This window comes from Agrobacterium sp. SUL3 (genome assembly GCF_001263295.1).
Classification (GTDB): Bacteria; Pseudomonadota; Alphaproteobacteria; order Rhizobiales; family Rhizobiaceae; genus Agrobacterium; species Agrobacterium tomkonis.
In genome coordinates, this window is sequence record NZ_KQ414515.1 from 1 (window position 1) to 105,659 (window position 105,659).

The following is a 105,659-nucleotide window of genomic DNA, read 5'->3' on the forward strand; positions in this document are numbered from 1 at the left end:
CGCAGGGTCAGGTGGATTTCGAAGAGCCGCGACACGCCCTCATCAACCGCAAGTCGTTCCGGAAGAAGCTGGTCTTCCCCTAGAGGAGACTTGACCTTGAGCACGCGGCTCGCCTGAACGAAATCGGAAAAAGAAGATTGATCATTCATCGCGAACCTCGATAGCAGAGCCAAAAAAAATCCATCAGCTGTCAAAATCTCGACAGAATGCAATCAAACATTGTGGCGAAACCATGGACTCACCATGAATTCTGCAACCTGCATATGCCAAAATTCCATAGATGAGATCTGACAGGCTGAGGTATGGAGTGACGCTCGAAAGAAATCCGAGACAGACAAAACACGATGCCGAGACTTACGGCCTGCGCCGCGAAGAGGCCGTCGGCGCTCGCCATGGTGCCGGATGGTGGGTCAGTATCAGGCGGCGCGGCCACAGGATCGTCAGGCTGTTCAAGGACAGCATCTACGGTTCCGGCGATGCCGCCTACTGTCAGGCACGCGCCTACCGCGACGCCATCCTTCTTGCCATTCCGCCCGCCACCAATCACGAACAGGCCGTACTTCTGCGTAGAAACAACCGAAGTGGTATTTCCGGCGTCAGGCGCGTTGAGACGGCTGACGGGGATGTCTGGCAGGCAACGCTGATGACCAGTGAGGGGCAGAAAAGAGAAAACTTCTCCGTCGCCAAACTGGGCGAGGAAGCGGCAAAATCGATGGCGATCACACAGCGCCGTAAATGGCTGAAGGCGCTGCCCGTCACCCATCTCGCCTATGCGCATCACGCCGCGGAAGTGGCGCGCGCCCAATTTGGCGACGGGCTTGCGCCGGCGGATGATGTTTTGCCTGAGGTGCGTCTGACCGATGCTGACATCGAGGCGCGTATCAAAGAGATCAACGACCAATTTGATGCGTCTCGTCCGAAGCGACTGCGGGTTCGGGTAAAAAGCTATTCGAAGGACAGGATATCCATCGCAGTTTCCGATGCAGAAAGCCCCGCGCGGAAAAAGCTCATGCATCTCAACAGGCGAGGCAAGACAGGGATCGACATCGTCGAGGCGATCAACAGAAGCGTCCGGGAAACCTTGGCAGCAATTCATGATGAGAGGGTCGCGTGCTGGTTCAGCTCCACCTATGGGAACAAACTGCTCAATCCGCAGACATTCAACATTGATGAGGGTTTCAACGTGCTTGTTTTTGTGCCGGAGGAGCAGTGCAGCCGATGACGACTTTTCCGTCCGTTTCCCGCGCGGGAACGGCGTAAAAAAAGCCCACCCCATTACCTCATCGACTTGAGCTGATATTTATGACGGCGGAAGAGCCAATCTGAACAAAGGAATAATCGACCGCCCCCGTTTCCATCCGGCCGTTGTACTTTCTACCTCGTCATTCTTGTCGAGATCGTCTGGTGCACCAAGCCTCTCTACGCCGGTGCGCATGATCAGGCTACTCTTCGCCTGCCGTAACGATTAAAGAAGCCGTATGTCCCATGCTTGGTCGGAGGCTCTCCCGGGGCCCAGAGGCTGTTTTGAATTGTCGATGCAGATTAATTGAACCGGTGACAACTACTGTCCCGGGCGCTCCACCCGAGGGCTGGTTGCTCGAATTCCGGCCCTGAAAGTCAAATTCCCGCGTGCAATAAAATCCTTTATACGTTGATTGATGCCGAAGATATCCAAGGAGGTAACTGTGTTTCGCTGGGCTTACCGATTTCTGGCGGTTTTGGGAGTTGCTGTCGGTTCAGCCATTGCGGCGGACGGCGACGAAATGCGAATTTTCCACAACGCCGTTCATGTGGGCAAAGTGGAAACGGTCCAGACAATGCTCGCGACCGATCCCGGGCTTGCCGTTTCCAGGGACCAATATGGTTTCCAACCGATACACCTCCTCGACATGTATCCGGATAAGGAAGTGCTCGATCTCCTGCTTGAAAATGGGGCAAACATCAATGCTGTGAACGATGAGGGCGTCACCATTCTCCACATTGTCACCGATCCGGATGCCGTGCAGCTCCTTGTGGAACGAGGCGCAAACATTGAGGCTCGCGACAAAAGAGGATGGACCCCGTTGATCATGCAGGCAAATAATCAGCAGAATGGTCCGGATGTCGTCGCCGCTCTTCTTGCTCATGGCGCTGATCCGAATGCAGAAGGGCACGATGGCGAAACCGCCCTTTCCTTCGCAAGGGAAACGGGTGATGAATCATTTATCGAGGTCCTTACCGCAAACGGTGCGACGAAGTGACAACAGGTTCATGTTGAACGGCACCCTTCCTACCGCAAGACAAGGCGGCACTAGCTGCCAAAATCCTCAATCAGGTTTGGCTGGTTGCGTAAGATAGAATGGGATATTCAGCTCGGATACTGATGACTGTCTGCGCCCGAGCCGACTTCCTCGTTTCGCTCTCGAAGGGATCTGAACCTCCGACCCTTGCCCATCGCGTACTAAGCCACTGGAAACAGCCGAATTCGTTGCGAGCTTATCGGCTGCGCCATAACCACTACTATGGAACCTCAGACGGCTGCTGTCGGATTTCAGTCCCGAAACCAACAACAGCTCCCGCCCAGCCATTTCCAGCGGCTTGGCAGTTCAGGCCACGGCCTGTGCGCCGGTGATTTCGACAAGCGAACCGCACATGAACGCCGCCTCATCGGAGGCAAGGAAGGCGACAAGCGCAGCAACCTCTTCAGGCTTGCCGATCCGGCCGAACGGAACCATCTTGTCGAGATCGGCCATCGTCCGCCCCGAGCGTTTGACGCCGGCTTCGAGCATCGGCGTATGGATTTCACCTGGGCAGACGGCGTTTACGCGGATTTTGTCCGGTGCGTAGTCGCGCGCAAGGTTCTGCGTGAACGCGGCGACGGCGGCTTTGGTCGTGTTATAGGCGATGTGGTTCGGGGCCGGATAAAGTCCCCACTGAGAAGCGGTGTTGACGATCGCCCCGCCACCCCCGGCGATCATATGCGGTAGCGCAGCCCGGCAGAGATGGAACATCGAGTCGAGGTTGACAGTAAAGCTGATGTCCCAGTCCTCGTCAGAAAGGGACAACAAGTTTCCGCGCCGATTGATGCCTGCATTGTTGACAAGGATGTCAATCCGCTCTTTGAGAGAGAATGCCTTCTGGACTAGATCGAAGCACGAATCCTTCTTCGAGATGTCGGCAGCGATCACGAGTGCCGCGCCGCCTTCCGCCTCGATGCCCTTCACAACTTCTCTAGCCGCCTCTTCGTTTACGTCGGTGACCACGACCAACGAGCCTTCCAACGCCAGGCGACGCGCGATCGCAGAGCCGATGCCGCCGCCCGCACCCGTCACGATCGCAACCTTGTTCTCAAACCGTTTCATGGAATCTCCCCAAGTTATCTGATGTAGCTTCCGCCGTTGACGTCGAGTGTCGCGCCGTTAAGCGACGCCTGTCCCGGCCGTAGAATGAATGCAACGAGTTCGGCGACTTCGCCCGGTTCGGCCATCTCGCCGATTGGAATGTCCGATACCGCCGCCGCTTTTCCATGCGTCGCGATAAACTCTTCCGCCATGTCGGTGCGTACCCATCCAGGCGCGATCGCGATCGCAGTCACACCATCGGGGCCGAAGCTGCGGGCGATCGACTTTGTCAGATTGACGAGGGCAGCTTTCGTCGATCCATACGGCATCGCGTCTGCCGCATAGCCGCGCTGGCCTGCCCGGCTCGCCATGTTGACGATGCGCCCACCGCCGTTCGCCTTGAAGTGCCGGATAGCTTCCTTGGAGAGATCCGCGGCGGCGAAAAAGTTGATCTGGAACTCGCGCTGCCAGGCGGCCTTCCAGTCCGAAGCGGAAGCCTCAATAGAGATTTCGGTACGGATCCCTGCATTGTTCACGAGCGCATGGATTCTTCCCGCCACCGCCAGGGATCTCTCCCACAGTTCGAAGGGGCCTTCGTCAGATGAAAGGTCGCCCTGCACGATCCAGCCAACTTCGCCGATGTCGGAAAGCAATCGCTCGGCACTCGTGATGTCTCGCCCGTAGTGGATGATCGGCCGAGCGCCTTCAGCAGCTAGTTGCTTGACGACAGCCACGCCGATGCCGCCCGAGGCGCCGGTCACGAGTACGTTCTGCCCTTCGAGTGCCTTAGTCATCTCTCACCTCATTTCAGGAGGCCGACCTGCGGTCCCCAAGTGTCCGACAATGCAAAACCCGTCATGAACGGGTCATCACTTTCCACTCGCAATTCGGTTCGACCGTACACGTAGCCACGCCCTGTGATACTTGGAAGCACGGCCTTGCGACCGCCAATCTCGGTCTCTCCGATCACTTCGGCAATGAACTCACCGCCGATAATCGATCTGGACGTCCGCGCATCGCCTACGGTGACGAGACCCCGTGCGTGAAGCGTTGCGAGATTTGCCGAGCTTCCAGTGCCACACGGAGAGCGGTCGACGCGTCCCGGCTGGAGTGTGGTGCAAGTGCGTACGGCACCGTCCGGTTCGTTGTCACGGAACATGACGTAGGCGATCTCGTCGACGCCAGGCAGCGTCGGATGCGACACACTTACCTGCTCGGCAAGAAGCCGCTTGAGTTCGATCCCTGCCTCCGCGAGCTTCCGGGCGTTGTCGGGCGCGATCGTGAGGTCGACTTGCCCAACGTCTACCAGGGCGTAGTAGACGCCGCCGAACGCAATATCGACCTTGATGCGCCCCCACGCTGGGGTGTCGATCTCATGATCCAGCAGCTCTGCAAAGCTCGGCACGTTGTTGAGGCTGACACCGACGCAACGACCGTTCTCACATCGGGCCTGGGCCACGATCAAGCCCGCGGGCGTGTCCAGCCTGACGGTCGTCTCAGGTTCGACCATCGGAATGCGGCCGCTCTCGAGAAGGGCAGTTACGAAGCAGATGCAATTGCTGCCAGACATGGGATGAGCGCGATCAGCCTGAAGCACGATGAAGCCGGCGTCGGCGTCCGGCCGTGTCGGGGCGACCAGCAGGTTCACCGACATGGCGACGTTGGCACGCGGTTCGAACGTAACGAACCTGCGAAGACTATCGTCCACATTATTGATATGGTTCATCTTGTCCAGCATGGTCGCTCCGGGGATCTCCGGAGCGCCGCCGACGAGGACGTGGCCAAGTTCTCCCTGGCAATGAACCAGAAGAAGGTCGAGATGCTTTCCGAATTCCATGCTCGCTGGCCTCACTTGATGTACCAGCCCCAGGGCTTGTTGGTCACGTACTTGGTGATCTGCTTGGTCTCGAGGTAGTTTTCGAGACCCCAGTGTCCGAGTTCTCGGCCGATACCCGATTCCTTGTAGCCGCCCCATGGCGCTTCCGTGAATGTCGGCTGCGAGCAGTTGATCCAGACAATGCCGGCGCGGAAGGCGGCTGCAACGCGCTCGGCGCGAGCGTCGTCCTTCGACATCACGGCCGCTCCGAGACCGAAACGGGAATCATTCGAAAGCTCGATCGCCTCGTCCTCGGTCTTGAACGGCTTGACGCAGACGACCGGTCCGAAAATCTCCTCGATCCAGGCGTCGCTATCCAGCGGCACGTCGGTGAGGATCGTTGGCTGCAGGTAGTAGCCCTTGTCAAAGCCTTCCGGACGTTCGCCGCCGCTGGCGACGGTCGCTCCCGCCTTTCGCGCGCCCTCGATCGCGGCGACGACGTTCTCATATTGCTTCCGTGATACGAGCGGTCCAAGGAGCACGCCCTCGTCGAGGCCGTTACCGATCTTGATCTTCTTCGTCTCCTCGACCAATCGGGCCATGAAACGATCGTAGATGGTATCCTGGACCAGAACGCGCGACGTGCCGGAGCAGACTTGTCCTTGGTTCCAGAAGATGCCGAACATGACCCACTCGACCGCGTCGTCGATATCCGCGTCCTCGAACACCACGAATGGCGACTTGCCACCGAGTTCGAGGCTGATGCGCTTGATGTCGCGCGCAGCGGCGGCCATGATCTTCGAGCCCACCGGGCCAGAGCCCGTGAAGGCCAGCTTGTCGACGCCCTTGTGATCAATGATGGCCTGCCCGGCGACCGAGCCGGTGCCGGTCAAGACGTTCAGGACGCCCGGAGGAAGCCCCGCCTCATCTGCGACCGCCGCAAGCTCAAGCGCCGTAAGCGAGGTGAGTTCTGCAGGCTTCAGGACGATCGTGCATCCTGCCGCGAGGGCCGGAGCCACCTTCCAGGCGGCCATCAGAAGCGGGAAGTTCCAGGGGATGATCGCGCCGGCCACGCCGACCGGCTCCTTGACCGCCTTGGATGTAAAGCGATCGTCCGGCAACGCGATGATTTCTTCCGGATTGTTGTCGAGCTGCTCGGCGAGGTCCGCGTAGAAGTCGAAGCAACCGGCAGCGTCCGCAATATCCCAGTCCGCTTCGGGAAACGGCTTTCCATTGTCGAGGACTTCAAGCTTGGCGATCTCCGACTGCCGGGCGCGGATACCGTCCGCGATCGCGCGCAGATACTTGGCGCGCTGCGCTCCCGTGAGCTTAGGCCAACCGTCCTTGTCGAACGCCCGGCGAGCAGCTTTCACCGCGATGTCGACGTCTTCGGCCGTGGCGGAAGCAATCGTTTGAATGACTTCCTCGGTCGCCGGGTTCGTCACGGTGGAAGAGCCACCCTTGACCGGCTTCGCCCATTTGCCATCGATATAGAGTTCGGTTCGCATTGTCAGTTCCCTTGCCTTCGTTGGTCGCAGCCGGTTTAGAACCGGTCGACGCGATAGGGTTTCATGTCGACGGGCGGCGCAACGCCCGTAATGAGATCCGTCATCAGACGGGCTGTGGTGGCCCCGTAAGTCAGGCCAAGATGTCCGTGACCCGTGGCGTACCAGACATTCGTTCTCTTTGCGGACCGGCCCATCACCGGCACCGTGTCGGGCATAGCCGGCCGATGGCCCATCCATTCCGTGACGCCCTCCACCTGCAGCTCGGGAAGCGCTTCCCTTGCCCGCTTCACCAGCACCTTCGCCCGACGGTAGTCAGGGGCGGCGTCGAGCCCCGCCATCTCGACCGTGCCGCCAACACGGATGCCTCCTGCGGTCGGCGTGACCATGAAGGCACGAGCCGGCCAGATGAGAGAGTGACGCATGGAGACGCCGGGCGCCTGGATTTGCGTATGGTAGCCGCGCTCGGTCTCGAGGGGGATCGGCTCGCCGAGCATGGCCGACAGTCGCCCAGTGAATGCCCCTGCGGCGAGAACCACCCTATCCGCTTCAATCCTTCGTCCGTCTTTCAAGCCCACGGCGCTGACGCCACCGCCTTCATGTTCAAAGCCCACGACCTCGCCGGTCTGAACGGAACCGCCCAGCTTCTTGAACTGGTCCGCAAGCGCTACGACGAGCTCATAGGGATTGGCTATGGACCGGTTGTCCGGGAAGAGCACCGCCTTGCCAATCTTCGTGGTGATCGCAGGTTCGAGGTCGCGAATGGCGTTGCTGCCAAGGACTTCATATCGAAAGCCAAACCGGTCGAGAATTTCGATATGTTCGTGGTCGGCTCTGAACTCGGCCTCGTCGGTGTAGACGCTGAGGCAACCCTCGGCGGAAATCATGTGCCGGAGGCCGGTCTCGTCGAGTAGCGCATCCAGGTCTTCGTAGACGCGACGGCACAAGACAGCGCCCGCCGACTCCAACTCGCGAAGCTTTGAAGGTCGGCTGGCTGATAGAAAGCGCAGGAACCAGGGGATAAGCTTTGGCATGTAGGAGGGTCGAATACGAACCGGGCCTTCGGGATCGAGCATCCATCCCGGCATCTGCACCCAGATTCCCGGACGGGACGCAGGCATGAATTCAGTCACGGCAATGCTCGCCATGTTGCCATAGGACGCGCCCGTCCCCGGCTCGTTGCGATCAAGGAGCACCACGGTCTCGCCACGACGCTGTAATTGGTATGCGATTGCTGTGCCGATGATCCCGGCACCGACGACGATGGTTTGAGACACTTCAGCTCCTCGATCTTGGGAAGACGGCCGGAGGTCTGTTCCGGCCGGTCGCATCTTTTACCAATTCAGGATCGGCTGCATCGCAGCCTTGAATTCGGCCTTCTCTTCGGCGGTCAGCTCTCCGAGCGGAGCGCGGGTGATACCAACCGGAAGCCCCTGCAGCTCGCAGCCGTACTTCACCTTCTGCACGAACTTACCGCTTTCGAGGATGTTCATCGCGCGATAGAGGACGATCATCTTCTCCCGCGCGGCCTTCAGGTCGCCCGAGCGGAAGGTCCGGTCGAGGTCAACACAGGCCTTCGCCATGCAGTTGGCGGGTCCGCAGATCCAGGAGTCGGCGCCCCAGAACATGAAGTCGAGAGCGATGTCGTCCGAACCGGATACGAGGTCGATGCGGCCACTGTAACGCGAATGGATGTCGATGGCGCGCTGGAGGGATCCCGAGCTTTCCTTGATCCCCAGCACGCGCCGATCGTCCGCGAGCGCGTCCAGGATGTCGAAGCCAATCTCAACGCCGTCCTTGTAGGGGTAGCTGTAGAGAACGAGATTGACGTCGGTTTCCTTCAGAACCGTCTTGAAGTGCGAGAGGAGTTCGTCCTGCGTCGGACGGGTGTAGAACGGCGTTGCGAGCAGCACCGTGTCGTAACCGATTTCCTTGGCCTTCAACGTGTTCTCGATGACCTCTCGGGTGGCAGGCGCGTTAGTACCCGCGATGAGGATCTCGCCGTCATTCGCAAAGTCCTTCACGAACTTGAGCACTTCAAGGCGCTCGTCGTTTGAAAGGGCGGAATACTCGCCAGTCGAGCCCATCGGAACCCAGCCCGTGACACCAGCGGCACGCAGCGCAGTCAGGTGCTTTTCGTAGGCCTTAAAATCGACCTTGCCGTTCGCGTCGAACGGGGTGATGAGCGCGGGCATGACGCCGGAAAGTTTCATGGAATTGTTCTCCTGTAACGGGCCGCTAGATTGCGAGTTTCTTGAGGATACGTCCCTCGACGAGCGTGACTGCTCGTGTGATGGGGAAAGCGATGACGAAGTAGATGAGAGCGACCACGGTGAGCACTTCGACAGGCCTGGCCGTGTTGTTGGAAATGTTCTGACTGACGAACATCAGGTCTGCCATGCCGACCGCCGAGACCAGTGCGCTCTCCTTGAAGAGGCTGACGCAGTTCGACAGAAGCGTCGGGATCGCGCGCAGGACGGCTTGGGGAAGAATGACGCTGGTCACCTGCACCCACGACGGCAGACCGAGGGCGACGCATGCATCCCTCTGCTCAGGCCCGATCGATTTGAGGCTGGCGCGAAACGTCTCGCTGGTGATCGCTCCCATGTAGAGCGTCAAGGCGATGACGCCGGATGCGAAGTTAGAGAGTTCGACGCCCAGGATCAGGGGCAGGCAGAAGAAGATCCAGAAAAGCTGGATGAGCACGGGCGTGCCGCGGAAGAACTCGACGTAGGTTCCGGAAATCAGGCGAAGAAAGGTGCTGCGCGATGTTCGCGCCAGGCCGGCAAGGAAGCCAAGCATGCATCCCAACAAAATACAGACCGCCGTGAGCTCCAACGTCGTCATGAGCCCGAGAAGGAGCGCATGTTCGAACCTTGCGAGGACGGAGAAATCAAGCGACATATGAGCCTCCTAGCTTGCGAGCATTTGACGACGGCGTTCCAGAAACCCGACGATCTGGGTGACGGGGAACGACACGGCGAAATAGATGAGGGCCACGACGGTGAATGTTTCGATCGGACGATATGTTTCGGTGGCAAGCGATTTCGCCTCATACATAAGGTCGGCGATTGCAACGATGGCGACGAGCGCGCTTTGCTGGAAGATGACGATGCCGTTTGTTAAAAGCACCGGAACCGAGGCGCGGAACGCGGTCGGAAACACGATATAGAGAACGCGTTGCCAAGGATTGAGCCCCAGCGCGATCCCGGCGTCGAGCTGTTCCCTGGGAACCGCCTGAATCGACGCGCGGTAAGCTTCGGCGTTGAAGGCTGTGAGGTTGAGGCCGAGCGCCATCACCCCCATCGTGATTGGATCGAGGAAGACGTCGAACAGCATTGGCACGCAGTAAAAGATCCACACGATCTGGACGATCGCAGGCGTACACCGGAAGAACTCGACGAAGAGCATGAACGGCATGCGAAGGAGCCGGTACGGGCTCATCAGCAGCAGGGCGAGGCCGAAGCCGGCGATAACGCCTATGATGTTCGCAGCGACCGTCAGCTCGAGCGATACCACCAGCCCCCGCAAAAGTGGTGCAAAGGAAATGGAGTTAAAGTCGAACGTGTAGTTCATCGCCACCTCCTATTGCTTGATGTGGAAAACGCGGTCGATGAATTCCTTGGTGCGCTCCTCCTTCGGAGAACCGAGCACCTGTTCGGGCGGACCGTCTTCGACCACGACGCCGCCGGCACAGAAGATGACGCGGGACGCGATGTTCTTTGCGAACCACATGTCATGCGTGACGATCATCATCGGCATGTTCTGCGAGGCGAGCTGCATGATCACCTGCTCGACTTCGCTGACAAGTTCCGGGTCGAGCGCAGAAGTCACCTCGTCGAACAGCATCAGCTTGGGATCGAGCATCAGGGCGCGCGCGATGGCGACCCGCTGTTTCTGGCCGCCCGATAGCTGGGCCGGGTAGGCCTTGGCTTTCGCGCCCAGGCCGAACCGCTCAAGGAGAGCCTGGGCACGGGCCTGCGCCGACGCTTTCGGTTCGCCCCGGACCTTGCATGGTGCGAGCATCAAGTTCTGGATGACGCTGAGATGTGGGAACAGCGTATAGTGCTGAAACACCATGCCGATCGAACGACGAACGTTGGTGTCGATGAGGGTCTTCTTGGCTGGCCCCTCCGAAGAGATGTAAGGCTTGCCGTCGAAACTGATCGAACCGCTGTCAATCTGTTCGAGGCCCATCATGACGCGGAGAAGCGTGCTCTTGCCGCCGCCGCTCGGACCTATGACGACGACGCGGTCGCCGGGCTTCATTTCGATGTCGATGCCCCTGAGCACCTGAATCGCACCGTCGCCGTAGCTCTTGTGCAGGGCCTGCATTTTAACGAGAGGTAAATTGAAAGACATGGTCATGGCCGATCTCGGTTTACATCGAGTGCGGGACAGCGCCGACCAATGGGCGTCAGCGCTGTTGGCGATGTTAGTTCGAGCCCTTGAGGACCTGATCGACCGCCTTCTTGATCAAATCGTCGACGTGACCCGTCGCGACCTTCTCTTCAAGGAAGATATTGACCACTTCGACATCGGCCGTAGACATGTTGTGCGGCAGGCCGAAGGAAACGCCCTGCTTGGCGAGCGCCGGCGTCGGGCTGAGTGCAACCGCCCAGTCTGGATTCGCCTGCGTCAGAAGCAGGTTGGTGTCGGAGGCGTCCACCAGGATGTCTGCGCGCTTGGACGTCAGCGCCAGGCGCGTCTCGTCGTTGCCCGGCAGGCGCATGATCGTGGCGGTCTTGACCGCGGCCGAAATGGCCTTGTCCTGCGCGGTACCCGACATGACAGCGATCGTGACGCCAGCCTTGTCGACGTCAGCGACCGACGATGCGCCCTGCGGAATCTTCGGGTTGTTCTTGTTGTAGACGAGAGAGATCTGGTACTCCATCGCCGGGATCGAGAACTGGACGGCCATGGCGCGCGCCGGAGTGCGGTTGAGCGCCAGGGAGACGTCCCACTTGCTCGCCTGCAGGCCCGCTACTATGTTGTCCCAGGTCGTATCGACGAACTCAGCCTTGACCTTGAGGGCGTCGGCGAATTCACGGCAAAGATCGGCGTAAAAGCCCGAGTATTCACCAGTCGCGGGATCACGCATGATGTAAGGCGGGGCGACGGCCGCACCGCATTTCAGAACACCGGCCTTCTGGACGCCCTGCCAGTATCCTTCGGCGGTCTGGGCGTGGGCAGAGGTGGCGGACAGACCTGCCACCAGGGCGAGCGCGGGCATCGCCCGCAAGGCGGACGTTATCATCTTCGAAAGCATCGGCATTCCTCTTTGCTGTGCGCGAAGCGCGTTGTTCCACTCGTCGGCTTGAGCCGTTCTTTTGTTCTTATCTGTCGGCTTGGTGTCGACTGACGATAAAATGTCAACAGCGTGTCGACAAAGTCAAGCGAAAAAATTACATTGCGAGCAGCGGGGTTTTCTGGCCCAATGCCGCATTGCGAAAGAAAGGGACCTAAGTGTCTGACGAGACTGAAACGAAGCGGGTGCGCGGAACCGGCTCGCGAAGCGTATATGAAAGCCTGAGAAATGAGATTCTCTCGCTCGCACTTCCTCCGGGCCAGCTCCTGGACGAGACGACGCTCGCAGAGCGCTTCAACATGTCCCGCGCTCCGGTGCGCGAAGCTCTCATCCGTCTCGGCTCGGACGAGCTGGTCGTAACACTTTCGAACCGCAGCACGATCGTCGCCCCGATCGAAGTCGCAACGTTTCCGAAGTACGTGGAGGCGCTCGATATCGCCCAGCGGATGAACACGCGGTTGGCGGCGGCGCTACGAACGGACGCCGACCTCAAGGTTATCGCCAAGCGCGACAAGGCGTTCGCCGCCGCGGTCAAGACCGGAAACCATCTCGCCATGTCGGAGGCCAACAAGGAATTCCACATGGCGATCGCCTACGCCGGCAAGAACCAATATCTCGCGTCCTTCTACGAGAAGCTTCTCTCGCAGGGACAGCGCATGCTTCATCTGCATTTCGAGTATCTTGAGAGAACCCACGAAGGCTATCTCCTGACTGACGAGCATACCAAGATGTTCGAGGCCGTCCGCGATCGGAATATCGATCTGGCTGACGAGCTGGCCCACGCTCACACGCGGCAGTTCCAGGACAACTTCATCAACTTCATGCGCGAGAACTACACAACGGATGTTACGCTCGGTCCATTGCGAGCTGCGGAGTAGATCCTGAGCGTCAACAGCATGGGCTTCGTCGGGACAATTTCAGAAGCGATGGGTCGCGGGCTTCCGGGACCGCCCTGCAGTGGGGAACGCGGGTAGAATTGTGGAAGCGACCGCTAGCGACGCAGAACGGCTATGCCTTCATCACAGCCGCCTCTGTTCGGATATTCGACAGATGTGTTCCGATAGCAACGACCGCACGCGCTTCGCTGATCAGATCATCATCGATAGCGATAGAAGACCGGCGGAAACTGGTTCTCGTCGCGAATGCCAAGGATAACAAGCGCGGTCAGCCGCTCCGGATCCGTAGTCACACCACGGGTATCAACCTTTTCACGGATCAGTTGCTCACGAATAAAACGGCCCATGTGTTCGTCACCGACGCGTGTGATGACTGCACTTTCATTCCGAGGCGCGCTGCGCCACATGCAATGTTCGTGGGGCTGCCACCAATGTATTTGTGGAAGGTTCCCATGTCCTCCAGACGGCCACCCACCTGTGCACCGTAGCGATCGACGCTGGACCGTCCGATGGTGATAACATCGAGTTGCTTATTCATCTTCGTCTTTCCGCTGCACACACGACCTGATCAAGGCATGCGTCCGCCTGCACGCGCATTGGCTGAGTTAATGACTGGAGACGGTGCTGTTACCGCGTCCGGGTGTTTGAAAAACCGCTACGGCTCGATCTGAATGGTTCGTCCTTCAATTGCGGACAGGCGGGCAGCATCGAGAACTGCAAGAGTTGCCGCGGCTTGCTCTGCGGTGACGGGAGGCTCACCTTTTTCGTCAACGGCCTTCGCAAAAGCTTCGTAGTAGGAATGATAGCGGCCCTGTTCCGACGGAACACGCTCCTCACGTGTTCGCGTTTTCAGAACTCCCCATCGGTCGGGTGCTTCGTACCCCCACCCTTGCAGGTCGTCCGCCGGCTTTTTCCCTGCGAAGATCGCCTGCGTCTGGACGTCGGTGCCGAAAGAAACATAGCTGCCGTTTTTTCCATAGGCCCTGAACTCCCGCGTCGTCAGGCGGTTGAGTTTCGATGCCGACAGATGAGAGTGCACACCGTTGGCATGCATCAGATTGATGACAAACCCGGCGTCGGTGTTGCCCTGCGCCGTTTGTGCCATGTCGATGTAGGCCGAGACGTGTTTGACAGGCCCGATCAGCCAGAGCATTTGATCCACGAGATGGCTACCGAGATCACGTAGCAGCCCTCCCGTCGGCCCAGCTTCCAGCGTGTCCGGATCATCGAACTCCATGCGGGAGTGCACTCTCCACAACGCGCCGAGCTGGCCGGTTTCCAGAACCTTTTTCAACGTCAGGATGTCGGCGTCAAAACGACGGTTATGGTAAACGCCAAGAACGACGCCGGCTTGCTTTGCGGCTTCATCGAGCTCGCGGGCGACTGCGGCACTGGGAGCAAAGGGTTTATCAGCAACGACGTGCAGGCCGGCCGCGATTGCCTCCAGGACAAGTTCACGTCGGGTATGCGGTGGCGTCGTTATGGTGACGGCATCGATATCTCCGGCATTTATCATCGCCGTCAAACTATCGTAGACGGCGACATCTGGCAGATCGGCTTGCACCCTGCAAATGGTCTCGGGCGCTCGCGCGACAACGCCTGTTAGCTCCACTCCATCCGCTGCTGCGATGTAGGGCGCGTGGAAATGCCGCCCGCCCGTGCCGTATCCTACCAGTCCGATGCGCATGTGTTTTCCCTGCCTCAACCCGATTACTGCTTCCAGTACTTGGCGACGTATCGCCGGGTTTCGCTGAGCATGAAACGCGCGCTTTCATCGACACGATCTTCCCAGGCAAACACGCAGTTCGACAGCACGCCGTCGAATTTCATGTCGGCGAGCGTCGCAAAGAAGGTCTCCCAGTCGATCTCGCCCTGGCCGAAATCGGTGTGCTGATGCACCCTGACCTTCGAGCCGGGGGGATTGACGATGTAGCGCAGCTGAGAAGACTTGTTGTGGTCATAGGTATCGGCAAGGCGCACATGCACCAGATGGCCCTCGGTGGCACGGAGGTTAGCCACCATGTCCGGCCCGTAGAAGAACGTATGCGGCGCGATGAAGGAGGCCTTCACCGCCTTGGAATTGATGGTCTTGATAATGTCGATAGCCGGCGCGATCTCCTCGATCCAGTCTTCGGGATGGGCCTCCAGCGACAGCACCAGCCCCTCCCGTTCGAGGATCGGCACCAGAATATCCATGGCGCGGAAGAACTGCGCTTCGCAGGTTTCCGGACGATGCAGGCCGGAACGGTCGTTGAGGCTGCGCTCCGGCGAGCCGCCGCGGCCGAATTCCGAAACGAACATCGGGCATTCCATCTCGACGGCGATCTCGATGGCGCGTTTCCAGTTGTCGATCGCCACTTCCCATTCGTCCGGATAGGGGCTTGCCCAGCGATACATCGGCTGGAGCGTCGCAAGGCCGACACCATGGTCCTTCAGCGCCTTTTTGAATTCGGCGACGCGTTCGGGATAGACCTTCGGCCGGGTCCACCAGGAAAGGAAATCCGGACGGGGTGAAAGTTCGACGTAGTCATAGCCGAGTTCGGCAACCTTGCGGCAGGTCTCGGCCAGCGAAAGGTCTCGGAACATGTGGGGATCGAGCGTATGTTTCATGGCTGTTTCCAGTGAAGTGATAAACGGACCGGGGCCGAAGCCCCGGCTTATTTGGCGTAGGCAGACATGTTTTCCGGGGTGACGAGTTCGAAGGGCACCCAGAGCGTCTTTTCAGCGCCCTGCCCGGCAGCAGCCTTCACCGCCGTCTGAACCGAGACCTCGCCCTGCTTCGTCGCATTCTGGTAGACGGTAATGTCGAGATCGCCGGCCTGCATGGCGGCAAGACCGTCCGGCGTGGCATCGATGCCGGCGATGACGACATCCTTCATGGAAACGCCCGCCGCCTTCAGCGCCTGCGCGGCGCCGATCGCCATTTCATCATTATTGGCGATGACGGCATCGAACTGGATGCCCGCCGTCAGCCAGGATGAAACCAGGTCCTGCGCCTGCGTGCGGCTCCAGTTCGCCGTCTGCTTTTCGAGAATTTCGATCTTGCAGTCAGGCTTGGAAAACACCGTTTCCACATCCTTGGTGCGCACCAGCGCCGCATGGTTTTCCAAAGGTCCCATCAGGATCACGGCCTTGCCCTTGCCGCCCATCAGCTTGCAGGCGGCTTCCGCTTCCATGGTGCCGGAATCGAGTTCGTTGGAACCGACAAAGGCCGTCCCATCAGGCAGGCCGGTTTCCAGTTCGGCCGGCGGATGGTTGACGTAGACGAGAGGGATTTTTGCGGCGGATGCGGCTTTGGTGATCGCGGTGGTGGCATCACCATCCACGGCATTGACGATGATCGCATCAACGCCATTGGCGATGAAATTCTGCACCTGATTGAGCTGCTTCGACGGATCAAGCTGGGCATCCTCGACCAGAAGCTCGATATTTTTATCGCGCCCGGCCTCGGCCCTGATACCGTTGAGCAGGATCGTCAGAAACGGATTGTCGAAAGACGTCATGGACACCGCAATGCGGGTCTCGGCAAGGGCCGGTGTCGCGAAGACGCAGAGCGCCGTCGCCATCAGTAATTTTTTCAAGGTTTCCTCCCGCGGAAATCGCCGCTGGTTGCTTCATTTCTTGTCGCCGGAGCCGGCCATCCTACCGGCTCCGGCGCGTTCGCCCAGCCTGGCGGCATTCCCCGGGAGCGGAGAAGCCGACTGGGCACGGCGATGGCTCAGTTCTTGGCCTGATAGTTCTTGAGGTTGGCCGGCGTGACCAGCTCGAAGGGAACGAAGACCTTCTTGTCCACCGCATCGCCCTTGGCGAGTTTCAGCGCCGCATCCAGCGCACCCTTGCCCTGGCCTGCGGCATTCTGGAAAACGCTCACATCCAGATCGCCCGCCGCCATCGCCGCAAGCGCGTCCTGCGTGGCGTCGATGCCGGCGATGATGACGCTGTCCATCGGCCGGCCGGCCGCCTTCAACGACTGGATGGCGCCGATGGCCATCTCATCATTGTTGGAAATGACAGCATCGAACTCAACGCCGGCGGAAAGCCAGTTGGTCATCAGGTCCGATCCTTGAGTGCGTGACCAGTTGGCGGATTGTTCCTCGACAAGCTTGATAAAGCTGCAATCGGGCGCCGCCACCACATCCTTGATATCCTGCGTGCGCATGCGGGCCGCCTGGTTGGAAAGCTCGCCCATCATCACCACGGCACTGGCTTCCGTCTTGCCCGCCTCCTTCAAAAGCCGGCAGACTTCCTGCGTCTGCAGGGTGCCCGATTGCTTTTCATCGGATGCGACGAAGGCCTGCTTGTCCGGCAAGCTGTCGAGATTGACCGGCTGGCGGTTGACGTAAACAAGCGGAATTCCGGCGGCGGCTGCGGCCTGCGAAAGCGCAACGGTCGCGTCCGTATCGACGGGATTGACGATGATGGCGTCGACGCCGGCGGCGACGAAATTCTGCACCTGGCTCAGCTGCTTGCCGACATCGTTCTGCGCATCCTCGACCTGCAGCGATACGCCGCTCATGCCCTTGGAATAATCGATCATGCCGTTGCGCAGCACAGTCAGGAAATTATCGTCGAACAGGGCCATGGAAACCCCGACCGTCTGCGCCGACGCGCCCGTTGCCAGCATCGCGGCAAAAGCTGCAATTGCGAAATGTCTTTTCATGTCGTTCTCCTCCAAACCCCTTTGAAAAGAACCGGTCGAGCCGGCTGGAGCGCATCGCGCCCCCACCGCTTTCCGGCAAAAACTGCCCTTCGCCGCAAAGGAAAAACCGCAGCGTCAAACAGCCCTGAAATAATCTAATGTCGTGTGGGTCCGGCCTCCTGCCCGTTCCGCACGCTGGCAAGATTTCCTAGTCCGGCCCCGACGTCAACGCGTCAGAGACCACCGAAACCATCAAGCCTGATAGAAACGGACACCGGATTTATGATGGAATCCATCAAACCATCAAAGGCTCTCAGGAACCCACAGATGCGCAGGCACAAAGCGCTGTCCCGGCGTTTCCGCCATGCCGTGTTCGATGGTGTGAACCATGGTGACAAGGAGGTCTGCGCACAGCTCGCGAAGCGGTGTCTGGAAGACGCCGCTGATGCGCCGTTCCAGCAGCGCCTGACGGGACTCGGGCGTCAGTTCATTCACGAGGCAAACGATGTTTTCATGCCGGTTTTCCTGCTGCAGCGCCTCGATCACCCCTTCCATGCCACCACCGATGCAATAGATGCCGACGAGATCCCGATGCTTGGCGATGGTATCCATGACAAGCTCATAGGTCAGTCGCCGCGTCTCCAGCGTGATCAGCGCATCCATCACCTCGAATTCCGGCGCATATTCCCGCATGTAGCTGCGAAAGCCGGTTTCGCGCAGCGAATGGCCGTGGAAACGGTGACCGCCCAAAAGCAGAAGCACCTTGCCCCTGCTGCGCGCCAGCTGCGAGATCATCCAGGCCGCCGTGCGCCCGACCTTCATATTGTTGGCGCCGAGATAGGCCTCCCGCACGCCTTGAGCAAAATCGGAGAGCAGGGAAAAGGTCGGTATACCCTTGGCTTTCAGCGCCTCGACGGCGGCCGTGACATCGTGATGGTCCGGACCCGTGGCAGCGACCGCCTGCACACGGCCCTTCATGCCGGCCAGAAGCGCCGCCAACTCGCCCGGTTCGCCGGACTGGGCGAATTCGATGCGAAGATTGAGGTGGCGATCCCGGATGTTGCGTGCCGCAAGTTCGAGCTCGTCGGCAAAGGTCTGGTAAAAGGCATGCCGTTCCTTGCGCAGGATAATGCCAAGACTGTAGGATGGCATATCGGCCAGCATGCGCTGGCGAATGATGTTGGTGGCATGAAAACCGATCTTCTCCGCCGCCTCAAACACGCGCCGCGCGGTTTCTTCTCGCACCGGCAGGCGGCCGTTCAACACGCGGTCGACGGTTGCGACGCTGACGCCGGCGGCTGTCGCAACATCTGTGATGGTCGGACGTTTCATGCGGACACCCCGTAGACGGAAAGATTCCTGTCATATCTCGCAAAACATGTCACGGATCATGATGGAATCCAACATGCGTGAAGGGATATGGTATGGAGTGCTTCATCAGGGAATAGCCAGGCCAGAGCTGCGCCGCAAGGCCGACTTGCCTGGTCCAGTACGCTCCTTCCCTCATCTCTGTGCTTGTCACAGAGATCCAGCCAGCCCAAGTCCTTGGGCTGAGAGAGACCTTTCGCCGCGCAGACGCGCGTCGACTGGATTCCTGTGACAAGCACAGGAATGAGGAGGCTGGGATGTGTCAGAGCGAGAAAATCGCCTGCCGGGTAGCCTGAATGGCCACTCTCACACGTAAGGAAACTGCGGCAGCGGCATTCGCACCGTTTTGACGATTCCGAATGCCGCCAAACGATCAGACCCGCTCCAGCGCCACAGCGATCCCCTGCCCGACGCCGATGCACATGGTGGCGAGCGCAAGGCGCTTGCCGGTCAGCGAAAGCTCAAGCGCCGCAGTGCCGGCAATACGCGCACCCGACATGCCGAGCGGATGGCCGAGCGCGATGGCGCCGCCATTGGCATTCACCCGCGCATCGTCATCGGCAATGCCGAGCTGGCGAAGCGTCGCAAGGCCCTGGCTGGCGAAAGCCTCGTTCAGCTCGATCACGTCAAGCTGTTCCTGTTTCAACCCTAGCCGTGCCAGAAGCTTGGCCGAAGCAGGCGCCGGGCCGATGCCCATGATGCGTGGTGGCACGCCGGCGGCGGCACCGCCAAGGATGCGGGCGATGGGGGTAAGACCATATTTCTTCGCCGCTTCCGCTGAAGCGATGACGAGCGCGGCCGCGCCGTCATTGACGCCCGACGCATTGCCCGCCGTCACCGTCGCGCCATCGCGCCTGTTCACCGGCTTCAGCTTCGCCAGCGCTTCGAGACTGGTCGCACGCGGGTGTTCGTCTCTGGAGACAACAAGCGGATCGCCCTTGCGCGGTGGGATCGTCACCGAAACAATCTCTTTGTCGAGACGGCCGTTAGCCTGCGCGTCAGCCGCCTTCTGCTGACTGCGCACGGCAAAGGCATCCTGATCCTCACGCGAGACCTGATAATCGATCGCGACATTGTCACCCGTTTCCGGCATGGAATCGACGCCATATTGCGCCTTCATCAGCGGGTTGACGAAACGCCAACCGATGGTGGTGTCGTAGATTTCGGCATTGCGCGAAAAGGCGCTTTCCGCCTTGGGCAGAACGAAGGGCGCGCGGCTCATGCTTTCCACGCCGCCGGCAATCATAAGCTCCGCCTCGCCCGATTTGACTGCGCGGGCGGCCGTAATGAGAGCATCCATGCCAGAACCGCACAGCCGGTTGATCGTCGTTCCGGTTACGGAAACCGGCAGGCCGGCAAGCAGCAGCGACATGCGCGCCACGTTGCGGTTGTCCTCGCCCGCCTGATTGGCGCAGCCGAAGATCACATCCTCGACGGCCTCCCAATCGACGGAAGGATTGCGCTCCATCAGCGCCTTCAGCGGCACCGCACCGAGATCGTCGGCACGGACGGAGGAAAGCGCGCCGCCGAAGCGGCCGATGGGCGTGCGGATGTAATCGCAGATATAGGCTTCGGTCATCGGTCTTTCCTTAGAGTTCTGGCCTTAAAGTTCCGGTGCAACGAGATCGGTTACCTCGCCATTCACACTGAGTGGCGCACCGGTCATGGCCTGCAATTCTTCAAATGTCATCGCCGGCAGCTTTTCGCGCAGCACGAAACGGCCATCCACCACGTCGATGACGGCATGGCTGGTATAGATGCGGGTGATGCAGCCGACGCCGGTCAGCGGAAATGCGCATTTCTCAACGAGCTTCGGTTCGCCGTTCTTGGTCACATGCTCGGTGATGACGAAGACCTGCTTGGCGCCATGCACCAGATCCATGGCCCCGCCGACGGCCGGCACGCCCTTGGAGCCGACGCGCCAATTGGCGAGATCGCCATTCTGCGCCACCTGATAGGCCCCGAGGATCGCCACATCCAGATGCCCGCCGCGCACCATGGCGAAGCTGTCCGCATGGTGGAAGAAGGCCGCACCAGGTTTCAGCGTCACGGCCTTTTTGCCGGCATTGATGAGGTTCCAGTCCTCTTCGCCTTCCGGCGGCGCTTCGCCGAAATTGAGGATGCCGTTTTCGGTGTGGAAGATCGCCTGACGGCCGGGCGGCTGGTAACGTGCCACCATTTCCGGAAAGCCGATGCCGAGATTGACGTAAGCGCCGTCCTCGATGTCCTGCGCCGCACGCCATGCGATCTGGGCGTTGGAAAGCTTGATGTCTTCGCGGGTGTCGATGGTCGTGGTCATGCGTAGGCTACCCCGGCGCGAATGAGGACTTCTTCCTGTTGCGGATCGGGGATTTCCACGACGCCGTTCACGAAAATGCCTGGCGTGACGACATGCTCCGGATCGATCTCGCCGGCGGCGACGATCTTCGAGACCTGCGCAATGGTGGTTTTCGCGGCCATACACATCAGCGGGTTAAAATTGCGCCCGGCCTTGTTGTAGGTGAGGTTGCCATAGGTGTCGCCAAGCTCGGCCTTGACGATGGCAAAGTCGGCCTTCAACCAGCGCTCCTGCACATAGGAGCGGCCGTCAAATTCCGCGATAACCTTGCCTTGCGCCAGTTCCGTGCCAAAGCCGGTCGGGGTGTAGAAAGCCGGAATACCGGAACCGCCAGCGCGGATGCGCTCGGCAAGCGTGCCCTGCGGTACCAGTTCCAGCTCGATTTCGCCGGCCAGATACCGATCGGTGAAGGCGCGCGGATCGGAAGAGCGCGGGAAGGAGCAGATCATCTTCCTGACCATGCCGGCGTCGATCATAGCGGCGATGCCGATGCGGCCGTTGCCGGCATTGTTGTTGATGACCGTCAGGTTCTTCGGACCCTTGTCGATCAGCGCATGGATCAGCTCGATCGGCGCGCCGGAGCCGCCAAAACCGCCGATCATGATCGTCGCACCGTCGCCGATACCGGAAAGCGCCTCTCTAGCACTCTTGATTGTCTTGTCCATTCTCAAAACCTCCATCCAGCCAAGCTGATGGAACCGGCAAGGCTTTGTGGCCATGAGGTAAATCCGAAACAACCTCGACGGCAAGGATTTTGTGCGTTATATGACTTTTGTTCGTATATCGCATAAATGGAGCTGTAAAATGGCGGTCAACGAAAGAGACATGATGGGCGGTCTCGCCAAGGGGTTGCGTGTGATCGAGGCTTTCAGCGCCGAGAGGCCGCGCCTTTCCATCTCCGATGCCGCCGAGATTACCGGGCTGGACCGCGCCACGACGCGCCGCTGTCTGCTCACGCTTTCAGAGCTTGGTTATGCCGCCTATGACGGCAAGTTCTTCACCGTCACGCCGAAGGTGCTGCGGCTCGGCACCGGCTGCCTCGCCACAATGCCGCTGCCGAAGATCGTGCAGCCGCTCATCGACCATCTCTCAGAGGAGATCGGCCAGAGCACCTCCGTCTCGATTCTGGATGAAACCGAAATCGTTTATGTGGCCCGCGCCGCCCAGCAGCGGGTCATGTCCATTGCACTGATGCCCGGATCGCGCCTGCCCGCCTATTGCACTTCGATGGGCCGCGTTCTTCTTTCGGCGCAACCATCCGAGCGGCGGCGCGACATTCTCGAAGCTTCCCGGCTGGTCGCCCGCACGGAAAAGACGATCACCGACATCGACGCCCTGCTCGCCGAAATCGAGGTGACCGGTCATCGCGGTTATGCGCTGATCGATCAGGAAGTCGAAGCCGGTCTTCGCTCCATCGCGGTGCCGCTGAAAAGCGTGCGTGGTCAGACGGTTGCTGCGCTTAATGTCGGGCTCGCCGCCTCGGCCGCCTCGATGGAGGAACTGGTGGAGCGATATTTGCCGGCGCTTCTTTCCGTTCAGCGGGAACTGGCGAGAATGCTGGTCTGAGGCGGCATCTGCCGCGCGCCGGCATCGCCCATTTTGCGCTGTTCGGCCAGCCGCCAGGCGCGCGGCGTCATGCCGGTCTCCCGCCTGAAGAAGCGGTTGAAATAGGCGGGATCGGTAAAGCCCAGCCCTTCCGCAATCATCTGCACGCTGGAAACCGTAAAGACCAGTTCCTGCTGGGCGATCTCGATCTGACGTTTGGCGATCAACCGCTGCAGGCTGAGACCGGACACGGAGCGGACCAGACGGTTGAGATGGGTCTCGGACAGACCGAGCTTCTTTGCATAAAACCCGGCTTTTTGCGGCTCGCGAATATGGCGGGCGATCAGCGACAGCAACCGCTCGAAACGCTGCCCGGCAAGGCCTTCGCCACTCGCTTCCAGAAGCGGCCGCGCGGCCCGTGAAAGAAGCGTGACCACGGTGGCCAGCTGGCCTTCGATCATCGCATTGCGGCCGATCTCGCGGGCTTCGTATTCCGCGGAAATCCGTTCAAAACCCTGGCTCAGGCATTCTCCCTCGGCAAAGTCGCGCAAGGGCAAAAGCACCGGCTGCTGGAAATTGCGCAGCAAAAGCGCCTGCACCGATGCCGGCAGCGCGCCCGGCAGCATGGTGACGATCACCCCGCCAATATCGCGTGAGAAACGGAAGCCGTGCTCGAAACCCGGCGGCACGATGATGGCGACCGGCGGGCGGATAGGTTCGATGCGACCATCCAGCAACGCATCGCCCTCACCGCCAAAAATGTACAAGATTTGCAGAAAGGCAGAGTGGCGATGCAGTCCGATTTCGAAACGGTGCAGGCTGCTTCTCGAAAAAAGCGTCTCGCAATGGAAGCGAAAATCAGTGCCTTGCGCCGCTTCTTCGCCATAAAGCCCCTCACTCGCAGCAATCCGCATCTTATCCCCCTCCTCCACCTCATGGTCGGATTGTGCAATTTACGGATCAGAAAGTCCATTGAGCTTGTTGCCCGCCTTGGTCAATTTCCTGACAGGAGACAAGTCCGGGAGGAAACAATGCGCACACAGGTCGTCATCATCGGCTCCGGCCCATCGGGGCTTCTGCTTGGCCAGCTTCTGGCCAGAGAAGGCGTCGAGACCGTCATTCTGGACCGGGCCGGCAAGGATTATATCCTCGGCCGTGTCCGCGCCGGCGTGCTGGAAGAAGGCACGGTGCACCTCATGGAAAAGGTCGGCGCGGATAAGCGCCTGCACCGGGAAGGCCTGCCGCATGATGGTTTTTCGCTGACCTTCGACGGCCGCGACCATCGCATTGATCTGTTCGATCTGACCGCCGGCAAACGCGTCATGGTCTATGGCCAGACCGAGGTGACGCATGACCTGATGGATGTCCGTGAAGCGGCGGGCCTCATGACCATTTACGATGCCGCCAATGTGGAGCCGCATGATTTCGATGGCGCCAGTCCCTATGTCACCTATCAGAAAGACGGCGTAACCCACCGGATTGATTGCGATTTCATCGCCGGTTGTGACGGTTTTCATGGGGTGAGCCGCAAATCCGTGCCTGATGGCGCGATCAAGGAATTCGAGAAGGTCTATCCCTTCGGCTGGCTTGGCATTCTGGCCGATGTGCCGCCCGTCAACCATGAACTCATCTATGCCAACCATCCGCGCGGTTTTGCCCTCTGTTCCATGCGCTCAAACACGCGCAGCCGTTATTACATCCAATGTTCGCTGGATGACCGGCCGGAAAACTGGAGCGACGAGCGCTTCTGGGATGAACTCCGCCGCCGCCTGCCGGAAAACCATGCGGATGAAATGGTGACCGGACCTTCCTTTGAAAAATCCATCGCGCCGCTGCGATCCTTCGTCTGCGAACCCATGCGGTTCGGGCGGCTGTTTCTGGCCGGCGACGCCGCCCATATCGTGCCGCCGACGGGCGCCAAGGGCCTAAACCTCGCCGCTAGCGACGTGCATTATCTGAGCGAGGCGTTGATCGAGTTTTATCGCGACCGGTCAGAGACCGGCATCGACGGCTATTCGCAGAAGGCGCTTTCCCGCGTCTGGAAGGCCGTGCGTTTTTCCTGGTGGATGACGACGATGATGCACCGTTTCCCGGATACGGGGGAGTTCGGCCAGCGCATTCAGGAAGCGGAACTGGATTACCTCGTGCAATCACGCGCCGCTTCCACCGCGCTTGCGGAGAATTATGTCGGGCTTCCTTACTGAGAGGTGGCCTCCGCCCTCCCATCCAGCAACTCACCCGCCGCTTCGCGAATAGCCTGCATCAGCAGCGAAAGCGGCAGCGAAGGCTGCGTATCGGCTCTCACCGTCAGCCCCACCGGGCCGCTGGTATCGCCGGTATCAACCGGCAGGATCGCCAGAATGCCATCCGCCACATCCGCCGCCACCACGCCTTCGGAGATGATCCAGATCGCATCGCTGGTGCGCAAAAAGGCGCGACCAAAGGCGTCGGACACGGTTTCGATGCGGATCGGCAGGGCCGGCACGCCGTTGGCGATCAAAAACTGCTCGACGACAGGGCCGATGACCGATTGCCGCGTCGGCATCAGCACCGGATATTCATGCAGGTGGTCGAACACCGAAAGACCGGGTGACAGCAACGGGTGGCCGACGCGCACCACGAAGCGCACCTTCTCAGAATAGAGATGCTCGAAGGAAAAGCCCGCCATTTTTTGCGGCGCGGCCAGCCGACCGACAACGAGGTCGAGATCGCCGACGCGCAGCTGCTCCAGCAGCACGGCGTTTTCGCCGGTCACGATCTTCACCGGGCTGCCGGTCTTTTCCGCCAGAAACCCGGCCATCGCCTGCGGCATGATCCGCACCGAAACCGTGGGCAAAGCCCCCACCCGCACCGGCGGACCGGCGCGTGCCGCCTCCTGCGAGACCGAATCGACCGCCTGCCGCAGCGCCGTCATCGTCGCGCCGGCATGCCGCAGGAATATCTCGCCATAACGGCTGATGCGGATGCCGCGCCCTTCCCGGTCGAACAGCGAGACGCCGAGAATCTCTTCCAGCTCACGGATGGTTTTCGTCACCGCCGGCTGGCTGACATGCAGGATTTCCGCAGCACGGATGACGCTTTTCTGCCGTGCCACCTCCACGAAGGTCTGCAGGTGGCGGAACTTGATACGCTGATCGACCATCGCTCATATAATCCACAGGTTATGATTTTCATCGATAATGTCATTTTACTTAACCGGAACCGGCTTGCAATATCCCTGGCAGGAGGAGCATGCCATGCATTTTCTGCGCTGCGGCGAGACCGTGATCCATTATCGCACCAAGGGATTAGACAGCGGCAAGCCGGTCATCGCCTTCATCAATTCGCTCGGCACCGATTTCCGCATCTGGGATGCGGTGATCGAAGCGCTCGGTGATGACTATGCTTTTGTCCTGCACGACAAGCGCGGCCACGGGCTTTCCGATGTCGGACACACCCCCTATTCCATCGACGATCATGCCGGCGATCTGATCGCACTCCTCGATCATCTTGGTGTGAAGAGCGCGATCATCTGGGGCCTGTCGGTGGGCGGTCTGATTGCACAGGGGCTTTATGCCCGCCGTCCCGATCTCGTGCGCGCGCTCGTGCTCAGCAACACCGCCCACAGGATCGGCACGGCCGAGATGTGGAATGCACGCATCGACAAGATCGCCGCCGATGGCCTCGCCTCGCTGGTTGATCCCGTCATGGAGCGCTGGTTCACACCCGTCTTCCGTAAGCCAGACAATGCCGCCTATGCCGGCGCGCGCAACATGCTCTCGCAACAGCCGGAAGCCGGTTACAGCGGCACCTGCGCCGCCATCCGCGATGCGGATTTTACCGAAGCCACTGGGCGCATCGCCGTGCCGACGCTTTGTGTCGCGGGCGATCAGGATGGCTCCACCTCACCGGAGCTGGTGCGGACGCTTGCCGATCTCATTCCCGCAAGCCATTTCGTGACCATTGCCGGCTGCGGCCACATCCCATGCCTTGAACAGCCGCTTGCCTACACACAGGCGACCTCAATTTTTCTGAAGACCTTGCCGGAGCATTGACCGATGGCGGACCATATCGACAAGAACGAACGATTCGAACAGGGCATGAAGACCCGCCGCTCCGTGCTGGGCGACGCGCATGTCGACCGGGCGCAAACCATGACGTCCGGCTTCGACCAGCCCTTCCAGCAGCTCATCACCGAAGCCGCCTGGGGAACGGTGTGGTCCGGCAACCATTGGACGAAGCGCGAGCGCTCGATGGTCACCATCGCGCTGCTTGCCGCGCTCGGGCAGGACGAGGAGCTTGCCATGCATGTGCGCGCCACCGTCAACACCGGCGCCACAGAGGCGGATATTCGCGAGGCGCTGCTGCATGTGGCGATCTATGCCGGCGTGCCCGCCGCCAACCACGCTTTCAAGATCGCCAAGCTTGCCCTGGCCAGCATGAAGGCCGATAGTTCCCCTGATAATTCTGGCGCTGATCATTCTGGCGATGGGGAGGAGACGAAATGAGCAACCAACCGCCCGAAACCGGACCGTTCTTCGCGCGCAACCGCGACATTCACCCGCTGGCCTATGCGCCCGGCTACAAGACTTCGATCCTGCGCTCGCCGCAGCGCGCGCTGATTTCGCTTGATGGCACCAAGAGCGAGATCACCGGTCCCGTCTTCGGCCATGGCATGCTGAACGAGCTGGATAACGACCTCATCCTCAATTACGCCCGCCCCGGCGAAATGCCCATCGGTCCGCGCCTCCTCGTACATGGCCGGGTGCTGGACGAGCGCGGCCGCGGCGTGGATGGCGCGCTGGTGGAATTCTGGCAGGCCAATGCCGGCGGGCGCTATCGCCACAAGAAGGAAAGCTATCTCGCCGCCATTGATCCGAATTTCGGCGGCGTCGGCCGCACGATTACGGATGAGAACGGCTATTACTGGTTCAAGACCATCCAGCCGGGCGCTTACCCCTGGCCGAACGGCGTCAATGACTGGCGGCCGGCCCATATCCATTTTTCCGTCTTCGGCCACGGGTTCGCCCAGCGGCTCATCACCCAGATGTATTTCGAAGGCGACCCGCTGATCTGGAAATGTCCGATCGTCAAGACCATTCCGGATGAGGACGCAATCAAGCGGCTGATTGCGCCGCTGGACATGAATGCGACGCTGCCGATGGACATGCTGGCCTATAAGTTCGATATCGTCCTGCGCGGTCGCCGTTCGACCCTTTTCGAAAATCGCATGGAGGGCAACTGACCATGGTTCAGCCGCTCAACTATTTCAAAGAGACCGCCTCGCAGACGGCGGGACCCTATGTGCATATCGGCTGCACGCCCAATTTCGTCGGCATCGAAGGCGTGTTCGAAAAGGATCTGGGGTCCGGTCCGCTTTATAACGATAAGGCGCGCGGCGAACGTATCAGCGTGCGCGGCACGGTTTATGACGGCGCGGGAATGCCGCTGAAGGACGCATTGATCGAAATCTGGCAGGCCGATACCGACGGTTATTACAACAGCCCGAGCGAAACACGCGGCAAGGCTGATCCGAATTTCATCGGCTGGGGCCGCTCGCCTGGCGACATGGATACTGGCGAATTCATTTTCGAAACGATCAAGCCCGGCACGGTCCCGTTCCGTGACGGCCGGCCGATGGCGCCGCACATCACCTTCTGGATCGTTGCGCGCGGCATCAATATCGGCCTGCAGACCCGCATGTATTTTCCGGAAGAACAGGAGGCCAATGCCGCCGATCCGGTTCTTGCCCGCGTCGAGCAGAAAAGCCGTATCGCCACGCTCGTCGCCAAAAGGGAAGAAGGCAACGTCTATCGCTTCGATATCCGCCTTCAGGGCGAAGGCGAAACCGTGTTTTTCGATATCTGAGCGAGACGGAAGATGAGCCTTTCCCCTTTCGAACATCCGTTTCTGTCCGGCCTTTTCGGCGACAGCGAGATCGTCGAGCTGTTTTCGGCGAGAGCGGATATCGACGCCATGGTCCGTTGCGAGACGGCGCTGGCGCAGGCGGAAGCGGAGGCCGGCATCATCTCCGAGGATGTGGCGGAAGCGATCGTCTTGGGGCTTTCGGACTTTGCCGCCGATATGACCGCACTTCGCCACGGCGTCGCGAAGGACGGCGTTGTGGTTCCCGAACTCATCCGGCAGATGCGGGCAGCGGTCGCCGGTCAGGCGGCGGACAAGGTGCATTTCGGCGCGACCAGCCAGGATGTCATCGATACCAGCCTGATGCTGCGGCTGAAAATGGCTGCGGAAATCATCGCCACCCGGCTCGGCCACCTCATCGATACGCTGGGAGACATCGCTTCCCGCGACGGCCACAACCACTTGACGGGCTATACCCGCATGCAGGCCGCCATCGGCATCACCGTCGCCGACCGGGCGGCGAGCTGGACCGCGCCACTCGAACGCCATCTGTTACGGCTCGAAATCTTTGCGCAGAACGGCTTTGCCCTTCAGTTCGGCGGCGCGGCCGGCACGCTGGAAAAGCTTGGCGACGATGCCGCTGCCGTGCGCGCCGATCTTGCAAAGCGCCTCGGCCTTGCCGACAGACCGCAATGGCAGAGCCAGCGCGATGGCGTCGCCGAATTCGGCAATATTCTCTCGCTGATCACCGGTGCGTTGGGCAAGTTCGGCCAGGACATTGCGCTGATGGCGGAACTCGGCGCGGAAATCCGCCTCTCCGGCGGCGGCGGCTCCTCGGCCATGCCGCACAAGCAGAATCCGGTCAATGCCGAAACGCTGGTGACACTGGCACGGTTTAATGCCGTGCAGATATCCGCAGTGCATCAGTCGCTTGTCCACGAACAGGAGCGGTCCGGTGCTGGCTGGATGCTGGAATGGATGACGCTGCCGCAAATGGTGACGGCAACGGGTGCATCCCTGCTGATCGCCGAACGCCTCGCGGGACAGATAGACAGGTTGGGCACGGAAAAAAGCTAGCCGAGAGACCCACGGATTTTGATTGAAATCGGCTTCCCCGGCACTTCACGCCACACCTTCGGCGGCAGTGTTTGCGTGCATTGAAAACGCTTGCGCCTTTGCGCATTAGCTATTGATAACACAAGATTTTCTTAAAAATAACGAATGTAGAAAAAACGGCTTTTCAGCTGCTTTTTTAACCGGATGAAGCGCTTGACACAAAAATGAACTAACTGGTACAAACAATCATGTCGAAGCTGTGCTGCGGGTGAGGAAAACAACCTTCTGGACATGGTCAGACAAATGGAGGGCTTTGGCGCCGTAAGGTTCCCAAAGCGATAAGGACAAGGCGAAACGCCTGTCCGGACCCGAACGGGTTGGGAGGAAGAATGTCTTACAGTCTCGATTTTTCGGTGGTCATGGACCGCCTGCCCGAGCTGCTTTTGGCCTGTCTGGCGACGATCGGCCTTGCCATTGCCGGCATGTCGCTCGCCACCGTCATCGGGGTTCTCGGCGTCGTTGCCCGTCGTTCGCGCTTCAAGCTGCTGCGCGGTCTGGTCATTGGCTTCGTCGAAGCCATCCGCAACACGCCGTTTCTGGTGCAGATATTCTTCATTTTCTTCGCTTTGCCGCAGGTTGGCATCAAGCTTAACCCCACCGTCACCGCCATCATTGCGCTGGCTCTCAACGGCGGCGCCTATGCCATTGAAATCATTCGCGGCGGAGTGGATTCCATTCCCAAGGGACAGGTGGAGGCGGGGCTGGCGCTCGGCCTGCACCGGTCACAGATATTCCGCCACATCATTCTGAAACCGGCGCTGCGGGCGGTCTATCCGTCGCTCACCAGCCAGTTCATCATGCTGACGCTGACCACCTCGGTCTGCACCTCGATCGCCGCCTACGAACTGACATCCGTGGCCCAGAAGATCGAGGCGGACACCTTCCGGTCCTTCGAGGTCTATTTCTCGATCACGCTGCTCTATCTCATCATTTCCTCGCTGATGATGGGCATCTTCTCGCTCATCTCCCGCGCGTCTTTCAGCTATCCGGTCAAGTGAGGAAAAGACAATGGAATCCATCGGTCCCAACGAATTCTTCTTCCTGATGCAAGGCCTGAAATGGACACTTGCGCTGACCGTGATCGGCTTTATCGGCGGCGGTGTCTTCGGTCTCTGCGTGGCGCTTGCCCGCGTTGCCGACAATGCCGCTATCCAGCGCGCCAGCACCGGTTACATCGCCGTCTTCCAGGGCACTCCGCTCCTGATGCAGCTGTTCGTCGTCTATTACGGCGTGGCGCTTGCCGGCCTCAATGTCGATGCATGGATTGCTGTTGCCATCGCCTTCACCCTGCATGCCAGCGCCTTCCTTGGCGAAATATGGCGCGGCGGCATCCAGGCGGTGCCGAAAGGCCAGACGGAAGCCGCCAATGCGCTCGGCCTGCATTATATCTCCCGCATGAAGGACGTGGTTCTGCCGCAGGCCTTCAAGATTTCTCTGCCAGCGACCATCGGTTTCCTCGTGCAGCTCATCAAGGGCACCTCGCTCGCGGCCATCGTCGGCTTCGTCGAACTGTCGCGCGCCGGCCAGATCGTCTCCAACGAGACGTTCCGCCCGCTCACCGTCTTCGCCATCGTCGGCATCATCTATTTCCTGATCTGCTGGCCGCTTTCCCTGTGGGGCGCGGGTGTGGAGAGACGGATGCAGGCCAATTCCCGTTAACAACCAAAACCATCTCATCAGCTTTGTAAGGAGGAGCAAAAGATGAAAACCACCAGCATGAAATTCTCTCGCCGCGCCCTGCTCGCGCTTGCCGCGGCAACGGTTGCCCTGCCCTTTATCGCACCGGTCGATGCTTTCGCCGGCACGGTGGAAGAGGCCAAGGCCAAGGGCAAGGTCGTCATCGGCATTCAGGGCGACAATTCGCCATGGGGCTTCGTCAATTCCAGCGGCGTACAGGACGGTCTCGATGCCGATATCGGCAAGGCCTTTGCCGATTATCTCGGCGTCAAGGTGGAGTTCGTGCCGCTCGCTGTGGCAAACCGCATTCCGGCGCTTCTGACCGGCAAGGTCGATCTGCTGTTCGCAACCATGGGCATGACCGCCGAACGCGCAAAAACCATCCAGTATTCCAAGCCCTATGCCGGCAACGTTCTCTCGGTCTACGGCCCGAAGGACAAGAAGATCGCCGGTTATGACGATCTGACCGGTGTCTCCGTCGGCGTGCCGAAGTCGAGCGCCATGGATACCTCGATCACGGCAGGCGCCGGCTCGAAGGCCAACATCCTGCGCTTTGATGATGACGCCGCCAATATTCAGGCGCTCATCTCCGGCCAGGTCGAGGTCGTCGGCGGCAACCAGTTTTATGGCGACCGTCTGAACAAGGCGGCCGAAGGCAAATACGAGCCGAAGTTCGATCTGACGACGCTTTATAACGGCGCCGGCACCCGTCCCGGTGAAAAGGACTGGAACGAGACCGTCAACGCCTTCCTCGACAAGATCAAGTCCGACGGCCAGCTGGCCAAGATCTATGACAAGTGGATGAAGCGCGAAGTTCCGGCCTTCCCGGACAGCCTGCCCGACATCCCGTTCACCGTGAAGTAATCCGGAGGTTTCCATGCCGCAATCCGCCACTGCCGAGGTTCCGCTTATCGCCCTTCAAGGGGTTGGAAAGTGGTATGGAGCCTTCCATGCGCTTAAAAATGTCAACATGACGGTTCGCAAGGGTGAGAAAATCGTCCTTTGCGGCCCGTCGGGTTCGGGGAAATCCACCCTTATCCGCTGCATCAACCATCTGGAGGAAATCCAGGAAGGCAAGATCACGGTGGAAGGGACCACGCTTTCGGATTCGAGCCGCGCCATCGATGCGGTTCGCCGCGAGGTGGGCATGGTGTTCCAGAGCTTCAATCTCTTCCCGCACAAGACCATCATGGAAAACTGCACGCTCGCCCCAATGCGGGTGAAGGGCCTGTCGAAAGCCGATGCGGAGGCGACGGCGCGCAAATATCTGGAGCGCGTGCGCATCCTCAACCAGGCCGACAAATACCCGGCCCAGCTGTCCGGCGGCCAGCAGCAGCGTGCGGCGATTGCCCGGGCGCTATGCATGGAGCCGAAAGCCATGCTGTTCGACGAGCCAACCTCGGCGCTCGATCCGGAAATGGTGAAAGAAGTGCTCGACACCATGATCGGCCTTGCCCGTGACGGCATGACGATGATCTGCGTCACCCATGAAATGGGTTTCGCCCGGCAGGTGGCAGACCGCGTGATCTTCATGTCGGAAGGCGAGATCATCGAGGAAGGCCCGCCGGAGGAATTCTTCAGCGATCCCAGGCATCAGCGCACGCGCACGTTCCTCGGCGAAATTCTCGCCCATCACTGAGGTTCGTCCATCTGCCCTCAGACTTGTGGCGACCTCTCGGCATACGCGACGTCATCCTCGGGCTTGACCCGAGGATCCAATGATTTCAACGGGCTATGGATCCTCGGGTCAAGCCCGAGGATGACGAAGGAGAGGTCTCAATACCTCGCCAGCAACCTGAAGGCAGGCGGAGCCTGCCCCGAAACGACGAACGACACTAGATCATGACAGAGAAACAATCCTTCAAGGTCGGCCTGATCGGCGCCGATATCCAGCTTTCCAAATCGCCCGCGCTGCACATGCGCGAAGGCGCTGCCCACGGCCTCGATTATTCCTATGAGCTGCTCGACGTCACCGCCCGCAAGCTGCCCGCAAGCGCCCTTCCCGATCTGCTCGATGAGCTGGAAGCGCGTGGTTTTGCCGGTACCAACATCACCCATCCGTTCAAACAGGCGATCATTCCGCATCTGGATGAACTCTCCGACGATGCCCGCATGCTTGGCGCGGTCAACACCGTGGTATTCAAGGATGGCCGACGCATCGGCCACAATACCGACTGGTACGGCTTTTATGAAAGTTTCGTGCGCGGCCTGCCTGATGCGAAACGTGACCGGGCGCTGCTGGTCGGCGCTGGCGGAGCGGGCGTTGCGGTGGCCCATGCGGCGCTGAAGCTCGATATCATCCGTCTCGATATTTTCGACCGCGATTTCCCGCGGGCGGAGCGGCTCGCCGGCGAACTCAATGCCCGTTTCGGCGACGGCCGCGCTTTTGCCGTTGAAGACCCGGCTGCCTCCCTGCCCCTCGCCGATGGTCTCATCCATGCCACCCCCATGGGCATGCCTGCCCATCCGGGCATGCCGGTCGCGGCCGACCTCATCGAACAGCGGCACTGGGTGGCCGATATCGTCTATATGCCGCTCGTCACCGAACTTCTGGCGACGGCGGCGAAAAAGGGCTGTCGCACCCTGCCCGGCGGCGGCATGACGGTGTTTCAGGCCGTCGGCGCATTCCGCCTGTTCTGCGGCCGCGAGCCGGATGCGCAGCGCATGACGGCGCATTTCACCGAACTGTGCATGGCGGAGGGTGTGGCATGAGCCTTTTTACTGTTTTGAACGGACCCAATCTCAACCTGCTCGGCCAGCGCCAGCCGGAAATCTACGGCTATGAGACCATGGCCGATGTGGAAGCCAACTGCCGCAAGGTGACCGATGCTGCCGGCCATGAGCTGTTCTTTGCCCAGAGCAACCGCGAATATGAGCTGATCGACTGGATTCACGAAGCGCGGGGCAAATCGTCAGGCATCGTCATTAATCCCGGCGCCTTTACCCACACATCAGTGGCGATCCTCGATGCGCTGAATGCCTTCGAAGCTGATGTCATCGAGGTCCATATTTCCAACATCCACAAACGCGAGGTTTTCCGCCACCATTCCTACGTCTCGACCCGCGCCGAAGGCGTAATCGCCGGTCTCGGCATCGAAGGTTACGAGGTGGCGTTACGCCATCTCATCAACCGTTTTTCCCGATCGTCGTGATATGGCCGGGCGTCAGCACATAACGCAGTACCATGTCGCTGACATGCCGCGACAATGTCTCCTGACCCTTTTCGGTAAACAGGCTGTCGCCGAAGATGAACGAAAAGGTCTCGGCGTTCGAAACGTTGAAGAAGGACAGCGCGCTGATCTGCCAGTGCAGTTCCAGCGCATCGATGCCATCGCGGAAGATGCCGCCTTTCTGGCCGCGCAGCAGCACGCTTTCCAATGCATCGATGGCCGGTCGGTTGAGCTGACGGATGGTTTCCGACGATTGCATGTGCCGGCCATGATGGATGTTCTCGATCATCACCATGCGGATGAAGGCCGGATTGCGCCGGTGGTGATCGAAGGTGAACCGACAGAGCTTGTCGAGCGCCGCCGCCGGCTCCAGGTCGTCCAGCTCCAGATCGCTCTCACCCCCGCGCACCTTGGCATAGGCCTCTTCCAGCACACGCTGGTAAAGGCTCTCCTTGTCGCTGAAATAGTAATAGATCATGCGCTTGGACGTGCGCGTGCGGGCCGCAATTTCATCAATGCGGGCGCCGGAGAGACCGTTCTGCGAAAACTCTTCCATGGCCACCGAAAGAATGTCGCGGCGCACTCCCTCCGGATCGCGCTTCGCCTGCCGGCTGTCTCGGGTTCCGTTCGAAGTAGCGCTTTTGGTCATGATCCATTCCATCGGTGGGGCGGCTGGCCCAAGCCCACGCCCTGATTATTAACCAATCAGTACATAAGGCTGAAAAGGAAGGCAATATGGCGAGCTATGACACAGGCAGACACGGCATGCCAATGCGCACATCCATTGCAACCGTATCGATCAGCGGCGAATTTCCCGAAAAACTGGCGGCCATCGCCAAGGCAGGCTTCAGTGGCGTGGAGATTTTCGAAAACGATTTCCTGACCTATGACGCCTCCCCGCGCGAGGTGAAGGCGCTTGTCGCCGATCACGGGCTGGACATCACGCTTTTCCAGCCCTTCCGCGATTTCGAGGGCATGCCGGAGCCGCACCGCGACCGCGCCTTCGAACGCGCTCAGCGCAAATTCGACATCATGGGCGAACTCGGCACCGACCTGATGCTGATCTGCTCGAATGTCTCGCCGGTCTCGCTTGGCGGCATCGACCGCGCCGCCGCCGATTTCCATCAACTTGGCGAGCTTGCGGCAAAACACGGCGTGCGCGTCGGCTATGAGGCACTGGCCTGGGGCCGCCATATCAGCGATCACCGCGATGCCTGGGAGGTGGTGCGCCGCGCCGACCACGCCAATGTCGGCATCATTCTCGACAGTTTCCACACGCTCTCACGCAAGATCGACCCCAATTCGATCCGCTCCATCCCCGGCGACAAGATCTTCATCGTGCAGCTGGCCGATGCGCCGCTGATCGACATGGACCTGCTCTACTGGAGCCGCCATTTCCGCAACATGCCGGGCGAAGGCGACCTGCCGGTGGTGGATTTCATGCGCGCCGTGGCCGCCACCGGCTATAGCGGCCCGCTGTCGCTCGAAATCTTCAACGACCAGTTCCGCGGCGGCTCGGCCCGCCTGCTGGCCGAAGACGGTCACCGCTCGCTCATCAACCTCATGGATCAGGTGCGCCGTCTCGAACCCGATATTCGCATCGATGTGCCCGCCATGCCGGAACGGGTGCAAACGCAAGGGGTGGAATTCGTCGAATTCACCACGGCACCGGAGGAAAAAGCCCATCTGGAGACATTGCTCGCCACGCTCGGTTTCGAAAGAACCGGCAAGCACCGCAATCGCGATGTCGATCTTTATACGCAGGGCGACATCCGCATTGTTATCAACACCAGCGATGAAGGCGACAGTTTCGCCGGCGCGTCCTATTCCATCCACGGCACCAATGCCTATGCCTTCGGCCTGAAGGTCGATAATGCACAGGCGGCCCTTGCCCGGGCCGAAGCGCTCGGCGCGCCGACCTTCACGGAACCGCGCAAGACGGGCGAAGTGGCCGTTCCCGCCATTCAGGGCGTGGGCAACGGCGTCATCTATTTCCTCGATGCCTCGCTGGCGCTCGCCTCCATCTGGGACAATGAGTTCGTGTCGACGCAGGGACGGAAGGCAGCCGAAGATGCCGGCCTGAAGCGCATCGATCACCTTGCGCAAACAACGCATTATGATGAAATGCTGACCTGGCTTCTGTTCTACACATCGCTGTTTTCCACCCGCCGCACGCCGATGGTCGACGTGGTCGATCCCGGCGGATTGGTGCGCAGTCAGGCGATCGAAAGCGTGCCCTCGCCGCATTTCCGCCTGACCATGAACGGCGCCGACAATCGCAAGACCTTCGCCGGCAAATTTCTGGCCGAGGGTTTCGGCACCAGCATCCAGCACATCGCCTTTGCCACCGATGATATTTTCGCGACGGCCAAGGCAATGCAGGCACGAGGTTTCCACGCCCTGCCGATCTCGCGCAATTATTACGACGATCTGGAAGCCCGTTTCGGGCTGGAACCGGAATTTTCCGATGCCCTGCGAGAAGCAAGCATTCTTTATGACCGCGACGACAATGGCGAATATTTCCAGATATACAGCCGCACCTTCGGTGAAGGTTTCTTCTTCGAGATCATCGAGCGGCGTGGTGCCTATGCCGGTTATGGGGCCATGAACGCGCCTTTCCGCATTGCGGCCCAACGACGTCTTGCACCACCGGTCGGCATGCCGAAGGAATAATTGCCGTCGAAAACCGACAGCACGCAGCGACAGGAATGCCGCTGCGGCCGGCCGTTCTTCTCACGCCGGCGCCGTTATCTCGTAATCCCGTGGAATGGCGGAGGTGGCAGCAAACCACTCCGATGCCCGCGTCCGCTGCTGATGAAAATCAAAGGCGGCGCGATCGACAAAAAGTTCCTCCACCCGCCAGATCAGAGGGTCGTCGGTCTGAGTGACGTCAAAGGAAATGCAGCCGGGTTCCGCTCTGGTCAGACGAAGGTGCTCGGGAAGATGGGTTTCCACAAGCTGGATATCCTCCACCGATGCGCAACGCAGGAAGCCGGATAATCTGACTGCGCCCGTTCTATTCGTCATGTTCGGTATCCTCGTTGGATTATTGTTTATCCGCCTGTAGCACGGGCAACGATACAATCGTCTACCATTGCGACATCACGATAAAATTTGTCCGCTTACCCTTCCTCCGTCATCCTCGACAATAAGCCCTGAAGAGGCGTTGTACGCGCCCAGCACATTGAGGCACACGCGCGCCCAAAATAAATGCACTTGCGCATTTGTAGAGCAGTACACAAAAATTGTTCAACACTCTGGACATGATTGTCGGGTTTTGTTAGCTTTTTTGTAAAACAAGGGTGGGGAATACAATTTCATGCGCAACATCGATTCCGGGGCCGATGCCGGGCATCTTGCCGGCACCGACACCGTGGCTTTCAAAGCCGGGGCAAGATCGCAATATCCGCGTCTGCCGGCTTCATCCGATGCCCATTGCGCCTTCGAGGCGGCGTGAGCCACCATGCGCTTTTCCTTCACATTCGCCTTCTTTCGCGCAACGCCTGATGCCGGCGCCTGTCCGACGCCCTTTTGCCCTTCCATAATTCAGATGGCCGCGCCAGAATTGCCGCGCACGCCAAGCCGGAGACGCTGACATGACTGCCGTAAACCGCAACGCCCTCCTCTCGGTCGAAGGCCTGAGCGTCGAGTTCGGCGACAGCCGCGTCGTGGACGACATCTCCTTTTCCGTCGAAGCAGGCAGGACCGTGGCGATCGTCGGCGAATCCGGGTCGGGCAAATCGGTCACCTCACTGTCCACCATGCGCCTTGCCGACATGATGGGCGCGACCTATCCCACCGGTAAAATCCTGTTTGAAGGCAAGGATTTGCTGAAGGCCTCGCAGAAGGAGATGCGCTCGATCCGCGGCAAGGAGATCGCCATGATCTTCCAGGAGCCGATGACATCGCTCAACCCGGTCTTCACCATCGGCGACCAGATTTGCGAAGTGCTTGTTTTGCATGAGAAGATGGGCAAGCAGGCGGCCATGGCGGAAGCAAAAAAGCTGCTCGACATGGTGCGGCTGCCCGATGCGGCCGAGCTTTTGCACCGTTACCCCCACCAGCTTTCCGGCGGCATGCGCCAGCGCGTGATGATCGCCATGGCGCTCGCCTGCCGACCGAAGCTCTTGATCGCCGACGAACCGACGACGGCGCTGGACGTGACCATTCAGGCGCAAATCCTCAACATCATGCGCGACCTGCAGAAGAAGCTCGGCATGGGCATGGTCTTCATCACCCATGATATGGGCGTGGTGGCTGAAATGGCCGATGACGTCGTCGTCATGTGGAAGGGCAAGAAGGTCGAGGAAGGTCCGGTCAAGGATATCTTCGGCAATCCGCAGCACCCCTATACGCGCGCCCTGCTTTCCGCCGTTCCGCGCCTCGGCAGCATGGAAGGCGAAGAGTTTCCCAAGCGCCTGCCGCTCACCGTATTGCAGGACGGCCAGCCGGTGGTGGTCGGCGAGGAACGCGTGCAGAACACCGCAAAATATGACGCCAAGCCGCTACTGTCGGTCAAAGATCTGTTCGTTCGTTTCGATATCCGCAAGAACCTGTTCGGCAAGGCGACACACCGTTGCAGCGCCGTCCAGAAGGTCAGCTTCGACATTCATGCCGGAGAGACGCTGGCGCTGGTGGGCGAATCCGGTTCGGGCAAATCCACCATCGGCCGCACCATCCAGCAGCTGCAATCGGCGGTGTCGGGAGAAATCTCCTTCAATGGCCGCAGCTATTCTGAGATGTCGGCGGCGGAACGGTTCCGCATGCGGCAGGAAGTGCAATATATCTTCCAGGACCCCTTCGCCTCGCTCGATCCGCGCAAGACGGTCGGTTTTTCCATTGCCGAGCCAATCAACACCCATGGTTTGATTAATGATCAGAAGGCCGTACGGCGGCGCGTGGATGAATTGCTGGAACGTGTGGGCCTAAGCTCCGAACATGCATCACGGTATCCGCACGAGTTTTCCGGCGGCCAGCGCCAGCGTGTCTGTATTGCCCGCGCACTCGCGTCCGACCCGAAGCTCATCATCGCGGATGAGGCGCTCTCGGCGCTCGATGTCTCCATTCAGGCGCAGATCATCAATCTGTTCATGGACCTGCAGGCCGAGCGCGGTCTCGCTTATCTCTTCATCAGCCATGACATGGCGGTGGTGGAAAAGATGAGCCACCGCGTGGCCGTGCTTTATCTCGGCCAGATCATGGAAATGGGCAGCCGCCGGCAGGTCTTCGAAACCCCGACGCATGATTATACCCGCCGCCTGCTTTCGGCCGTGCCGGTCGCCGATCCCAAGATCGAGCGCCGCATCGCCATGATCGAGGGCGAAATTCCCAATCCCGTGCGCCGTGTCGGCGATGAGCCGGCCATTCTCGCCCATGAGGAAATCAATCCAGGCCACTTCATCGCGAAGAGCGCCTGAATGACAACCAGACCCACAACAATCTGAAGAGGAACAGGTAGATGACAATAATCAAGAAGGGGATGACGACAACGTTCGTCGCGCTTGCCATGGCCGCCACGGCCTTGACCGCCGCACCGGCTCTTGCCGCCGGCAAGATGACCATTTCCAGCCCGCAGGACCCCGGCAGCTGGGATCCGATCGACACCTTCCTCGTGCAATGGGCGGCTGTGGCCACCAACATCTTCGACGGCCTGACCTATCGCGGCCCGGACCTGAAACTGGCCCCCGGCCTTGCCGAATCCTGGGAAGAGCTGGATGAGGGCAAGCGCATCCGCTTCAAGCTGCGCCAGAACATCAAGTTCCACAATGGCGAACCCTTCAACGCCGCCGCCGTCAAGTTCACCTTCGAGCGCCTTCTCGGCGAACAGGGTGCCAAGGGCCCGCAGCGCTCCAACTATGTCGCCATTGAAAGCGTCGACGTTATCGACGACTACACCGTCGACATGAAGCTGAAGGCGCCCGATCCGGTGCTGCTGACCAAGCTTGCCGGTTATGGCGGCATGATCGTTCCGCCGAAGTACATTCAGGAAAAGGGCGAGGATAATTTCAACCTCAACCCGGTCGGCACCGGTGCGTTCAAATTCGTTTCCTACGCACCGAAGACCAATATCAAGCTGGAAGCCAACCCGGATTACTGGGGCGGTGCGCCGAAGCTTTCCGAACTGGAATACCGTTTCATCGCCGAACCGGCGACCGCCGTTGCCGAATTGCAGGCCGGCCGCGTCGATCTCGTCATTCCGCCCACCATCCCGATCGGCATGATCCCGGTTATCGAGGGCGATTCCAAGCTGGAGATCGTCAGCGTTCCCGGCCCGACTGTGGATGCGCTGCGCTTCAACCCCCGTGACGGCATCACCGCCGATCCGAAGGTGCGCAAGGCGATCATCATGGCCGTCGACCGTGGCACCATCGTCAAGTCGATCCTTGCCGGTCAGGCCTCCGAGATTGCAAGCTTCCAGAGCGCGCTGTCCTTCGGTTACGATGCCGACCTGAAGCCACTGCCTTACGATCCCGAGGGCGCCAAAAAGCTTCTCGCGGAAGCCGGCGTTAAGCCGGGTGCGGCGCTGCAGATCGATATCAGAGGCAATGACGCGACTATGAACGAAGTGGCGCAGGTCATTTCCAGCTATCTGTCCATGGTCGGCATCACCGCCACCATCAAGCCTTACGAAACCAACGTCCTGCTGAACGACATCATCCCGCAGGGCAAGACCGGCGCGATGTTCCAGCAGAAATGGGGCGGCTGGACCTTCGATTACGACAACACGGCCTATTCCATGTATCACTCGGGTGAAAAGTGGAACCCCTATGACAAGGACGAGAAGCTGGACAAGCTGCTGGAATCCCAGCGCCCGCTGACCGACCGTGCCGAGCGCGAAAAGATCCTCAAGGAAATCGGCAGCTATACCGCCGAACGCGCGCTGGAAATTCCGCTTTACAACACCAATGCCATTTACGGCATCAACAAGCGGGTCAAGGGTTTCATCGCACCGCCGGACAACCGCCTGAAGCTTACCGACGTCACCGTCGAATAAGCGGGTTGATCCTCTGACACGCCGCCTTGTCCGCCTCTCGCGGGCAAGGCGGGATTTCTCTTCCCCCGTTTCCTCGCAAGGTAAAAAACGTGGCCGGTTTCCTCATCAAGCGATTGCTGCAGGCGATTTTTGTCGTCATCGCCATCACCCTTCTCGTCTCTTTCGCCATCCGCCTGACGGGCGATCCGGCTGTCACCATGTTCCAGGGCGGCGGCAGCATGACGGAAGACGATCTGGCGCGCATCCGCGCGGCGCTGGGCACCGACCGGCCGTTCTTCGTGCAATATTTCAGCTTCCTGAAGGGCCTCGTAACGCTCGATTTCGGCCGCAGCTTCACCGGCAGCACGCCGGTCTCGCGGCTGATTGCCGACGCCCTGCCCGCCACGCTTTTGCTCGCCTTCATCTCGATGGCGGTGTCGATTGCGCTTTCGATCCCGCTCGGCATCAAGGCGGCGACCTCGCGCGGCAAGACGGCCGATCAGGTGATCCGCATCTTCTCGCTCGTCGGCCTGTCCTTCCCGAATTTCTGGCTGGCCACCATGCTGGTGCTCTTGTTCTCCATCACGCTCGGCTGGCTGCCGCCAAGCGGCATGGGCGGTTTTGCCAGCTACATCATGCCATCAGTCACCATGGGTGTGATCCTGACCGCCACCAATGTGCGCTTGGTGCGCACGGCCATGCTCGATACGCTGCGTTCGCAATATGTGATGGTGGCGCGCGCCAAAGGTCTCAGCGAAAGCAAGGTGCTGTACAAACACGCGCTGCGCAACTGCGCCATTCCGCTGATTACCTATTTCGGCCTGCAATTCGGCGGGCTGCTCGGCGGCATCGTCGTCATCGAGCGTGTCTTCAACTGGCCGGGTCTCGGCACGCTGGCTTTCGATGCGGTCGGCGCGCGTGATTATCCCGTGCTCCAGGCCGTCATCACCGTGCTGTCGCTGATGATCGTCGGCATCAACCTTCTGGTCGATATCGCCTATGGGCTTGTCGATCCGCGCATCCGCACGGAGTAAGTGACGATGGCTGCCAAAACCTCGCGCCTGTCGCGCTTCACCAATCTCGAATTCGTTCTCGGCGCGTTCCTCACCACCGTCATCTGCCTTGCCGTCCTCTTTTCCGACGTGCTGTTTCCCGGTGGGGCGGAGAAGATCGACCTGATGGCGCGCCTCGCCAAGCCCTTTGCCAATGCCGCCCATCCGCTCGGCACCGATCCGCTGGGGCGTGACGTGCTCGCCCGCGTCGTCGCCGGCGGCAAGATTTCGCTGCTGGTCGGTTTCACCTCGGTCATCGGCGCCGTCATCTTCGGCGTCGCCGTCGGTCTGGTCGCCGGTTATTATCGCGGCTTCTGGGATATGCTGGTCATGCGCTTTGCCGATATCCAGCTCGCCATGCCCTTCATCCTGCTTGCCATCACCTTCATCGCCATTGTCGGCGGCAGCCTTACCAACACCATCATCCTGCTGATCGTCTCGCAATGGGTGCAATATGCCCGCCTCGTGCGCGGCTCGGTGCTGACGCTGCGGGAGCGGGAATTCATCCTTTCCGCCCGCGCCATCGGCGTGAAGGACTGGCGCATCATTCTCCAGCATCTGCTGCCGAACCTCATCGGCCCGGTCATCGTGCTGATGACGCTCAATGTCGCCAACAATATCCTGCTTGAAAGCAGCCTCACCTTCCTTGGCCTTGGCGTCGATCCGACCATTCCGAGCTGGGGCGGCATGCTGGCGGATGGCCGCACCTATCTGCAGACGGCATGGTGGGTCAGCGTTTTCCCCGGCCTCGCCATCCTCCTTACCGTGCTTGGTCTCAACCTTCTCGGCGACTGGCTGCGCGACAGCCTTGACCCAACAGGCAGAACCTCGAGGTAACAGCGATGAGCCAGATTTTCGAACAGACCTTCGAGCGCACCCTGGATGCCCTTGTCGCCCGCGCCACGCCCGGCCAATCCTTCGAGGCATGGACCTTCGATGATGCCAAAAGCCGCCGCGAGGCCGAAGAGAGGCTGAAGAAGAAGGGCGTCAGCGCCCGTATCCGCAGCGCCTACAAGCCGCTTCTCTTCACCTTTCTGGAAGAGATCAATCTTGATGGCGTCGATAGCATCGAGGTGGGTTACCCGGTGCACGCAAACGCGCCCGCCAACCGTTTCCGGCTGGAGGCCTATCCGCTGGCAGCATTGGTCGGCGATGCGAAGATAGGCTTCATCGCCCGCAAGGACGATGCCCTTCACTATGACCTGACACTCAAGCGTGGCGACCGGACGGAGACACTGAAGGTTCTGGCTCCAAACCGGGTTCACAGCGATATCGTCGGCGAAACCAATGTCTCACCCACCGGCTGGTTCCGTCTTGCGGGCGATATGACAGGCGAGCGGCTGGAGACGGACTACGAGCGGCTTTTCGAAGCGGCCATTAAAGCAGTCGCCAGCCACGACTGGGGTAATGAAGAACCCTATTTCGAGGAATTGAACATCCGCGCTGCGCATCCGGCCGAAGACCTGTCGCTGCCGGTCGGCGATGAAGTTGTCAGCCTGCGTGAAGCGCTGCATGAGGATTTCTATTTCTCGCTCTTGGAGTTCTTCCAGAAAAAATCGGGCAGGCCGCTGGGTGACCGCGGCCTGAAACCCGGCCAGATCGTTCCGGAAATCGTCAAGAGCAATGGCGAGGTTTCGGTCCGCATCGAGACCCGTGCGCTCACCACCGCCTTCCTCGATGGCATGGAGCAGACGATCGATGCGGCCAGCGAACCGGTGGCCGCAGGTCAGATCGCAGGGTTGCTATCGGAGATCGGCGGCGAGGCCTTCGATGCCCGCTCGCGTTCCGGCCGCATTCTTGCCGCCCGTTACATTGCCGGCAGCGATGCCGCCGTGATGGTGAGCGGCGGCCAGCACCCCAACGAGACGACAGGCATCGTCGGCGCCATCCGCGCGGCCCGCAAGCTTGCAGAGCGCAAGGGTGCGCATTTCACCATATCCCCGCTGGAAAACCCTGACGGCTACGCCCTGCACCAACGGCTGCGCATCGACAATCCCCGTCATATGCACCATGCGGCACGCTACACGGCGCTGGGCGACGATCTCGAATATCGCACGCCGGAAAATTCAGGCAGCCATCTCAACGAGAAGGAAATCCGCTTCAAAGCGCAGGAGATGAGCGGTGCCAGCCTGCATGTAAACCTGCACGGCTATCCCTCGCATGAATGGACCCGGCCTCTATCAGGTTATGTGCCGCGCAACTTCGCCATGTGGACACTACCGAAAGGCTTTTTCCTCATCATCCGCCATCATGCCGACTGGGAAAGCCAGGCCGAAGCCCTGCTCGACAGGGTAACCCGCCATCTCGGCGCCATTCCCGGGCTGCTCGACTACAACAATCGCCAGATCGCGCTTTATGAAATCCACGCCGGCGAAACCGGTTTCCGCATCATCAACGGCTTCCCGTGCCTCTCGTCCATCGACGACCGCCACACCGTGCCGATGACGCTGATTACCGAATATCCCGATGAGACGATCTACGGCGATGATTTCATCACCGGCCATACTGCACAGATGGAAACGGTTCTATCGGCCTATGATGCCTGGCAGGAGATTGTGTCACCGCAGGTCGCCTGACATCGCCAGGTAAGGGCCCCATGCCAGCGTATTCACCTTCGGGCGCGCTGGCACCCGGTCAACTTGGAAGCAGCGGCGCGACATCCGACAAATATTCGGATGTCTCCTGTATTGTCCGGTCCATTCGCGACAACAAGTCAAACCCGATCAAGCATGAAGGGGAGCGGTTTTGCATGATGCGGGTGTGAACCACAGGAGACCCCATGCCCGCCCTGGACAAACTTATCTGGCAGATCGAGACCGACCTGCACAAAGACCTGACATTGATGGTCCTGTCCGACCGCTGCGCCATCAGCACACATCATATGTGCCGGTTGTTCCAGCTTTCCACCGGCCTGTCGATCATGTCTTATGTCCGGGCGCGTCGGCTTTCCGAGGCGGCCAGAACCATCGCGCAGTGCGATGCTGACATCCTCACCGTCGCGCTTGGTGCGGGATACGGGTCTCATGAGGCGTTCACACGAGCCTTTGCGAATTATTTCAACATATTACCGAGCATTGTTCGCAAGGCCCGATCAACCTCATCCCTTGATCTCATGGAGCCATTCAAAATGAAGAACGACATGTTCGTCAAAGTCCAGCCACCGGAAATGCGCAGCGCCGACGCCTTCCTGGTAGTCGGTCTCAGCACCGCCTGTTCGCTGGAGAACAACGGCGCTATTCCGACGCTCTGGCAAGCCTTTAACACCCGTGAAAACGACGTCGAGGAGGCGGTATCCGGGGCCGCTTACGGCGTATGCAGCGTCGCCGATGAAGCTGGCAACTGCACATATCTAGCCGGCGTCAAAGCGCTGAAGAAAACAGCCGGCATGGATCACATCGAGGTACCCGCGCAATCCTACGCGGTCTTCACCCATAGTGGCCATATCTCGGATCTTCCCAAAACGGTCTATACGATCTGGAACAAAGCCTTGCCCGATGCCGGCCTCAAAACCGCCCGCTCCCCCGATTTCGAACTGTATGATCGACGTTTCGATCCGCAAACGGGACGGGGCACCGTGGAAATCTGGATTCCGATCGTCGCCTGACGCCTGAAATGCCTATGCCCCAGCCTAGTGCTGGGGCATACCCTGAACCGCACTTTTGGCGGGCAGGAACGGAAATTACGCTTATTTTTCCGGTGTCGTGGTGGCGGCAAGCTTGTTTTCCCGCTGTTTCTGCAACAGCTTCTTGCCTTTGCTGAGGATATGCAGGTTTGCGGCGTCGAGCTTGTTATAACCGGCCTGAATGATATCGATATCGGCGACATGGCCGATTGCGGCAAGCTTATACATGACATCGCCGACGGCCACGTCGACGGCCGGCACCGGCAAGGTTGCAACATCCTTCGTCGCCGCCTGAACACCCTCCACCGTACCACCCATGACGTGATACAGAGCCAGCGCCTTGCGCAGAAACGCCTCGCGGCGCTCGATCTTGTTGTTGAGTATACTTTCTCCGACGCGATTTCGCATCAGCTCAACAGCCTTATTTTGATATTCGCCCATCAGACACCAAATAAATTTCAAAATATGCTTCGCGAGACTACGAACAATCCCCTTAGAACTGGTTAAGGCATATCATTTTGCGCGCATGAAATCCGTGTCTTCCCGTCACCGGCCGCAGCCGTTTGATAACGGGACATCCAGACGCGGCAGCTTCAGACAGGCCGCCCGCGATGGTCGCCGGTGGGCTTCGTATTGAGAATCACCCGGCGATGCCTATTGTGTGATCCCATTGCAGACGGAAGCAGATGAAGCCGGGATTGATAACCGTCAGGTTATTTATTACCCCCCTTATTTCATTTTACTTTGGTCACCGCACTCATCAATCTGGCAGCCTGGATCGGTGGATGGGAGCCACGGATCAATTGGGAGAAAATCAATGAAATTACGGATCACCGCCGCAATCGCGGCCATCTGCTTCAGTTCTGCTGCTTATGCCGAGACAATCAAGGTCGGCGTGGTCGGTCCGTTCTCCGGCCCCTTTGCGCTGCAGGGCAAGAACTTCAAGGCCGGCATCGATGCCTGGTTTGCACTTCACGGCAACAAGGTCGGCGATGACACGGTCGAGGTCGTCTATCGCGATGTGCCGCAGGCCGATCCGGCGCAGTCCAAGGCGCTGGCACAGGAACTGGTGGTGAAGGAACGCGTGCAATATCTCGCCGGCTTCTATTTCACACCCGACGCCATGGCCGTCACGCCGCTTCTGAAGCAGGGCAATGTGCCGATGGTCATCATGAATGCCGCCACCTCGGCCATCGTGACCAAAAGCCCCTATGTGGTGCGCACCTCGTTCACCACCTGGCAGACCTCCACCCCCATTGCCAAGGTGGCGTTTGATGGCGGTGTGAAGAAGGTCATTTCGCTGGTCAGCGATTACGGCCCCGGCGTCGATGCCGAAAACGCGTTCAAGGCGGCATTTACCGCCGCCGGCGGTGAGGTGGTGGAAACCATCCGCATGCCGCTTTCCACCAATGATTTCAGCCCCATCATGCAGCGCGTGAAGGATTCCGGCGCGCAAGGGGTTTTCGCCTTCCTGCCGTCAGGCCCGACCACGCTCGGCTTTGTCAAGGCCTTCAACGATAACGGCCTGAAATCCGCTGGCGTCAAGCTTTTCGCGCCGGGCGATCTCACGCAGGAATCCGACCTGCCGGCACTCGGCGAGGCCGCACTCGGCATGCAGACGACCTTCCATTATGCCGTCTCGCATGATTCACCTGAGAACAAGACCTTCGTGGAAGCCGCCACCAAGGCGATCGGCAATCCGAAGGAACTGTCCTTCCCTGCCGTTAGCGCCTTTGACGGCATGTATGTCATCAGCAAGATGATCGAGGCCACCGGCGGCAAACAGGATGCGGAAAAGGCAGTCGAGGCGGTGAAGGGTCTTTCCTGGACAAGCCCGCGCGGCCCTGTCAGCATCGATCCGGAAAGCCGCCACATCACGCAGAACATCTATCTGCGCGAAGTCGCCAAGGCCGATGACGGCAGCTATTACAACAAGGAAGTCCAGACCTTCGAAAAACAGGGCGATCCGGGCCTCGCCGCCGCGAAATAACTGGCGATACCGGCCTCGCCGCCACAAGAGCGGCATTCTTGCAACGGTCGAGCCGCCTTGCGGCGGTTCGGTTCCGGCCCGGACGGGCGTTACAGCACCGGGAGGAGTTTTTTCAACATGCAGACGGTCTTCAGCATCCTTATCGATGCGCTTGCCTATGGCATGGTCCTGTTCATCATCTCCATCGGCCTTTCGGTGACGATGGGACTGATGCGAGTGGTCAATCTGGCGCATGGCGCTTTCGCCATGATCGGCGGTTACCTCGCCTCTTATGCCGCCCACGGCCTCGGTCTCGGTTATGCGGCGGCGATCCTCGTTGCCATCGCCGGCACCATTATCATCGCCATACCGCTCGAACGTTTCCTTTACCGGCGGATTTATGGCGCACCTGAACTGACGCAGGTGCTGATGACCATCGGCATCACCTTCTGCATTATCGGCATCGCCAATTTCGTCTTCGGCCCGACGCTGAAGACCATTCCGCTGCCGCAGCAGCTGGCTGGCCCGACCGATCTCGGCTTCCGCACTATTGCGACCCACCGCATCTTCGCCATTGCCTGCGGTCTGGCCGTGGCGGGGGCATTGTGGTTCACCTTCGAAAAGACGGCCTTCGGCATCAAGCTGCGAGCGGCGGTGGACAATGCCGCGATGGCTGCGGCGCTGGGCGTGCGCACCGAAATCATCTATGCCGTCAGCTTCGCCATCGCCGTCGGTCTTGCCGCAATGGGCGGCGTCATCGGCGCGGAACTGCTGCCGGTCGAACCCTATTATGCGCTGCGCTATATGGTCACCTTCCTCGTGGTGGTCTCGGTGGGCGGCGCGGGCTCCATCCCCGGCGCACTGATCGCCTGCCTGCTGCTCGGCGCCATCGATACGACCGGGCGGTATCTCGCCCCTGAATATGGCGAATTCTTCTTTTATCTGGCGGTCATCGTGATCATCACGTTGTTCCCGCGCGGCCTTCTCGGAAGGGCGAAATGAGATGGCGGTGCTCATGAACGACGTGACTGAAACGGCAGAGATCCCGAAGACGCGCTCGCCGTTGCGCACGCTCGCGGGACCGCTCCTCATCATCGCCGCCGCGATTGCCGGTTATTACCTGTTTCCGGATAATCTGGCGCTTCTGACCCGCATCATCGCCATTGCGCTCTTGGTCCTGTCGATCGATCTCGTCACCGGCTATTGCGGCGTCGCCACGCTCGGCCATGCGGCGCTCTTCGGTGCGGGCGCCTATGCCGCCGGCATCGCCGCCGCCCATTTCGAGATCACCGATCCGCTGCTCATGACCGCCATTGGCGCCGCAGCAGGCGGCGTCGCCGGGCTGCTCTCCGGCACTGTTCTGCTGCGTGCCCACGGCCTGCCGCAGCTGGTGCTTTCCATTGCCGTCATCCATCTGTTCCATGAGGCGGCCAACAAGGCGTCGAACTGGACGGGCGGCAGCGACGGCCTTGCCGGCGTCTCGCCGGACGCCCTGTTCGGCACCTTCGAGTTCGATCTTTTCGGCCGCACCGCCTATATCTATGGCGTCTGTCTACTGCTCCTCGTTTTTCTCGCCCTCAGGGTCATTGTCCACTCGCCCTTCGGCATGCTGTGTCGCGGCGTCAAGCAGGACAGCATCCGCATTCAGGCCATGGGCGGCTCGGTCAATGGCACGATTTTGAAGATGTTCGTCATATCAGGCGTCGTCGCCGGCATTGGCGGCGCACTGAACGCCATTTCCACCCAGGTCGTCGGGCTCGACAGTCTCAGCTTCACGCTTTCGGCCGAAGCGCTGGTCATGCTGGTGCTGGGCGGCGCAGGCTCGCTCTATGGCGCGCTGATCGGCACCGTCACCTTCATGTGGTTCGAAGATGTCGTTTCCGCCGCCAATCCCTTTCATTGGCTCACCATTGTCGGCCTGCTGCTGATTGCCGTCGTGCTCTTCGCACCACGCGGGCTTTATGGCGCGGGTGAGCAGATCATTGCGCGCCTATGGGGAGTTCGTAAATGAGCGCCATTTTCGAAGTATCCGGCCTCAAGAAGAATTTCGGCGGCCTCGTCGTCACCAACAATGTCTCGCTGTCGCTTTCGCCGGGAGACCGCACGGTCCTGATCGGCCCCAATGGCGCAGGGAAGACAACCTTCGTCAATCTTGTTACCGGCAACATCAAGCCCTCGGCCGGCACGGTGCGCATAGCCGGTGAGGACGTGACAGGCCTCAGCGCCAGCCAGCGGGTGAAGCGCGGCCTCGTGCGCTCGTTTCAGGTCACCCGGCTGTTTCAGGACATGACGCCGGAGGAGCACGTCGCGCTTGCCATCCTCCAACGGGAAGGCAGGACGGGCCGGATTTTCGGCCGTTACCGCGCCATGCCCGCGGTGATGAGCGAAGCGCGCGACATTCTCGGCACGCTCGGTCTTCTGGCGCTTGCCGAAACCCGAGTGCGTGAAATCGCCTATGGTCAGCAACGGTTGATCGAGATCGCACTTGCCATGGCGCTCCGCCCGAAAATCCTGCTGCTCGACGAACCGGCGGCCGGCGTGCCTTCCACGGAAACGGCGCGTATCGAACAGGCGCTCGACCGTCTGCCGGCCGATCTCGCCATCTTGATGATCGAGCACGACATGGATCTGGTTTTCCGTTTTGCCAAACGTGTGGTGGTGCTCGCCGCAGGCGCGGTCATCTTCGACGGTTCGCCTGATGATGTCACCAGCAATGCGGAAGTCCGCCAAGCTTATCTGGGAAGTTACGCCGATGCCCGCAGCGCCGCTTGAAATCGTCAACCTCACCGCCGGTTATGGCCCCACCCGCGTCATCGAGGGCCTGTCGCTTTCCGTGCCGTCGGGCTCGCGTTTCGCGGTTCTCGGCCGCAACGGCGTCGGCAAGACCAGCCTCTTCGCCACGCTGGCCGGCCAGACGAAACGCTTTGCCGGCGATATCCGCATCGGCGGGCAGGACATCGCCGCCCTGCCGAGCGCCGCCCGCGCCAAAGCCGGCCTCGGCTACGTGCCGCAGACGCGGGATGTCTTCCCGACGCTGACCGTCGAGGAAAACCTGTTCGTCGGCCTCAAGACCCGGCCGAAATCGGCCATCGAGGAAGCCTACACGCTGTTTCCGCGCCTCAAAGAGCGCCGCCGCAATCTCGGCTCGCAACTTTCCGGCGGCGAACAACAGATGCTCTCCACCGCTCGCACGATTCTCGGACAGCCGCGTGTGCTGCTTCTCGACGAACCGCTCGAAGGCCTCGCACCCGTCATCTGCGAGGAGCTGATGGCGGCCTTTTCCAAACTGGCGCAATCGGGCGAAATGACCATTCTCCTCGTCGAACAGCGTATCCAGATGGCCATCGACTTCGCCGACCACGCCATCATCATGGAACGTGGCCGCATCGTCTGGGAAGGGCCGTCCAGCGCGCTTGCGGAGAACCCGGATATTGTCGATACGCATCTTGGCGTTGGCGGGCTGCACTGAGTGCATCGAAATAAAACCAGAACAGGTTTCCAGCCCCCACCGCGCAGATGCGCATTGGCTGGACCCCTGTGACAGGCACAGGAATGAGGGCGTCGGATCAACTGTGCCCACAACGGACCCACGACACCTCATTTATTCGTTCCTAAAAAACCCAATGGAATAAAAATTCCACTGGAGTTAAAGTGCACACGATTTCAGTCTGCATAAAGGAACGACAATGACGGCAATCGAGGCGCCAGAATCGGTGAAGGCTTTTGAGGAGCGGTTGCTCCAGGTTGCGGAGGGGCTGCCGAAACGATTGCGGCAATGCGCCGATTATGTCGCCTCCAATCAGGACCGCATCGCCGTTTCCACCGTTGCCGAAATGGCAGAGGGTGCTGGCGTCCAGCCTTCGGCCTTCATGCGGTTTTGCCAGATCATGGGCTTTTCCGGTTTTTCGGAAATGCAGCGCCTGTTTCGCGATTCCTATGTCGGCGGCTGGCCAGATTACACGACACGGCTCGACCATCTGCGTGAAAAGGGCGATGAAAGTGCCTCCAGCCTGCTTGCGGAATTTGTCGAAGCTGGTCGTTCCTCGCTGGAAATGCTGCTGAAATCGGTCGATACACGGCAGCTTGACGAGGCAGTTTCGGCGCTGGCTGGCGCGCGCACCGTCCACATTGTCGGTTTGCGACGTTCTTTCCCCATAGCCAGTTACCTTGCCTATGCCTTCGAGAAAATGAAGGTTCCGGCGGTTCTGCACAGCGCCGTTGGCGGGCTGGGCAATATCAGCGCCATCTCCAGCGATGACGCGCTGATCGCCATCACCTTCTCCCCCTATTCCGCTGAGACGCTGGAACTGGCGGAAACGGCCCGGGCCAATGGCATTCCGGTGGTTGCGCTCTCTGATTCTGCCGTCAATCCGCTGCGAAAATCCGGCGCAACGCTTCTGACGGTCACGGAGATCGATTTTGGTGCATTCCGCTCCCTTTCCGCCACCCTCTGTCTGGCGATTACGCTGGCCGTGGCTGTGGGAACCCGCAAAACAGCCTGAATATTTTTATTGAAAATGGAAAAAATAGAATTTATGATCCAAATCCATGAAACGGGCATTCCATATTCGTCCGTCTCGTGACGGATGACAGCGGGCGGAGGAGGCCTGCCGGAACGGGATGGCGAAAGGTGCGGGCAGCTTTGCCCGATATCGCTCCAAACATGTGAGGCAGGCCGCCGCAACGGGCGGCCCGAAGGAGGAACCTTTTGAAAAAACTTGATCTTATCACGATCGGGCGCTCGTCTGTCGATCTGTACGGTTCGCAGGTTGGCGGCCGTCTGGAGGACATGGCCTCCTTTGCCAAATATATCGGCGGCTCTCCCACCAACATTGCCGCCGGCGCCGCGCGCCTTGGCCTTGCCAGCGCCGTCATCACCCGCGTTGGTGATGAGCATATGGGCCGCTTCATCCGCGAACAGTTGGTGCGTGAAGGCGTTGATGTGCGCGGCGTGAAGACAGACCCGGAGCGGCTGACCGCGCTGGTGCTGCTCGGCATTCGCGACCAGAACCAGTTCCCGCTGATCTTTTATCGCGAAAACTGCGCCGACATGGCGCTCAGCGAAGACGATATCGATCCCGCCTTCATCGCCGAAGCTGCTTGCGTCTGCGCCACCGGCACGCATCTGTCGCATCCAAAAACGGAAGCGGCCGTGCTGAAGGCGCTGAAACTCGCCCGCGAAAATGGCGCGAAGACCGCGCTCGATATCGATTACCGCCCCAATCTCTGGGGTGTGGCCGGCCATGGCGACGGCGAAAGCCGTTTCGTGGAATCGCAGAAGGTCACCGCCAAGCTGCAATCCACCCTGCATCTCTTCGACCTGATCGTCGGCACCGAGGAAGAATTCCACATCGCCGGCGGCTCCACCGATACGCTTGCGGCGCTGAAGGCCGTGCGCAAGGTTTCCAACGCGACGCTGGTGTGCAAGCGCGGGCCGATGGGGGCCTCGGTCTTCACCGGCGAAATCCCGGCAAGTCTCGACGATGGCGAGACGGGCGAAGGTTTCCCGATCGAGGTCTTCAACGTTCTGGGTGCTGGCGATGGCTTCATGGCCGGGTTGTTCCGCGGCTGGCTGCGCGGCGAAGACTGGCCGACGACATTGAAATACGCCAATGCCTGCGGCGCTTTCGCCGTTTCCCGCCACGGCTGCACGCCGGCCTATCCAAGCTGGGAAGAGCTGCAATATTTCTTCAAGGCTGGCATTCGCAACAAGGCGCTGCGCAAGGACGAGGCACTGGAGCAGGTGCACTGGTCCACCAACCGCAAGGGCGACTGGGACACGATGCGCGTCTTCGCCTTCGACCACCGCATGCAGCTGGAGGCCATCGCCGACGAGCTTGGCGTCAAGCACGAAAAGATCGGCGCTTTCAAGAAGCTCTGCCTAGAAGCCGCACAGCAGGTGGCCGGCGACAGGCCGGGTTACGGTATTCTCTGCGACGGTCGCCTTGGCCGTGACGCCCTGTTTGCCGCGAGCGGTTCCGGTCTCTGGATCGGCCGCCCAGTGGAATGGCCCGGCTCCCGTCCGCTGACGCTGGAACCGGAACTCGGCAAGGATTTCGGCGGGCTGTCCGAATGGCCGCTTGAAAATGTCGTCAAGGTCCTGTGCTTCTATCATCCTGACGATACCGAGGAGATGCGGTCAACGCAGGAGGAGACGGTCATGCGTCTGTTCCAGGCGACACGCCGCAACCGGCTGGAAATGTTGCTGGAGGTCATTCCTTCCAAGGTCGGCCCGACCGACGATCTGACAGCCGCCCGCATCGTCGAGCGTTTTTATGAGATCGGGGTCTATCCCGACTGGTGGAAGCTGGAGCCGATGAAGACCCGCGCCGCCTGGAAGAACGCCTGCGATGCCGTGCATCGTAACGATCCTTATGTGCGCGGCATCGTCGTTCTCGGTCTCGACGCGCCGCAAAGCGAGCTGGAGGAGAGCTTCCGCCTTGCCGCCGGTTTTGATCTGGTCAAAGGTTTCGCCGTTGGCCGCACGATTTTTGCAGATGCCGCGCGAAGCTGGCTCGGTGGCAGGATCACCGATCAGGAAGCGGTGAAAGATATGGCGCAGCGCTATACCAGTCTGTGCCGCATTTGGGATGAGGCGCGCGCCAAAAAGGGAGAGGCAGCGTGAAGACAATCAGAATGACGGCTGCGCAGGCAATGGTTCGTTACCTCGCCGCGCAGATGAATGAACATGGCGAAACCTATATTGCCGGTGTCTGGGCCATTTTTGGCCACGGCAACGTCGCCGGTATCGGCGAAGCGCTGCATGGCATTCGCGACGAGCTGCAGACCTATCGCGGCCAGAACGAGCAATCCATGGCCCATGCGGCCATTGCCTACACCAAGCAGCTGCGCCGTAGGCGGGCGATGGCGGTCACCTCCTCCATCGGCCCGGGTGCCGCCAACATGGTGACGGCGGCAGCGCTCGCGCATGTCAACCGCCTGCCGGTTCTGCTGATCCCCGGCGATGTCTTCGCCAATCGCGGCCCCGACCCCGTGCTGCAGCAGCTCGAAGATTTCGGCGATGGCACCATGACGGTCAACGACTGCTTCCGCCCGGTCAGCCGTTATTTCGACCGCATCATGCGACCGGAACAGTTGCTGACCGCCCTTCCCCGCGCCATGCGGACCATGACGGACCCGGCCGATTGCGGCCCGGTCACGCTCGCCTTCTGCCAGGATGTGCAGGCGGAAGCGTATGATTATCCTGTCAGCTTCTTCGAAAAGCGCGTCTGGCGTCAGCGCCGTCCTGAGCCGGATGTTGTGGAATTCGAAGATGCGGTCGCCGCGCTGAAGGCGGCGAAGAACCCGATCATCGTTGCCGGCGGCGGCGTTCATTTTGCCGGCGCAACCGAAACGCTGAAGCGCTTTGCCGAAACCCATTCCATTCCCGTTGTCGAAACGCAGGCCGGGAAATCGGCATTGGCGTGGGATCACGATCTCAACTTCGGTCCCGTCGGCGTCACGGGCGCAGAAAGCGCCAATATCATCAGTGAAAAGGCCGATCTGGTCTTCGGCGTCGGCACCCGTTTTCAGGATTTCACCACCGGTTCCTGGGCGTTGTTCAAGAACCCTAACCGCAAGATTTTGGCGCTCAACGTCCAGCCCTATGACAGCGCCAAGCATGATGCGATCAGCCTGACGGCGGATGCCAAGATCGGGCTTGAAAAGCTCTCCGCAGCACTCGGCAGCCACCGTTTTGCCGCGCCGGATGCCGGTCTCAAGGCTGCATGGTTCGAAAAGGCCGATGCCGATACAGCCGCGCCGGGCGAAGACAACGCCAACAGCCTGCCCACCGACATGCAAGTCATCGGCGCGGTGCAGCGCCAGTCGCGTGACAATACCGTCGTCATGTGCGCCGCAGGCACCATGCCGGGCGAGCTTCACCAGCTGTGGAAATCCAAGCTGCCGCTCTCCTATCACATGGAATACGGCTTCTCCTGCATGGGTTATGAAGTGGCCGGTGGCCTCGGCATCAAGATGGCGGAGCCGGACCGCGACGTGATCGTCATGGTGGGTGACGGCTCCTACATGATGATGAATTCGGAGCTTGCCACGTCGGTCGCCATGGGCGTGAAGATCACGCTCGTCATCACCGACAACAGGGGCTATGGCTGCATCAACCGCCTGCAGATGGAGACCGGCGGCGCGGAGTTCAACAACCTCTACGCCCACACCAACGTCAACCCCATCGCCATCGATTTCGTCGCCCATGCCGGCTCGATGGGGGCGGATGCGCGTAAGGTTTCCACCATCACTGAACTGGAAGAAGCGCTCGCGAGCGCCCGTGCCTCCACCCGAACAACAGTGATCGTCATCGATACCGATCCCTATCCGACCCCTCAGGCCGGCGGTCACTGGTGGGATGTCGCGGTGCCTGAAGTCTCCGACCGCGCCGAAATCGGCCCGGCCCGCGCCCGTTATGAAAACCATGTCAAGGAAAGACAGTAAGATGATCCGTTACGGCACCAACCCTATCGCCTGGTCCAACGACGATGACCGCACGCTGGGCGCCCATATCAGCCTCGAACAGTGCCTCGATGAAACCGCCAAGATCGGTTTCGACGGCATCGAAAAGGGCCACAAGTTCCCGACTGAGCCGGAAGGCCTGAAGGGCGTGCTTTCGCCGCGCGGTCTCTCCTTCGTCTCCGGCTGGCATTCGCTGAACCTTCTGACCGACGATATCGAATCCGAAAAGAAGGCGATGCAGCCGGCGCTTGACCTGCTGAAAGCCATGGGTTCGAAGGTCATCATCGTCTGCGAGACCTCGAACGCCATCCACGGCGATGACAACAAGGCGCTGGTCGACCGTCCGCGCCTTGCGGCCGATGACTGGGCGAAATTCGGCGCGGGTGTCGAGGCGCTGGCCGCCTTTGCCGCAGAACAGGGTATCACCCTCGTTTATCATCACCACATGGGAACGGTGGTCGAGAGCGAAGACGAGATCGACCTTCTGATGCAGCACACCGGCCCGAAGACGCACCTTCTGCTCGATACCGGCCATTGCCTGTTCGGCGGCGGCGATCCCTTGCGTGTCGCGCAGAAATATATGGGTCGCGTCGGCCATATCCATGCCAAGAACGTGCGCCCTGCCATTGCCGATCAGGTTCGGGGCGAGCGGCTTTCCTTCCTCGAAGGCGTTCGCCGCGGCGTGTTCACCGTTCCCGGCGACAGCGAAGGCGGCGTGAATTTTCCTCCGGTGCTGAAGGTTGCGGCCGAGCATGGTTACAGCGGCTGGCTGGTCATCGAGGCGGAACAGGACCCTGACGTGCGCAACCCGTTCGAATATCAGAGCCTCGGGTTGAAATCGCTGAAGGCTTTTGCGCGCGAAGCGGGGCTGGACAAGGCTCAGGCTGCTTGAGCTGGACTGACAGCGGGCGGCACACCCCGCCCGTCATACCGGCCTTGAGCCGGTATCCAGCCAGCCCAAGTCCTTGGGCTGAAAAAAGTTGTCCCCGCCGCGCGGACGCGCGTCGGCTGGACCCCGGCTCAAGGCCGGGGTGACGAGACGGCAAGAACCAACGAACGACTGACCAAAAAGGAACACCACCATGACCTCACTTCTGCGCAAGCCGGTCGCGACAAGCGGCAAGGTGCACGATATCACGCCCCAAAGCGCGGATTGGGGTTATGTCGGTTTCGGCCTTTCCCGCCTGAAGCCGGGCGAAACCGCCACTGAGAAGACCGGCGATACGGAAGTCATCCTCGTGCTGGTCGAAGGCAAAGCGACGATCTCCGCAGGGGATAAGGATTTCGGTGAACTCGGCGACCGCATGAATGTGTTCGAGCGCAAGCCGCCCCATTGCGTTTATGTTCCGGCCGGCTCCGAATGGTCGCTGACCGCCACGACCGATTGCACCATCGGCGTCTGCACCGCGCCCGGCGAAAAAGGCAGCCGCGAGGCGCAGCAGATCGGTCCCAATGGCGTGCAGCTGACGGAGCGTGGCAAGGGTGCCAATACGCGTTACATCTTCCCCATCGCCATGGAAGAGCGCGATGTGGCCGACAGCCTGCTGGTGACGGAAGTCTTCACGCCGTCGGGCAACTGGTCGTCCTATCCGCCGCACCGGCATGATGAGGATAATTACCCTGACATGACCTATCTGGAAGAGACCTATTATCACCGGCTGAACCCGGCGCAGGGTTTCGGCTTCCAGCGCGTCTTTACCGAAGATGGTTCGCTGGACGAAACCATGGCGGTGTCGGACGGCGATGTCGTGCTGGTGCCCAAGGGCCACCACCCCTGCGGCGCGCCCTATGGTTATGAGATGTATTATCTGAACGTGATGGCCGGGCCGATGCGCAAATGGCGCTTCAAGAACCACCCGGATCATGACTGGATTTTCAAACGGGATAATCCGTAATTCACTCACATCCTCATTCCTGTGCTTGTCACAGGAATCCAGCCGGCGCGCGTCTGCGCGACGGGGAGAGTCTTCCCAGCCCAAGGACTTGGGCTGGCTGGATCCCTGTGACAAGCACAGGGATGAGGGCGGAGGGGCTTTGTTTCGCCTGTCACATTTCAATAAACGCTCAATACATTGATTTCATTCTAAAACTCTCTGGAGGAGAATAGCATGACCGCTCTTGGCGTGGGCCTTATCGGCACCGGTTACATGGGCAAATGCCACGCGCTGGCGTGGAACAATGTCACCAGCGTCTTCGGCGATGTGGAGCGTCCCCGCCTCGTGACGCTCGCGGAAGTCAATCCCGAGCTTGCCGCGAAGAAAGCCGCCGAGTTCGGCTTCGCCCGCTCGACGGGCAACTGGCGCGACCTGCTGTCCGATCCGGAGATCGACGTGATCTCGGTCACCACGCCGAATGCCTTCCACCCGGAAATGGCGATTGCCGCCCTTGAGGCCGGCAAACATGTCTGGTGTGAAAAGCCAATGGCGCCCGCTTTTGCCGATGCTGTGAAGATGCGCGATGCGGCCCGCCGTTCCGGCAAGGCGTCGGCGATGGGCTACAACTACATTCAGAACCCCGTCATCCGTCATATCCGCCGCCTGATCGGCGAAGGTGCTATCGGCAAGGTCTATCATGTCCGCGCCGAAATGGACGAGGACTTCATGGCGGACGCCACTCAGCCCTTCTACTGGAAGAGCGAAGCCTCCTCCGGTTATGGCGCGCTGGATGATTTCGCCGTGCACCCGCTGTCGCTGCTCTTCGCTCTGTTCGGTCATGCCGAAAGCGCCATCACCGACATGGTGAAACCTTATGAGACTCGCCCGCTTGCCGGCGGCGGCGAGCGCGCCGTCGAGACGCATGATCTTGCCAGCGTGCTGCTGAAGCTCGAAGGCGGCATTTCCGCCGTGCTCATCGCCAACCGTTCCGCCTGGGGCCGCAAGGGTCGCATCGCCATCCAGATTTATGGCTCGACGGGTTCGATTCTCTTCGATCAGGAACGTATGAACGAGTTCCAGCTCTACACTACGGATGGACGCCCGGAGGAGCAGGGTTTCAGAACCATCCTCACCGCGCCGCATCACAAGCCCTATGACCGCTTCATTCCCGCCCCCGGCCACGGGCTCGGTTTCAACGATCTGAAGGTGATCGAATGCCGGGAGCTGATCGCGGCGATTGAGGGCAAAAAAGCCCATATCGTCGATTTCGAGGAAGGGCTGAAGATCGAGCGCAGCATCCACGCCATGGCCCGGTCGTTTGCCGAAGGGCGTTGGGTGGGGACAGGAGAGATTGAGGAATAGGGACGGGTATGAGGTGAGCACCAGGCCTCACCTCTTTCGTCATGCTCGGGCCTGTCCCGAGCATCTGCAACCGGTCGATTTGACGCGACGTGGTTGGATCCTCGGGACAAGCCCGAGGATGACGCAGAAAAAGTATCAGCTTTTCACCGGCGTTTCCGGCACCGGCGTCAGCACCTTGCCGTCCCTGAACCAGCCGAGAATATTGTCGGCCACCAGATCGGCCATGGCGTTGCGCGTCGGGATCGAGGCGGAGGCGACATGCGGCAGCAGGGAGACATTCGGCAGCGACAGGAAGGCTTCCGGCACCTTCGGCTCGGCATAGAACACATCGAGACCGGCAGCACCCACAGCACCGCTCTTAAGCGCCTGCAGAAGCGCATCTTCATCGACGCTGGAACCGCGCCCGACATTGATGAACACGCCTTCAGGCCCAAGCGCCGTCAGGATTTCGGGATTGATCGCCTTATGCGTTTCCGGCGTGCCGGGCACGATGCAGATCAGGATATCGACGGCTTCCGCCATCTCCTTCAGCGAACCGTAATAGGTGTAAGAGAGGCCATCCCGCTTGCTGCGGGTGTGGTATCCGATTTCCACCTTGAAAGGCTCCAGCCGCTTGGCGATTTCCTGGCCGATGCGGCCCATGCCGAAAAGGCCGACCTTGCGGCCGCGCAGCGAAAACGGCGACAGCGCAAATGGTCCTTCGCCAACCCATTTGCCATCCCGCAGCCAGGTCTCGGCCTGATAAAGACGGCGCACGGTGTTGATCAAAAGCGCAATCGTCGTATCGGCCACCTCGTCGTTCAGCACGTCAGGCGTATTCGTCACCACAATGTTGCGTGTGGCGGCATGTTTGGCATCGACGCCATCATAGCCCACGCCGAAATTCGCGATGATCTCGAGCTTCGGCAGCGCATCGATCCACTTTGCGTTGACGACGCCGGAAACGGCGATGGCATTGATGCGCTCCGCCGCACCATCAGGCAGAACCGGCTCGGCGCCGGCAGGCACAGTCACGATCTCGACCTTGCCTTCGAGGCGTTCGAGAACGCGCGGGTTTATCTTGCCGGGAACGAGAACGACGGCCTTTTTGTCAGACATGAGCGGATATTCCTCCTGATAACATTCCAATATGCTGAAGTGGGTTGCAGGCGAACCGCTCGCATACCACTCCTCTGGGCGGCGATCCTTTCAAACAAAGACGGCCGTGAAAAGGGCAATAAGGGGATGCTATGGGGGCAGACGGAAGTTTCATGCCGATTTTTTTTGCGCCCCCTCACCGTCATGCCGGACTTGATCCGGCATCCAGCCAGCCCAAGTCTTTGGGCTGAGAGAGTCTTTTTTCACCGCGTGGACACGCGGTAGCTGGATTCCCGCTCAAGGCCGGGATGACGGAAAGGTGTAATGCACAGAACGCGCATCATTTCCCATCGTCTGAAGCCTCAAACCCGCGGCCGCACCGGCCCGGTCGATTGCCGGATGCGCATTTCCGGCTTGATGAGGTGAATGCCGTCAGGTTCATGGCTGCCCGCCAGCCTGTCCAGCAGCGCGCGGGCCGCAAGACGCCCCACCTCGGCCTGACCGTTGGAAACGGTGGTCAGCGCCGGCGTGGCAATCGCCGCCTCTTCCAGATCGTCATAGCCGGTTACCGAAATATCGACACCCGGCACCAGACCGGCGCGCGAAATGCCGTTCATCAGGCCGATGGCGACCAGATCGTTCCAGCAGACGGCGGCCGTCGGCTTCTGCGGTAGTGACAGAAAATGCACCGCCGCCTCGAAACCGCCCTGCTTGGAGCGCGGGCCGGGAATGCGCAGGTTCGGATCGACCTCGATGCCGGCCTTGCGCAGCGCATTGACGTAACCCTGATAACGATCACGCCCCGTCGATGTTTGATCGGTACCACCAACCATGGCGATGGTGCGGTGACCGAGGCTGATCAGGTGGTTGGTGGCAAGCGAAATGCCGTAGCTGTCGTCGCCGCGATAGGTCGGCATATCGACGCCATCCATGGAACGGGCTACGAGAATGGCCGGCATGCCGTTCTCTTCGGCCAGCGTCATATCCTCGATCGGCGTGCCGATGGCCGGCGACATGATGATGCCATCCGAGCCAAGCTGCAGCAGCGTTTCGATGAAGGTGCGCTGTTTTTCCACTGAATCATAATGATTGGAAAGAATGAAGGTCTGGCGGCTGCGGTCCAGCTCACTTTCGATGGCTTTGAGAATTTCCCCGTAAAACGGGTTCATCACATCGTGGAACACCACGCCAACAATGCCGGAGCGCGATGTGCGCAGGCTGGCGGCACGACGGTTGTAGATATAACCCAGCGCCCGCGCCTGTTCCTTGATCTTGTCGCGTGTATCGGAAGCAACCAGCGGACTGTCACGTAATGCAAGGGAAATGGTGGCGGTCGAGAGACCAAGACTTTCGGCAATCGTGGACAGTTTGACCTTTTGAGCCACAGCATTCCTCCCAAACGCATGTCAGCGACGGATGTCCCTGTTTAAATTGCAATTAAACAATTTAAACAAAATCCGCAACCCGTTTAAGAGATACCCACAAAACAGAGTTTTATTTTTAAAAATTTCAACAAATCATTGAAGATTGGTATCGATTGCCTTGAGAAGTTTAACCACGGTGCGGACATCCTTGGCCGAAAGCCCCTCTATGGCCCTGGCGCCACAATCGGCTATCGAGATGTTGATGTGTTCAACGCTTTTCAGTCCCGCTTCCGTCAGCTTCACCAGCGTCACGCGGCCGTCCTCGTCGTCGCCGCTGCGCTCCACGAAACCCTGGGCCTCCATGCGGCCGATGGTGCGCGTCATGGTGGGCGCCTTGACGCCGAGTTTCTGGGCGATCTGCCCCGGTGTCAGGCTGCCTTCCTGCGCCAGCGCCAGGATAACGCCGTCCTGCCCGGCATAAAGCCCGCTTTCGGCAAGGCTGTGGCTCAGCGCCGTGCGCATGGAACGGGCGGCCTGGGTGATGGATTGCGCCAGTTCTTCGGGGTTGAAATTCTCATCCCTTTTTTTGGCGTCCTTTATTTTCTTGCCGCCCTTTTCTTTCTTGGCGCCCTTGTCCTTATGCCCAGTTTTGTCCTTGCTCATATGCGAGTGCCTTTTACCCTGTGGCGGAACCGATATATGTTGCTGGAAATCCTTACCGAATGCACGCGCGGACTGCCAGATGCCAAACTCATACACGCATTATCACGACGAAAACGTAACAGACCCGCATCTTCGCGCAACAGGTGCAATTTCCGTGCTGCCGCTGGGGGCGCATGAACAGCATGGACCGCACCTGCCGTTCGAGACCGATACGCTGATTGCTGAAGGTATCGTTGCCCGTCTTGCCGCCGCCCTGCCTTCCCATCTACCGGTCTCCCTCCTGCCGGTGGAACCCGTCGGATATTCCATCGAACACATGGACGTGCCGGGCACAAAGACCCTGCGTTACGACGAGGCCATCGAACGTTGGCTCAACATTGCGAAGGCCGAGCATGAAAAAGGTGTGCGTAAATTCGTGATGCTGAACGCCCATGGCGGTAACTCGCCGCTGATGACCATCGTTGCCACCGAGGCCCGCGCCCGTTTCGGCATGCTGGCGGTTGCCACCAGTTGGACCCGTTTCGGCGTACCCGCCGATGTTGTGAAGCCGGAAGACAAGGCAATCGACATTCATGGCGGCGATATCGAAACCTCCGTCATGCTGGCGCTCTGCCCGGAACGGGTAAGAATGGAAAAGGCCGCCGATTTCCGCTCGCGCCAGAGCGATTTCGCCAGCCGCTTCCGGCATCTGCGCGCCTATGGCCCGCACGCCTTCGGCTGGCTGATGAGCGATCTCAACCCTGATGGTGTTGCCGGAAATGCCGCAGCAGCCACGGCGCAAAAGGGTGAGAGGCTCATCTCCCACGCCGTCAAGGGCCTTGTCGAACTGCTTGAAGATGTCCACGCTTTTGACATAACGTTATTTCATAACAAAATTTGAGGCACTTGGCCGGATTCGGCCAAAATCTCTTTGAACTGCCCGGACGTCGCGCCTATATGGACGTCGACACTTCTTCCTTGAGGCCTCTACCGGCCTTGTCTCCACGCGGGGTTTTCCATGACCGAAACAGCACCAGCCAAGCCCATTCCAGTCACCGTCCTGACGGGATATCTCGGCGCCGGCAAGACAACGCTTCTTAACCGCATTCTCTCCGAGAACCACGGCAAGAAATACGCTGTCATCGTCAATGAATTCGGCGAGATCGGCATCGATAACGATCTGATCGTCGAGTCCGATGAAGAAATCTACGAAATGAACAATGGCTGCGTGTGCTGCACGGTGCGCGGCGACCTGATCCGCGTCGTGGAAGGCCTGATGCGCCGCCCCGGCCGTTTCGACGGCATCATCGTCGAAACTACAGGTCTTGCCGACCCGGTTCCCGTCGCCCAGACTTTCTTCATGGATGACGACGTGCGCGCCAAGACTGAGCTTGATGCGGTCGTTGCCCTGGTTGACGCCAAGCACCTGCCGCTGCGGCTGAAGGACAGCCGCGAGGCCGAAGACCAGATCGCCTTTGCCGATGTCGTCGTCGTCAACAAGACCGATCTCGTTTCGCCCGAGGAAGTCGCCCGCATCGAGGATATCGTGCGCGCCATCAACCCTTCCGCCCGCATCTACAAGACAACCCGTTCCGGCGTCGATCTCGCCCGGGTGCTCGATCAGGGCGCCTTCAACCTGGAACGCGCGCTGGAAAATGATCCGCATTTCCTCGAGCACGGCCATGAGGATCACGTCTGCGGGCCCGATTGCGACCACGATCACGGCCATGACCACCATCATCACGACCATGACCACGGGCATCATCACCATGATCATGACCATGGGCACGACCATGGCCATGATCACCACCACCATGGCGCAGTTTCGCCGATCCATGATGTGACCGTGCAATCGGTATCGCTGCGTGGCGGCGAGATGAACCCCGAGCGCTTCTTCCCGTGGATCCAGAAGGTCACCCAGACCGACGGTCCGAACATTCTGCGCCTGAAGGGCATCATCGCCTTCAAGGGCGATGCGGAACGTTACGTGGTGCAGGGTGTGCACATGATCATCGAGGGCGATCACCAGCGCCCGTGGAAGGAAGACGAAAAACGCGAAAGCCGCCTCGTCTTCATCGGCCGCGAACTGGATCGCGAAAAGCTGGAAAAGAGCTTCAACGCCTGCCTCGCCACGGCCTGATCGTTTGACCCCGTCACCCCGGCTCTGAGCCGGGGTACGGCTGCGTCCGTCATCCACCGGACGCGCGTTCTTCGACACCCTACACGGCAGTTGAAAATCACTGACGCTCCTGCGCTCCGGGCTCACCCCCCTCTGTCCTGCCGGACATCTCCCCCTCAAGGGGGGAGATCGGCAAGACGCTCTCTTGTCACTTCATTCTCGACCGTCGAGAGGTGCGAAACCTCGCCACGGAACGATCTCCCCCCTTGAGGGGGAGATGTCCGGCAGGACAGAGGGGGGTGAGCCCGGAGCGCCGGAGTGTCAATGATTTTCAACTGCCGTGTAGGGTGGTCCCTCGACGACAAAGCGCTCTATCTCCTTGATTTCACGAATCGTCCGAACGTAAAAGCGGTTCCGCTTTTGCCGGAAATGCTTTAGAACCATGCCTGCCGCCGGGGTCGACATCGTCGCCCCATCCGACACAGATACGAAAGACCGATGCCCCATGCCGACTGTTGCCCCGCTTGATATCGAAGGCCACGTGGTCTCGACCCATTTTCTCGGCGACATTCCCCTGTTTGCCACCGCCGCCGGCACCATTCACCGGCTGGATGGCGGCGAAAAGGTAACCGAGGCGCATGAGGGGCTTCTGACCTGCATTCGCGACCCCTACAGCGCCACGCTGCTGTCAGGCGGCGAAGATGGTCGGGTGCTGCGCATCGGCCATGATGGCAGCATCAGCGAGTTGGCGCACGTGCCGCGCAAATGGATCGGCGTCGTTGCCGGCGGGCCGCAGAAGGCGGTCGCCTATGGCGTCGGCAAATCGAGCTTCGTGCGGCTATCGGACGGCACGGTCAAGGAATTCAAGGAAGAGCGCACGGTGGAGGCGATTGCCTTTGCGCCCAAGGGCCTGCGCATTGCGGTTGCACGTTACAACGGCGTGACACTGCATTGGGTGGCTAGCGCCGGCGATCCGGTCGATCTGGAATGGAAGGGCGCGCATACCGGCGTCACCTTCTCGCCTGACGGCAAGTTCCTCGTCACCACCATGCAGGAAAACGCCCTGCATGGCTGGAAGATGGAAGCCACCAAGGGCGGCATGGAAGCCCGCCACATGCGCATGACGGGTTATCCCGCCAAGGTCAAATCCATTTCCTGGTCGGCTAAGGGCAAATGGCTTGCGTCTTCCGGCGCGCCGGCGGCCATCGTCTGGCCATTTGCCGGCAAGGACGGCCCGATGGGCAAGGCACCGGAAGAGCTCGGCAGCCGTGCCAACATCATGGTCACCAACGTCGCCTTCCACCCGGTGGAAGATGTGCTCGCCATTGGCTTCATCGACGGCATGATCCTCGGCGTACGCCTGGCCGATGGCAAGGAAGCCCTGCTTCGTCGCCCCGGCAAGGGCGCCATCACCGCCATGGACTGGAGCGCTACCGGCAAACTGCTCGCCTTTGCCTCAGAGGCAGGCGACTGCGGCATTATCGATATTTCGGCGTAAGGCAGGGCACCGGTCAGACAATTTACTGGCTCTATTCCTCTAATTCCCGTTCTTATCATGGGAATGTGGGCGGAGAGCCGTCTATTCGCTCACCTGACGCCGCGTCAGGAACAATAGCAGCAGGGCTGCGCCGGCGCCCACCGAGGCAAGCCGGATCGACACACCGAAGCTGGAATATTGCGCCACGAACCCCATCAAGGGCACCGCAAACAGTGCGGCAAGGAAGATGGAGTTCATATAAAGCGCGGTCGCCCGCGCCGTGCGCCCGCGCGCAAAACCCTGAATGAAGGTCAGGCTCGTGCCGGCAAAAAGGCCATAATAGGCGCCCTCCATGGCTGCGCCGAACAGCATGGCGGGTAATGTCGTGACCGAGGCGATGATGTTGAAGGCTATAATCGCCGTCACCGCCGCACCGCTCAACAACAGGCGCGCGCTGACCCGGCGCGTGATCCTCGGCGCAAGCAGGATCAGCAGAACCTCCATGGCGCATTTGATGCTGAGCGACAAGCCCGGCGCGTAATCCGGCAACCCAACCTCACGCACAAGAAACACCGGCAGAGCCGAGGCGCACAGGGAATGGGCGAAAGACATGCAGAAACTGGCCGCCGCCGCCATAAGCAGCGGCAGGTTGCGCCCTTCATCGGTCTCGCCCCCCTGTCGCCGTTCCATAGGGCATGTCTGGCCGCGCGGCACGATGGCCAAGGCCAGCCCGCCCCAGATGGCTGCCATCAGCATGGCGTTCATGAACACGGCTTTTGCACCGGCGAGATCGACGATAAGATAGGCGGCGGCCGGAAGCAGCATCCACGCCAGCGATACCATCATCCGCAGGAAAGCGTTGTAGGCGGTGGTATCGAGCGCCTGCACCCGGCCGTGATATCGGCCATAACTGAAGACGAGCGTGCTGGCGGCGTTGGAAAGCCCCATTCCAGTGGCCGTAACAGCCACCAGCAGCGCCAGATGACCGAAAGTCGCCGCCGCCGCCGCGATAAAAGCCCCCGCAACGGACAGAAGCAGCAAGGGCCGCACCCGCACACCGGCATCGACACGTTCACCATAAATACGACTGGCTACAATCGAGGCAACCATCGCCGTAACGCTGTAGATGCCGAGTGTCGCAGGCGCGTGGCCGAGCACCTGAATAATGTAAAATCCGATAAAAGGCACGACAGCCGCATTGGTGCCGCCGGCAACGAAGACCAGCAGCGCGATCATATAGGCCTGACGATCAAAAGCGCCCGGCGAAGTGCTTTTCTGTAGCATGGGGAATCGACTGGATGCTGGGAGACGGGACGGGATCGGATCGCACCATCACACCAAAACCACCCACGGTTCAAGCTCGTATGTCAGGAAGCGCACGTTTTTGGTTTCGAACGAAAACATGCCCGCTTCTTTCGTGTCTCACGGCAAGCACAGGCTCGCAATAAGTTATCCGGCCCGGCAGAATATTTCCCGCCGGGCCGGTATGGATCGATAAAACAGTCCCATGGCGCCCGTGGCGTTGGCGCTGTCAGCGACCTCGGCCGCTCCGAAGAGCCGAAGCGCCCTTGGTCAGAACTTTACGCCGAGGCCAACCTTGACGAGATGTTCATTGACATCGCCCACCGACGAGATCGCACCCGTTCTGTAGGTCGCCTTACCAAAATCGTTGTAGCGATATTCAACGCGGCCGAACAAATTGTCTGTGAAAGCGTAATCAATACCCGCGCCAACCGTCCAGCCATGCAGCACCTTGCTGTCCTTGCCGAACGGTGCATCAACTTCGCTATCGGTCGCGGTGTAGCCGCCGGCAGTGTAGATCAAGGCACGATCGATGGCATAACCGGCACGCAGACGTGCGGAGCCGTTAAGACCTGCGGAAACCTTGCTGGTAACGATGGTTTTGTCGCCCCAGGCATAACCAAGGTCGCCCTCAACGCCGAGAACGACGGATGGTGCCACCTCGAAATTATAACCGGCAAAACCGGAAAAACGGGCGCCATCGAATTCATGCTTCGTCGTGACGCCAAAAGTGGTCGACTTCACACGGTTCCAGCCATAACCAGCCGAACCACCGGCGTAAAAACCCTCCCAGGAAAAGGAAGGCGCAACGTCATTGACATACGGTGCAGCCGGAATGTCATTGACCGCATCAGCGGCAGCGGCGGCCCCCGAAAACACGCCGATAGTGACGAGTGCCAGAAATGATTGTTTCAACATGCGATAGCTCCTTGAAAAATATCTTCACCCACCACGTTGCGGGACGCGAACAAATCCGCCACGGAAAACACAACGCAATTAACGAGGTGAACGCACCTTATGATTGAAGCTCAACAAGGTTAACATCGTGTAAAAATTTAAAAAAACATAAGTATGATCGATATAAATCCGTTAATATTCTGAGGTCCAATAATATATTAATTAGGTAATAAACACATAAATCCGAGCGACCAGAATTAAGCCACCACAGCTACATCCAATCAACAAAACCCATCAGAAGTAGTGTCCAGCACGCAACTTTGTGAAGGCATGGCCGAGAGTATCTCAAAAAAAGGAGGCCATGAGGCCCCCTTTCAGTTGTGCGATGCGCCGTTTGTTGTTTCCGGAAGTGCTATGCGTCATACACACGCAACGCGGGGATTATTTCCGGCTTATGTCCTGCGCACATCGTTCTCGTCGAAAATCCCTGTCGATTTTCGGTCTGGCCTGTTAGTGCCGGCGCTTCTTGCCGCCGTCATTCTTGTTGTCGATGACGTCGACAGAGGTCTTGTTGCCGTTCAGGATACCGCTCAGGATACCGGTCTTGTTGCCGTTCAGAATCCCGTTATTGGACAGGATACCGTTGAGCCCCAGATCGACGCTTGGCGACACGACGACAAGCGCGCCACCCTTGTTGCTGTTTCCGGAAAGGATACCGCCCAGAAGACCGCCAGCATTGGCCTGACCAACGGAAGCGACAGTAAGAATAGCGGCTACGCAAGCAAATTTAGCAATCATTTCTCTCTCCTCTTATGTTTGATCACGCCATCTGGCGTAACCGGACTGTATATTTAGAGGATTCTAATTCAAGCAAACGCTAATATTACAATAAACAATTAACACTAATACTTGTAATTTTAATAAATTTTTATCTACCTTGCATCGCGTTCATCTCACTGAACTCGATTGCTGTGAGTGATCATTTGCCGCTATGACAGTAAACAATCCCCGGAAACTTTATTAACCATCTAAATATAAGATATTGCTTAATTAGAGACCGGAGATGCGAATGCGGCTGGGGGGATGTATCGCGCTTGTTCTTGGACTTGCCTGTGGCCCCGGCGCACGGGCGGGCGAAAGTGCGGATGAGCACGCTGTCACCTACAAGTCGGGCGTCGCCTATGACACAAATTATTTCGCCGACACCAACCGTCTGAGCGCGATTTCGCTGCGCGCCGGCTTCGGGCTCAATGGCAAGGTCGCGCTGGAAGGGGCAGAACTGCGTTATGCACTCGAGCATGAAGAGGTCCGTCTCCCCCGATATAGTTTTGCCAATGAACATAACACCATTGCCTCGCTGGGGTTGACCAGGCGTTTTTCTGAAAAACTGGAATGGGCAATCGAATTGCGCGGCACGCGCAGCGATGCCGGTGATATCTTCGTGCACCTGCCAGAAGAAGACATCGGTTATCGGCGGCTGGACCACAAACTGGAGGCCTCTTCGCAGCTCGGCATCCTGGCCTTGGGCGGCAAGAACACACTGACGGCAAGCCTTGCCAGCCTGATGAAAGGCAAGGCGCGTTTCAGGCCAGCCTATTTCCTGCCCACACGGCTGGAAGCCAATGAGGCACTTTTATCCCTCAAGGCTGAACATGAACGACCGCTGGCCGGCGGCGAAGCCGGGCTGACACTCGCTTATGACCGCATCGTCGTGCCGGAAAGCCAACAGGAAAAATACGAGCGGTTTGAGGCCAATACGCTGCGCGGTTCACTTGCTTATGGTTACAAGTTCTCCGACCGTTTCGCGGTTCTGGCCGAGGCAGGCTTCACAACCATTTCCGGCGATGAGATCAGCGACAAGGTGAAACGCACCCGGCCCTATCTGCGAACAGAAGCCGAGGTAAAAGCCACTGACCGCATCGCCTTCGGCGCCGGTTTTTCGCAGGACTATGCGCTTTTCGACCCCGATGACCCGATCGCCGAATTCCATCGGCGCTGGCAATTGGTCATGAAAAGCAGGCTTACCGACAAGGTGGGGCTCAACCTTGCGCTGCAGCGCGTTCACAAGGACTGGATTTATTACAACTACGATACCAGCGAACGCAGGCTTGTGGCCACATTGTCAATCGATACCGGCAAGAGCAGCAAGCTTGAAGTGGAATTCAACCGTCTTCTGCATGGCGAGCGCGACACAGACTTCTCTTATAGCGGCTCCAGCGTCACCTCACGTTTCACCGGCACATTCTGAAATATCCCGTCGGTCAGCACCGGGTCGAAATTCGGTCCCAATTTCTGCTAGACTCGAACCTTCGAGATTCGAAGGCAGGACAGAGCGGATAATGAACAGACGATTTTTGCTTCTCGCGGCTGGCCTTGCCTGTATTCCCGTCGCGGCATCGGCGCATCCACATATTTTCGCCGAGGCGCGCATGGAAATTGTCGAGGGGCCGAACGGCACTGTTCAGGAAGTGCGCAATATCTGGCGTTTTGACGAGATGTTCTCGGCAAGCGTGGTAATGGACTACGACAAGAACAGCGACCTGAAGCTGGACAAGGACGAGCTGGCCGAAATCGGCACCACCGTACTGGAGTCGCTCGCCGAGTATTCCTATTACACCTTCATCACTGCCAACGGAAAACCGGTAGAATTTGCCAAACCGGACGCCATTCACGTGGATTACAAGGATCAGCAGATCCTGATGTTCTTTTCCGTAAAGCCCGCCAAACCCCTTGCAGTGAAAGGCAAGCTGAGTTTCGGCGCCTGGGATCCGACCATGTATACGGCAATCGATTTTGCCAAAGACGCCGATATTGCCACCGAGGGCAAGGATCTGAATGCCTGCAAGCACCATGTCGTTCGCCCCGATCCCGACGAGGTGATCTCGCAGAACCAGAGTTCGCTCACCGATGCATTCTTCAATGATCCCACCGGTACCGACATGACGAAGCTCTTCGCCACCCGGCTGGAGGTGACATGCTGAGCCGCAGCGGTCGTCTGGCGGGGCCTCTGGTCATTGCGGCCTTCACCCTGCTTGCCGTTGCCGGCGCGTCGCATGCACAGTCGCCACTTGGCATCGGTTCGGCCGAACCTTCCTTTTCCGTCGGCGGGCCATTTGCGCCGCTAATGCAATGGATCAATGTACATCAGCAGATGTTCTACCGGGCGCTGACGGGCGCGTTGAAGGCGATGCGCGAGGATGGCTGGGCGCTTGGCTCGCTGATCGGCCTTTCCTTTGCCTATGGCGTTTTCCATGCCGCAGGGCCCGGCCATGGCAAGGCCGTCATTTCGTCCTACATGATCGCCAATGAAACACAGTTGAGACGCGGCATTCTCATTTCCTTCGTCTCGGCGCTCATTCAGGGCGCAGTCGCCATCGGCCTCGTCGGCGCGGCCTGGCTCGTGCTGCGCGGCACCTCGATCACCATGACCAAGGCGACACAGGCGATGGAGATCGCCAGTTTCGCCATGGTGGCGCTGTTCGGCGCCTGGCTTCTGGCGCGCAAACTCTGGTCGCTGCGCATAAAGCGCGAACCCGTCGCCGTCTTCGCTACGGCGGGCGAAACATCGGCGGGCAGAACCAGCGGCATGGGCACAGGGTTGCGGTTCCAGGGCAAGCCGGTCTTTGCCGATCACGACCATGATGGCGCGGGCGACCTCTGCTCGGCCTGCGGCAAATCCCATGCGCCCGACCCCATGCTTTTGAAAAGCAAGAATTTCAGCCTGCACGAAGCCTGGTCGGCCATCATTGCGGTCGGGCTGCGGCCCTGCTCGGGCGCCATCATCGTCATGAGCTTCGCGCTCTTAAACGGACTTTATCTCGGCGGCGTGCTTTCCGTGCTGGCCATGTCGCTCGGCACCGCCATCATGGTTTCGGTTCTCGCCATCATGGCGGTATCGGCCAAGGGGCTTGCGGTGCGTTTCGCCGGCCCCGGCAGCCGCAAGGCAGCTGGCATCAGCCACGCGATCGAGATCGCCGGTGCGCTGTTCGTTTTGATCATGGGTCTGTTATTGCTCGGCGCTTCGCTTCGGCTCTAGGGCGTTTCCAGTAAAAATGCGTAGCGGCTTACGTTCTGGTTAAAACAGAAGAGTTAAAGCACTTGGGTGCTCTAACCGTCACGACGGCGCTGGTAACGCGCGCGCAGCCAGAACACCAGAAAGAAACAGAGCACCGCAACCGTGCCGAAGGCAGCCGCAAGCCAGGGTGAATAATCACCCAGCCACAGCATGATTTTCGGCATGACGAAGAACACCAGCCCGAAGCCGATGATGATGAGGGCGGCTGCTAAAGCCGGCGACCAATCCTTCTTCTCAGCCATTGGCAAGCTCCGCACGGATATCCTCGAGCTTGCGCTTCTGCGCCCCGTCATCTGCAAAATTCTCCGGCGAAAGCCAGATTTCAAAGGCCTTGCCGATCAGCGGCCATTCGCCATCGATCATGGAAAACCACGCGGTATCACGGTTCTCACCCTTCGAGATCATATGCTGACGGAAGACGCCCTCGAAGGAGAAACCATAACGTTTCGCGGTGATCTTGGAGGGCTCATTTTCGTTGTGGCATTTCCACTCATAGCGGCGGTAACCCAGATCCTCGAAAACATGTTTCGCCATCAGGTAATGCGCCTCAGTGGATAAAGGCGAGCGCTTCATCCTGCCGCCATGGGCGACGGAACCGACCTCGACCACACCATTGGCAGGATCAGGCCGCATGTAGCTCGCCATGCCCACCACATCACCGCTGGCATTTTCCACGAAGATCAGCGTAACCCAGTTGAGTTTTTGCCCTGCACCGATCAGCCAGTCGCCAAAGGCGTCGGCATCGGGAAAGGCGTTTTGCGGGAAATATTTGAGAAGTGCATTGACGCCCTCACCGCCAAGTGCGGTCCAGAGCTTTGCTAGATGCCTGTCACGATCAAACGGCTCCGCCGTCACGTAACGGCCCTTCAACACCACCGGCTTTGGTGCCGGACATCCCTTGAAATCACTCAGATCGCGCATTCTCTTCCCCATTGTCTGGGACAAGGATTAGGGCAAGCGGGATGGGATGACAACAGTGCATGTGAGGCGGGACTTGCCGGCTTGGTGGGTATGGCTCACCCCCCTCTGCCCTGCCGGGCATCTCCCCCACAAGGGGGGAGATCGATACGCGGCGACCTCTCGGCCATCTCCGACGTTGCGAGTGAGCGGACGTCGCCTACTGGCTGATCTCCCTCCTTGTGGGGGAGATGCCCGGCAGGGCAGAGGGGGGTGAGCCACTCGCTCAAACCCTCATGCTCAAGCCCCAGGCCACCTCACCTCAAACCTTCGCCGCCACCACCGTCGCTTCAATGTGGTCCACCAGCGCATCCGGCAACCCAAGCCGCCCGGCAAGAAGATCGAGATACCCTCGCTCCGCGCGCGTATCGGCCTCGATGGCAAGCCGCGAGGCGGTATAAAGCTCCACCTTCTGTTCTTCCGTGCGGGCGGCGGCCACCAGTGCATCGATATCCAGCGGATCGGCCAATTCCTTTTCCAGGAACCGCTCCGCTTCCGTATCGAGACCGGAGACCTGCACCTTGTCCATGATATTGGCGCGCTCTTTTTCATCGATATGACCGTCGGCCTTGGCGGCAGCGATCATCGCCTGAATGAGTTTCAGGGCAAAATCATTGGAAAGAGCGGGCGATTGCGGATGGAAGGCGGAATCAGCGGGCGGCGCCAGAAGCTCCGGCTCGGGTTTCGGCGCGACTTCCGGAGCCTGGCCGGACTTGTAATTCTTGTAGGCGAGATAACCGAGGCCGGCGATTGCAGCGACACCGCCGATAGTGGCGACATTGCCGGCGAGCTTGCGGCCGGTCTTGGTGCCCAGAATGGCGGCGGCGAGAGCACCGGCCTTGAGGGGATTGTTTTTGGCGATATCGGCGGCCTGCCCGGCTCTGTCACGGACGCTTCCCGAAAGGCCCGGCACCTGCGAGCCGAGGAATTGTTCAAGAAGCTTCTTGGCGTCGAACATCAAAATCTCCTGTAAAGGTCAAAATCTACAGGTGAGATAGGAAGCCGCGGCGCGAATATAAATGTCAAACCCGCTCACGCCTTCGTGAACGGGTTTGAAGTAATGTCAATCAGCCGCGCAGGGCGGCCGCTTCAGCGGCAAGCTTGGTGATGCCAGCCCAGTCGCCGGTCGCCACCAGTTCGCGCGGTGCGACCCAGGACCCGCCGACGCAGACGACGTTCGGCAGAGACAGATAGTCATTGGCATTCTTCAGAGAAACGCTGCCCGTTGGGCAGAACACCGTGCCGGCGAGCGGCGACGACAGGGCCTTGAGGTAAGGCGCACCGCCGGCCTGTTCGGCGGGGAAGAATTTCAGGACCTTGTAACCCTCGTCACGCAGCGCCATGACTTCGCTGGCGGTGGCTGCACCCGGAAGCAACGGCACGTTGGAACCGCGCGCCGCCTCCAGCACGCTTTTATTGATGCCGGGGCTGACGATGAAGGTGGAGCCTGCTTCGGCTGCGGCTTCAAAATCCCGGGCGTTGAGAATGGTGCCGGCACCGACATTGGCGCCTTCCACTTCCGCCGCTACCGCACGGATGGCATCCAGTGCCGCCGGGGTGCGCATGGTGATCTCGATTGCCTTCAGGCCGCCCGCGACCAAAGCGCGCGCCAGGGGCACGGCGGAAGCGGCATCATCCACGATCAGCACCGGCACGACCGGCTGAAGTTTGAGGATGGAAAGAAGTTTTTCGGAGTCCTGGGCCAAGATGAGCCTCCCTTGCGCGATTGAAACGATTGAAATCCCGTTTACCGATTAGCCTGCCCCGGCTATGATGTCGAGGCATGGCAGGGCCATTTTTTATCCAGATACTTCAATCAATTCGCTTCTTCGCGACGTCATCTTGCGATAATCTGGCGCACCAGTTTGCGGAGACAGCATGGCCAAGGAAATTGAACGGAAGTTTCTTGTTGCAGGCGGTGAATGGCGCGATGAGGTGACGCATAGCATGGCTTTCCGGCAGGCATATGTCGCTTCGCTGGAAAATCGTTCGGTCCGGGTCAGGATCGTCAATGGGCGTGATGCGACACTGACCATCAAGATAGGCGCAAGCGCGCTTGTCCGCGACGAATATGAATATTCCATTCCCCTCCAGGACGCGGAAGAGCTGATGGCAAGCGCACCGGGTGTGGTGATAGAAAAGACGCGTCACACCGTTGATCATGGCGGCTTCACTTGGGAAATCGATGTTTTCGAGGGCCGGTATCAGGGCCTGGTCGTCGCAGAAGTCGAAATGAACGATGAGAATGCCAACCCAGACCTGCCTCCTTGGCTCGGGAAAGAGGTGACGGGTGACCGTCGCTTTTCCAACCAGTCACTCGCCATGGACTGTTCAAGTGGAGGCCTGCCGGATGCCCTTCAGGATTGATCCGAAAAAGCCCTTTGGCGACGAAATCCGCCGCGCCGGGCTAGAGCTGATTAAGGACGCGATCACCATCCTTCGCGACCAGCCCTCCGGATCACATGAGGCGGTGCACGATGCGCGCAAGCGCTTCAAGCGGCTGCGGGCGCTCTACCGCCTCATCCGCAAGGCGGCGCCCGATTTCAGCCGCGAGGAGAATGCCCGTTTTCGCGATATCGCCCGTTCACTCGCCTTTGCACGGGATGCGACGGCGCTGGTGGAAACGGCGGAATATCTCGAGGCTTTTGCGCTCTCCGATGCGCAGGGTGAGGCGTTGCGATCGATCACGGCAATGCTGCGCGAGCGTCGCGACGATGCCCTCAACCACGAGGTGGATCTTGACGGCGCCATAGCGGCGGCGATCGCCGGCTGCGAGGCCGGACACGAACGGCTTCAAGCCCTCTCCCTGCCGGATGACCTGAAAAAGACGGCCAGACTGGTCAAAACCAGCTGGGCAAAACAAAGGGTGAAGGCGCGAAAAGCACTCTCCGATTGTCGCGACCAGGCGGATGTCGAGCATTTTCACGAATTGCGCAAAGCGGGGCAGACCCACTGGATGCATCTTGGCCTCATGCGCCGCCTCTGGCCTTCCGCCATGCGCGCCAAGCGCGCCGACACCAAGCGGCTGGTCGATATTCTCGGCCATGAGCATGACCTTTCGGTCCTCGCCGCCGTTGCCGACCGGGAACCGGACCGTTTCGGCAATGGCGAACGGCTGGCGCTTCTTCTCGATGCGATCATCGAAAGGCAGCAGGCGCTACGCGCGGAAGGCCTTGAACTGGCGGACGAAGTCTTTTCCGAGTCCGCCCGCACCGAAAGCCGCATCATCGGCCTCTTGTGGCGGCAGGCGGCGAAATAGGCTGGAAATCCGGTAAAATCTCGGGATTTGACGATTTTCAAAATGCTGGCCGCGGCGGATAAATATTGCTTTGCGGCCGCCGTCGCTGTATTTCAGCGCCCATGACCGACACGACCATTCTCCCCCGCCCGGAAGTCTCTGGTGATTTCCTTGTGGCAGCACTTTACCATTTTGCCCGCCTGCCTCGGTTCGAGAGCCTGCGCGAACAGCTGTTCGAGCTCTGCCAGAAAAACGGCGTCAAGGGCACATTGCTGCTTGCCGCTGAAGGCATCAACGGCACGATTGCCGGGCCGGATACGGGCATTCATACGGTGCTTGCCTTCCTGCGCGCCCAGCCGGAATTTACCGCGCTGGAGCACAAGGAAAGCCGCGCCTCGCATATGCCTTTCGTGCGGCTGAAGGTGAAGCTCAAGAAAGAGATCGTCACCATGGGCGTGCCGGATATCGATCCGAACCGCATCGTCGGCACCTATGTCGACCCGCGCGACTGGAACGAGCTGATCTCCGATCCGGATACGATCGTCATCGACACTCGCAACGATTACGAGACCGCCATCGGCCTCTTCAAGGGTGCGGTCGATCCGCAGACCAAGACCTTCCGCGAATTTCCCGACTGGGTGAAGAACAATCCCGGCCTGCACAACAAGCCGAAGATCGCCATGTATTGCACCGGCGGCATTCGCTGCGAGAAGGCCACAGCTTTCATGAAAGAGCAGGGTTTCGATGAGGTCTATCACCTCAAGGGCGGTATCCTGAAATATCTGGAAGAGGTGCCGGAAGAAGAAAGTCTCTGGGAAGGCGCCTGTTTCGTCTTCGACGAGCGCGTTTCAGTGGTGCACGGTCTTGCCGAAGGTGACCATCAGCTCTGCCACGCCTGCCGCAACCCGATCACACCGGAAGTACGCCTGTCACCCAAATTCGAGGAAGGCGTTTCCTGCCCAAGCTGTTACGACGACCGCACGGAAGAGGACCGCCAGCGTTTCCGCGATCGCCAGCAGCAGATCGAACTGGCGAAAAAGCGCGGCGAGCAGCATCTGGGACGATAAAACGGCCGGCGATCGATATGCCGCTCATTTAGTGATCGACCCCGCGCCATCTTCTGCCCCGGGGCGGGGAGAAGATGGCGCGGTAACGTCGTATCCAGTCCTACAGCTTCACCCAGCCGCCATTGTTTTTGCCGGATTCGATGCAGGCAGTAACAAAGGCAACACCCTTTACCCCGTCATCAACGGTCGGATAGATCACCGCCTTGTCCAGCGCCGAGCCGGTGCGGCGGGCTTCGATGGCATGCGCTGCCTCGGTATAGATGGTGGCGAAGGCTTCCAGATATCCTTCCGGGTGCCCTGACGGGATGCGGGTCACACGTGCGGCGGCTGCCCCGGCGCCAGCGCCACCACGGGTGATCAGCTGCTTCGGCTCGCCTAGCTTCGTAAACCACAGATAGTTCGGATCGGCCTGCGTCCACTCAATACCAGCCTTGTCACCATAAACACGGATCTTCAGACCGTTTTCATGGCCAACCGCCACCTGGCTGCACCAGAGCAGGCCCTTGGCGGCCTGCTTGCCGTCCTTAGCCTTGAACCTAAGCATGACATGCGCATTGTCATCCAGCCGGCGGCCTTCGACGAAAGTGTGGACATCCGCTGCCAGTTCATCGGCTTCCAGACCGGAAATGAAGCAGCCGAGATTATAGGCGTGGGTGCCGATATCGCCGGTGGAGCCGCCGACGCCGGATTGTGCCGGATCGGTGCGCCAGACCGCCTGTTTCGCGCCGGTCTGTTCCACCGCTTCCGTCAGCCAGTCCTGCGGATATTCCATCTGCACCAGACGGATCGTGCCGAGCGCGCCGGACTGCACCAGTTCCCGCGCATGCCGCACCATCGGATAACCGGTATAGTTATGGGTGAGGATGAACAGCGCATCAGCCTTGTCGGCCACGTCCTTCAGCTTTTTGGCGTCTTCCAGATTAGAGGTCAGCGGCTTGTCGCAGATGACATGGATGCCGCGCTCGAGAAAGGCTTTCGCGGCCGGATAATGCACATGATTGGGCGTGACGATCGCCACCGCCTCGATGCCGTCCTCGCGCAACGCTTCCTTTTCGGCCATTTCCTCGAAGGAGCCGTAGCAACGCTCCGGATCAAGCCCCAGCTCGCGGCCGGAAGCGAGGGATTTCTCCGGCGTTGAGGACAAGGCCCCCGCCACCAGATCGAAGCGATTGTCGAGCCTTGCTGCCATACGATGGACGCCGCCGATGAATGCGCCCGAACCACCACCGACCATGCCAAGGCGAATGCGCCTGTTCGCCTTGTCGGTTGTCTTTCCTTCAATAGCCATAATATCTCCTCGGCATTTTTTGAGCGCATTTCCGGACGGAAAACCGCTTCACACTTTTCCTGGAAATGTTCTTAAAGCCCCAGCATACGGCGGTTGGCCGCATCGTCGGTGCCACTTGATGCGAAATCGTCAAAGGCTTTTTCCGTGACGCGGATGATATGCGCCTTAACGAATTCCGCCCCTTCGCGGGCGCCGTCTTCGGGATGTTTCAGCGCGCATTCCCATTCGACCACGGCCCAGCCGTCGAAATCATTGGCCGCCATTTTCGAGAAGACCGCACCGAAATCCACCTGCCCGTCGCCCAGCGAACGGAAGCGGCCGGCGCGCTCCACCCAGCCCTGATAACCGCCATAAACGCCTTGCCGGCCTGTCGGGTTAAACTCCGCATCCTTGACGTGGAACATCTTGATGCGGTCTTTGTAGATATCGATATTATCGAGATAATCGAGGCATTGCAGCACGTAATGCGAGGGGTCGTAGAGCATGTTGGCGCGGCTGTGGTTCTTCACCCGCTCCAGAAACATCTCGAAGGTCACGCCGTCATGCAGGTCTTCGCCGGGATGGATTTCGTAGCAGACATCCACACCCTGCTCATCGGCATAATCAAGGATCGGCGTCCAGCGTTTTGCCAGCTCGTCAAAGGCGGTTTCCACCAGACCGGCCGGCCGCTGCGGCCAAGGATAGATGAAGGGCCAAGCGAGAGCGCCCGAAAAGGTCGCATGTGCCTTGATGCCGAGATTTTTCGAGGCTTTCAGCGCCAGCTTCACCTGCTCCACGGCCCATTGCTGCCGGGCCTTGGGATTGCCGCGCATTTCAGGCACTGCAAAGCCATCAAATGCCTCGTCATAGACGGGATGAACGGCAACCAGCTGGCCCTGCAGATGGGTGGAAAGCTCGGTGACTTCCACACCGTTCTGGCGCGCCACGCCGGCGAACTCATCGCAATAATCCTTCGATTCCGCCGCTTTTTTGAGATCGATCAATTGCCCGGCCCAGGTCGGAACCTGCACGCCGGCATAACCCTTTTCCGCCGCCCATTTGGTAATGCCATCCCAGCTGTTGAAGGGGGCGACATCACCGGCAAACTGGCCGAGAAAAAGACCCGGTCCCTTGATCGTTCTCATAAAATAACCTCCCTGTATCGATACAGTTGAGCGGTAAAACCGCTTTGACTCCCAGCGCCAAGCTAACCGCTCGTAATTTTCAGACAAGCCCCAAAAGCGGAAGGGCAAGAGAATTTCGCTATTTCACTAAAAAAGCGAAATAGGTTTAAAGCGCCAGCCCACTTGCCCTGTCGAACACATGCACACGCTCATGATGCACGCTGGCGGCAAAGGGTGTGTTGACCTTCACCGGCTGCTCGCCATCCACCACGGCCGTCACCTGATCGCCCGCCAGTTCGAAGACCACATGGGTCTGCGCCCCCGTCGGCTCCACCAGCACGGTGCGGCCGGAAAGCGAGATATCGCCACCGATGGTCGAACCGATATGTTCGGGGCGAAGCCCGATCGTCACAGGCTGGCCGCGCTTGACCTTGCGTGTCGCGGCAATACGGATCGCGGTTCCATCCTTCAACCGGGCGGCGGGCTGGTCGCCCTCGCCATCGACCACACCCTCGATGAGGTTCATGGCCGGTGAGCCGATGAAGGCGGCAACGAAGAGATTGGCGGGCGTCTTGTAAAGTTCAAGCGGCGTGCCCTGCTGCTCGATGCGACCGTGATTGAGCACCACCACCCGGTCCGCCAGCGTCATCGCCTCGATCTGGTCATGGGTGACATAGATCGACGTCGTGCCAACTTTCTGATGCAGCGCCTTGATTTCGCTGCGCATCTGCACGCGCAGCTTGGCGTCCAGATTGGACAGCGGCTCATCGAACAGGAAGACCGCCGGGTTGCGCACCACGGCGCGGCCCATGGCGACACGCTGGCGCTGGCCACCTGAAAGCTGCGAGGGCTTGCGATCCAGAAGCTTGCCGAGATCGAGCATGCGGGCGGCCTCCGCCACGCGCTCATCGATGACGTTTTTCGGCTGGCCGGCGAGCTTCAGGTTGAAGCCCATGTTTTCGGCCACTGTCATATGCGGATAAAGCGCATAGGACTGGAACACCATGGCGATGTTGCGCTCACGCGGGGTCATGGAGTTGACGACGGTGCCGCCGATGAGGATGTCCCCATCGGTAATCTCCTCCAGCCCGGCGATCATGCGCAAAAGCGTGGACTTGCCGCAACCGGAAGGGCCGACCAGCGCGATGAATTCACCATCCGCTATATCAAGCGAGATGCCGTGGATAACATCAAGCGAGGCATAGGACTTGCGGATATCCTTAAGTTCGACGGAAGCCATGTTTTGCTCCTTTCAAGTCACGATTTGACGGCACCGGCCGTCAGGCCCGCGATGATGTGTTTCTGTGCAAGGAAGAAGACGATGACGGTCGGCAGGATCGTCAGCGTGATGAAGGCGAGCACCAGCTGCCATTCGGTGCCGAATTCACCGCGATAGACCATGATGCCGAGCGGCCAGGGATATTTCGATTCCGAATTCAGCATGATCAGCGGCAGGATGTAGCTGTTCCAGCTGCCGACGAAGGAAACGATGCCGACGGTGGCGACAATGGGTCGCGAAAGCGGCATGGAAATGTGCCAGAAGAACCGCAGATATCCGCAGCCATCCACGAAGGCGGCCTGAAACAGCTCCTCAGGCAGATTGCGGAAATAATTGCGGAACAGGAGAATGCTCATGCCCAGCCCGAAGGCCACCTGCGGCAGCACCACACCCCAATAGGTATCCAAGAGGCCCAGATCGCGGATGCGGATGAACAGCGGCAGGATGGCGGTGGCCGCCGGGAACATCAGCCCCAGCAGGAAATAATTGAGCAGGAAGGACGAGCCGAAGAACTTCACATGCGCGAAGGTGAAAGCCGCCATGGCCGAGACGGTAAGCGTCAGGAACACCGTCAATAGGGCGATGACAAGCGAATTGAAGATTTGCAGCCAGTAACGTTTGCCAAGAAGGATATCGCCGTAATTGGCCCATTGCCATTCAGCCGGGATGCCGAACGGGTTGACGCGCAGGTCTCCCAGCGTCTTGAAGCCGCCAAGTGCGGTGGTGAGCAAGGGGATGAGCACGATGGCCGCGATAAGGCTCAGCGATATATAGAGATAGAGCTTCGTTTGCAGCGGCATGCGGACGGAGGTGGATGTGTCAGTCATGGCGCATGAAAATCCTTTTATAACCGAAGGCGAGCGTCACGCAGATGATGAAGAGAACGACGCCCACCGCACTGCCAAGCCCCACCTGCATGCGCATGACGCCGTAGGTATAGAGGAAGGTGACCATGGTTTGCGTGGAGTTGGACGGGCCGCCGCCGGTAAGCGGCATGATCATGTCGAACAGCTGCAATGAGCCGATCACCGCGAAGAAGACGGAGAGGCGAACGGTGGAGCCGAGCATCGGCAGCGTGACATAACGGAATTTCTGCCAGCCGGAAGCGCCATCGATTTCGGCGGCCTCCAGCACGTTCTTGTCGACGGATTGCAGTCCGGCGATGAACAGCATCATGTGAAAGCCGAAATATTTCCAGACGATGACGCCGAGCACGGCATAGATCGCCACATCCTTGTCAGCCAGCACATAAGGATTGGCAAAGCCGAAGAAATTGGAGATGGCGGCAAACAGGCCATAATCGCCGTCATAAACAAAACGCCAGATCAGACCGGCTGCGACATCCGCCAACACATAGGGCAGGAAGAAAACCAGCCGGAAGGCGACGACGCCGGGAATGCGATGCGCCAGCATCATGGCAAGCCAGATCGCCAGCGGAATCTGGATCAACACGGAAATCAGGATGATGAGGCCGTTATTGAGCAGCGCCTGCGAAAAGGCGGCATTGCCGAACAGGACCTGAAAATTCCTCAGGCCCACAAAGTCGGTAGGCGTGCCGTAACCGTTCCAGCGGTAAAGGCTGTACCATGCAGCCTCGCCCATGGGCAGGATGACGAACAGGGTAAAGAGCAGAAGTGCGGGCGGCAGGAAAACCAGCAGGGTCAGCGCCCGGTCATGCGCGACCGAGCTTTGCTTGCGCTTTGTCTTCGTTGCGCCGCGCGCCGGTATGGACGCAGAAGTCATGGAAATATCCGTCATCTCTATCCGCTTTCTTTTGTGCAGATATCGCGGCGCCGCGGTTTAACGCGGCAGCCGCATCGCAGGCGACAATCAGCGAAGCTCGAAAGCATCCTGGATTTGCTTGGCGCCCTCTTCCGCACTCATCTGGCCGGAAACAATCTCAACGGAGACGTCATTGACGACGCGGCCGACGGCGGCGCCCAGCGTCTGGTCGAAGAAGTTCTGGTGCCAGGTGGAACCGGCAAGCTGCTTGGCCGAATCCGCCAGCAGCGGGTTCTTGACCGCACCATCCGCACCCGTCGCAACGGGCAGGATCATGCCGGCTGCCGCCATCTTCTCTTCGCTTTCCTTGCTGGTCAGGAAGGCCGCGAAATCGATTGCTTCCTTGGACGCGTTTTTCGTGACCGCCCAGCCATTCAGGCCGCCCAGCGTATCGGTGGCCTTGCCCGCGCCGCCCTCGACGACGGGGAAGGCGAAGCGGCCGATATTGTCGGCGGCCAGCCCCTTGCCGTCACCGGCATTCTTGCGCTGATTGGCCTCGGTATTGTCGAAGCCAAGGATCATCGCCGCCTTGCCGTCACCGAAGACACCAAGTGCCTGTGGCCAGGTGGAGCCGAGATAACCGGGCTGGAAGGGTTCGAGCTTGCCGAATTCGGCCAGCTGTTCACCCGCCTTGATGATGGCCGGATCCATGAAACCTTCGCCCTCGCCCTTGCGGGCGGCATCGAACACGGCCTGCCCGCCATTGCGCATGACGAGATAGCTCCAGTAGAAATGGATCGGCCATTTTTCACCGCCGCCACCGGCGATCGGCACGATGCCCGCTTCCTTGATCTTCTTGACCGTGGCGCCGAGATCGTCCCAGCTCTTGATGTCCTCGGCCTTCACACCGGCCTTGGCAAACAGCGCCTTGTTATAAAAGAAGCTGACGAGGCTGACCTTGTAAGGCACGGCCCAGACCTTGCCATCGAAGGACAAGCCGTCGATTGCGGATGCATTATAGGCCTGCCGCAGCTTGCCGCCGTCAGCGTCGAAAACCTCGGTCAAATCCTTCAGCGCACCGGTCTTGGACTGTTCCTCAAGAACGCCGCCGCCCCAGCTATAGAAGAAATCCGGTACGTCGTTGGACTGTAAGAGGGTCGGCAATTTCGCCTTGAATGCCTCGTTTTCCAGGAATTGCAGCTGCACATCCACATCGGGATGCTTGGTCTCGAAATCCTTGGCAATCTCCTCCCAGACGGCCACGGCTTTCGGGTCCAGTTCCACATGCATCCATTTAACGACCGTTGCGGCCGAGGCGCTGGCCGCGCCGAGCATGAGAGCAATGCTTGTCGTTGCGGCAAAGCCTGTCAGCCTGCCGCTCAGGCTTGCGCCTGCGTGCCAAATCGTCATGATGATGATCCTCCCTCGGGGATTTCCTCATTTATTCCCCAATGCGGATTAATTCACATTAGGCCTCGCTCAATGTCAAGGCGCTATGCCGATTTTTTGCGCGAACCGCTTGACACACCCCTCCCCTACACCGTTATTTAATCCGCAACCCGACATAAATCGGTTCTCGAACCGGCATCGATCGCAGCAGGACACCATGAAGACCGCAGACCCAGAATTGATGCGCGCGATCAACAGGCTAAGCGTGCTGGACAGCATCCGCCGCCATGGGCCGATCTCGCGGGTGGAAATCAGCGAAAGAACGCAACTTTCCACCACCACCGTTTCGGCGATTACCGCCTCGCTGCTTGATGACGGACTGATTCTGACCCGTCATCTCGGCGATATCCGCACAGAAGGCGCGCGCGGCAGGCCGCGGGTGATGCTGGAACTGAACCCGGATGCTGCCCGCGTCGTGGGCGCCAAGATCGCCGCAAGCCGCATGGTCTTCGTCGTCACCGATTTCTGCGGCAATGTGCTATCCACCCTCGCCCTGCCGATCCGTGTCGATCGCCAGCCGATCGGCGTCATTGCCGATCTGGTGGAGGACGGCGTGCGGCGCTGCGTGGTCGATGCCGGTCTGTCGCTGGAAGATGTCGACATGGTCTGCCTCGGCCTTCCCGGCGTCATCGAGCATCGCACCGGGAAAATCCGCAGCAGCCCGATTTTGCGCGAGGTGAACGTCAATTTCGCCGAGGAAATGACATCGCGGCTGAGCTCGCCGACCATCATCGAAAGCGACGCCCACGCCATCACGCTTGCCCACCACTGGTTCGGCCATGCGCGCGATCTGGAAGACATGGTGCTGATTTCGCTCGAACAGACGCTCGGGCTTGGCGTTTTGCACCAGAATCAGCTGTTCCGTGGTGCCGGCGGCCTCAGCCACAATCTCGGTGACCTCGTCATCGGCCTTGCCAATGAAGGCACAGTGCGGCTGGCGAGCCAGGCGGGTGAAAACGCTATTTTAGGCTCGCGCCCGGTGGACGGGCGATTTGCCGAGGCCATCCGGCTTGGTCGCGGCATGCAGCATGCCCATGCGCTGATTGCGGCCGAAGATCACGATCTCATTGCGGCAGCCCTGCGCGCCGGCGCGGCACTGGGCCTGACACTTGCCAATATCGTTACACTGTTTGCACCGCCACGCGTCATCATCACCGGCTCCAGCCTTGAACTTGGCGAACCCTTCATTGCCAGCATCCGCGACAGTTACAACGCCGCCGTACCGCCTTCGCTGGCCGGCGTCGCGGAACTGGTTTTCGACGTTGCGAGCGATGAATTATGGGCGCAAGGGGCTGCAGCCGTCGCGCTTTACGAGCTTTACGAATCGCCATGGAACACAACAGGGCCGGCGCTCTAGCCGGCGAGGTTGAGCACGGGCTTCGGCATTTCTGATTTACGGGAGGAAATCACATGAACAAGGTCGGTATCGGCATCATCGGCTGCGGCAACATCTCCAGCGCCTATCTCAAGGCCATGGCGTCGTTTCCCATTCTCGACACTCGCGGACTGGCGGATATGAACGAGGAGGCTGCAAAGGCGCGGGCCGATGAATTCGGCCTTCAGGCAAAAAGCATCGACGCATTGCTGGCCGATCCCTCCGTGGAGATCATCGTCAACCTGACGATCCCCAAGGCGCATGTGGAGGTGGGCCTGCGCGCACTGGACGCCGGCAAACACGCCTATTCCGAAAAGCCGCTCGGCATTAATTTCGCCGAGGGCAAACGCCTTGCCGATGCGGCAAGGGCCAAGGGTCTGCGCATCGGCTCGGCCCCGGATACTTTCCTTGGCGGCGGCCACCAGACCGCACGCCGGCTGATCGATGAGGGCGTGCTCGGCCAGCCAGTCGGCGGAACGGCCACCTTCATGTGCCCCGGCCATGAGCGTTGGCACCCCAACCCAGCCTTTTATTACGAGGTTGGCGGCGGCCCGATGCTGGATATGGGCCCCTATTACATCACCGACCTCGTCAACCTGTTCGGCCCGGTGGCCAAGGTGGCGGGTTTTGCCATCGCACCGCGCAACGAACGCCTCATCACCAGCGAGCCGAAGAACGGCGAGAAAATACCCGTCCATGTCGCCACCCATGTTTCCGGCGTGCTGGCCTTCCAGAATGGTGCCGTGGTGCAGGTGGGTATGAGCTTCGATGTGGCAGGCCACAAACATGTGCCGCTGGAACTCTACGGCACGGAAGGCACGCTGCTCGTGCCCGATCCCAACCATTTCGGCGGCGAGGTGCAATTGCTGAAAAAGGGCGGCCAGTTCGAACCGCAGGCACTGTCGTCGCCTTATGCCGACGGTAATTACCGCTCCATCGGCGTCGCTGACATGGCCTATGCGATCCGCGAAAACCGGCCGCACCGCGCCAATGGCGATCTCGCCCTGCATGTGCTGGAGGTGATGGAAGCCTTCCAGACGGCATCGGACAGCGGCACCGCCGTTTCCATCACCACCAAGGCGGAGCGCCCTGCTCCGCTGGAAACATCGCTGGTCGACGGCCAGCTCGGCAAATAACCAAGTCATCCAATAATCCGGAGGAGGAAATAAATGCGTGAAGCACTCATCGTTTGGGGCGGCTGGAGCGGCCACGAGCCACAGGAATGCGCCACCATCGTCAAGGACATGCTGGAGGAGGACGGTTTCAAAGTCTATGTGGAGCACTCAACCGAGGCTTTTGCCGATCCTTCGGTGCATGATCTCAGCCTCGTCGTGCCCATCGTCACCATGTCGAAAATCGAGAAGGAAGAGATCAAGAACCTCACCGCCGCCGTCGAAAACGGTGTCGGCATCGCCGGTTTCCATGGTGGTGCTGGCGACAGTTTCCGCGAATGCGTCGAATATCAGTTCATGATCGGCGGCCAGTGGGTCGCCCATCCCGGCAATATCATCGACTATCACGTCAACATCACCCGCCCCGACGACCCGCTGATGGAGGGAATTTCCGATTTTCCCTACACGTCGGAGCAATATTACATGCATGTCGACCCCTCCAACGAGGTGCTGGCGACGACGAAATTCACTGGCGATCACGCCTGGTGGATCGACGGCGTGGTGATGCCGGTGGTGTGGAAGCGCAAATACGGCAAGGGCCGCGTTTTCTATTCGGCGCTCGGCCATCAGGCCAAGGAGTTTTCCGTGCCGCAGATGAAGACCATGTTCCGCCGCGGCGCCAACTGGGCGGCGCGGTGAGATTGTCGGGAGTTCTCTCCCCACGCGACGCCATCCTCGGCCTTGTGCCGAGGATCTAACCACGCATCAAAAATCAATCGGCAGCGGATCCTCGGTACAGGCCCGAGGATGACCGAGGACAGGTTTTTACGTTGCCGACAACAAGAGGGGATGAAACTGCCCCTCAACCCCGCACGATCTCTTCCGCAGCCATCGCAACACCCAGCACATGCTCATCCATTCCATGCAGGCCGGAGAGCAGCAGCCCCACGGGCATTCCCGCCTCGCCTGTTCCGCATGGAATGGAAACACCGCAGAGATCTAGAAAATTGCCGATCTGGGTGTTACGCAGGGTCTTCGCATTCATGGCAAAGAAGGCATCGTCATCATCGACAAGCGGCGCGACCTTTGCGGCCACATGCGGCAATGTCGGTGACACCAGCAGTTCGTCCTTGCCGATCATGCCCATAAACGCCGCCGTCATGCTCTCGCGCGCCTCGATAATGGCGATGTAGTCGGGCATGGAGATATTTGCGCCAAGCTTCGTTCGGGCAACAACGCGCGGGTCAATACGTGCGGCATCCGCACCTTCCAGCCGGGCTTTATGCAGGGCAAAAGCTTCCGCCGTTACCAGCGCGCCCTTTTGCCTGATAAGCTCGAACAGTTCCGAAAAGATCGGAAATGCCTGTCGCCGCACCGAAGCACCGGCGTGAACTAGCCGCTCCACCGCCTGCTCGAAAGCAGCCGCAACGCCATCCTCAACTGCATCGAAAAACACTGTCTCTGGCACCACCAGCGATAGGCCGGAAAAAGGTGAGCGCACCACATCAGCCGTGGCCTTGCCGCGCATGGCCGCATCCACCCAGACGGCATCCTGCACGGTGCGGGTGAGTGGCCCAAGCGAATCAAGGCTTTTCGCCAGGGGATAAACACCGCGCATCGAATAACGGCCGCGGCTTGCCTTGTAGCCTACCACGCCGTTGAAAGCGGCGGGAATGCGCACCGATCCGCCGGTATCCGTACCGATCGCCACTGGCACGAGACCGGCGGCCACAGCCACACCCGCACCGGAAGACGAACCACCGGGCAAACGATGGCCATCCTGTGAGGCGGGATTGCGCGGCGTGCCATAATGCGGATTGATGCCGAGACCGGAAAAAGCAAACTCGCTCATATTGGTGCGGCCGATGGAGACCATGCCCGCCTGCTTCAGCGCCGTCACCACATCTGCGTCGCGGGCAGCAGGCGCATCGTTCGACAGCACGGTCGATCCGGCAGTGGTTGCCACGCCCGCGAGATCGAAAAGATCCTTCCATGCCACCGGAATGCCATCGAGTACACCACAGGAGCGGCCTTCGCGAATACGTTTCGATGCCGCTTCCGCCTCCGCCATGGCGCGCTCTGCCGTCAGGCAGATAAAAATCGCCTGGTCATCGTCCTTACCGATCGCATCGAGCGTCTCCTCCACCAAACTACGTGGATCGAGATGGCCGCTCTGGATCAGAACCGAAAGTTGTGCGATGTTCTTGCCCTTGTGAGCCATGATATCTTCCCTGAAACCGGCATGTTGCGCACAACATGCCGTTTATCCGCTCCTTGGCAAGGTCAATTGTCGCCCCCATGCAGCCGGAAATCCACCTTGAAGAACACGTAAAGCGTGTCATAAAGTCTTGGTGGCGTCGCCACAGAATATAATCGCCAGCACCCGGTTTTTTCAACCCGGGGCGTAGGCAAGCAGCGCCTTATATAAGAGACGACTATAAAAAGACGGATTAATTCTTAATCGCATCTAAACTTTGTTGAATTATTTAGCATACAGCATTGAAATGCATGCCCTATAAAAATTCCATAAAACAATCATAACGCGACATCGCGGGGGAATATCGCGAATGGAAGAGACTGCCTATCGGGGGATAGATAGACAGACTGAACCCGGCCACACGCTTGACTTAACGACGCAGCCGGAAAATGGCCGGTTTTCGCGCCGCCGTTCGCTTGCCAGCAAGATAACCCTGATATTTCTGGGCGGTGTGATCTTCGCCTACAGCATCGGTGCGCTCGTCGGCTGGTACATGTTCGTTGCCGCCGCCAGCGAGCAATGGCTCAATCAGGCCCGCGTCAATTCGCAGATCGCCAGCGCGACGCTGCGCAGCATCTATACCTATGTCAGCGTTACCGCCGACGACGGCGGCCAGGTCAACGGCATATTGACCGACAAGCCGATCGGCGACGACGAATCCATTCTCGTTACCGGCTTCAATCCCAGCGATGTTCTCGCCCTCATCGGCGCACAGACCAAAAATGCCGTCTGGCTTTTCCGCTATGACGAGACCGATGCCGGCTTCAGACAAATCGCCGCAGCCTTCGATAACGCCACAGATGACGCTGAAAAGCCGCTCGCGACGGATCCCATTTTCGCCAAGGATGGTGTGGCGGCACGTTTTGCCACCGGCTTTGCGACCATTGGTGAGTCCAGCCATTATATCGGCCTGCTGCCGATCATCAGCACGGAGACAAAAAAGCCGATTGGTGCGGTTGCCGTCAGTATCGGCGGTTCGGATGCGCTTTACGGCGCGCAGCGCAAGCTGATCTACAATTCGCTCGCCGCCCTGATCGTGGTGCTGACGGTCACAGGCGTTCTCGTAACGGTGATCGCCCGGCATTTCCTGAAGCCCGTTCCGGCTCTGGTGCAGGCGACACTGCGGATCGCCCGTGAGGAAACCGATATTGTCACGCCGTTTCAGGAACGCAGAGACGAGATCGGTGACATGGCAACGGCCATCGAAACCTTGCGCGAAGCGGTTCTGGAACGCGGGCGCCTCAGGCAGATACGGGATATGGCGGAACAGCTGGAACATATGGCGCATCACGATGCGCTGACCGGTCTTCCCAACCGCGTATTGCTGAGGAAAACGCTGGAAAACCGTCTCGACCATCTCGCCGCATCCGGCCAGCCATTCAACGTCATGCTGCTCGACCTCGACCGCTTCAAGGCGGTCAATGATACGCTCGGCCACGCCGCCGGCGATGCGTTGCTGGTGGCCGTCGCTTCACGGATTTCCTCCGTGCTCGGTGAAAACGACATGGTGAGCCGGCTCGGTGGCGACGAATTCGCCATCATTCAGGCGGGAAGCGACGACTACCGCGCAGATGCGGCCCTGTTGGCAAAGCGGGTGGTGCACGCAGTCTCACGCAGCTTCAATCTTGAAGGCAGCGACATCAGCGTCGATACCAGCATCGGCATCGCCTGCGCGCCGGATCACGGAACCTCAGCCACCCAGCTTCTGCAGCAGGCCGATCTCGGACTTTACCGCGCCAAATCCATGGGCTGCGGCCTTTTCGTTTTTTACGAGCCCGGTATGGACATGGCGGCGCAGCACAAGCACGCGCTGGAAATAGACATGAAATCCGCCCTCGAAAACCACGAATTCGAGCTGCATTACCAGCCCGTGGTCAATCTGCAGAGCGGCCGCATCGTCGCCTATGAAGCGCTTGCCCGCTGGCGGCACAGCAAGCTCGGCCTCATAACGCCGGACCGCTTCATCGCCATTGCCGAAGAAAACAACTTCATCAAGCCGCTCGGCGAATGGGTTCTGGCGCAGGCCTGCATGGATGCCATGGCCTGGCCGAAGGACATCAGGCTCGCCGTCAATCTTTCTGCCGTCCAGCTCGGCAATGACGACATCGTCCCCGTTGTCGATCGCGCCCTTGAAACATCCGGTTTTCCGGCGGAACGGCTGGAGCTGGAAGTGACGGAAACGGCGATGCTGGAGCGCGACAGCAGCGCCAGAGCCTTGAAGCTGCTGAAAGAAAGAGGCGTCCGTCTCGCCCTTGACGATTTCGGCACCGGTTACGCCGGTTTGAGCACGCTGACCCATGTGGCCTTCGACAAGATAAAGATAGACCGCGAATTCGTCTCCGGCCTGCCCACCAATCCCATGTGTTCGGCGATCGTCAACACCATCATCGACATGGCCGATCAGATCGGCCTGAAGGTGACCGCCGAGGGCGTGGAAAACAGTGAACAGGTCGCCGCACTCAAGCTTTGCGGGTGCGACGAGGCTCAGGGTTATTATTTCGCCGAACCGGCGCCACTTGCGCACATCCTCAAAAATCGCGCCATCATCACGCCGGCCGGTAAAGACGGGTTTGGCGGCGGGGACGGTCAGTCGCTGCGCGACACCGGGCGTCCGATACAGGAAACCTATAACCCGCCACAAAAAGCGATTTGAGAAACCGGCCGCCGGCCAAAAGGAAATAACATGCGTCTTGCGGTATTTTGCCTTTTCGTCACATGCTTTGCCCCCATCACCCCGCTGCAGGCCGCCAGCGAAGGCGACACGCTGCAGCAGATTGCCAGGACCGCAAAAATCCGCATCGGTTACCGCGAAGCCGAGCCGCCTTTTTCCTACCAACTGCCGAATGGAGAGGTGACGGGTTTTTCGACCGATCTCTGTCGGACGATCAGTGAGGATATCCGAAAGAAGCTGAAGCTCGACAGGCTTGACCTCGAATATGTCAAAGCCACGCCCGCCACCCGCTTCATTCTCATCCGCAGCGGCCAGATCGACATCGAATGCGCCGCCACGACCAATAACAGCGAACGCCGGAAAATCGTCGATTTCTCCTATCCGAATTTCATGACCTCAACGCAGTTTCTATCGCGCAGGCAGGACAATCTGAAAATCCTTGCCGATCTGGCTGGCCGTTCCGTCACCTCCGCTTCCGGCACCGTCAATATCGAACAGCTGAATGCCATAAACCGGGAAAAGAACCTCAATATCTCGGTCATGCCGACGAAAACCAATGAGGAGGCCTTCGAACTCGTCGTTGCCGGCAAGGCCTCCGCTTTCGTCATGGATGGCATCCTGCTTGCAGCCTTGGCTGCGACGTCAGAAAACCCGAACCTCTATGCATTATCAGAGGAAACGCTGAGCGCACCAGAACCCTATGGGCTGGTTTTCCGGCGCGACGATCGGGCCTTCAAAGCCGCCGTCAATGAAAGCCTCAAGCAGATTTTCGCCGGTCCCGCCATTCACGACCTCTATGAAAAATGGTTCACCAAGCCCATTCCGCCCAACAGTATGAACCTGAACCTGCCGATGGCGGCTACTTTGAAACAGGCCTACGAACATCCGAGTGAATATCGTGACTGAGGGCGCTCCCTCCCACCTGCATTTTATGAAGACATGTTTTGGCAGATCATTTTAGCTGGAGATGCGCGATGCAGAGATCGACATTGGGGCTTGCATTCGGAATTTTAAGTCTTTTATCCACCCACGCGGCAAGTGAAGACAGCCAGCCGCCGACGCTCGAAACCATTGCCAGAACCGGCACCATCCGGCTGGGTTATGCCGATCACAATATTCCCTTTTCCTATCTCGGCACTGGCACAGAACCGATCGGCTATAGCATCGAGCTTTGCCTGAGGGTGGCGGATTCCATCAAGAAGAAACTGGGCTTGCCGGAACTGAAGATCGACTTCGTCAAACGCACCCCCAGCAACCGCATTACGCTTCTCAATGACGGCACGATCGACATGGAATGCGTGGCGAGTACCAATACGGAGGAAAGACGCAAGGCGGTGTGGTTTTCCTACAGCCATTTCATCACCGGCACGCGTTATGTGGCGCTGAAATCCAGCCGCTTGAACACGGTTGCCGATCTTGCTGGCCGCACCGTGGTGGTAACGACCGGAACCATCAATATCAGCCAGTTGAATGTGCTCAACCGCAAGCTGGGGCTGAACGTCGCCGTTCTGCAGAATGACAGCACTGAGGGCGGTTTCGAGATGGTGACGGAAAACCGCGCCTCCGCCTTTGTCATGGACGATATTCTTCTGCGGTCCTTCGTCGCTGAAACAGGCAAGCCGGACGACTATTCCATTTCCAACGAATATCTCGCCCCGCCGCAGCCCTATGGCCTGATGCTTCGCCGCGGCGATACCGGTTTTCGGGATGCGGTCAACCAAGCGTTGGGGCAAATCTATGAGAGCGGCGAAATCGAAAAAATCTACGATAAATGGTTCAATACGCCGATACCGCCGAACGGCATCAACCTGAAGCGCCCGCTGCCCGGCGATCTGGCCGAGGCGTTTCGAAAGCCGGTCGATACGACGGCCGAGAAATAAAAACGCCGCCCTGCGAGGGGCGGCGTTTTTCGCAAAATATCTTATGCAGCGCGCAAATCCGCGCTCAACGGTATCTCGACATCGATCTCCAAGATGGAGACATGCTCGTCGCGATCCATCTTCACATGCACCCTATCGCTGTCGATCTGCACATGCTTGGCGATCACGGCGAGAATTTCTTCCCGCAGGACAGCGACGAGATCGGTTCCCGACGATGCCCTCTCGTGGGCAAGCAGCACCTGCAGGCGTTCACGCGCAAGCGGTGCCGACTTCTGTTTACGGAAGAGACTGAAGATGCTCATGCAGCCCTCCTTGCAAAGATCTTGGAGAAGATGCCACGCTTCTCACCGGGGATGACAACCGGAATGTCCTCGCCGGAGAGGCGGCGAGCGGCATCGAAATAGGCCATGGCCGGGGCGCAGCGGGCATCCGCCAGCGTGACGGGCGCGCCAACGTTGGAAGCGCGCAGCACGTCCGTGCTTTCGGGGATGATGCCGAGCAGCGGAATGGAGAGGATTTCCAGAACGTCATCCACCTTCAGCATGTCGCCACGTTCGGCGCGGGCGGAATCGTAACGCGTCAGCAGCAGATGCTTTTCCATGCGCTCGCCGCGTTCAGCCTTCAGCGTCTTGGAATCCAGCAAGCCGATGATGCGGTCGCTGTCGCGCACCGAGGAGACTTCCGGGTTGGTGACGACAACGGCCACATCCGCATGGCGCATGGCCAGCGTCGCACCACGTTCGATGCCGGCCGGGCTGTCGCAGATCACCCAGTCGAAATGTTTCTTCAACTCGTTGATGACCCATTCGACACCTTCCGGCGTCAGATTGTCCTTGTCGCGCGTCTGCGAGGCAGGCAGCAGGAACAACGTCTCGAGGCGTTTGTCGCGGATCAGCGCCTGCGTCAGCTTGGCATCACCCTGAATGACGTTGACGAGATCGTAAACCACCCGGCGTTCAGCACCCATGACGAGATCGAGGTTACGCAGGCCGACATCAAAATCGACGACCACGACCTTCTGCTTGTTCTGCGCCAGCGCGGCGCCAAGCGCTGCAGTCGAGGTGGTCTTGCCAACCCCGCCCTTGCCGGAAGTAACAACGACTACCTTCCCCATATGGCTCTCCTGTTCCAATAGTTGTTTCTCTGTTTTATCAGCCAAGTTTTTCGGCCTTGATCGTATCGTTTTCCAGCCACAGCTGGACCGGCTGGCCGCGCAGCTTTTCGTCGATGTCTTCGGCAACCTTGTAGACGCCATCAATGGCCAGAAGCTCCGCCTCGAGCTTGCGGCAGAAGATGCGCGCCGAGACGTTGCCGAGCGAACCGGCCATGGCACGCCCACGCAGGGCGCCGTAGATATGCACCGAACCGCCGGCGATGATTTCCGCACCCGAGGCGACCGAACCGATAACCGTCACATCCCCTTCGGGAAACATGATCGACTGGCCGGAGCGAACCGGCTCGTTGATGACCAGCGACTGCACCACGGCACGGATCTCGCCCGCAGCACGCGGCTTTTCTTCCGGCAATTCCGCAGCGACAGCAACCGGCTCCACCTCGACATCGGAAGCGGGCTTCCCGCCCTTCAGCGACGGCGGCATGCCCGGCTCGATCATCGAAGGGCGAACGCCCTCAATGCCCATGATACCGACATTGCGCTCCGTCAACGCAGCAAGGAGCGACTTCAGTCCCGCCTTGTCGAGTGTCAGTTCCGACACATCCAGAACAACCGGACGCGACAGGAAGAAACCGGCCGAGCGGGCGGCGAGATCATCAAGCCTTTCCAGCCATTGATCGACCGGAGATTCGGGAGACAGGACGACCGCGAGGAAGGAGCGGCCTTTGATACGGATCGAACGCTGGTCTGTTAGCACTTTGGTCATCTTGGTAAACAAATCGTTGACAATTAGGTACCTCGAATATGGTTAACAAATGGTTAACGGCGCCCTTAAGGCGACAGTTTCGTTAAGAAATTTTCACCAGGAAAAATCTCAAGCAAAACATTCAAAAACGTCAATTAGCTTTTGATTTTGCACATTTCCATCACTTGCGAAAACTCATGATAGTGGCTGAGCCTTGCTGCAACCTGACGCTCCGTGAGACCGGATCCACCGCCAGCATCCCTAACCCATCTCACCCGAGTCGGTAAGATGCGAACCGTCCGATTCCGGGACACTATCCGCCGTCAGCCGGATGCCCGCCCTGGGCTTCCAAGCGGGAAAAAGCGATTTCGTTATGCCCTCCGATGCTATAGACACGGGGGGCAAGCCCGACACCTTCAACGGAAGAATGAAATGCACAGCAAAGTCCCACCGCAGAACCAGACATTTTCGCAAGACTATGCCGCTTTCCTGTTCGACATGGATGGAACGCTGCTCAATTCGATTGCTGTGGTGGAGCGGGTCTGGCGCGAATGGGCCGTGGATAACGGCATAGAGCCCAACGCCTTCCTGCAGCGCATTCACGGCATGCGCGCTTCGGAAGTGGTGCGCCGCGAGGCGGTTCCAGGTCTCGATGTCCAGGTAGAGGCCGATATGCTGCTGCAAAAGGAAATGGACGATGTGGACGGCATCCTTCAGATTCCTGAAGCGGCTGCATTTCTCGAGAAATTGCCGGCCGGCAAATGGGCCATCGTCACCTCGGCTGCCCGCGCGCTTGCTGAACGCCGGCTGGCAGCGGCGGGCCTCACACCGCCCCCGGTTATGATCTGCGCCGAAGACGTGGTGAACGGCAAGCCGGACCCGGAAGGATACAAAAAGGCAGCGGAAAAGCTCGGCGTCTCGCCGGAACGCTGCATTGTCTTCGAAGACGCGCCCGCCGGTATTCAGGCTGGAGAAAGCATGGGCGCGACAGTGGTGGTCATCAACGCCACCCATTCCCATCCCATCGAAACGCCGCATCTTTCCATTGCCGGTTATGGTGAACTGGATGTCAGCATCAGCGAGGATGGCAGCTTGAAACTTACAGGCAGCAAGGGCTGAAGGGCCGACCACGAAACGCGCGAAACAATGATTTCGTTCGCAGGTAGGTCTCCCGGTCCGCCAACGCCCCCCATATGCAACGTCATCCTAGCGCCTCTCCCGGGCATAACGGAGACTGAGGAGTACCGCGCTGTCACGTCCGTCGTCGGACGGTGGCGAGCGCGCCGCCGAATGCCTTGGCGAAACTCTCCCGATCATCAGGGTTGAGAAACGAACCGATATCGGTCGCCCGCCCCTCGCCCGTCACATGCATGGAGACGATGCCGATCTCGTCGTGCCGCCGCACCTTGAAGCGCGCCCAGAAGGGATTAAAGCGATGTTCCACCATGCGCCCGGCCGGAGAAAATTTGCGGATCGACAGGCTGGTGCGGGAGATGCGGACCTCTTCCCGTGCTTTTGCGGCGCGATAATTGGCGCGGAAAGCGAGGTAGAGCAGCAGAAAATCCAGCCCGAAGAACAGGCCGACCGGCCATGCCCCGGTGGCGAGGAAAAAGCCGCCATAGATCAGGCAGGCGAGCCCCGACAAGGCAAGAAGCAGCCGGAAACCCCTTCTTCCAAGCGAACGGTGCGGAACGAGTTCCGCCGCGAAAATCGGTTGGTCGTTGAGCGTATCCACGTTGCTTTCCTTCGGGCGGGCTGGCTATAGATAGACCATGACAGTCGCCAAAAAACGATCCAGCACCCAAACCTTGAAAAAGTCAAATCCGGCATCCGTGCGTAAGCCGGCACGGGTGAAGACGGCCTATTCGAAGGACGAGCTGACCGAAATCTTTCGACGTTTTTCCATTCATCGGCCGGAGCCGAAAGGCGAGCTGGAACACACCAACCCCTTTACCCTGCTGGTAGCGGTAGCGCTTTCGGCGCAGGCGACCGATGTCGGCGTGAACCGGGCGACAAGGGCGCTGTTCAAGGTGGCCGACACGCCGGAAAAGATGCTGGCGCTCGGCGAAGAACAGCTGATTGGCCATATCAAGACCATCGGCCTTTATCGCAACAAGGCGAAGAACGTCATCGCCCTGTCGCAGATGCTGATCGACAACTTCGGCGGCGAAGTGCCGAAGACCCGCGAAGAGCTGGTCATGCTACCCGGCGTCGGCCGCAAGACGGCCAATGTGGTAATGTCAATGGCCTTCGGCGTACCCACGCTTGCGGTGGATACCCATGTGTTCCGCATCGCCAACCGGCTCTGTCTTGCGCCGGGGAAAACCCCGGACGAGGTGGAAGACCGGCTCGTCCGCATCATTCCCGAGCAATATCTGTTCCATGCCCACCACTGGCTGATCCTGCACGGGCGTTATTGCTGCAAGGCGCGCAAGCCGGAATGCGAGCGCTGCGTGATCGCCGATATCTGCAAATCGCCGGAAAAGACCTTCGATATTCCAGCGCCGCTGGTGGAGTTACCCGCGCAGCTGTTCGGCGCGGCCGGCGGCGAATAAGGGGTCACGCCGGCTGACGGCCTTGTGAAGATGAACCATCATCGAGGCGGCGAAAAGCGGCGTCAAAAGGTTGAGGAACGGGATGGCCAGAAAAGCGGCGATCACCAGACCGGCCATGAACACCGTAGTGCGGTGTTTGGAGCGGAACAACCTTGCCTCGGCAGGCGAGCGGAAACGCATTGCCGCGAATTCGAAGAATTCCCGGCCGAGCAGATAGCCGTTCACCAGGAAAAACGCGATGAGGTTGACGCCCGGTACCAGCAGCAGCAAAAGCGCAATGAGGTTGCCGGCAATAACGACACCGAAGAACTTGATCGACGACAGCACGGCCTCGCCAATGGGCATTGCCTTGCCCGGCGGATCATCGGGATAGGTCTTTTTCTCCACCACTTCGGCGACATCGTCGAGAAACAGGCCGGCGATGACGGCGGTGACCGGCGAAATCAGCAATGCCAGCGCCAGCGCCAGTCCTATGCCGGCAAAAATCGCAAAAACGAAGGTCAGCCACCCCGCCCAGTCCGGTACGCCGGGGATAAGCGTATCCACCCATGGCAGGGCGAAGTAGATAAAGATGGAGCGGATGGCGAACCACAGTGCCGCCAGCACGAGAAGCGTGAGCCCCAAAACCTTCCAGAACACCGACCGGGTCTCGGTCGCAAAGAGATTTTGGAATGCCAGCCTCGCTGCATCAAGAATCATTCGGAACTCCCCTGGGGCCTCTCGCGTTGAAATTCTCTGACCAGACGACAGATAAGAACTGGGCCTGCGCTCTGCAAGATTGGGTAAAAACCGCCAAACGTCTGAAATTAAACCGGAGATGGAATTTCCCTTGAATAAAAGGTATCTCTAAAATATAATAATCCATCTATAATATTTCGCATTCCTGTCCGGTGGAGGGCAAGGCCGGGAAAGCTTCCCCACCGTCAAAACGCGGTTCGCACGCCCGTTTCGGGCGCGCGGATGCATCATCGTTCAATAAAGATAAAAGAATGAGGCGTTGGTGGAAAAGCTGCTGTTGAATCTTACCCGTGCCATGAAGGCCGGCACACCTTCCGAGCGCAAGATCGCCAAATATCTGATCGAGCATCTGGATGAGCTACCTTTCGAAACGGCGCAGACGCTGGCCGCCAAGCTCGGCCTCAGCCCGATGACGGTCGGCCGTTTCTTACGTTCGCTCGGCTATCGGCAGTTCAGCGACATTCGCGCGGATCTGCGCCATGCGGAACAGACGGCTGGCCCGGATCAGCCAACGATTGGTGAAAGCGGAGAGCGCCAGTCCAACCCGTTTTCCCAGCTCCTCTCACAGCAAATCCAGGCCATCCAGACCGCATTCGACATGACCGCCCAGCCAATGTGGCGTCTGGCGATGGCAGAAATCGCCTCGGCAGCCGATGTTTTTCTGGCGACATCGCCGGAAGGTCTTGGGGCCACGCGTCAATTCCATGGACGGCTTCTGGAGTGTCGCGGCCACGTCCATTATCTCGGCAGCGACAGTGCGGCCTATGTCGCCCTGTGGGATTTCGAACCGGCCCAGACGCTTCTCGTCATCATGGATTGCGGTGGCAGCCTCTCGCCCCTGCAGCACCTTTCGGCAACCGCACGCAAAGGCGGCTACAGAACCCTGTTGATCACCACCCGGTTTTACGAATGGGGTCCTGAAAGCGCCGATATCTGTCTTGCGCTGCCTCAAGCCCAGAATGGCGGTCAGGGCCTGCTGCAACTCGTCTCTTTGATGGAATTTACCCTCTGCAGCCTGGTGGCGGAAGCCGATGAAACACGCAAAACGCGGATGAAAAACCTCTCCGGCCTGAAGCGTTCGCTGGGCATTTGATCTACGCCCTAGGGCGGGCGGGCATATAAATCAAGCGATTGCAGCTTGTTTCTTCTCCCCGTCGGGGAGAAGGTCGCGGCAGCGGGATGAGGGGGCGAGGGTAGAGATATGCGGAGAGCTTACCCCCTCATCCGACCCTTCGGGCCACCTTCTCCCCGACGGGGAGAAGAAACAAGCCGCACCCGTCAGCCATATTTCCGCCTTGCCATTTGCCTTGATAAGTCAGAGGCTCTCCAGCTCCTGGCGATGACGGTGCATGGCGAGAAAACGGCGGTAATCCCGTTGATAACGGGGCGTGAGCTCCGGATTTCCGGTAATTTCCGCATTGCCCGGATACATGGCCGCGCCAGCCGCTTCAATACTCGCATGCACACCGCCGGCCGCTGCCGCCGTCATCGCCGTGCCAAGCAGTACGGCATCGGCGGTGGCGGGAACCACGATGCGCTTGCCCGTCACATCGGCGTAAAGCTCCATCAAGAGCGGGTTCTTCACATGCCCGCCGGTGACGTGCAGGCTTTCGACCGAATAACCGAAGCGCTCCATGGCGTCGAGCACATGGCGCGCGCCGAGCGCAATCGCCACGGCGGTGCGCCAGTAAAGGCGGCAGAGACTGTCGAAGGATGTATCCAGCGTCAGCCCGCTGATAACACCGACAGCATGGGGATCGGCAAGCGGCGAGCGGTTTCCGTGAAAATCCGGCAGCACATGCAGCCGCTCGGCAAACGCCTCACCCTCAAGCGCGCGCAATTCCGTTACCCGCGCAACGATGCGGGCATGCAGTGCCGTGTCCGGCTCACCGCCAGCCGCATGCATGCGCACGATATGATCAAGCAGCGCCCCGGTCGCCGATTGCCCACCCTCTACCAGCCAGTGGCCGGGCAGGATCGCCTGCCAATAGGGACCCCAGAGGCTGTGGCCAGGCATCTGCCGCTCGGACATGGCAACGAGACAGCTTGAGGTGCCGGCGATCAGTGCCACGTGCCGACCGACATCGTCCGAAAGGCAACCGCCCAGCGCACCGAGCGCTCCGGCATAGGCGTCGATCATGCCCGCGGCCACCTGGCAGCCGGTATCGAGACCGAGTTCAGTCGCCGCCTCGGGCGAAAGCGGGCCGATGCTATCACCCGGCATTACCGTGGTTTCGGGCAGCCCTGCCCGCTCTCTCAAATCGGCAAGGCCCGCCAATTCCAGATAATCCGCCTGCCAGCCGGGATTTTCCTGCGCCAGGAAATTCCACTTCGCGGTCTGCGTGCAATTTGAGCGCTGCGCTGAACCGGTCGCTTTCCACGTCAGAAAATCCGCCAGATCAAAGGCGAAGGACATGCGCGCCCAGCTTGCCGGCATATGGGCCTTCAGCCACATCAGCTTCGGCATCTGCATTTCCGGCGAGACGCTGTTGCCGGCAAAATCCAGCACCCGGTGGCCGGATGCCGTCAGCCGGTCGGCCTCGCCTATCGCCCGATGATCGAGCCAGACGATGGTGTCGAACCTGTCTTCACCCGTCACGGAAACTGAAACCGGCTCTCCCCGCGCGTCGCGAATGACAAGCGAACAGGTGGCGTCAAACCCGATGGCGGCGACGCTTTGCGGCAGAATGCCGGCATCGGCAAGGGCTGCTTTCACAGCAATGCAGACAGCATTCCAAATATCGGTGGAATCGTGCTCGGCGTGGTTTTCACGCGGACGCTGCATCAGGATCGGGTGGGTGGAGCGGGCGAGAAGCCTGCCGGTCGGATCGAAAATGCCAGCACGCGCGCTGGCTGTACCGACATCGACAGCGACGAGATTTTGACGCATCAAGACTGCAATTCCATCCCTTGCGCAACGACCCGGCGACGGCGGCAGGCAAAATCTGCTTCAGCCCGCATCACGCTCCACTTGGCCGTCAAAACCGCCCTTCCCCACATAGCTGACGACAAGGTGGACCAAATCCGGCATCGCGTCAAACACGGCATCCGCCCCAAGCCCGGCGATCTTTTCGCGGAATGCGGGAAAGCGCGCATGCGAGCCGCCGGTGAAGGCAAAAACGCCCATGCCTGCGGCCTTTGCGGCGGCAATGCCGGCCGGGCTGTCCTCAATCACGATGCAGTGACGCGGCTCGACGCCCATTTCGCGCGCCGCATGCAGGAACAGATCGGGCGCCGGCTTGCCGTTCTTCACCATGGTGGCGCTGAAAACATGCGGCTCGAACCGGCCAATCAGGCCGGTCAGCCCCAGCGAATAACGGATGCGTTCCGGCTGGCTTGAGGAAGCAACGCAGCGCCGCAGCGGCAGGAGCCTGTCGAGCGTTACGGCAATGCCGTCGATTGACCGAAGCTCGGTGCGGAAACGCTCGAACAGCGTCGCCCGCATATGGTCGAGAAAATCGATGTCGGTTTCGACACCGTAATCCTCAAACAGCGTCGCCGTCATGCTGGCTACACTGCGGCCAAGAAAGCGTTCATAGGCCTCTTCCTCCCCCATCGTCACGCCGAGATGGGAGAGCATGTCGAGGAGGACGGAAATGGAGACCGGCTCGCTATCGACGAGAACGCCGTCGCAATCGAAAATCAAAAGAGGCCCGGTTTCGTCTTCCATCTCGCGGTCACTTTTCAGCCAGCTTGTCATTCAGATAAAGCTGCAAGGTCTTCGCCGTGCCTTCTTGCCACAGCGTCTTCAATGCATGGGCGAAGCGTTTACGGAAAAGCTCCGATTCGGCAACCTCTCCGAAAATATCGTCAAGCGCGAGGAAGGCCATCGGATCGTCCTTCGCCTTGATGGCCGCCGCCTGAAGCCGGTCGGCGCTGGCATCGTTGAAGGCGATTTCCTTGCCGCTATCGGAAGTACCCTGGAAATAACGGCACCAGAGCGCCGAAACCAGCGACAGGCCGACAATATCTTCACCGCGCGCCAGACGGTCGGTGGTGGAAGGCAGAATGAATTTCGGCTGGCGGTTGGAACCGTCCTGCGCCAGACGCGGAATGGTGTCGCCGATCTTCGGATTGAGGAACCGCCGTTCGATCAGCCCGAAATAATCGGCAAGATTTGTATCCGGAACCGGCGGAATGACCGGGATGATCTCTTCATTCTCAAGCTTCGCCAGAAATGCCCGGATCAGCGGATGTTCCATCGCCTCATGCACGAAATGGATATCGAGCAGCGCCGCCGGATAGGCAATTGCCGCATGGCCGCCATTGAGGATACGGATTTTCATGTGCTCATAGGGTGCGACGTCCCTGACGAACTGCACGCCCGCCTTTTCCAGCGCCGGGCGACCGGCGGGGAAATTATCCTCCATCACCCATTGCTTGAACTCCTCGCAGAAAACAGGCCAATTGTCCTCGATGCCAAAATCGTCGCGGGCAATATTGCGTTCGCGCTCGCCGGTAGCAGGCGTGATGCGGTCAACCATGGAATTGGGGAACGCGACGTTTTCACCGATCCAGTCGCCGAAGGCCGGATCGGACAAGGCCGCCAGCCCGACCACCGCATTTTTCGTGACCTTGCCATTATGAGGAATGTTGTCGCAGGACATGACGGTGAAGGGTTGCAGCCCTTTGTCGCGCCGTGCCTTCAGCCCGGCGACGATCAGGCCGAACACGGTTTTCGGCGTAGCCGGGTTCTTCCCGTCTTCGGCAATGGCCGGATGCTGCGGGTTGAAGGAACCGGAAGCATCGATGAAATAACCGCCCTCGGTAATCGTCATCGACACGATGCGGATTTTCGGATCGGCGAGCGTATCGATGATGGCCTTGGTGTCGCCGACCTTCAGAATGTCGATCATCGGCCCGGTGACACGCGCGCCGGTGCGGTTATTGTCCTGCTCCACCACCGTCGTCAGGAAATCCTGCGCGGCGAGTTTTTCGCGCATCGTGGCATCCGACGGCAGAACGCCCGCGCCGATGATGGCGAAGTCATGATCCGCGCCCGTGTTGAACAGGTCATCGAGATAGACCGCCTGATGGGCGCGGTGGAAATTGCCAACGCCGAAATGCACGATGCCGGCGGAAAGATCGGTCCGGGAATAGGCCGGAACAGCCGCGGTTTTTCTGGCTTCGTCAAGCGTTGCGAGGGAGAGTTTGCATGTCATGTCACGATCCTCGAAGGGGAAACGTTGTTCGTGCCAAGGCCGGGCGGCAGGCGCCCGATACTCAGCTCATCCAATTGCCGCCGTCGACATTGTAAGTCTGGGCGACGATGTATTCGGCCTCATCGGAGGCAAGGAAGATCGCCATGCCGGTCAGATCCTCGGCACGGCCCATGCGGCCGAAGGGCACCGCCTCACCGACCAGCCGCTTCTTTTCCCCGGCGGGGCGGTTTTCATATTTCGCAAACAGCGCATCCACACCGTCCCAGTGCTCGCCATCGACCACGCCCGGCGCAATCGCATTGACGTTGATACCATGCTTGATGAGATCGAGACCGGCCGATTGGGTGAGACTGATGACGGCGGCCTTGGTGGCGCAATAGATCGCCACCAAGGCCTCGCCGCGCCGGCCCGCCTGACTTGCCATGTTGATGATCTTGCCGCCTTTTCCCCGAGCGATCATTGTTTTTGCGGCGGCCTGCATCATGAACAGCGTGCCTGATACGTTGATCGAAAACAGCCGCTCGTAGCTCTCGCGTTTGATCTCGACAATCGGCGCGAGGTCGAAGAGCGCGGCATTGTTGATGAGGATATCGAGCCCACCGGTCTGGCCCTCAACCGTGCGGATGGCGGTGTCGATGGAATGCTGCTTGGTCACATCAAGTTCGACGGCATAGGCATTCTCGCCGATCTCGCGGGCGGTCTTGCTGGCGCGCTCGAAATCGATATCGGCAATGGCGACCGTTGCGCCCTCACGCAGATAGGCTTCTGCAAAGGCGCGGCCGATGCCGCGCGCCGAGCCTGTTATCAGCGCGGATTTGCCTTCCAGTCTTCCCGTCATATCGCCCCACCCTTGTCATCGAACCTGTGGATCTTGGTCTCATCCGGGGTGATGAAGACGGTATCGCCATGCCTGCATTCGAACTCGCCATCGGTCCTTGCGGTGATCGGGCCGATGCCATCGACCTCGAGATGCAGGAAGGTATCCGATCCGAGATGTTCGGCAACCGTCACCTTGCCCTGCCACAGCCCACTTTCCTTCGACAGCAGCAGATGTTCGGGCCGCACGCCGGCGGTGGTGGCGTTCTTGCTGCGGGCGAAGTCGCCGGTGATGAGGTTCATGCGCGGCGAGCCGAT

The 105,659-nt window shown here is 59.7% G+C and carries 103 protein-coding genes and 1 pseudogene; 53 read left to right on the forward strand and 51 right to left on the reverse strand.

The window, feature by feature from the left end:
• Positions 1-307: 307 nt before the first annotated feature.
• Positions 308-1,222 carry a hypothetical protein gene (locus AKG12_RS23370; RefSeq protein ID WP_285277799.1) on the forward strand — a complete coding sequence of 305 codons (915 nt, stop codon included), beginning with the start codon at positions 308-310 and terminating at the stop codon, positions 1,220-1,222.
• Positions 1,223-1,658: 436 nt separating this feature from the next.
• Positions 1,659-2,240 carry an ankyrin repeat domain-containing protein gene (locus AKG12_RS23375; RefSeq protein ID WP_052820622.1) on the forward strand — a complete coding sequence of 194 codons (582 nt, stop codon included), beginning with the start codon at positions 1,659-1,661 and terminating at the stop codon, positions 2,238-2,240.
• 345 nt (positions 2,241-2,585) lie between these two features.
• On the opposite strand, the gene AKG12_RS23380 is transcribed toward AKG12_RS23375, so the two are convergent.
• From AKG12_RS23380 to AKG12_RS23425, 10 genes are all read right to left on the reverse strand, one after another.
• The gene (locus tag AKG12_RS23380) at positions 2,586-3,341 is read right to left on the reverse strand and encodes an SDR family NAD(P)-dependent oxidoreductase (protein WP_052820623.1); all 756 of its coding nucleotides are present in this window, start codon (positions 3,339-3,341) and stop codon (positions 2,586-2,588) included.
• A 14-nt stretch (positions 3,342-3,355) separates the two neighbouring features.
• The gene (locus tag AKG12_RS23385) at positions 3,356-4,114 is read right to left on the reverse strand and encodes an SDR family NAD(P)-dependent oxidoreductase (protein WP_052820624.1); all 759 of its coding nucleotides are present in this window, start codon (positions 4,112-4,114) and stop codon (positions 3,356-3,358) included.
• A gap of 8 nt (positions 4,115-4,122) precedes the next feature.
• Entirely contained in the window at positions 4,123-5,157 is a 1,035-nt protein-coding gene (locus AKG12_RS23390) for a proline racemase family protein (protein WP_052820625.1), read from the reverse strand.
• A gap of 11 nt (positions 5,158-5,168) precedes the next feature.
• Positions 5,169-6,644, reverse strand: coding sequence for an aldehyde dehydrogenase family protein (locus AKG12_RS23395; RefSeq protein ID WP_052820626.1), 1,476 nt, complete (start codon positions 6,642-6,644; stop codon positions 5,169-5,171).
• 35 nt (positions 6,645-6,679) lie between these two features.
• Positions 6,680-7,918 carry an NAD(P)/FAD-dependent oxidoreductase gene (locus tag AKG12_RS23400; RefSeq protein WP_052820627.1) on the reverse strand — a complete coding sequence of 413 codons (1,239 nt, stop codon included), beginning with the start codon at positions 7,916-7,918 and terminating at the stop codon, positions 6,680-6,682.
• Positions 7,919-7,975: 57 nt separating this feature from the next.
• The gene (gene dapA / locus AKG12_RS23405) at positions 7,976-8,854 is read right to left on the reverse strand and encodes a 4-hydroxy-tetrahydrodipicolinate synthase (RefSeq protein ID WP_046802146.1); all 879 of its coding nucleotides are present in this window, start codon (positions 8,852-8,854) and stop codon (positions 7,976-7,978) included.
• A gap of 25 nt (positions 8,855-8,879) precedes the next feature.
• Positions 8,880-9,545: an amino acid ABC transporter permease gene (locus AKG12_RS23410; RefSeq protein WP_046802147.1), complete on the reverse strand. Its 666-nt coding sequence runs from the start codon at positions 9,543-9,545 to the stop codon at positions 8,880-8,882.
• A gap of 9 nt (positions 9,546-9,554) precedes the next feature.
• Complete coding sequence (locus AKG12_RS23415; RefSeq protein WP_046802148.1) at positions 9,555-10,217, reverse strand: amino acid ABC transporter permease; 663 nt, start codon at positions 10,215-10,217, stop codon at positions 9,555-9,557.
• Between the two features lie 9 nt (positions 10,218-10,226).
• Entirely contained in the window at positions 10,227-11,009 is a 783-nt protein-coding gene (locus AKG12_RS23420) for an amino acid ABC transporter ATP-binding protein (RefSeq protein ID WP_046802149.1), read from the reverse strand.
• 67 nt (positions 11,010-11,076) lie between these two features.
• A complete protein-coding gene (locus tag AKG12_RS23425) occupies positions 11,077-11,910 on the reverse strand; it encodes a substrate-binding periplasmic protein (protein WP_052820697.1) in 834 nt (277 codons plus the stop codon).
• A gap of 197 nt (positions 11,911-12,107) precedes the next feature.
• Between AKG12_RS23425 and AKG12_RS23430 the strand changes: the two genes are divergently transcribed.
• The gene (locus AKG12_RS23430; protein ID WP_052820628.1) at positions 12,108-12,827 is read left to right on the forward strand and encodes a GntR family transcriptional regulator; all 720 of its coding nucleotides are present in this window, start codon (positions 12,108-12,110) and stop codon (positions 12,825-12,827) included.
• A 133-nt stretch (positions 12,828-12,960) separates the two neighbouring features.
• Here the strand turns inward: AKG12_RS23430 and AKG12_RS29640 are convergent.
• The 9 genes and pseudogenes from AKG12_RS29640 to AKG12_RS23475 all read right to left on the reverse strand — a co-directional run.
• Positions 12,961-13,383: pseudogene (locus AKG12_RS29640) on the reverse strand (PfkB family carbohydrate kinase); the annotation flags it as partial.
• A 117-nt stretch (positions 13,384-13,500) separates the two neighbouring features.
• Positions 13,501-14,532: a Gfo/Idh/MocA family oxidoreductase gene (locus AKG12_RS23440; protein WP_052820630.1), complete on the reverse strand. Its 1,032-nt coding sequence runs from the start codon at positions 14,530-14,532 to the stop codon at positions 13,501-13,503.
• Between the two features lie 23 nt (positions 14,533-14,555).
• The gene (locus AKG12_RS23445) at positions 14,556-15,455 is read right to left on the reverse strand and encodes a sugar phosphate isomerase/epimerase family protein (protein ID WP_052820631.1); all 900 of its coding nucleotides are present in this window, start codon (positions 15,453-15,455) and stop codon (positions 14,556-14,558) included.
• A 47-nt stretch (positions 15,456-15,502) separates the two neighbouring features.
• Positions 15,503-16,426 (reverse strand): sugar ABC transporter substrate-binding protein, encoded by a 924-nt coding sequence (locus tag AKG12_RS23450; protein ID WP_080842983.1) that lies wholly within the window; start codon positions 16,424-16,426, stop codon positions 15,503-15,505.
• Positions 16,427-16,563: 137 nt separating this feature from the next.
• The gene (locus tag AKG12_RS23455; RefSeq protein WP_052820633.1) at positions 16,564-17,505 is read right to left on the reverse strand and encodes a sugar ABC transporter substrate-binding protein; all 942 of its coding nucleotides are present in this window, start codon (positions 17,503-17,505) and stop codon (positions 16,564-16,566) included.
• 282 nt (positions 17,506-17,787) lie between these two features.
• The gene (locus AKG12_RS23460) at positions 17,788-18,816 is read right to left on the reverse strand and encodes a LacI family DNA-binding transcriptional regulator (protein ID WP_052820634.1); all 1,029 of its coding nucleotides are present in this window, start codon (positions 18,814-18,816) and stop codon (positions 17,788-17,790) included.
• A gap of 409 nt (positions 18,817-19,225) precedes the next feature.
• Complete coding sequence (gene pcaF, locus AKG12_RS23465; RefSeq protein WP_052820635.1) at positions 19,226-20,431, reverse strand: 3-oxoadipyl-CoA thiolase; 1,206 nt, start codon at positions 20,429-20,431, stop codon at positions 19,226-19,228.
• Between the two features lie 24 nt (positions 20,432-20,455).
• On the reverse strand, positions 20,456-21,151 hold the full coding sequence (locus tag AKG12_RS23470; protein WP_052820636.1) for a CoA transferase subunit B: 696 nt from the start codon (positions 21,149-21,151) through the stop codon (positions 20,456-20,458).
• Positions 21,148-21,855, reverse strand: coding sequence for a 3-oxoacid CoA-transferase subunit A (locus AKG12_RS23475; protein WP_052820637.1), 708 nt, complete (start codon positions 21,853-21,855; stop codon positions 21,148-21,150). Before AKG12_RS23475 ends, AKG12_RS23470 begins: the two co-directional genes overlap by 4 nt.
• A 139-nt stretch (positions 21,856-21,994) precedes the next feature.
• On the opposite strand from AKG12_RS23475, the gene AKG12_RS23480 reads away from it, so the two are divergent.
• Positions 21,995-22,756, forward strand: a complete 762-nt coding sequence (locus tag AKG12_RS23480) for an IclR family transcriptional regulator (protein ID WP_046802011.1) — start codon at positions 21,995-21,997, stop codon at positions 22,754-22,756.
• On the opposite strand, the gene AKG12_RS23485 is transcribed toward AKG12_RS23480, so the two are convergent.
• On the reverse strand, positions 22,726-23,649 hold the full coding sequence (locus AKG12_RS23485) for a helix-turn-helix domain-containing protein (protein WP_052820638.1): 924 nt from the start codon (positions 23,647-23,649) through the stop codon (positions 22,726-22,728). The two genes, AKG12_RS23480 and AKG12_RS23485, sit on opposite strands and share 31 nt — an antisense overlap.
• 117 nt (positions 23,650-23,766) lie before the next feature.
• Here AKG12_RS23485 and pobA point away from each other — a divergent pair, with 117 nt between their 5' ends.
• Positions 23,767-24,939 (forward strand): 4-hydroxybenzoate 3-monooxygenase, encoded by a 1,173-nt coding sequence (pobA, locus tag AKG12_RS23490; RefSeq protein WP_052820639.1) that lies wholly within the window; start codon positions 23,767-23,769, stop codon positions 24,937-24,939.
• Here pobA and pcaQ read toward each other — a convergent pair.
• On the reverse strand, positions 24,933-25,877 hold the full coding sequence (gene pcaQ, locus AKG12_RS23495; protein WP_052820640.1) for a pca operon transcription factor PcaQ: 945 nt from the start codon (positions 25,875-25,877) through the stop codon (positions 24,933-24,935). The two genes, pobA and pcaQ, sit on opposite strands and share 7 nt — an antisense overlap.
• 94 nt (positions 25,878-25,971) lie before the next feature.
• Here pcaQ and pcaD point away from each other — a divergent pair, with 94 nt between their 5' ends.
• From pcaD to aroQ, 11 genes are all read left to right on the forward strand, one after another.
• Positions 25,972-26,769, forward strand: coding sequence for a 3-oxoadipate enol-lactonase (gene pcaD / locus AKG12_RS23500; protein ID WP_052820641.1), 798 nt, complete (start codon positions 25,972-25,974; stop codon positions 26,767-26,769).
• A 3-nt stretch (positions 26,770-26,772) separates the two neighbouring features.
• Positions 26,773-27,222, forward strand: a complete 450-nt coding sequence (gene pcaC / locus AKG12_RS23505; protein ID WP_046802016.1) for a 4-carboxymuconolactone decarboxylase — start codon at positions 26,773-26,775, stop codon at positions 27,220-27,222.
• Positions 27,219-27,959: a protocatechuate 3,4-dioxygenase subunit beta gene (gene pcaH, locus AKG12_RS23510; RefSeq protein WP_052820642.1), complete on the forward strand. Its 741-nt coding sequence runs from the start codon at positions 27,219-27,221 to the stop codon at positions 27,957-27,959. Before pcaC ends, pcaH begins: the two co-directional genes overlap by 4 nt.
• Positions 27,960-27,961: 2 nt before the next feature.
• Positions 27,962-28,582 carry a protocatechuate 3,4-dioxygenase subunit alpha gene (gene pcaG, locus AKG12_RS23515; protein WP_052820643.1) on the forward strand — a complete coding sequence of 207 codons (621 nt, stop codon included), beginning with the start codon at positions 27,962-27,964 and terminating at the stop codon, positions 28,580-28,582.
• A 12-nt stretch (positions 28,583-28,594) separates the two neighbouring features.
• On the forward strand, positions 28,595-29,656 hold the full coding sequence (locus tag AKG12_RS23520) for a 3-carboxy-cis,cis-muconate cycloisomerase (RefSeq protein ID WP_052820644.1): 1,062 nt from the start codon (positions 28,595-28,597) through the stop codon (positions 29,654-29,656).
• A 368-nt stretch (positions 29,657-30,024) separates the two neighbouring features.
• Positions 30,025-30,693 (forward strand): amino acid ABC transporter permease, encoded by a 669-nt coding sequence (locus AKG12_RS23525; RefSeq protein ID WP_046802020.1) that lies wholly within the window; start codon positions 30,025-30,027, stop codon positions 30,691-30,693.
• A 10-nt stretch (positions 30,694-30,703) separates the two neighbouring features.
• The gene (locus AKG12_RS23530) at positions 30,704-31,354 is read left to right on the forward strand and encodes an amino acid ABC transporter permease (RefSeq protein ID WP_052820645.1); all 651 of its coding nucleotides are present in this window, start codon (positions 30,704-30,706) and stop codon (positions 31,352-31,354) included.
• A gap of 42 nt (positions 31,355-31,396) precedes the next feature.
• Entirely contained in the window at positions 31,397-32,236 is an 840-nt protein-coding gene (locus AKG12_RS23535) for a transporter substrate-binding domain-containing protein (RefSeq protein ID WP_046802022.1), read from the forward strand.
• Between the two features lie 13 nt (positions 32,237-32,249).
• Positions 32,250-33,011: an amino acid ABC transporter ATP-binding protein gene (locus AKG12_RS23540; RefSeq protein WP_052820646.1), complete on the forward strand. Its 762-nt coding sequence runs from the start codon at positions 32,250-32,252 to the stop codon at positions 33,009-33,011.
• Positions 33,012-33,214: 203 nt separating this feature from the next.
• Positions 33,215-34,084: a shikimate dehydrogenase gene (locus AKG12_RS23545; protein ID WP_052820647.1), complete on the forward strand. Its 870-nt coding sequence runs from the start codon at positions 33,215-33,217 to the stop codon at positions 34,082-34,084.
• Entirely contained in the window at positions 34,081-34,524 is a 444-nt protein-coding gene (gene aroQ / locus AKG12_RS23550; protein WP_052820648.1) for a type II 3-dehydroquinate dehydratase, read from the forward strand. Before AKG12_RS23545 ends, aroQ begins: the two co-directional genes overlap by 4 nt.
• Here the strand turns inward: aroQ and AKG12_RS23555 are convergent.
• The gene (locus tag AKG12_RS23555; RefSeq protein WP_046802087.1) at positions 34,499-35,191 is read right to left on the reverse strand and encodes a TetR/AcrR family transcriptional regulator; all 693 of its coding nucleotides are present in this window, start codon (positions 35,189-35,191) and stop codon (positions 34,499-34,501) included. The genes aroQ and AKG12_RS23555 overlap by 26 nt on opposite strands.
• A 122-nt stretch (positions 35,192-35,313) precedes the next feature.
• Between AKG12_RS23555 and AKG12_RS23560 the strand changes: the two genes are divergently transcribed.
• Positions 35,314-37,215 carry a bifunctional sugar phosphate isomerase/epimerase/4-hydroxyphenylpyruvate dioxygenase family protein gene (locus AKG12_RS23560; protein ID WP_052820698.1) on the forward strand — a complete coding sequence of 634 codons (1,902 nt, stop codon included), beginning with the start codon at positions 35,314-35,316 and terminating at the stop codon, positions 37,213-37,215.
• A gap of 60 nt (positions 37,216-37,275) precedes the next feature.
• Here AKG12_RS23560 and AKG12_RS23565 read toward each other — a convergent pair whose 3' ends face one another.
• The gene (locus tag AKG12_RS23565; protein WP_052820649.1) at positions 37,276-37,569 is read right to left on the reverse strand and encodes a putative quinol monooxygenase; all 294 of its coding nucleotides are present in this window, start codon (positions 37,567-37,569) and stop codon (positions 37,276-37,278) included.
• Between the two features lie 292 nt (positions 37,570-37,861).
• On the opposite strand from AKG12_RS23565, the gene AKG12_RS30790 reads away from it, so the two are divergent.
• The 7 genes from AKG12_RS30790 to AKG12_RS23595 all read left to right on the forward strand — a co-directional run bounded on the left by AKG12_RS30790 (position 37,862) and on the right by AKG12_RS23595 (position 46,171).
• Positions 37,862-37,999 (forward strand): hypothetical protein, encoded by a 138-nt coding sequence (locus AKG12_RS30790; RefSeq protein ID WP_197283345.1) that lies wholly within the window; start codon positions 37,862-37,864, stop codon positions 37,997-37,999.
• A gap of 139 nt (positions 38,000-38,138) precedes the next feature.
• On the forward strand, positions 38,139-39,959 hold the full coding sequence (locus AKG12_RS23570) for an ABC transporter ATP-binding protein (RefSeq protein ID WP_052820650.1): 1,821 nt from the start codon (positions 38,139-38,141) through the stop codon (positions 39,957-39,959).
• Positions 39,960-40,000: 41 nt separating this feature from the next.
• Positions 40,001-41,536 carry an ABC transporter substrate-binding protein gene (locus tag AKG12_RS23575; RefSeq protein ID WP_052820651.1) on the forward strand — a complete coding sequence of 512 codons (1,536 nt, stop codon included), beginning with the start codon at positions 40,001-40,003 and terminating at the stop codon, positions 41,534-41,536.
• Positions 41,537-41,625: 89 nt separating this feature from the next.
• The gene (locus AKG12_RS23580; RefSeq protein WP_003505487.1) at positions 41,626-42,549 is read left to right on the forward strand and encodes an ABC transporter permease; all 924 of its coding nucleotides are present in this window, start codon (positions 41,626-41,628) and stop codon (positions 42,547-42,549) included.
• A 6-nt stretch (positions 42,550-42,555) separates the two neighbouring features.
• Complete coding sequence (locus AKG12_RS23585) at positions 42,556-43,404, forward strand: ABC transporter permease (protein ID WP_052820652.1); 849 nt, start codon at positions 42,556-42,558, stop codon at positions 43,402-43,404.
• Positions 43,405-43,409: 5 nt separating this feature from the next.
• A complete protein-coding gene (locus tag AKG12_RS23590) occupies positions 43,410-45,143 on the forward strand; it encodes a M14 family metallopeptidase (protein ID WP_052820653.1) in 1,734 nt (577 codons plus the stop codon).
• Positions 45,144-45,346: 203 nt separating this feature from the next.
• The gene (locus tag AKG12_RS23595; protein WP_052820654.1) at positions 45,347-46,171 is read left to right on the forward strand and encodes an AraC family transcriptional regulator; all 825 of its coding nucleotides are present in this window, start codon (positions 45,347-45,349) and stop codon (positions 46,169-46,171) included.
• Between the two features lie 81 nt (positions 46,172-46,252).
• Here AKG12_RS23595 and AKG12_RS23600 read toward each other — a convergent pair whose 3' ends face one another.
• The gene (locus AKG12_RS23600; RefSeq protein WP_052820655.1) at positions 46,253-46,630 is read right to left on the reverse strand and encodes a hypothetical protein; all 378 of its coding nucleotides are present in this window, start codon (positions 46,628-46,630) and stop codon (positions 46,253-46,255) included.
• Positions 46,631-47,006: 376 nt separating this feature from the next.
• Between AKG12_RS23600 and AKG12_RS23605 the strand changes: the two genes are divergently transcribed.
• The 11 genes from AKG12_RS23605 to AKG12_RS23655 all read left to right on the forward strand — a co-directional run bounded on the left by AKG12_RS23605 (position 47,007) and on the right by AKG12_RS23655 (position 59,860).
• Positions 47,007-48,179, forward strand: coding sequence for an ABC transporter substrate-binding protein (locus tag AKG12_RS23605; RefSeq protein ID WP_052820656.1), 1,173 nt, complete (start codon positions 47,007-47,009; stop codon positions 48,177-48,179).
• A gap of 117 nt (positions 48,180-48,296) precedes the next feature.
• The gene (locus AKG12_RS23610; RefSeq protein ID WP_052820657.1) at positions 48,297-49,160 is read left to right on the forward strand and encodes a branched-chain amino acid ABC transporter permease; all 864 of its coding nucleotides are present in this window, start codon (positions 48,297-48,299) and stop codon (positions 49,158-49,160) included.
• Between the two features lies 1 nt (position 49,161).
• Positions 49,162-50,169: a branched-chain amino acid ABC transporter permease gene (locus AKG12_RS23615; RefSeq protein ID WP_052820658.1), complete on the forward strand. Its 1,008-nt coding sequence runs from the start codon at positions 49,162-49,164 to the stop codon at positions 50,167-50,169.
• The gene (locus AKG12_RS23620; RefSeq protein ID WP_052820659.1) at positions 50,166-50,930 is read left to right on the forward strand and encodes an ABC transporter ATP-binding protein; all 765 of its coding nucleotides are present in this window, start codon (positions 50,166-50,168) and stop codon (positions 50,928-50,930) included. Before AKG12_RS23615 ends, AKG12_RS23620 begins: the two co-directional genes overlap by 4 nt.
• Entirely contained in the window at positions 50,911-51,627 is a 717-nt protein-coding gene (locus AKG12_RS23625; RefSeq protein WP_052820660.1) for an ABC transporter ATP-binding protein, read from the forward strand. The genes AKG12_RS23620 and AKG12_RS23625 overlap by 20 nt, the downstream gene beginning before the upstream one ends.
• A 217-nt stretch (positions 51,628-51,844) precedes the next feature.
• Entirely contained in the window at positions 51,845-52,660 is an 816-nt protein-coding gene (locus AKG12_RS23630; RefSeq protein ID WP_052820661.1) for a MurR/RpiR family transcriptional regulator, read from the forward strand.
• Between the two features lie 206 nt (positions 52,661-52,866).
• Positions 52,867-54,783: a bifunctional 5-dehydro-2-deoxygluconokinase/5-dehydro-2-deoxyphosphogluconate aldolase gene (locus AKG12_RS23635; protein ID WP_052820662.1), complete on the forward strand. Its 1,917-nt coding sequence runs from the start codon at positions 52,867-52,869 to the stop codon at positions 54,781-54,783.
• Positions 54,780-56,606, forward strand: a complete 1,827-nt coding sequence (gene iolD, locus AKG12_RS23640) for a 3D-(3,5/4)-trihydroxycyclohexane-1,2-dione acylhydrolase (decyclizing) (protein ID WP_052820663.1) — start codon at positions 54,780-54,782, stop codon at positions 56,604-56,606. The genes AKG12_RS23635 and iolD overlap by 4 nt, the downstream gene beginning before the upstream one ends.
• A gap of 1 nt (position 56,607) precedes the next feature.
• Entirely contained in the window at positions 56,608-57,516 is a 909-nt protein-coding gene (gene iolE / locus AKG12_RS23645; protein WP_052820664.1) for a myo-inosose-2 dehydratase, read from the forward strand.
• 190 nt (positions 57,517-57,706) lie between these two features.
• On the forward strand, positions 57,707-58,519 hold the full coding sequence (iolB, locus tag AKG12_RS23650; RefSeq protein WP_052820665.1) for a 5-deoxy-glucuronate isomerase: 813 nt from the start codon (positions 57,707-57,709) through the stop codon (positions 58,517-58,519).
• 213 nt (positions 58,520-58,732) lie between these two features.
• Complete coding sequence (locus AKG12_RS23655; protein ID WP_052820666.1) at positions 58,733-59,860, forward strand: Gfo/Idh/MocA family protein; 1,128 nt, start codon at positions 58,733-58,735, stop codon at positions 59,858-59,860.
• Between the two features lie 135 nt (positions 59,861-59,995).
• Here AKG12_RS23655 and AKG12_RS23660 read toward each other — a convergent pair whose 3' ends face one another.
• From AKG12_RS23660 to AKG12_RS23670, 3 genes are all read right to left on the reverse strand, one after another.
• Complete coding sequence (locus tag AKG12_RS23660) at positions 59,996-60,958, reverse strand: 2-hydroxyacid dehydrogenase (RefSeq protein WP_052820667.1); 963 nt, start codon at positions 60,956-60,958, stop codon at positions 59,996-59,998.
• A gap of 341 nt (positions 60,959-61,299) precedes the next feature.
• Positions 61,300-62,322 carry a LacI family DNA-binding transcriptional regulator gene (locus AKG12_RS23665; RefSeq protein ID WP_004433466.1) on the reverse strand — a complete coding sequence of 341 codons (1,023 nt, stop codon included), beginning with the start codon at positions 62,320-62,322 and terminating at the stop codon, positions 61,300-61,302.
• A 132-nt stretch (positions 62,323-62,454) separates the two neighbouring features.
• The gene (locus tag AKG12_RS23670) at positions 62,455-62,964 is read right to left on the reverse strand and encodes a MarR family winged helix-turn-helix transcriptional regulator (RefSeq protein ID WP_046802044.1); all 510 of its coding nucleotides are present in this window, start codon (positions 62,962-62,964) and stop codon (positions 62,455-62,457) included.
• 79 nt (positions 62,965-63,043) lie between these two features.
• On the opposite strand from AKG12_RS23670, the gene AKG12_RS23675 reads away from it, so the two are divergent.
• The 3 genes from AKG12_RS23675 to AKG12_RS23685 all read left to right on the forward strand — a co-directional run bounded on the left by AKG12_RS23675 (position 63,044) and on the right by AKG12_RS23685 (position 66,560).
• Positions 63,044-63,844 (forward strand): creatininase family protein, encoded by an 801-nt coding sequence (locus AKG12_RS23675; RefSeq protein WP_052820668.1) that lies wholly within the window; start codon positions 63,044-63,046, stop codon positions 63,842-63,844.
• 117 nt (positions 63,845-63,961) lie between these two features.
• Positions 63,962-65,083 (forward strand): CobW family GTP-binding protein, encoded by a 1,122-nt coding sequence (locus tag AKG12_RS23680; protein ID WP_052820669.1) that lies wholly within the window; start codon positions 63,962-63,964, stop codon positions 65,081-65,083.
• Between the two features lie 484 nt (positions 65,084-65,567).
• The gene (locus AKG12_RS23685) at positions 65,568-66,560 is read left to right on the forward strand and encodes a WD40 repeat domain-containing protein (protein WP_052820699.1); all 993 of its coding nucleotides are present in this window, start codon (positions 65,568-65,570) and stop codon (positions 66,558-66,560) included.
• An 81-nt stretch (positions 66,561-66,641) separates the two neighbouring features.
• On the opposite strand, the gene AKG12_RS23690 is transcribed toward AKG12_RS23685, so the two are convergent.
• The 3 genes from AKG12_RS23690 to AKG12_RS23700 form a co-directional block, all read right to left on the reverse strand.
• A complete protein-coding gene (locus tag AKG12_RS23690) occupies positions 66,642-67,823 on the reverse strand; it encodes an MFS transporter (protein WP_052820670.1) in 1,182 nt (393 codons plus the stop codon).
• 288 nt (positions 67,824-68,111) lie between these two features.
• Positions 68,112-68,759 (reverse strand): outer membrane protein, encoded by a 648-nt coding sequence (locus tag AKG12_RS23695; RefSeq protein ID WP_052820671.1) that lies wholly within the window; start codon positions 68,757-68,759, stop codon positions 68,112-68,114.
• Between the two features lie 489 nt (positions 68,760-69,248).
• Positions 69,249-69,536 (reverse strand): hypothetical protein, encoded by a 288-nt coding sequence (locus AKG12_RS23700; protein ID WP_046802051.1) that lies wholly within the window; start codon positions 69,534-69,536, stop codon positions 69,249-69,251.
• 271 nt (positions 69,537-69,807) lie between these two features.
• On the opposite strand from AKG12_RS23700, the gene AKG12_RS23705 reads away from it, so the two are divergent.
• The 3 genes from AKG12_RS23705 to AKG12_RS23715 all read left to right on the forward strand — a co-directional run bounded on the left by AKG12_RS23705 (position 69,808) and on the right by AKG12_RS23715 (position 72,774).
• Positions 69,808-70,986: a hypothetical protein gene (locus AKG12_RS23705; protein ID WP_052820672.1), complete on the forward strand. Its 1,179-nt coding sequence runs from the start codon at positions 69,808-69,810 to the stop codon at positions 70,984-70,986.
• 91 nt (positions 70,987-71,077) lie between these two features.
• Entirely contained in the window at positions 71,078-71,719 is a 642-nt protein-coding gene (locus AKG12_RS23710) for a DUF1007 family protein (RefSeq protein ID WP_046802053.1), read from the forward strand.
• The gene (locus tag AKG12_RS23715; protein ID WP_052820673.1) at positions 71,713-72,774 is read left to right on the forward strand and encodes a nickel/cobalt transporter; all 1,062 of its coding nucleotides are present in this window, start codon (positions 71,713-71,715) and stop codon (positions 72,772-72,774) included. The genes AKG12_RS23710 and AKG12_RS23715 overlap by 7 nt, the downstream gene beginning before the upstream one ends.
• Positions 72,775-72,845: 71 nt before the next feature.
• Here AKG12_RS23715 and AKG12_RS23720 read toward each other — a convergent pair whose 3' ends face one another.
• From AKG12_RS23720 to AKG12_RS23735, 4 genes are all read right to left on the reverse strand, one after another.
• Positions 72,846-73,055, reverse strand: coding sequence for a hypothetical protein (locus tag AKG12_RS23720; protein ID WP_046802055.1), 210 nt, complete (start codon positions 73,053-73,055; stop codon positions 72,846-72,848).
• Complete coding sequence (locus AKG12_RS23725; RefSeq protein WP_052820674.1) at positions 73,048-73,734, reverse strand: GNAT family N-acetyltransferase; 687 nt, start codon at positions 73,732-73,734, stop codon at positions 73,048-73,050. The genes AKG12_RS23720 and AKG12_RS23725 overlap by 8 nt, the downstream gene beginning before the upstream one ends.
• A 298-nt stretch (positions 73,735-74,032) precedes the next feature.
• A complete protein-coding gene (locus AKG12_RS23730; RefSeq protein ID WP_046802057.1) occupies positions 74,033-74,728 on the reverse strand; it encodes a tellurite resistance TerB family protein in 696 nt (231 codons plus the stop codon).
• A gap of 109 nt (positions 74,729-74,837) precedes the next feature.
• Positions 74,838-75,476 carry a 2-dehydro-3-deoxy-phosphogluconate aldolase gene (locus AKG12_RS23735; RefSeq protein WP_052820675.1) on the reverse strand — a complete coding sequence of 213 codons (639 nt, stop codon included), beginning with the start codon at positions 75,474-75,476 and terminating at the stop codon, positions 74,838-74,840.
• 172 nt (positions 75,477-75,648) lie between these two features.
• On the opposite strand from AKG12_RS23735, the gene AKG12_RS23740 reads away from it, so the two are divergent.
• The 3 genes from AKG12_RS23740 (at position 75,649) to trhO (ending at position 78,075) form a co-directional block, all read left to right on the forward strand.
• Positions 75,649-76,137 carry a CYTH domain-containing protein gene (locus AKG12_RS23740; protein WP_052820676.1) on the forward strand — a complete coding sequence of 163 codons (489 nt, stop codon included), beginning with the start codon at positions 75,649-75,651 and terminating at the stop codon, positions 76,135-76,137.
• Positions 76,121-77,029: a CHAD domain-containing protein gene (locus AKG12_RS23745; protein WP_052820677.1), complete on the forward strand. Its 909-nt coding sequence runs from the start codon at positions 76,121-76,123 to the stop codon at positions 77,027-77,029. The genes AKG12_RS23740 and AKG12_RS23745 overlap by 17 nt, the downstream gene beginning before the upstream one ends.
• A gap of 101 nt (positions 77,030-77,130) precedes the next feature.
• Positions 77,131-78,075, forward strand: a complete 945-nt coding sequence (gene trhO / locus AKG12_RS23750) for an oxygen-dependent tRNA uridine(34) hydroxylase TrhO (RefSeq protein ID WP_052820678.1) — start codon at positions 77,131-77,133, stop codon at positions 78,073-78,075.
• A gap of 100 nt (positions 78,076-78,175) precedes the next feature.
• Here trhO and AKG12_RS23755 read toward each other — a convergent pair whose 3' ends face one another.
• From AKG12_RS23755 to AKG12_RS23780, 6 genes are all read right to left on the reverse strand, one after another.
• Positions 78,176-79,363, reverse strand: a complete 1,188-nt coding sequence (locus tag AKG12_RS23755) for a Gfo/Idh/MocA family protein (RefSeq protein WP_052820679.1) — start codon at positions 79,361-79,363, stop codon at positions 78,176-78,178.
• A gap of 71 nt (positions 79,364-79,434) precedes the next feature.
• On the reverse strand, positions 79,435-80,487 hold the full coding sequence (locus AKG12_RS23760) for a sugar phosphate isomerase/epimerase family protein (RefSeq protein ID WP_052820680.1): 1,053 nt from the start codon (positions 80,485-80,487) through the stop codon (positions 79,435-79,437).
• A 145-nt stretch (positions 80,488-80,632) separates the two neighbouring features.
• Positions 80,633-81,706 carry an ABC transporter ATP-binding protein gene (locus tag AKG12_RS23765; RefSeq protein ID WP_052820681.1) on the reverse strand — a complete coding sequence of 358 codons (1,074 nt, stop codon included), beginning with the start codon at positions 81,704-81,706 and terminating at the stop codon, positions 80,633-80,635.
• Positions 81,707-81,723: 17 nt separating this feature from the next.
• Entirely contained in the window at positions 81,724-82,572 is an 849-nt protein-coding gene (locus AKG12_RS23770; protein WP_046802065.1) for a carbohydrate ABC transporter permease, read from the reverse strand.
• Complete coding sequence (locus tag AKG12_RS23775) at positions 82,565-83,503, reverse strand: carbohydrate ABC transporter permease (RefSeq protein ID WP_046802066.1); 939 nt, start codon at positions 83,501-83,503, stop codon at positions 82,565-82,567. The genes AKG12_RS23770 and AKG12_RS23775 overlap by 8 nt, the downstream gene beginning before the upstream one ends.
• 72 nt (positions 83,504-83,575) lie before the next feature.
• Positions 83,576-84,877, reverse strand: a complete 1,302-nt coding sequence (locus AKG12_RS23780) for an ABC transporter substrate-binding protein (protein WP_052820682.1) — start codon at positions 84,875-84,877, stop codon at positions 83,576-83,578.
• Between the two features lie 196 nt (positions 84,878-85,073).
• On the opposite strand from AKG12_RS23780, the gene AKG12_RS23785 reads away from it, so the two are divergent.
• The 3 genes from AKG12_RS23785 to AKG12_RS23795 are packed head-to-tail and all read left to right on the forward strand — an operon-like array spanning position 85,074 to position 88,102.
• The gene (locus tag AKG12_RS23785) at positions 85,074-86,273 is read left to right on the forward strand and encodes an ROK family transcriptional regulator (protein WP_052820683.1); all 1,200 of its coding nucleotides are present in this window, start codon (positions 85,074-85,076) and stop codon (positions 86,271-86,273) included.
• 53 nt (positions 86,274-86,326) lie between these two features.
• A complete protein-coding gene (locus AKG12_RS23790; RefSeq protein WP_052820684.1) occupies positions 86,327-87,427 on the forward strand; it encodes a Gfo/Idh/MocA family protein in 1,101 nt (366 codons plus the stop codon).
• Between the two features lie 33 nt (positions 87,428-87,460).
• Positions 87,461-88,102 (forward strand): ThuA domain-containing protein, encoded by a 642-nt coding sequence (locus AKG12_RS23795; RefSeq protein ID WP_003523774.1) that lies wholly within the window; start codon positions 87,461-87,463, stop codon positions 88,100-88,102.
• Between the two features lie 163 nt (positions 88,103-88,265).
• On the opposite strand, the gene AKG12_RS23800 is transcribed toward AKG12_RS23795, so the two are convergent.
• Positions 88,266-89,624 (reverse strand): amidase, encoded by a 1,359-nt coding sequence (locus AKG12_RS23800; RefSeq protein WP_052820685.1) that lies wholly within the window; start codon positions 89,622-89,624, stop codon positions 88,266-88,268.
• Between the two features lie 346 nt (positions 89,625-89,970).
• Between AKG12_RS23800 and AKG12_RS23805 the strand changes: the two genes are divergently transcribed.
• From AKG12_RS23805 to AKG12_RS23815, 3 genes are all read left to right on the forward strand, one after another.
• Complete coding sequence (locus tag AKG12_RS23805; RefSeq protein ID WP_052820686.1) at positions 89,971-92,313, forward strand: EAL domain-containing protein; 2,343 nt, start codon at positions 89,971-89,973, stop codon at positions 92,311-92,313.
• A gap of 30 nt (positions 92,314-92,343) precedes the next feature.
• Positions 92,344-93,237: an amino acid ABC transporter substrate-binding protein gene (locus tag AKG12_RS23810; RefSeq protein ID WP_052820687.1), complete on the forward strand. Its 894-nt coding sequence runs from the start codon at positions 92,344-92,346 to the stop codon at positions 93,235-93,237.
• 68 nt (positions 93,238-93,305) lie between these two features.
• Entirely contained in the window at positions 93,306-94,211 is a 906-nt protein-coding gene (locus AKG12_RS23815) for an amino acid ABC transporter substrate-binding protein (RefSeq protein ID WP_052820688.1), read from the forward strand.
• Positions 94,212-94,252: 41 nt separating this feature from the next.
• Here the strand turns inward: AKG12_RS23815 and minE are convergent, their stop codons facing one another.
• From minE to minC, 3 genes are read right to left on the reverse strand one after another with little or no spacing between them, the layout of a single operon-like run.
• On the reverse strand, positions 94,253-94,513 hold the full coding sequence (gene minE, locus AKG12_RS23820) for a cell division topological specificity factor MinE (protein WP_046802074.1): 261 nt from the start codon (positions 94,511-94,513) through the stop codon (positions 94,253-94,255).
• The gene (gene minD, locus AKG12_RS23825; protein WP_046802075.1) at positions 94,510-95,325 is read right to left on the reverse strand and encodes a septum site-determining protein MinD; all 816 of its coding nucleotides are present in this window, start codon (positions 95,323-95,325) and stop codon (positions 94,510-94,512) included. The genes minE and minD overlap by 4 nt, the downstream gene beginning before the upstream one ends.
• A gap of 37 nt (positions 95,326-95,362) precedes the next feature.
• Positions 95,363-96,091: a septum site-determining protein MinC gene (minC, locus tag AKG12_RS23830; RefSeq protein WP_046802076.1), complete on the reverse strand. Its 729-nt coding sequence runs from the start codon at positions 96,089-96,091 to the stop codon at positions 95,363-95,365.
• A 411-nt stretch (positions 96,092-96,502) separates the two neighbouring features.
• On the opposite strand from minC, the gene AKG12_RS23835 reads away from it, so the two are divergent.
• Entirely contained in the window at positions 96,503-97,189 is a 687-nt protein-coding gene (locus tag AKG12_RS23835; RefSeq protein ID WP_052820689.1) for an HAD family hydrolase, read from the forward strand.
• A gap of 133 nt (positions 97,190-97,322) precedes the next feature.
• On the opposite strand, the gene AKG12_RS23840 is transcribed toward AKG12_RS23835, so the two are convergent.
• Positions 97,323-97,805: a DUF2244 domain-containing protein gene (locus tag AKG12_RS23840; protein ID WP_046802078.1), complete on the reverse strand. Its 483-nt coding sequence runs from the start codon at positions 97,803-97,805 to the stop codon at positions 97,323-97,325.
• 37 nt (positions 97,806-97,842) lie between these two features.
• Here AKG12_RS23840 and nth point away from each other — a divergent pair, with 37 nt between their 5' ends.
• Positions 97,843-98,625, forward strand: a complete 783-nt coding sequence (nth, locus tag AKG12_RS23845; protein ID WP_052820690.1) for an endonuclease III — start codon at positions 97,843-97,845, stop codon at positions 98,623-98,625.
• Here the strand turns inward: nth and AKG12_RS23850 are convergent.
• Positions 98,587-99,324, reverse strand: a complete 738-nt coding sequence (locus tag AKG12_RS23850; RefSeq protein ID WP_052820691.1) for a sulfate transporter family protein — start codon at positions 99,322-99,324, stop codon at positions 98,587-98,589. The two genes, nth and AKG12_RS23850, sit on opposite strands and share 39 nt — an antisense overlap.
• Positions 99,325-99,622: 298 nt before the next feature.
• Between AKG12_RS23850 and AKG12_RS23855 the strand changes: the two genes are divergently transcribed.
• Entirely contained in the window at positions 99,623-100,456 is an 834-nt protein-coding gene (locus AKG12_RS23855; RefSeq protein WP_052820692.1) for a MurR/RpiR family transcriptional regulator, read from the forward strand.
• Between the two features lie 222 nt (positions 100,457-100,678).
• Here the strand turns inward: AKG12_RS23855 and AKG12_RS23860 are convergent, their stop codons facing one another.
• The 5 genes from AKG12_RS23860 to AKG12_RS23880 form a co-directional block, all read right to left on the reverse strand.
• Positions 100,679-102,253, reverse strand: coding sequence for an FGGY-family carbohydrate kinase (locus tag AKG12_RS23860; RefSeq protein ID WP_052820693.1), 1,575 nt, complete (start codon positions 102,251-102,253; stop codon positions 100,679-100,681).
• A 60-nt stretch (positions 102,254-102,313) separates the two neighbouring features.
• Positions 102,314-103,033 carry an HAD family hydrolase gene (locus AKG12_RS23865; RefSeq protein WP_052820694.1) on the reverse strand — a complete coding sequence of 240 codons (720 nt, stop codon included), beginning with the start codon at positions 103,031-103,033 and terminating at the stop codon, positions 102,314-102,316.
• Positions 103,034-103,040: 7 nt separating this feature from the next.
• Positions 103,041-104,525 carry a mannitol dehydrogenase family protein gene (locus tag AKG12_RS23870; protein WP_052820695.1) on the reverse strand — a complete coding sequence of 495 codons (1,485 nt, stop codon included), beginning with the start codon at positions 104,523-104,525 and terminating at the stop codon, positions 103,041-103,043.
• Positions 104,526-104,586: 61 nt separating this feature from the next.
• Positions 104,587-105,363, reverse strand: coding sequence for an L-iditol 2-dehydrogenase (locus tag AKG12_RS23875; RefSeq protein WP_052820696.1), 777 nt, complete (start codon positions 105,361-105,363; stop codon positions 104,587-104,589).
• Positions 105,360-105,659: TOBE domain-containing protein (locus AKG12_RS23880; protein ID WP_156316082.1), on the reverse strand; the 300-nt coding region annotated here is incomplete at its 5' end. The genes AKG12_RS23880 and AKG12_RS23875, both read right to left, overlap by 4 nt.

Excerpts from the sequence above, each read along its gene's own strand:
- AKG12_RS23630 (WP_052820661.1), top strand. The coding sequence starts at position 51,845 with ATGACGGCAATCGAGGCGCCAGAATCGGTGAAGGCTTTTGAGGAGCGG.
- minE (WP_046802074.1), bottom strand. The coding sequence starts at position 94,513 with ATGAGCATCTTCAGTCTCTTCCGTAAACAGAAGTCGGCACCGCTTGCG.
- AKG12_RS23520 (WP_052820644.1), top strand. The coding sequence starts at position 28,595 with ATGAGCCTTTCCCCTTTCGAACATCCGTTTCTGTCCGGCCTTTTCGGC.
- AKG12_RS23470 (WP_052820636.1), bottom strand. The coding sequence starts at position 21,151 with ATGACCACGACCATCGACACCCGCGAAGACATCAAGCTTTCCAACGCC.
- AKG12_RS23560 (WP_052820698.1), top strand. The coding sequence starts at position 35,314 with ATGCGCACATCCATTGCAACCGTATCGATCAGCGGCGAATTTCCCGAA.
- AKG12_RS23730 (WP_046802057.1), bottom strand. The coding sequence starts at position 74,728 with ATGTTCGACGCCAAGAAGCTTCTTGAACAATTCCTCGGCTCGCAGGTG.
- iolB (WP_052820665.1), top strand. The coding sequence starts at position 57,707 with ATGACCTCACTTCTGCGCAAGCCGGTCGCGACAAGCGGCAAGGTGCAC.
- AKG12_RS23590 (WP_052820653.1), top strand. The coding sequence starts at position 43,410 with ATGAGCCAGATTTTCGAACAGACCTTCGAGCGCACCCTGGATGCCCTT.
- pcaQ (WP_052820640.1), bottom strand. The coding sequence starts at position 25,877 with ATGGTCGATCAGCGTATCAAGTTCCGCCACCTGCAGACCTTCGTGGAG.
- AKG12_RS23440 (WP_052820630.1), bottom strand. The coding sequence starts at position 14,532 with ATGCGCATCGGACTGGTAGGATACGGCACGGGCGGGCGGCATTTCCAC.
- AKG12_RS23710 (WP_046802053.1), top strand. The coding sequence starts at position 71,078 with ATGAACAGACGATTTTTGCTTCTCGCGGCTGGCCTTGCCTGTATTCCC.
- AKG12_RS23455 (WP_052820633.1), bottom strand. The coding sequence starts at position 17,505 with ATGAAAAGACATTTCGCAATTGCAGCTTTTGCCGCGATGCTGGCAACG.
- pcaD (WP_052820641.1), top strand. The coding sequence starts at position 25,972 with ATGCATTTTCTGCGCTGCGGCGAGACCGTGATCCATTATCGCACCAAG.
- AKG12_RS23785 (WP_052820683.1), top strand. The coding sequence starts at position 85,074 with ATGAAGACCGCAGACCCAGAATTGATGCGCGCGATCAACAGGCTAAGC.
- AKG12_RS23545 (WP_052820647.1), top strand. The coding sequence starts at position 33,215 with ATGACAGAGAAACAATCCTTCAAGGTCGGCCTGATCGGCGCCGATATC.
- AKG12_RS23460 (WP_052820634.1), bottom strand. The coding sequence starts at position 18,816 with ATGAAACGTCCGACCATCACAGATGTTGCGACAGCCGCCGGCGTCAGC.
- AKG12_RS23565 (WP_052820649.1), bottom strand. The coding sequence starts at position 37,569 with ATGACGAATAGAACGGGCGCAGTCAGATTATCCGGCTTCCTGCGTTGC.
- pcaH (WP_052820642.1), top strand. The coding sequence starts at position 27,219 with ATGAGCAACCAACCGCCCGAAACCGGACCGTTCTTCGCGCGCAACCGC.
- AKG12_RS23765 (WP_052820681.1), bottom strand. The coding sequence starts at position 81,706 with ATGGCTTCCGTCGAACTTAAGGATATCCGCAAGTCCTATGCCTCGCTT.
- AKG12_RS23625 (WP_052820660.1), top strand. The coding sequence starts at position 50,911 with ATGCCCGCAGCGCCGCTTGAAATCGTCAACCTCACCGCCGGTTATGGC.
- AKG12_RS23725 (WP_052820674.1), bottom strand. The coding sequence starts at position 73,734 with ATGCGCGATCTGAGTGATTTCAAGGGATGTCCGGCACCAAAGCCGGTG.
- AKG12_RS23745 (WP_052820677.1), top strand. The coding sequence starts at position 76,121 with ATGCCCTTCAGGATTGATCCGAAAAAGCCCTTTGGCGACGAAATCCGC.
- AKG12_RS23655 (WP_052820666.1), top strand. The coding sequence starts at position 58,733 with ATGACCGCTCTTGGCGTGGGCCTTATCGGCACCGGTTACATGGGCAAA.
- AKG12_RS23575 (WP_052820651.1), top strand. The coding sequence starts at position 40,001 with ATGACAATAATCAAGAAGGGGATGACGACAACGTTCGTCGCGCTTGCC.
- dapA (WP_046802146.1), bottom strand. The coding sequence starts at position 8,854 with ATGAAACTTTCCGGCGTCATGCCCGCGCTCATCACCCCGTTCGACGCG.
- AKG12_RS23705 (WP_052820672.1), top strand. The coding sequence starts at position 69,808 with ATGCGGCTGGGGGGATGTATCGCGCTTGTTCTTGGACTTGCCTGTGGC.
- AKG12_RS23690 (WP_052820670.1), bottom strand. The coding sequence starts at position 67,823 with ATGCTACAGAAAAGCACTTCGCCGGGCGCTTTTGATCGTCAGGCCTAT.
- iolE (WP_052820664.1), top strand. The coding sequence starts at position 56,608 with ATGATCCGTTACGGCACCAACCCTATCGCCTGGTCCAACGACGATGAC.
- AKG12_RS23795 (WP_003523774.1), top strand. The coding sequence starts at position 87,461 with ATGCGTGAAGCACTCATCGTTTGGGGCGGCTGGAGCGGCCACGAGCCA.
- AKG12_RS23480 (WP_046802011.1), top strand. The coding sequence starts at position 21,995 with ATGGCGGTCAACGAAAGAGACATGATGGGCGGTCTCGCCAAGGGGTTG.
- AKG12_RS23420 (WP_046802149.1), bottom strand. The coding sequence starts at position 11,009 with ATGACCATGTCTTTCAATTTACCTCTCGTTAAAATGCAGGCCCTGCAC.
- AKG12_RS23770 (WP_046802065.1), bottom strand. The coding sequence starts at position 82,572 with ATGACTGACACATCCACCTCCGTCCGCATGCCGCTGCAAACGAAGCTC.
- AKG12_RS23595 (WP_052820654.1), top strand. The coding sequence starts at position 45,347 with ATGCCCGCCCTGGACAAACTTATCTGGCAGATCGAGACCGACCTGCAC.
- AKG12_RS23555 (WP_046802087.1), bottom strand. The coding sequence starts at position 35,191 with ATGACCAAAAGCGCTACTTCGAACGGAACCCGAGACAGCCGGCAGGCG.
- AKG12_RS23535 (WP_046802022.1), top strand. The coding sequence starts at position 31,397 with ATGAAAACCACCAGCATGAAATTCTCTCGCCGCGCCCTGCTCGCGCTT.
- AKG12_RS23775 (WP_046802066.1), bottom strand. The coding sequence starts at position 83,503 with ATGACGGATATTTCCATGACTTCTGCGTCCATACCGGCGCGCGGCGCA.
- AKG12_RS23805 (WP_052820686.1), top strand. The coding sequence starts at position 89,971 with ATGGAAGAGACTGCCTATCGGGGGATAGATAGACAGACTGAACCCGGC.
- AKG12_RS23700 (WP_046802051.1), bottom strand. The coding sequence starts at position 69,536 with ATGATTGCTAAATTTGCTTGCGTAGCCGCTATTCTTACTGTCGCTTCC.
- AKG12_RS23395 (WP_052820626.1), bottom strand. The coding sequence starts at position 6,644 with ATGCGAACCGAACTCTATATCGATGGCAAATGGGCGAAGCCGGTCAAG.
- AKG12_RS23600 (WP_052820655.1), bottom strand. The coding sequence starts at position 46,630 with ATGGGCGAATATCAAAATAAGGCTGTTGAGCTGATGCGAAATCGCGTC.
- pcaG (WP_052820643.1), top strand. The coding sequence starts at position 27,962 with ATGGTTCAGCCGCTCAACTATTTCAAAGAGACCGCCTCGCAGACGGCG.
- AKG12_RS23620 (WP_052820659.1), top strand. The coding sequence starts at position 50,166 with ATGAGCGCCATTTTCGAAGTATCCGGCCTCAAGAAGAATTTCGGCGGC.
- AKG12_RS23390 (WP_052820625.1), bottom strand. The coding sequence starts at position 5,157 with ATGGAATTCGGAAAGCATCTCGACCTTCTTCTGGTTCATTGCCAGGGA.
- AKG12_RS23860 (WP_052820693.1), bottom strand. The coding sequence starts at position 102,253 with ATGCGTCAAAATCTCGTCGCTGTCGATGTCGGTACAGCCAGCGCGCGT.
- AKG12_RS23410 (WP_046802147.1), bottom strand. The coding sequence starts at position 9,545 with ATGTCGCTTGATTTCTCCGTCCTCGCAAGGTTCGAACATGCGCTCCTT.
- AKG12_RS23685 (WP_052820699.1), top strand. The coding sequence starts at position 65,568 with ATGCCGACTGTTGCCCCGCTTGATATCGAAGGCCACGTGGTCTCGACC.
- AKG12_RS23675 (WP_052820668.1), top strand. The coding sequence starts at position 63,044 with ATGCCAAACTCATACACGCATTATCACGACGAAAACGTAACAGACCCG.
- AKG12_RS23570 (WP_052820650.1), top strand. The coding sequence starts at position 38,139 with ATGACTGCCGTAAACCGCAACGCCCTCCTCTCGGTCGAAGGCCTGAGC.
- AKG12_RS23525 (WP_046802020.1), top strand. The coding sequence starts at position 30,025 with ATGTCTTACAGTCTCGATTTTTCGGTGGTCATGGACCGCCTGCCCGAG.
- AKG12_RS23790 (WP_052820684.1), top strand. The coding sequence starts at position 86,327 with ATGAACAAGGTCGGTATCGGCATCATCGGCTGCGGCAACATCTCCAGC.
- AKG12_RS23425 (WP_052820697.1), bottom strand. The coding sequence starts at position 11,910 with ATGCTTTCGAAGATGATAACGTCCGCCTTGCGGGCGATGCCCGCGCTC.
- AKG12_RS23780 (WP_052820682.1), bottom strand. The coding sequence starts at position 84,877 with ATGACGATTTGGCACGCAGGCGCAAGCCTGAGCGGCAGGCTGACAGGC.
- AKG12_RS23695 (WP_052820671.1), bottom strand. The coding sequence starts at position 68,759 with ATGTTGAAACAATCATTTCTGGCACTCGTCACTATCGGCGTGTTTTCG.
- pobA (WP_052820639.1), top strand. The coding sequence starts at position 23,767 with ATGCGCACACAGGTCGTCATCATCGGCTCCGGCCCATCGGGGCTTCTG.
- AKG12_RS23810 (WP_052820687.1), top strand. The coding sequence starts at position 92,344 with ATGCGTCTTGCGGTATTTTGCCTTTTCGTCACATGCTTTGCCCCCATC.
- AKG12_RS23660 (WP_052820667.1), bottom strand. The coding sequence starts at position 60,958 with ATGTCTGACAAAAAGGCCGTCGTTCTCGTTCCCGGCAAGATAAACCCG.
- AKG12_RS23720 (WP_046802055.1), bottom strand. The coding sequence starts at position 73,055 with ATGGCTGAGAAGAAGGATTGGTCGCCGGCTTTAGCAGCCGCCCTCATC.
- AKG12_RS23740 (WP_052820676.1), top strand. The coding sequence starts at position 75,649 with ATGGCCAAGGAAATTGAACGGAAGTTTCTTGTTGCAGGCGGTGAATGG.
- AKG12_RS23605 (WP_052820656.1), top strand. The coding sequence starts at position 47,007 with ATGAAATTACGGATCACCGCCGCAATCGCGGCCATCTGCTTCAGTTCT.
- trhO (WP_052820678.1), top strand. The coding sequence starts at position 77,131 with ATGACCGACACGACCATTCTCCCCCGCCCGGAAGTCTCTGGTGATTTC.
- AKG12_RS23670 (WP_046802044.1), bottom strand. The coding sequence starts at position 62,964 with ATGAGCAAGGACAAAACTGGGCATAAGGACAAGGGCGCCAAGAAAGAA.
- AKG12_RS23610 (WP_052820657.1), top strand. The coding sequence starts at position 48,297 with ATGCAGACGGTCTTCAGCATCCTTATCGATGCGCTTGCCTATGGCATG.
- AKG12_RS23475 (WP_052820637.1), bottom strand. The coding sequence starts at position 21,855 with ATGGACAAGACAATCAAGAGTGCTAGAGAGGCGCTTTCCGGTATCGGC.
- AKG12_RS23755 (WP_052820679.1), bottom strand. The coding sequence starts at position 79,363 with ATGGCTATTGAAGGAAAGACAACCGACAAGGCGAACAGGCGCATTCGC.
- AKG12_RS23680 (WP_052820669.1), top strand. The coding sequence starts at position 63,962 with ATGACCGAAACAGCACCAGCCAAGCCCATTCCAGTCACCGTCCTGACG.
- AKG12_RS23530 (WP_052820645.1), top strand. The coding sequence starts at position 30,704 with ATGGAATCCATCGGTCCCAACGAATTCTTCTTCCTGATGCAAGGCCTG.
- AKG12_RS23615 (WP_052820658.1), top strand. The coding sequence starts at position 49,162 with ATGGCGGTGCTCATGAACGACGTGACTGAAACGGCAGAGATCCCGAAG.
- AKG12_RS23800 (WP_052820685.1), bottom strand. The coding sequence starts at position 89,624 with ATGGCTCACAAGGGCAAGAACATCGCACAACTTTCGGTTCTGATCCAG.
- minD (WP_046802075.1), bottom strand. The coding sequence starts at position 95,325 with ATGGGGAAGGTAGTCGTTGTTACTTCCGGCAAGGGCGGGGTTGGCAAG.
- AKG12_RS23385 (WP_052820624.1), bottom strand. The coding sequence starts at position 4,114 with ATGACTAAGGCACTCGAAGGGCAGAACGTACTCGTGACCGGCGCCTCG.
- AKG12_RS23850 (WP_052820691.1), bottom strand. The coding sequence starts at position 99,324 with ATGATTCTTGATGCAGCGAGGCTGGCATTCCAAAATCTCTTTGCGACC.
- AKG12_RS23760 (WP_052820680.1), bottom strand. The coding sequence starts at position 80,487 with ATGAGAACGATCAAGGGACCGGGTCTTTTTCTCGGCCAGTTTGCCGGT.
- minC (WP_046802076.1), bottom strand. The coding sequence starts at position 96,091 with ATGACCAAAGTGCTAACAGACCAGCGTTCGATCCGTATCAAAGGCCGC.
- AKG12_RS23870 (WP_052820695.1), bottom strand. The coding sequence starts at position 104,525 with ATGACATGCAAACTCTCCCTCGCAACGCTTGACGAAGCCAGAAAAACC.
- pcaF (WP_052820635.1), bottom strand. The coding sequence starts at position 20,431 with ATGACCGAAGCCTATATCTGCGATTACATCCGCACGCCCATCGGCCGC.
- AKG12_RS23415 (WP_046802148.1), bottom strand. The coding sequence starts at position 10,217 with ATGAACTACACGTTCGACTTTAACTCCATTTCCTTTGCACCACTTTTG.
- AKG12_RS23875 (WP_052820696.1), bottom strand. The coding sequence starts at position 105,363 with ATGACGGGAAGACTGGAAGGCAAATCCGCGCTGATAACAGGCTCGGCG.
- aroQ (WP_052820648.1), top strand. The coding sequence starts at position 34,081 with ATGAGCCTTTTTACTGTTTTGAACGGACCCAATCTCAACCTGCTCGGC.
- AKG12_RS23485 (WP_052820638.1), bottom strand. The coding sequence starts at position 23,649 with ATGCGGATTGCTGCGAGTGAGGGGCTTTATGGCGAAGAAGCGGCGCAA.
- AKG12_RS23815 (WP_052820688.1), top strand. The coding sequence starts at position 93,306 with ATGCAGAGATCGACATTGGGGCTTGCATTCGGAATTTTAAGTCTTTTA.
- AKG12_RS23865 (WP_052820694.1), bottom strand. The coding sequence starts at position 103,033 with ATGGAAGACGAAACCGGGCCTCTTTTGATTTTCGATTGCGACGGCGTT.
- AKG12_RS23715 (WP_052820673.1), top strand. The coding sequence starts at position 71,713 with ATGCTGAGCCGCAGCGGTCGTCTGGCGGGGCCTCTGGTCATTGCGGCC.
- AKG12_RS23375 (WP_052820622.1), top strand. The coding sequence starts at position 1,659 with ATGCCGAAGATATCCAAGGAGGTAACTGTGTTTCGCTGGGCTTACCGA.
- AKG12_RS30790 (WP_197283345.1), top strand. The coding sequence starts at position 37,862 with ATGCGCAACATCGATTCCGGGGCCGATGCCGGGCATCTTGCCGGCACC.
- AKG12_RS23380 (WP_052820623.1), bottom strand. The coding sequence starts at position 3,341 with ATGAAACGGTTTGAGAACAAGGTTGCGATCGTGACGGGTGCGGGCGGC.
- AKG12_RS23540 (WP_052820646.1), top strand. The coding sequence starts at position 32,250 with ATGCCGCAATCCGCCACTGCCGAGGTTCCGCTTATCGCCCTTCAAGGG.
- AKG12_RS23835 (WP_052820689.1), top strand. The coding sequence starts at position 96,503 with ATGCACAGCAAAGTCCCACCGCAGAACCAGACATTTTCGCAAGACTAT.
- nth (WP_052820690.1), top strand. The coding sequence starts at position 97,843 with ATGACAGTCGCCAAAAAACGATCCAGCACCCAAACCTTGAAAAAGTCA.
- AKG12_RS23445 (WP_052820631.1), bottom strand. The coding sequence starts at position 15,455 with ATGAAACATACGCTCGATCCCCACATGTTCCGAGACCTTTCGCTGGCC.
- AKG12_RS23585 (WP_052820652.1), top strand. The coding sequence starts at position 42,556 with ATGGCTGCCAAAACCTCGCGCCTGTCGCGCTTCACCAATCTCGAATTC.
- pcaC (WP_046802016.1), top strand. The coding sequence starts at position 26,773 with ATGGCGGACCATATCGACAAGAACGAACGATTCGAACAGGGCATGAAG.